The sequence below is a fragment of the Edaphobacter bradus genome, from assembly GCF_025685645.1.
Taxonomy (GTDB): domain Bacteria; phylum Acidobacteriota; class Terriglobia; order Terriglobales; family Acidobacteriaceae; genus Edaphobacter; species Edaphobacter bradus.
Genome location: NZ_JAGSYF010000001.1, coordinates 343,496 through 458,838, shown reverse-complemented (window position 1 = coordinate 458,838; position 115,343 = coordinate 343,496). Strand labels below are relative to the sequence as shown.

Sequence of the window (115,343 nt, the reverse complement as noted above, 5' to 3'; positions counted from 1 at the left end):
TGTTAGCACGGTAACCGTCCAGGGCGGCAAGGTTCCGGAGTTTCATCTCGTACCGAATCTTGCGCGGATGCAGAGCGCCGGCGTGACGATCCTCGACTTGGTCAACGCGGTTCAGGCTTCCAATATCATCGACTCGCCTGGGCTCTATGAGGCCAATCATCAACTGATCCTCGGGCTGGTCGGAGCGCAGGTGCACGATGCAGACCAACTCGCCCGCCTCGTCGTCAAGACGACCCCAAATGGTGCTCCTGTTCGAGTCTCCGACGTTGCAACTGTGCAACCTGGTGTGATGCCTGTGTATACCACCGTCACGGCCGAAGGAAAGCCGGGCGTGTTGCTGAACATCACTCGCCAGCCATCGAGCAATACCGTTGCGGTAGCCGATGCCGTCTTCGCCGAAGTGCAACATCTCAAGAAGACTCTGCCCAACGGTGTGCGCTTCGAGCCGTATTACGACCAGTCTGAGCTTGTACGTGAAAGCATCCGCAGCGTTCGTGACGCGATCTTCATCGGCCTGCTGCTCGCCTGCATCATCATGTTCTTGTTTTTGAGTGATTGGAGCTCCGCACTCGTCGCCGGCCTGGTCATTCCCGTTACTATTGCGATTACGATTCTGTTCCTCTGGATCATCGGCGAAAGCTTCAACCTCATGACGCTTGGCGGCCTCGCAGCAGCGATCGGCCTGGTCATCGACGACGCGATCGTCGTGGTCGAAAACATCGTGCTGCACCGCGACTCTGGCGAGAGCCGCGCCGAGGCAGCGCGATTGGCCCTGCGTGAGATTACCGTTCCGTTGATCGGATCGACCATCACACCGGTCGTTGTCTTCCTGCCACTGATCACAGTAACTGGCGTCACAGGCAGCTTCTTTCGCGCCCTCGCCGTCACCATGACCACTGCCCTGCTCACGTCATTGCTGCTCGCGTTGACCTGGACTCCCGGTTTGAGCCTCTCTCTGCTGAAAGAGAAGCATGCCTCCCTCTCCCACGACGAATCCACGGCGGAACATGAACATGGCCGCATCATGACTCTCGTATTACGCTGGCATAGCGCTGGTCTCGCCTGGGCCTTGCGAAGACCGTGGATGCTTTTGGGCATGTGCGGTGCTCTTGTTTTTGCATCCTTCTTCGCCTATCAGGGCCTTGGATCCGACCTCCTCCCCGAGATGGATGAGGGCGGCTTCATTCTCGACTACATCATGCCCGCCGGCAGCTCTTTGACAGAGACCAACCGCGTACTCACTCGTGTCGACCAGATTCTGCACGAAATTCCTGAAGTGGAGAGCACCTCGCGCAGGACGGGCCTGCAGATGGGCCTCGCGACTGTCACCGAAGCGAACACCGGTGACATCACTGTCCGGCTCAAGAACAAGCGCAGTCGCGGTATCGATGAAGTCATCGCCGATGCACGAGCGGAGATCAAGAAAACTGAGCCCGAGCTCGACATCGAGTTCACCCAGGTACTACAGGACATGATCGGCGATCTATCAAACGCGCCAGAGCCGATTCAGCTTAAAGTCTTTTCAAATAACCCCGCCTCGCTGGCGGAGCTTGGCCCTCGTATTGCAAACGCCATCAGCAAAATCGGCGGTGTCGTCGATGTACAGAACGGCATCGACAACACGATTAGCGGCCCAGCGACAACCTTTCAAATAGATCCCTCAGTCGCATCAAGAATGGGTTTTACACCAACAGAGATCGCGGAAGACGCGACCTCTATTCTTGATGGAGTCACGACAACCGATCCTCTGATTGCAAACGGACGACCCTATACCGTACGTGTGCGGCTCGGAGACGAGACACGTCAGTCGCTCGATTCAATTCAGAACACAGTCTTTAATAGCGCAACAGGCAAAACGGCTACTCTGGGAGCGCTGGCGCAGATTCAACAACTGCCGCCGCAGAACGAGATTCGCAGAGAGAACCTCCAACAGATTGTCGTCGTAACCGCTCGACTCGAGGGCTCAGATCTCGGCACCGCCATCGCGAAGGTTCAACGCGTTGTCAGTGGGATGCATCTGCCTCCGACCGTCAGAATCGAGTATGGTGGAACCTATCAGGAGCAGCAGAAGTCCTTCCGGGAACTTCTCCGGGTTCTGCTGCTTTCGCTGACTCTTGTCTTCGGCGTCCTGCTCGTGGAGTTCCGCAACTTCTTCGCACCTGCCGCAATCCTTACATCATCCGTCATGTCGATTGCCGGTGTCGTTATGGCCCTCCTTATTACAGGTACGACATTCAACGTAGCGTCATTCATGGGCGTCATTATGGTCATTGGTATCGTGGCGAAGAACGGAATCCTGCTGCTCGATGCGGATGAACGATACCGCCGTGAAGGCATGTCCGCTTACGACGCGATGGTGCACGCAGCGCAGCGCCGCCTCCGTCCCATCCTGATGACTGCTACCGCAGCCATCAGCGGCATGCTCCCGCTGGCGTTCGCGATTGGCGCAGGCTCACAGATGCTGCAACCACTCGCCATTGCGGTAATTGGAGGCCTTGTCATCTCCATGGTGCTAAGCCTGATCGTGACGCCCGTCGTGTACTACATTCTCACCAAGCAGCGAAGCTGCCATACGGTACTGGCATAAAGGGCTGCAAACGCCGAGAGCCTGCGCAGATGCGCGGGCTTTCGGCGTTTGACTCTCGGCTCTTACTTACGTCCGACGACGATAACGGTGAACGTATCTGCCAGCACCGCAGGGCGTGGACGCGGGCTCTGCGGCGTCGGCGCTGGACGCGGTCCAAACTCCGCTGTCACCAGGTACACCCGATCGACTGCATCATCGTACGCCATAGTGCGCGCACCTTTCTGCGTCCCAACCGTCTGCAACGGCTTGTATCCATTCGCGGCGTCAATCACAGAAAGCGTGCCGTCACCATTGGAGCTGAAGGCGAGTTGATGAAGCGCGCTGTACCCTGCTGCATCCGGCCCATCGCCAATAGCAGGCGACGCGAGCTGCTTGCCACTCACTGCATCGACCACAGCCATCTTTTTCCCATCACAGACCGCAAAGAGGCGGTGATGCTCATTGTCCAGAGCCAACCCTGACGGTGATTCGCAGTTTTCCAGCGGCCAAACAGACGAGATCGTCTTCTTCGAAGCATCCAGGTGTACGATGCTGTTCTTATCCTCAATGTTCACGAACACATGCCCTTTGCCGTCTGCCTGCGGGAACTCTGGCTTCCCAGGCAGCGCAATTGTGCTCATCGCCTTGCCGCTCGCGGCGTCAATCACGGTCGCGTTGTTGCTACGGCCATTGAACGCCCACACCGTCTTCGTGCTTGGCTCATACAATATGCCATCTGGATTCGTGCCCGTCGCCACAGACCCGACCTTTGCAAAGCTCTTCCGGTCGAAGATAACAACCTCATTGCTCGCGCCGTCCGAGATATAACCCAGCTTGCCTTCGGAGTCCAAGGCAACTCCGTGAGTCCCCTTCAAGCCCGTGATCGCCGCTACTGACTTGCCAGTCGTTGTGTCGAGCACCTCCACGCGAGGCCCGTGAGTCACATAGAGCAAATGCGCCGCAGAATCGGCGACAACGTAATCCCATCCGCCCGTGCCACCGACCTTCCAGTGATCAACGATTCGATACTGCGTTTGAGCAGATGCAGCAGCTGTAGCAACAATCACAGTCGCTGCACATGCATACCTTCTAAAGCCCACTCTGAACATGACGGTCCTCTGAGGTGATATCACACATTAAGTGTCGGAAGAAGTCTTTCTCACGGACATTAATTCAGCATTAAGCATCCGCCGCCAGCGGGAGACTCACAATCACGGTGGTACCGGTACCAGGAGTGCTTTCCAGCGATATTGTTCCGGAAGCGGCATCGACAATCGTCTTACATATCGCAAGGCCAAGGCCTGCCCCTCCCGTTTGCCTCGATCGAGAGCTGTCTTCCCGGAAAAACCGTTCAAAGAGATGCGGAAGAGCTGATGGCGAGATTCCTTCCCCCTTGTCCTTCACCCTGAAAATCGCCCGGCCATCGCTCTCTTCAGAACTCACAAGAACCTCCGAACCAGGTTTGCTGTGTTGGATCGCGTTCACCAGAAGATTCGAAATGAGTATCTCCAGATCCTCCGCGGGAACCGGAACCACGACACTCGAGGAGCAGACCGATTGAATCTCGATCAATTCACTGTCCGCAAGCGATTGCGTCCCATGAATCACCCGATCCGCAACCTCGCATAAGTCAGCGCGCGCTCCTTCTGTGCTTCCCCGCTCTTCAAGACGCGCAAGCGTCAGCATTCGAGTGACGAGTTCCTCCACGCGGGTATTGTCTTTCAAAAGGGCCTGCAGGCCGTCGACGTACTCGCCTGTCTCTCGAGGACGCAGCATCAACAACTGGATGGAAGAGCGCACAACCGCGACCGCCGTCTTCAGTTCGTGGGCCGCATCTCCCACAAAACGGTGCTGCTGGTCGAACGACCTCTTCAGCCCTTCCATGGCTCGTGTCAACGCATCTGCCAGCGGGCGCAGTTCCCGGATACCACTCGCCGACTCAGGGGCGGTGAACTGCAGCGAACGCGCTGACACGGTGCTTGCCTCAAGCGCCAATTCATCGATCGGGCGCAGCACTCTCCTGAGCAGCACGATCATCGCAATCGCAGTCCCGAAGATAAGAAGTGCGCTCACGAAAACATAGAACCGCACGGCTTCGTAGACATGATGCCAAAGGTTGTGGTCCGGCGCGGCATACACGATAGTTACGGGCCGCCGCAGCCCAACGCCTCCATAATCAGCACGATCGATCACACGAATGCCGTCACGCTGTAGCACACGATAGCTCCTGCCGTTCGCGCGGCGCACGGATGTCCCGCCTCCTCGCCGTTCGATGATCTCTGCAGGAGCATTCCCTGATGCGCCGAGCATCCGTCCACCCTGATTGTAGACGGCGTAAACATCCTCCTTCGGGACAGTGAGTTCCGTTGGATCAATCGTCACGTTGTCCTCAGGATCTTCTGCGTCCTGAATCGCCCCAAGCAGGGAATCCGATCTTCCCTTCAGCATCACGTCAAAAGCACGCACCTGCGTATGACGTTCGTGGAGCAGCGCAGCGCCCGTGAGAGCGATCGCGCACACCAACTCCACAACTAGAACACTGAGTACCGCCTGTCGGGTCAGCGAACGCATCTTCATAGCACAGACTCCGGGGCCGCAAGCCGGTAGCCGCGCCCTCGAAACGTCTCCAGCACGATCGTCTCTGTCGTCAATCTCAGCTTCCGTCGAAGGTTCGAGACATGGGCTTCAATGACGTTGGAATGGTGTTCCCAAGTAAAGTCGTACAGGTGCTCAAGCAACTCGCGTTTCGACACGATCAGGCGCGGACGATGAAGCAGATATTCGAGGATCCGGTACTCCGTGGGAGACAGGTCGACCAGTTCTCCCCCGCTCGTCACCGTCTGCTCCGCAGTATTTAACGTCAGCACGCCAAAGGTGAGCACACTTTGCGCTGTTCCCTTGCCTCGCCGAATCAGCGCTCGGACTCGTGCAATCAATTCTCCGAGGTCAAACGGCTTCGTCATATAGTCGTCTGCACCCAGGTTCAACAGATCAATCGTCGATTGAGTCTCAGATTTCGCGGTAAGCACAAGGATCGGCGTATGAATCTGTTGCGCTCGCAACCTTCGAACCACCTCGCCACCATCAATGCGAGGGATCATCAGGTCGAGCAGGATGAGATCGTACGGGTGGCTCGAACACACCAACAAAGCCTCTTCGCCATCGTGTGCAAGATCAACTGCAAAACCAGGCCCCTCGCGTAGCGCCTGTGCGACGTTTGCCGCCAACCTTATCTCATCTTCTACTACTAATACCCGCATCACTCGTCCCGCGCTGCAGATCTTATCTCGTTGAATCCGCTGCAGAAGACCATAACCGAGGCCCGCCGACAACGAATTCTGTCTACGAATTCTACATATTAGAGAGCGATCCTTAACCGAGCCTGAAGAATGCCCCGAATCGACCGAGGACACTCTCCATGGGGATGGAGAGGGCGGCTGCGAGACATTCAGCCCTATAGGGGAGGTGTAAACCGGCCATCCACAGCGGTCCACCCGCCATCGACGATCGTGAGCGTTCCTGTCACAAATGAGCCAGCGTCCGAAGCCAGATAAACCACCGCACCAGCCATCTCATGGGGCTTCGCCCATCGCCCCAGCGCGCTCTTCTGCGCGTATGCGTCGTACCACGCTTTATTTGCAGCAATTGGCGCCGTGAGAGGAGTATCCACAACCCCTGGCCCAATCGCATTCACTCGTACGCCACTCGGCCCAAGCTCCGCCGCCAGCGCACGGCACATCTGCAGCACTCCCGCCTTGGTCGCGGCATACACTCCCTGTCCAGGCTCGACAACAAGCGCGCGAATGCTCGCAAACGCGATGATGCTTCCCCTCCCGCGCCTCGCCATGTTGCGTCCCGCAGTCGTAATCAGCCTGAACGTGCCTTTCAGATTCAGCGATACTACCCGGTCAAACTCCTCATCGGTCATCTGCACCAGCGGTTTGCGCACATTGATCGCCGGCGTGCTCACCAACACATCCAGATCTGGCAGTGCATCGATTGCCTTCACAACGCCCGCGCTGTCGCGTATGTCGATCGCCAGCGCCTCAGCGTGTCCGCCGGCCTGCTTGATGGCATCAGCCACCTTCTGCGCCGCTTCCACATTCAAGTCGCCACACAGAACGTGCGCTCCGTGTGCTGCCAAGCCATGCGCGGCAGCTTCGCCAATACCGCTGCCCGCCCCAACAACAAGCGCCTGTTTCCCCGTCAGATCAAACAATTTGCTGTAGTCGTACGACACGCTGTTTCCTTTCTACTTGAATCTTGGAATTCACACGGTTTGTATCTGCATCTAGTGCAGCGTTACGGCCATCACAGCGACCCCGTCACTCACTAACCTCATCTACGTCAACTGGAAATGGCTCAAATTCCCAATATGCCAGAGATTGCTCGCTTCCGAATATTAGCTTTGTTCCACCGCCGTTGCCTCCCCGGAGTTACTATGGTTCGTGCTAAAGCAAGCCGGTCGATCACACCGAAGCTCGTAGGTTTCGCCGCGTACACGTGGCAACATATTTCGTCTAACGATCGAGGTTACTTATGTCCACAGCTGTTGTTCCTGACCTGACCGCTCCAAACACCACCGCGAAAGAAGTCCGCATCGTTCCGCATTGGATCAATGGCCGTGCAGTCGTTGGCAACTCCGGCCGCTCCGGTAATGTCTACAACCCAGCTACCGGCCAGGTCCAGGCGACCGTCCCCTTCGCCAGTTCCGATGAGCTCAACGCCGCCGTCGAGGCCGCGGCTGCCGCCTTCCCCGAATGGTCCACGCAGCCGCCCCTCCGCCGTGCCCGGGTCCTCTTCCGTCTCCGCGAACTGATCGAGCAGAAGGCCGACGAACTAGCCGCCATCCTCACCTCCGAGCACGGCAAAGTCCTCTCCGACGCTAAAGGCGAAGTCACTCGTGGCCTAGAGGTCGTCGAGTTCGCCACCGGAATCCCCCAGCTCCTCAAGGGCGAGTACACCGACCAGGTCGGAGCTGGCATCGACAGCTGGTCCATGCGCCAGCCCCTTGGAGTCGTCGCCGGCATCACCCCCTTCAACTTCCCCGCGATGGTCCCCCTCTGGATGTTCCCTATCGCTCTCGCCTGCGGCAACACCTTCGTCCTCAAGCCCAGTGAGCGAGACCCGAGCGCCTCCATCTTCCTCGCCGAACTGCTCAAGCAGGCCGGCCTCCCCGACGGCGTTTTCAATGTCGTTCACGGTGACAAGCAGGCCGTCGACGGCATTCTCGATCACCCCACTATTAAGGCCGTCAGCTTCGTCGGCTCCACGCCCATCGCTGAGTACGTCTATACGCGCGGCACTGCCCACGGCAAGCGCGTCCAGGCCCTCGGCGGAGCTAAGAACCACATGATCGTCATGCCCGACGCCGATCTCGACCAGGCCGCCGACGCCCTCGTCGGAGCAGCCTACGGCTCAGCCGGCGAGCGCTGCATGGCCATCTCCGTCGCCGTCGCCGTCACCAACGCCACCGCCGACGCCCTCATCGAAAAGCTCCGCCCGCGCATCGCCGCTCTCCAGATCTCTCCCGGCACCGAACCCAAGGCCGATATGGGCCCGCTCGTCACCGGCCAGCACCTCGACCGCGTCAAAGGCTACCTCGAAACCGGCGCAAACGAGGGCGCAGCCCTTCTCGTCGACGGCCGCGAAACCGCCCTACCTCGCGGTGAGGGCTTCTTCCTCGGAGCCAGCCTCTTCGACCACGTCAAACCCGAGATGCGCATATACCGCGAGGAGATCTTCGGCCCTGTCCTCGGCGTCGTCCGCGCCAACACCTTCGAGACCGCCCTCAAGCTCATCGACGACCACGAATACGGCAACGGCACTGCCATCTTCACCCGCGACGGCGACACCGCACGCACCTTTGCCCACCGCGTCCAGGCCGGCATGGTCGGCATCAACGTGCCCATCCCTGTTCCGATGGCGTTCCACAGCTTCGGTGGATGGAAGCGCTCTCTCTTCGGCGACCACTCGATCTACGGCCCCGAGGGCGTACGCTTCTATACCCGCATCAAGACCATCACCGCCCGCTGGCCAACCGGCATCCGGACCGGCGTCGATACCACCATGCCAACGCTTGGCTGATTCGTTCCTCATCACACGACTGGCAGCGGCCGCAACTGCTGCCAGTTTTCTTTTGCCTCAGCCACGTTGCGGCCGCATCTTCTCCATCCGGCCATACAATTCCTGCAGCTCGCGGACACCATCCTCAGCCTCACCACGATCCGGCTGCTCATTCATATCATTCCAGCCCGTCTCCTCTCCATGAGGGTTCGGCTGAATCACGATCCCGTCACGCCGAGCCAGAACATTCAGGTCTTTATAACCGAGCCCGTAGTTCACGCCTTCCTGAGGAATCAACCACGCGATCTGCCCGCGCACCGGAACGATGCTCTCGTCCGCCCACAACTGCCTTGCCCCATACCCCGTGCAGTTGAGAATGACCTTCTGCTGCAGTGCGGCGACCTCCTGCGGCGAATGAAACTCCCTTGTCTCGATCACGCCGCCGGCAATCATGAAGTCGTTCATCAACTGTCGCGAGTAATCCGCCACGTTGAACGTCAACGACGTACTCCTCCACACATGCTTCGTCGGAAACGGATGCATCCCCGCAGGAATCTCCTGCGCGTTCGGCGTAATATCCGCAATTCTTTCCTGATAATGCGCAAACCCATGGCCATCCATTTGCTTTCTCTGAGTGCCAGCCTCCTCGTCCGTCATATCCGAGAGCACATACCGATCCGTCCACTCAATCGGAGTCCCGGGCATCCCCAGATAGCTCTGGTACATCGCAAACGAGGTCCTCGCCATCGCCTCCCACTGTGCTGCAAACTCCGGAGCCGCAGCCGAGGTCAGCGCAATCCTCGAGCCCGGCGTCCACGACCCCGTCGCCCGTGACGACCGCACAAACGGAGGCCGCTCCTTCGCATAGATCGTCACCCGCAGCCCCGCCCGCTGCGCCGTGATCGCCGCCGTCAGCCCCAGCGCCCCGCACCCAACGACTGCCACTTCCTTGCTCCCATTCGCAGCCTCAAGGGCTTTGCGAACCACCACATCCGCTGACCCCCACGACAGCGACCATCCGCTCCCGCCGTGCCCATAGTTGTGCACTACAACCTTGTCGCCCACGCGCTCCACATCCAGCCGAGGCCCTGCCGCCCGAAACGGTCGCAGGCAAACCGTGATCCGGAATATCCGGTCCACATGCGCTCGAATCGGAATGATCGGCCCCACCGCATCATAAAAAGGCAGCGCTGGAGCGCCCGCAACATGAGGAGCGGTCACCCGTTTCGCGCATCCGGAAAGCCCCATCGCACTCAATCCGGCAAACGCCCCAGAGCCTTGTAAAAAGGAACGACGATCCATCACGCATCTCCTTCAGTAAGAGGTGTGGTCAACACGAGAACTTGCAGAGGCAGGAGAGAACTACTCAGATACACTTATAATGGAAAGACAGACTTTCTCATAAACACACGGCGCTTGCCTCACAGAGTCCCCACCGTCACCTTTACATCTGCACGCGCCCACGCCGCATCGAACTGCTTCTTCACCCACGCGGCGTCTGCATCGTTCTTCTGAGCCACGAGACTCTGCCAAAGCCCGAACAACGACCGCCCGCTCCGTGGATTGATCTCCAGGTCTCTGCGAAACACCGCCTCCGCCTCGGCAAACTTGCCATCGCGCAGCAACGCCCCGCCCAGCGATTCGCGCACTGGATAGTACCAGTCCGCCGGCTCGTTATACGCCAGCGTATCCCACACCGCGACCGCCTTCTTCCACTCGGCAATCGCACCCGCTCGATCGCCCTTTGCCTCGGCCATCCGGGCATCCAGCGCCGTCAGCGCCAGCCCCATCACGTCCTTGGTCGGGTTGTTGAAGTCTGGCGGAGTATCCGCAGGCAGTGTGCTCGTCGCCTTGGCAAGAGCATCCCGTTCCCCCGCCGCCTCCTTCAACCTTCCCAATCCTGCATACGCGCACCCGCGCGCGTAGTGCCACATCGCGCCCAACACCAGCATCTCCTTCGGAGCCGCCGGCGCATCCAGAATCTGCTGCCACCTCCCGAACCGCACCAGCACCCACGGCTGCGTCGGAAGATACCACTCCGCCAGCTTCACCGTCGCAACCTCAGGCTCCACGTGCTTCACCAGGTTGTCCGCCGCCTCCACCGCACATTCCGAGCGACCCTCCATCATGCACGCCGCCGCAAGAAAATGAATATTGGCGTCAGGTACATGTAGTCGTACATATTGGCGACACCCTCCAGGTGCTGGCTCTTCACATAAGCCGCATCGGCAGCAATCGCCTTCTCGTTCGCCTCCGCCGATCCCTCGAAGTTCCCCACCCGCTGATAGATATGCGCCGGCATGTGCACCAGGTGCCCGGCAGCCGGAGCCAGCGTCTCCAGCCGCTTCGCGCTCGGCAGCCCAACGGAAGGATCGTCCGATGCCTCGACCGCATGAATCAGCAGGTGGTTCGCTCCTACATGGTTCGGATCGCGCGCCAGCACGCCCTTCAGCGTCGCGACAAGCTCCTCGGTCCCGTCCGCCGGCTTGCCATCCGCGCCCCAAAGCTGCCACGGATGCAAGTCCATCAGGCTCTCCGCGTACAACGTTGCCGCATCCAGATCATCGGGATACTTCGCTACCAGAGCCTTCATCGCCACGCTATACTCTCCCCCCTTGATCACAAGCTCCGGTGAGTACCGCATCTCCAGCGCATCTACATACGCGCTCTCCTCCTCAGATCCGCCTACAGCCAGTTGCTTCGCTCTGGTTAAAGCATCCACGGCCCGCTTTGCCCGCACGTAACCGATATCGATGTCGTTATAGTTCGGTCCCACAGCCAGTGCCACACCCCACCACGGCATCGCCGCCTTCGGATCCAGATCGGCCGCCTTCACAAACGACCGCCGCGCCTCGTCATGATTGAAGGCGAAGATGTAGTCCATCCCCTGGTCGAAGTACCGCTGCGCCTCGGGGTTCGTCGTACGAATCGCATGATGCGAGTTCCCCAACCCGTCCACAAGCACAACCGGCCGGTGCTCGTCCGCGCCGCTCTCCATCCCTGGCATCTGCGCCAAACCCAACCCAGTCCCCAGCAACAACAGCGACGATACTCCGTAGACGACCTTCGCAGTTCTCACCTTTACCTCGCGAACCAAAGACGAAGAGGCTGGCGCATCAGTCATTTTTCTGACCAGCATCCAGCCTCTCACTCATTGCTCGGCAACTAACCTACAGCAACTCGTCAGCAATCACCAGCGCCTCATCCAGCGCTGCAACCGCCTTGTCGATGTCTGCCTTCTCTATAATCAGCGGAGGAGCCAGCACAAAGTGGCTCATCCAGGCCTGCATCACCACTCCCTGCCCCAGCATCTTCGCGGCGATCTGATCGACCACCAGCGCCTTGCCGTCCAGTTTCTCCTGCCAGGTGTTGAAAGGAGCCTTCGTCTTCTGGTCCTTTACCAACTCCACAGCCCAGAACAGTCCCAGTCCGCGCACGTCGCCGATCGACGGATGCTTCTCCTTGAGCGCGCGCAGCTTCTCGCCGAGATAAGCTCCCATCTCATTTGCACGATCCACCAGCTTCAGCCGCTGCATCTCGCGGATCGTCGCCACCGCCGGCCCCAGTGACATCGGGTGCGCCTCATAGGTGTGGCCATGCGCAAAGTAGTGATCGTCAAAGAACTCGGCGATCTTCGTAGAGGTCGCGCACAACCCCAGTGGAATATAGGCCGACGTAATTCCCTTGGCCGTCGTTAGAATATCCGGCTTCACGCCCCAGTTGTCGATGGCAAACCATTTTCCTGTGCGGCCCCATCCGCTCATCACCTCATCGGCAATCAGCAGAACCCCGTGGTCGTCGCAGATCTTCCGAAGCTTCGGGAAATACTCCGGAGGAGGCACCAGCACGCCGTTCGTGCCAACCACTGGCTCCACCAGCACCGCCGCCACATCGGCCTCATTCACGATCATGTGCTCCAGATAGTCCGCGCACGCAATGCCGCACGACGGATACGTGTGTTTGATCGGGCACTTGTAGCAGTTCACCTCGGGCGAAAAGATCACACCCTGCCCTTTGCCTGCCGGCTCCATTGGCCAGCGCCGCGGATCGCCCGTCGCTGCAATCGAGCCCGCCGTCGACCCGTGATACGACCGGTAGCGCGCAATGATCTTTGTCTTGCCCGTGTACATGCGCGCAATCTTGAAGGCCGCTTCGTTCGCTTCGGTCCCCGAGGGCGCGAAGAAGAACTTCGTCAGTCCCTCCGGCAGAACCTCCAGCAGCAGCTTGCTCAACTCCGCTCGCGCCGTCGTCGCATAAAACGGAGCCGCATACGCCAGCGTCTTTGCCTGTTCAGCAATCGACTCGATCACTGCAGCATTGTTGTGTCCCAGGTTCATGCACATCAGCTGCGACGAGAAATCCAGAAACCTCTTCCCATTCCCGTCCGTAAAGTAGCAGCCATCCGCGCTTACCAGATGCGAAGGATTCCAGCTCTTCTGCTTCCGCCACGTTCCGTAATTATGCTTCCTGGTAAGGTCGATCACTTCCTGCGATGTAAGCTCACTCGACATAGGTCCCACTTCTTTCTTGTTCAAATTAAACGTACTTCATTGGCCTCAAAAACAAGCAAAAAGAACAGCTGCTAGATGCAACGGTCTCGGGCCTCGCTCGCAGCCTTCGACCGCTCCAGTTGCAGTATATGTTCGCATCCATTCATTATGTGTAGCAGAACCTATGCCGTGCTTTAGCCACGCATCGGTAGGCTCCACCCTGGCACTGGAGCTACCTATGTAGTTTTTGCGAGACGTGGCGATACCATTTCACCGGAACCCGGAGAGTGCCATGCGCAAGAACACACCGCCCCTTCCAGACTCGGGCGTCAAGAAGTCTTCACACATAACCCTCCTCTTCGCTCTGTTTGGAATTCTCCTCCTTGTCCCATCTCTCGCCCGCGCCCAGGCCACAGGACAGATCGCTGGCACGGTCTCCGACCCTTCCGGCAGAGTCGTCGCAGCAGCGACAGTAGAGCTCATCAGCGACGCCACCGGGCAGACCCGCTCCACCACCTCCTCCTCAGACGGAAGCTTCATCTTTCCTCTCGTCAATCCCGGCACCTATCAGGTTCGAGTCAATGCCACTGGATTCCGAACCAGCCTCACCCGGGGCGTCGAGGTCGACGTCAACGGAACAAACCGGATCGAAGTAAAGCTGGCCGTGGGCCCGACAACTGTTGAAATTACCGTCACCGACGCTCCGCCGCTCGTCGAAAGCACCAACGCCACTATGGGCGTCGTCGTCGACCGCCAGAGCATCGTCGACCTCCCGCTCAATGGACGCAACTTCGCCCAGCTCGGAACCCTTATCCCCGGCGTCGTCGCCGCCCCCGCGGGACTAGGCGGAGCCCAGGGCAACGCCACCGTCGGCGGCTTCGGCGACACCACTGGCAGCTTCAACGTCAACGGGATGCGCAACCAGTCCAACAGCTTCCTCCTCGACGGTGCTCCCAACAACGACTCCTTCAACAGCGGCTTCGTCATGCGCCCTCCACCGGACGCCATCGAGGAGTTCAAGATCATGACGCACTCTTACGAGGCGCAGTACGGCCGCAACGCGGGCTCCGTCGTGAACGTCGTCACCCGCTCGGGAACCAACCAGCTCCACGGCGATCTCTGGTGGTTCAACCGCGAGGCCGCCCTCGCCGCCAAGACTTACTTCGCCGTCACCAAGCCCAACTACCAGCAGAACCAGTTCGGAGCAGCCGCCGGCGGCCCCGTCCTCAAAGACAAGGTCTTCCTCTTCGGCTATTACGAGGGCTTCCGCCTCAAGGACGCGACCTCGAACGTCCTCAACCAGCCCGTCCTCAGCTCAGCCGAGCGTGGGGGAGACTTCTCCGAGCTTCTCACATCGTCTTCAACCACCTGCTCAACCACTGGGGTTACCGGTGGAGGCAGGATCATCGATCCGCTAACGAAGACGCAGTTTTGCTACGGGGGTAAGCCCAACGTCATCGACCCCGCACGCATCAGCGCCGTCAGCGCCAATCTGCTCAAGAACTACATTCCGCTCCCCAACAGCGCGGGCAACTTCTACAAGGCGGCTCCCGCCAACATCGACAACCGCAACATGTTCGGACTCCGCGCCGACTGGAAACTTGCTTCGAAGCACTCCATCCTCGGCCGCTATCTTTACACTCACCAGAACCTCTACGGCCCCATCACACCCACGAACTTCCCGCCCACCGGCAACCGCCAGATCATGACCCTGCAGGATGCCCTCGCCTCCGACACCTGGAACATCAACGACCACATGATCAACGTCGGCCGCTACGCCTGGCAGCGCATCGAAGGCACTCCGAACAAGACCAGCGGCCTCGATCTCACAAGCCAGGGCTACGCCTACTCCTCCACTAACGCGACGGCCAAGGGACTGCCCAACGTCACACTCACCGGCTACTTCACCACCGGCGATCTGCAGCAACCCTTCGCCTACCGCGCTAACGGCGTCAATACCATCTCCGACGACCTCACCTGGATCAAGCACCGTCATGTCATCCAGTTCGGCGGCGAGATTCGGCGCGACCGCATCAACCTCCTCTACATCAACCGCCCCAACGGCGCCTTCACGTTCAACACCAACAAAATCTTCACCACCAACGCGCTCTCCGACTTCCTGCTTGGCTATCCCTTCATGTTTCAGCAGGGATCAGGCGATCCGTCCCTCAACGGCTCCTCGTGGACCTACTCTTTCTACGGACAGGACGAATTCCGCATCAACCGCCACCTCTCGCTCCAAGCCGGCTTGCGCTACGAGGTCAACCGCCCCTACGTCGAAGACAAGAACCACCTTGCCGCCCTGCATCCCGGTCAGCAGTCGACCATCCAGCCCAAAGCACCCGTCGGCCTCGTCTACCCCGGTGACGCCGGTACGCCCCGAGCAACCTACTACACCGACGCCGACAACTGGGCTCCCCGCATCGGAGCCACCATCGACCCCATCGGCGACGGCAAGACCAGCATTCGCGCCGCTTGGGGCCTCTTCTATGACACCGTTCCCGGACAGGGAGACTTCTTCCAGAACGGAACCCTCGCTCCCCCCTTCCAGCCCCTCCAGGAGATAGACTTCTTCGCGAACACCACTCCGCCCACCTCCACCTACTTCTCCAACCCCTACGCTGGCGTAGCAGTTGGAGCCCCCGGTTTTCCCCCTAACCTCACCTTCATCGGCTGGAGCCTCGCCAACTCCTTTAAGACCGCCCAGGTCCAGGAGTACAACGTGAGCGTGCAGCGCCAACTGACCAACAACATGGCCTTTGAAGTCGGCTACGTCGGCTCGCGTGGTGAGCACCTTCCCATCTTCATTGAGGTCAACCCAACCACGGTCCTGCCCAGCGGCTCCTCCGCCGCAGGAGCCAATGCCTACAAGGCAGGCTCCCGCGCTGTCTTCCCCGCCTTCGGCCTCACGCGTCCAACCTTCTCCGCAGGAAAGTCATGGTTCGACTCGCTGCAGGCAAGCTGGCAGTTGCGCAACTACCACCACATTCATGCGACTGCCGCCTACACCCACGGCCACTCCATCGATAACGCATCAGGCCTCAACATCGGCACCGACTCGCGCCCGGTCCTCCCCGCTACCATCGGCAACCAGGCATTCATCGATGCGGCAGTAGCGAGAGAGCGCGGCGACTCACTCTTCGACGCTCGCAACCGCTTCGTCCTCAGTCTGCAATACGAGTTCCCCCGGCTCGATGGCCACTCTCTTGCACAACGGCTCATCATCGGTGGCTGGCAGTTCAACACCATCTACCAGATTCAGTCCGGAAGCCCGTTCGCGGTGGTCAACTCCTCCACGACCGCGCAGTCGCTCACCTTCAGGCCCAACCAGACCTGTAACGCCAACTCCGGCGCGCCCCACAAAGCAGGCACGCTCTCGAGTCAGCACTACATCAACACCGGCTGCTTCGCTCTGCCTACCGTGACGCTCAACGGCGTCTCTCTCATCGACAATAGCCACAGCGGCAATGCAGCCCGCAACTCGGCTCTTGGTCCCGGCTACAACACCACCGATGCCTCGCTCTTCAAAATCCTGAACTTCAGCGAAAGCAGGAAGTTCGAATTCCGCTTCGAGGTCTTCAATCTCTTCAACGAAGCTCACTTCTCGCAGCCCGTCGCAACCCTTGGGTCATCCACCTTCGGCCAGATCACCAGCACCGTAGGCAACGACTCCCGCGTCATCCAGATGGCGATCAAGCTCTCCTTCTGAGCCGTGAACCTCCCCAAATCACTCCAGAGGTCGATTTCATGGCAGCACAAGTCGTATCCGTTGATCTTCAGGAAGCGGTCTCAAGAAGCGTAGAGGCCCTCAGGGACGAGATGATCGCCTGGCTGCAGGATCTCGTCCGCATCCCCACCGTCAATCCGCCCGGCGAGAACTACACCGCAGCCGCTGAATTCATCGGCAGCAAGCTCGCGTCCTTCGGCTACGACACGCATTACATCGCCGCCGAAGAACTCCCTGAGCACACTCCCCAGCATCCTCGTGTCAACGTCTTCGGGCGCATGGAAGGCTCCACTCCCCGCCCCGCACTCCACTTCAACGGACACTTCGACGTCGTCCCCGTCGGCGACGGCTGGACCGTCGATCCCTTCGGAGCCCTTATCCGCGACGGTAAACTCTACGGCCGCGGAGTCTCCGACCAGAAGGCCGGCATCGCCGCCTCCATCTTCGCCATCGAGGCCATCCGCCGCGCAGGCATCCGTCTCCACGGCACCGTCGAGCAGAGTGGCAGCGTCGACGAAGAGAGCGGGGGCTTCGCCGGCGTTGCCTACATGGCCCGCCAGGGCTGGATCGGCAAAGACAAGACCGACTTCGTCATCATCACCGAACCCAGCAACGTGGACAGCATCTGTCTCGGCCATCGCGGAGTCTACTGGTTCAAGATCACCACGCACGGACGCATCGCGCACGGCTCCATGCCACACTTTGGAATCAGCGCCATCGACCAGATTGGCGACGTCCTCCACGACGTCACCCACAGGCTCAAGCCCGTTCTCGCGACCCGCAAGACGGCTGCGCCGGTCGAGCCTCCTGGCTCCCGCTACGCCAGCATCAACGTCAACTCCGTCTTCGGCGGCCAGCTCGAAGACGGCACTCAAACACCCTGCGTCGCCGACCGCTCCGGTGCCATCTTCGACCGCCGCTTCCTCGCCGAAGAAAACTTCGACCACGTCCGCGAAGAGATCCGTTCGATGCTCGAAGATCTCCGCTCGCAGAACCCCGACTTCAGATACAACTTGGAAGATCTCATGATCGTCTATCCCGTCAACACCGACCCGGACTGCGAACTCGTCACCACCATCAGCTCCAGCATCGAGACCATCCTCGGCCGCAAGCCCAGGCTAACCGCCAGCCCCGGAACCTACGATCAAAAACACGTCGTCCGCATCGGCGACGTCGCCCAATGCATCGCCTACGGCCCCGGCATTCTCAACCAGGCCCACCGCCCCGACGAGTACTGTCTCATCGAAGACGTCGTAAACTCAGCTAAGATCATGGCGCTCACCGCGATGCAGCTGCTCGGAGCCTCGCCCGCCACCGGAACCCGATGAACCTTTACCTCGTCGCCCTGCTCGCCTACTCAATCTTCCTGATGGTTCTCGGGCTCGTCATCAGCCGCCGCGTCAAGAACTCCTCTGACTTCCTCGTCGCCGGCCGCAGCCTCGGTCCGGGTAGACTCTTCGCCACCTTCCTCGCCGCCAACATCGGCGCTGGCTCCACGGTCGGCGCCACCGGCCTCGGCTACAGCTTCGGCCTCTCCGCCTGGTGGTGGGTCGGCTCAGCTTCCATAGGCACGCTCATACTCTCGCAGTTCCTTGGCCCACGCCTCTGGACGATCGCCAAGCAACACAACCTCGCCACGCTCCAGGACTTCCTCGAATTCCGCTACAGCAAATCCGTCAAAGCTCTTATCGCCGTCCTCTTTTGGTGCGGCTCCCTTGCCATCCTCGCTGGCCAGATCATCGCCATCGCCTGGATCCTCGAGACTGTCGCCGCAATCCCCAAGTGGCAGGGCTGCATTATCGGCGGCCTCGTTGCCATCGTCTACTGCACCGCCGGCGGACTCATGGCCTCGGCCTTCGTCAATATGTTCGAGCTCGCCGTCACCATGTCCGGCCTGCTCCTCGCCGTCCCCTTCGCGATCCACGCCGTCGGCGGCTGGACAACCCTCCACACCCTTGTTGCCGCGCATCAAACCACATCCACAAATATGTTCACCATCGTCGGAGCAGGCCCCAAACAGGTCTTCGCCTGGATCGCCATCCTCGTCCCATCCTTCATGATCTCCCCCGGCCTCGTTCAGAAAATCTACGGTGCCCGCGACACCCGCACCGTCCGCCTCGGCGTCGGCCTCAACTCACTCGGCCAGGCCATCTTCGCCTTCGTCCCACCTATCCTCGGCCTCTGTGCCCTCGCCGCTCTCCCACATCTCGCCAAGGCCGAACTCGCCCTGCCCGCCGCCATGAAGCTCCTGCTCCCGAAATGGCTAGGCGTCTGGACCCTGGCCTCCATCTTCTCCGCAGAGCTCTCCGCCACCGACGCTATCCTCTTCATGCTCTCCACCTCGCTCGCCGTCGACCTCTACAAGACCTTCCTCAACCCCGGAATCTCGCAGCAGAAACTCCTAATCGCCAGCCGCATCGCCTCCGTCGCCGCGGGCATCATCGGAATCCTCCTCGCCGCCGTCCTCCCCTCCATCATCGCGGCCGTCAGCATCTTCTACTCGCTCATCGCCGTCGCGCTCTTCGTCCCCGTCATCGCCGGCCTCTACTCCCGCCGCGTTCTCTCCTCGGCCGCCATCACCAGCATCATCGCGGCCATCGCCGCAACGCTCATCACGCGCCAACTCACTGCGAACGCAGGCTACGGAATCTTCTCACCCGCCGCCATCGGAATCGCCACCGCAGCCATCGTCATGCTCGCCTTCCGAGTCCTCTATCCGCAGCAGGCACCGAAAAACATCTCCTTCGCCGGAGGAACCAATGCAAGCTAACCAGCGAATATTTCCCTCCCTCACTCCCGAATCCCCCCATAGAAGTGTCATCCTGAGCGGAGCGATTCACAGCCTCACCGTGAATCGCGGAGTCGAAGGACCTGCGGTTTCTTTCAGGGGAGCTAAGACGGTCAAAGCTCACCAAACATCTTCAGACGCTGCCCCACCCCCGGAAGTGTCGTCCTGAGCGAAGTCTCTGGCAGTCTCATCACCCGAACCATCTTTAGCTTCAGATCGAGGTCACTCTGATGCATCGCCGTGAATTCGCCCGCAATCTCTTAGGACTTCCTCTCGCCGCCGCGATCCCTCCCTCCGCCTACGCGGCAGCGCTCGACCCCATTGCGATGCCTCCCGGCGGCTCCATCGCTGACGTCCCCGGCCTCAAGGTTGGCCACCACACCCGCACCGACCGCCCCACCGGCTGCACCGTCATGCTCTGCGAAGAAGGCGCCACAGCCGGTGTCGACGTCCGCGGCTCCGCCCCCGGGACCCGCGAAACCGACCTCCTCTCACCGACAAACGTGGTCGACAAGATCAACGCCATCGTCCTGTCTGGCGGTTCTGCGTACGGCCTCGAAACGGCCACCGGAGTCATGCGCTACCTCGAAGAGCACAACGCCGGCTACAAGATCGGTAAATTGGGCGTCGTCCCCATCGTCCCCGCTGCAATCCTCATGGACCTCGGCGTCGGCAACTTCAAGATCCGCCCCACCGCCGAAGACGGCTACTCCGCCTGCAAGGCTGCGGTCAGCGGCCCCATCACCGAAGGCAACGTAGGTGCAGGCGCTGGAGCCACCATCGGCAAGATGTTCGGCCCCGGCTTCGCCATGAAGTCCGGCCTCGGCACCGCCAGCGTCACCATCGGCGACACCGGCATCGTCGTCGGAGCCATCGTAGCCGTCAACGCCGTCGGCGACGTCATCGACCCGCACAGCGGCAAGATCGTCGCCGGCGCCCGCAGCGAAGCCGGCAAGGGCTTCCGCGATTCCATGGCCGCCATCATGAACGGCTACCGCGTCGTCGTGCAGAACGCCGCCAATACCACCATTGGCTGCGTCGCCACCAACGCCCCCTTCACTAAAGTCCAGACGACCAAGATCGCTCAGATGGCCCACGACGGCTACGCCCGCGCCATCAACCCCGTTCACACCATGGCCGACGGCGACACCATCTTCGCCATGTCAACCGGTACAGCCAAGGTCCAGGCCGACGTCACCGCCATCGGAGCCATCGCTGCCGTCGTCATGTCGCGCGCCATCGTCCGCGCCGCCATGAACGCATCCAGTCTGCCCGACCTCCACCTTCCCGCATACAAAGACTACGTAGGCCGCTCCTGAGCGCCGAACTTAGCCTAACCTCACTTCCACTGCACCCGAGCCACAGGAGCGCCATGCCAAATCGCACAACCAATCTCTTCTCAGCCACACTCCTCGCCGCAGCAGCACTCTTACTCGCCTCCGGCTGCAACTCGAAGGTCAAGCCGACCCCTGAAAACTTCACCGCCGCCCTCAACGCCTGGTTCCTTGACCACCCGGACTGCCTGCTCTCCAACACCCGATTCCCTTACGAGACCAGCGACTCCGCCGAGATCAAGCGCCTGGACACCCTCGTCAAATCGCAGCTTCTTGAAAGCCATCAGGAGGCCAGCATCCACGTCACCCGTTACACCGTCTCCACCGCGGGCACACGCTACGCGCCACGCTTCTGCTACGGCCACCGCGTCATCTCCAGCATCGACAGCTCCACTCCACCAGCGGTCGTCAACGGCTTCCCGCAGACCCAGGTGAACTACCACTACACCATGCAGGACGTCCCCATCTGGGCCAAATCCGCCGACGTCCAGCAAGCTTTCCCCTCGCTCGCCACAGCCGCCAGCGGACAGGCCACCGGCCAATCCGCCCTCGCCCAGACCATGGCCGGCTGGCAGGTGCCCGACTGACCGCCTCCTCATCGCTGCCGTTGCCGTTGCCTTTCTAGTTGTCATCCCCGAAGAGCCTGCCCTGAGCGGAGTCGAACGGGGGATCCGCTGTCAGTTCTCCTCATCCCATACAATCGTCAACAACCGGTCATCTTCAGCCATGCCCAGATCACGCAGAGAATTCCTGTCTCAGTCAGCTCTCGGCCTCGTAGCCGCCGCCATCACCACCCCCGAAGCCCTCACACAAAACCCCGCCACCCCCACGCCAGGCGCGCCTCCCGCCTTCGGCACCGCTCCCGCAGTCGGTCCCGAAGTCTCCGCGGCTACCTTCACCGAGGCCGAAAAGCTCGTTCAGGTCAACATGACGCCAGCCGACGTCTCTCAAGCAGCGGGCAACTGGCGCAACGCCATGGCGGGTCTCTACGAGCGCCGCGTCGGCCCACGCAAGATCTCCATCCCCACCACTATCGCGCCATATTCCCGCTGGCAGGCCGCGCTCCCCAGCGAACACCCGATTCCCACTCAAGACAGCTTCATCCGTACGGCAGCCGATCCCGGACCACTTCCCTCATCCGATGAAGCCATTGCCTACTCTCCCGTCACCCATCTCTCCCGCTGGCTCGAAACCCGCAAGCTCTCGAGCGAACGCCTCACGCGCATCTACCTCGACCGCATCCAGCGCTTCAATCCCAAGCTCAACTGCGTAATCACCCTCACCGCCGACCACGCGCTCGACCGGGCCCGGGGCGCCGACGCCGAGATCGCCGCCGGCCACTACCGCGGTCCGCTTCACGGCATCCCCTGGGGAGCCAAGGACCTCCTCGACACCGCCAACATCCCCACCACCTACGGCGCCGAGCCCTTCCGCAACCGCATCCCGGCCAACGACGCCACCGTTACCCGGCGCCTCAACGACGCCGGTGCCGTCCTCATCGCCAAGCTCTCGCTCGGAGCCCTGGCCCTCAACGACATCTGGTTCGGCGGCCAGACCGTCAACCCCTGGCTCCTCGAAGAAGGCTCCTCCGGCTCTTCCGCCGGTCCCGGAGCCGCCACCGCCGCAGGCCTCGTCGCCTTTGCTATCGGCAGCGAAACCGGAGGCAGCATCGTCTCGCCCTCCATGCGCTGCGGAGTCACCGGCCTGCGCCCCACCTACGGCCGCGTCCCCCGCACTGGAGCCATGACCCTCTGCTGGTCGCTCGACAAGCTAGGCCCCATGGCCCGCACCGTCGAAGACACCATGCTCGTCCTCAACGCCATCACCGGAGCCGAGACCGGTCCCGGCCCGCGCGACCTCTCTTGCGTCCCCAGCCATCTCAACTTCGACGCCACCGCGCCCGTGCAAGGCCTCCGCGTAGGCTACTTCCCCCAATGGATGAAAGAAGCCCCCGCCACCGACGTCGATCGCGCCGCCCTCGCCGCGCTGTCCAAACTCGGCATGACTTCCGTCGAGGTCTCCCTCCCCGACTGGCCCTACGACTCGCTCGACATCATTCTCTTCGCCGAGTCCGCCGCCGCCTTCGAAGAAATCACCCTCAACCACGCCGTCGACCAGCTCAAAGCCCAGGTCCCCGACGCCTGGCCCAACACCTTCCGCCAGTCGCGCTTCCTCTCCGCGGTCGACTTCGTCCAGGCCGACCGCTTCCGCCGCATGGTCGCCGAAGAGATGGCCCGCATCATGTCGCAAGTCGACCTCCTCCTCGTCCCATCCCTCCGCGACGAGATGCTCACCCTTACCAACTTCACCGGCCACCCCTCGCTTACCTTCCGCGCTGGCTTCGTCGAGGTCTCCGAGGCCCGCAGCGACTGGGCGCCCGACCCCAACCATCCCCTGCCGAAGTTCAGTCCGCCCCGCCGGGTCCCTTACGGCATCACCCTCATCGGCCGCCTCTTCGACGAAGGCACCATCGCCCGCGCCGGCCTCGCCCTCGAGCGCCACTTCAACGTAGCCGCCGAAACCCCGCCAGGGTTCTAGGCGGCTTCGCACGGGCCTAGGCTCTGGACAGCAAAACCCGGATCGCATACCGTTCCCCTGTCAGCCGCAAGGCCTCGCGCCGCGCTCGGAAAAAAAGAGGACCCGATCCATGACCATGCTGAACCGCCGCACCTTCGTCCAGCTCGCGGGCACCGCAGCCGCCGGAGCGCATCTGCAAACCCTCACAGCCCTCACGCCTCAGGCTCCTCCGCAACCGACCGCCGCAAACAACAACATCCAGTTCGCGCTCATCGGGGCCGGCATTCAGGGCCAGAACGACACCCGGGTCGCCCTTCAGGTCCCGGGCACAAAACTAGTCGCCGTCGCCGACTGCTACGACGGCCGCCTCACCCACTCCAAGGAGCTCTGGGGCAACGGCACCCCCAACAACGTCGACCTCTTCACCACGCGCGACTATCGCGAGATCCTCTCACGCCCCGGCATCGACGCCGTCATCATCGCCACCCCCGACCACTGGCACAAGCAGGCCGCCATCGACGCCATGCGCGCCGGCAAGGACGTCTACCTCGAAAAGCCGATGATTCACCTCTACTCCGACGGCCCCGAGATGATCTCCACCGCCCGCTCCACCAACCGCATCCTCCAGGTCGGCAGCCAGCGCGTCAGCTCCGTCATCTACGCCAAAGCCAAGGAGCTCCTCGCCTCCGGAGCCATCGGCCAGCTCAACATGGTCTCCGCCCGCTGGGACCGCAACTCCTCCCTCGGCGCCTGGAACTACACCGTCCCTCCCGACGCCAGTCCTGAGACCTGCGACTGGCCGCTCTTCCTCGGCTCCGCCCCAAAAATTCCGTGGAACGCCGAGCACTTCTTTCAGTGGCGCAAATGGACAGACTACTCGAGCGGGGTCGCCGGCGACCTCTTCGTCCACCTCTTCAGCGGAACTCACTTCATCACCGGAGCCAACGGCCCCACGCGCGCCATGGCCACCGGCGGACTCCGCTTCTGGAAGGACGGCCGCAACGTCCCCGACGTCCTGCTCGCCCTTTTCGACTACCCTCAGGGCTTCAACCTCAGCCTCCGCGTCAACTTCGTCGACGGCGGGGAAGAGAGCGAGGGATTCCTCTTCACTGGCTCCGAAGGTACCCTCGAGATCACCGGCAACGCCGTCACCGTCAACCGCGTCCCCCTCGAGAAGGAACCCGGCTACACCATCAGCACCTTCGCCACCGCCACCCAGCAGCAGTTCCTCGAGCAGTATCGCCAGAAGTATGCCTCCACGCCCACCGGCACTCCCTACGCGGGAGTCGAAAAGTTCGTAGCGCCGCACGGCTACTCCGACAGCTACGACCACTTCCACAACTTCTTCTCCTCCGTCCGCACCCGCAAGCAGCCCGTCGAAGACGCCACCTTCGGCTTCCGCGCCGCCGGAGCCGCACTACTCAGCAATCTCAGCCTCGAACGCGGCTCCATCATCCACTGGAACCCCGAAACCATGAAGCTCACATGACCTCCAAAAAGCGGATGAAGCCTATTCCCGAAAACGGAGGGACCGGCTTCAAGAACGGAGGGAGCAGGGGCCTTCAGGCCCCTGAATTGATCCCCTCAAAAAGGGGCTTTAGCCCCGGGCCATAAAGCCTTACCTCACACCCGAGACCACAATGCGCCTAACCATCATCCCGCTCTTTCTACTCTCGCTCGCCGCCATCGCCCAAGCGCAGGACCCCTCCCACGCCACCGAGTTCCGCAAGCCCACTCCCGGCCCCGGCCCCGACGGCACCCTCAACCCCACCTTCCTCGTTCACCGCCTCGGCAACGACCACGCCGAAGGCATCACCACCCTCGACATGAACAACGACGGTTACCCTGACCTCCTCAGCGGAGCCTACTGGTACGAGAACCCCGGCCCCAACGCCGGCGAGTGGAAGCAGCATCAATACCGCACCGTTGGCATCCACGGCGAGTTCGTCTCCGATTGCGGCGAGTGGACCATCGACGTCAACCACGACGGCCACCCCGACGTTGTCACCGCCGGCTGGATCACCAACGGCCTCTGGTGGTACGAAAATCCCAACAAGCCCGGCGTCATGTGGCAGAAGCACCTCATCGCCGACAGCTATGACACCGAAGGCGGCGTCATGGCCGACATCAACGGCGACGGCGTCCCCGACATCGCGCTCGCCCACTACAACCACTCCGGCGTCCTCTGGGTCGACTTCTCCGGCGCCACCCCGCGCGTCCATCACGTCGGCGGCAAAGAGCAGGATGGCCACGGCATCGGCATCGCCGACATCGACGGCGACGGCAAGCCCGACATCCTCACCCCCTACGGCTGGTTCCGCAACATCGACGCCAACAACGACAAGTGGGAGTGGCATCCCGACTGGCGCCTCGGCGATACCGGATTCCCCATCCTCGGCTACGACGTCAACAACGACGGCAAGCTCGACCTCATCTACGGCCAGGGCCACAGCTACGGCCTCTACTGGCTCGAACAATCAGGAACACCCGAACACCGCATCTGGACCCGCCACGCCATCGACGAGTCCTTCTCCCAGTCCCACGCACTCCTGCTCGCCGACATCGACGGCGACGGCCAAGCCGAACTCATCACCGGCAAGCGCTACCGCGGCCACTCCGGCGACGACCCCGGCTCCTACGACCCACCCGTGCTCTACGCATACAAGATCAACCGCAAGGACACCACCTTCACCCGCATCCCGCTCTCCGTCAACTCCACAGCCACCGCTGGCACTCAGATCCTCGCTCTCGACCTAGACAAAGACGGCGACATCGACATCGCCACGGCTGGCAAACTCGGCGTCCACGTCCTGGAAAACCTGACAATCAACAACGTCCCCAAGTCCATGCGTGAGGCCCAGCAACCCCTCGAGCGCCAGTGGCCCTTCCCTGGCGAAGGAGAACAGGTCGAACAGGAGGACGGTCCCCACTAATGCATGGTCGCGCTCCCACGCAGACAAAAAACGCCCGTCCCCGATCGGCATCGCACCTCTCGGGACGGGCGTAATTCACTTCATCTGCACAACGTCAGAAACGCTCTGCCGCTCTCTTGAGACCTGCTTATCCGAGTAACTTCCGCTTTGCCAAGCCCGCCAGACCGATCAGACCGCTTCCCAGCAGCACGAACGAGGCCGGCTCAGGCATTGGCTCGATGTCGAGAGCTGTTCCCGCAGTCTGAGGGACCAGGCCAATCGTTCCAACCCTGCTGAAGTTCGTAACATTGGTCTCAACGACGAGAAACGCGCTGAACGTATTGATCGGATCTCCATTGGCAAAGAAGAAATCGATCAGCGATCCATCCGCGCTGCGTGAGATGGACGTAGGAACCGCCTGCCCCGGTTGGGCCGAAAAACCGACGCTCGTCAAAAAGTGGTCAAAATTAGACTGGACCACATCTGTAACCGAGCCCTTCCCACCAGTTGGATCGATCTGATAGACAAAGTCCAGGCAACCGGAACAGTAGACGTTGCTTGGATCGCTATAAGCCGTCGAGGCATAGTTCGAAGTAATGCCGTTGCTGACCATCGGACCACCGAGAAACTGTACCGGCGCCCCACCAAAACTGAGCGTGGATGCCGCGACGGTCGACCCAGGGGTTAGAGTCGTTGCATGCGCGACAGCCATACCGCAAAGAACCAAAATCCCAAAAGCCAGAATCTGTTTCCGCATAAAGTAGAGCCTCCCATTGGGTTTGCGCACAAAGACACAACATCGCTTCGCCCTGTATGTGCATTTCAATTACCAAAGAGACCAGGCCTCAGAAATAAAGTGCGGGAATCAGAAGAATAAATACCTTACAGCGCAACATTGTGCGTACTCTATGCAAACCCTCCCATGGGATACTTGCAACCTGTTGCACATCGAGAGAGCGTTTCCTTCCCAAAATATTGCCCTCGATCAAGCAACCAAACTCCTTTACTTCTCTACGCCCGATCCTTCAATGCTGGAAGTGCCCTCTTGAAGCCGAGAAGATAAGGCACGCCTGGGGCCAGACTCTCATCGAACTTGTTAACGAAAACTACATGACTCAAATCAATAACTTGGCCATCGTCCATCACGCGAAGATTATCTCGCAAATGCATGTATAATAAGCATTTGACTTATCACGATAAGGCCTCGCTGCTCGAATCGCGAAGAAATAAAGGACATCCTGGACCGCCGCCCGCTTGAATGCGTGCCCCAGTCTCGCTTCTGAGACCTGGGCTTCGCAGGCTGCAACCCCGCCACAGCTATTTCGCCCCCCCTCAACTTTTCCACAGAAAACTCTGTCAAGGCCAAAAATCACCTAACTAACACAAAAAATAAAGATAGCCGTGGCATAGTAGTTTCCCTCACACTGCTAAAATAGAATCAAGCACAGAAAGCCCCGGAGAACCCGGGGCTTTCGCTTTTAACCTGGCCAACGCAACCCGTTTATTTGCAATACTTTGATTGCAACTCGTTTCAATGCAATACCTTACACCTGAAGTCCAAGCCTAAACCTTTTCATTTGAAGACTTTGCACAAAGACCGCACCATGGGGGGGGATACCCCCATAACAGAAGCATCTACAATCGAGCCAAAGCAATGTCCATTGATAATCGCACTGCCCTGCTCAACCTGATCGCGACGCTCTCCTTCCGCCTCGGCGACTTCACCCTCGCCAGCGGCCAGAGGTCCGATTACTACATCGACTGCCGCACCACCACCCTCCACGCTGAAGGCGGCCGCCTCTCCGGCCTCCTCCTCTACGACCTCATCCGCGAGCGCTTCCCCCACGCCGAGGCCGTCGGCGGACTCACCATGGGAGCCGACCCCCTCGTCTCCAACACCGCCAGCGCCTCCGCCTGGCACCACGTGCATCACCACCGCGACCCGCTCAGCAGAGATCTGATTCACGGCTTCCTCGTCCGCAAGGCCGAAAAGACCCACGGAACCGGCCGCCGCCTCGAGGGCTTCCACAAGCTAGGCGCCCACGTCGTCATCGTCGACGACGTCTGCACCACCGGAGGCTCCACCATTACCGCCATCGAAGCCACCCGAGAATCCGGCATGAACGTCGCCGGAGTCCTCTGCCTCGTAGACCGCGAACAGGGAGGCCGAGCCAACATCGAAGCCATCATCCATGACGTCCCCTTCATCTCCGTCTTCACCGCCAACGACGTCCGCGCCGCCCACATCGCGCAGCAAAGGACAACATGAAACCGATACTGCCTTACGAAATCGCAAAGGAAGTCGGGGAATTGATCTCAGAACTTCAAAGGAAGGGATGGAGGATGTCCTTCGCTCGTTACGATGCTCAGTCGTTTGGAAACTGGTACGTCGACTTAAATCAAACAGAGAGCTGCATTCGACTGATAAAGGATCGATCACAGTACATGTTCAGTGGACCACCACCAATCGAAGAAATCCAAGCGGTTGGGCTCGGAAGGGCTTTTGACAATTTGGAAGAGTTTCGTCACGCCGTCATCAAGTGGGCCATCCACAAGACAGCTACTCAAAACTGAACACTTTAGCGCCCTGGAGAGTTAAAAGCCATGTCCTTCTCGATCTCATTCCTCGGCGAACCGGTGTTTTATGACGAACAGACGCCGATGGCGACGGGAGAATTAGTCCTCGGCGAGTTCAAAGAGAACTTTGTAGCAAGCCTTTACCAATGGAACAAGGCTGACTACGAAGCTCAGTGGCGAGATGCGATCAAAGCGATACTCAAAGGCTCTAAATCGGCCTTGGCTGTCTGGTATGTAGCCCCTGAATTTTCTGACAATCTTGAGTGGTGGCCGATGTATAGAGAAGGAAACGTCATTCACGTCCAAAATCATTTGCTGTTTTATGACCAGCTAACACGTCCGTTCTCACAAGAGAACATGCTTTCTTTCATAAGAGATCGCAGAACCATCAATGAAGATGGCGAGAGGATCTCCGAGTGGAGCGTGGAGTTGAGCGAAGTAGAAGAATTTGCTCGAGCCTTAGCAATCTAGGCGTCAACTTTGCGGACACCAACCCTACAGGACACAAAATGAGCCGACACTGCTGCGAACGAATGAATCTTCACCTAGATGACGGCGGAAGGCGCAGCCATTCTCCACAACCCTAAGTTCATGAATATGGAATCCCCGTGCCCGACAAGGGCTCAAGCTACATCACAGTGGATTTCTGCTCATGGTGGGAGCCAAACTCCCCGCAAGTACACGGGATCAGCGCTTTGATGATCTCGAAAGGTCTAAAATAGGACAAGACATGATCCCGACCCTAGAATGGCTCCCGAACGGCGTTAGCTTCCTCGACCAGACCAAGCTCCCTCTCGAAGAGACCTACGTCCTCGCCACCGACTACCAGCAGGTCGCCACGGTTATCCGCGACATGATCGTCCGCGGCGCCCCCGCCATCGGAGTCTCCGCCGCCATGGGCGTCGCCCTCGGCGTCAGCCAGAGCAAGGCGACCACCATCCCGGCCCTCAACGCCGAGGTCGCCACCATCTGCGAGACCCTCGCCGCCACGCGCCCCACCGCCGTCAACCTCTTCTGGGCCATCCAGCGCATGCGCGACAAGTACGACACCCTCGTCGCCGCCAACACCTCCATCACCAAAATCAAGGCCGCCCTCATCGCCGAGGCCCGCCATATGTACGACGAAGACATCGCCGCCTGCAAGGCCATGGGAGCCCACGGCGCATCCCTGCTGCCGATGGAAGGCACCGTCCTCACCCACTGCAACGCAGGAGCCCTTGCCACCTGCGGCTACGGCACCGCGCTCGGGGTCATCCGCGCCGCTGTCGAGCGCGGCCACAAGATCGACGTCTACGCCGACGAGACCCGCCCCTACCTTCAGGGCGCGCGCCTCACCGCCTGGGAACTCCTCCACGACAACATCCCCACCACCGTCCTCTGCGACAACATGGCCGGGTCGCTCATGCGCCTCGGACGCGTCCAGGCCGTCATCGTCGGCGCCGACCGCATCGCCGCCAACGGCGACACCGCCAACAAGATCGGAACCTACTCGGTCGCCGTCCTCGCCAAAGAGCACAACATCCCCGTCTACGTCGCCGCGCCGCTCTCGACCATTGACCTCGCCACCCTTCACGGCGACGAGATCCCCATCGAGCAACGCTCAGCTACCGAGGTCACCCACTCCCAGGGCAAGCAGATAACGCCCGACGGAGCCGACATCGAGAACCCGGCCTTCGACGTCACCCCCGCGAAGTACATCACCGCCATCATCACCGAGCACGGCGTCCTCCGCGCCCCCTTCGAGCAATCCATCCGCAAGATGGTCGAGGCGGCCACAACGAAGCCGGAACTCGCAACCGCATAAGCCATCAACAATCTCGCGAGCCAATGAGGGGTTCCGCCGCGAATAGCAAAAACCATCTAAGCTATTCCTAGCGGCGTGATCCCCCGTTTTTTCAACCCGAGAATGAGATCCCTGCTGCGCGGTGGCATTCTGGTGCTCGTCAGCCTCGGGGCGGCGATTCTACTCTCGGACTTTCCCCACAATCGCGCAAACCCGTACATAGCGCTCCCTGCTCTCGTAGCAACCGCCGGTATGATCGATCATCTTCGCTGTATGCGTACCCGCTGGGGCTTCTATCACGGTGGAGTTATCCTGCTCGTCTACATGGACCTTATGGCCCTCTGCATGATCATCTTCTTCCTGCTCTACCCTTACGCAGGCTGGATAACCTCCTCGCATTAACGTTCGTCTGCCAACATCTCTCCAGATCGCATCCCGTAGACCTTTTCTTTCTCGTTCTCCTGGCACCGTGCTATTCTTCGCGCGACCAACCATGAGAACCCTATCTTCCATTCCTACATGCGCCCTTCTTCTAGCCGCCGCATCTTTGACATCTTCCCTGGCCCAGCAGCCTCCGCCGTCAGAGACACCGACGATCCGCGAGAATGCCCGCATTGTCGTTATCGACGTGGTTGTCACCGACTCAAAGAACCAGCCCGTCCACAATCTCAAGGCCTCCGATTTCGTCGTTCGTGAAGACAACCTCGCTCAGACAATTCGACACTTCGACGAGACAGCAGCGACCCCCACCATCGCGACTCCATCCTTACCTCAACCAAAACTTCCGCCAAACACTTTCACAAATGTCGTCACCGGTCCGCAAGGCAGCGCACTCAATATCATCCTGCTCGATGCCTTGAATACACCTCAGACGAGCCAGCCTTCTATTCGTTCTCAGCTCAAAATCCTCGCTGAAACCCTTCCCCCTGGCAGCCGCGTCGCCATCTTCGGCCTCAGCAACGACCTCGTCATGCTGCAAGGCTTTACCTCTGATCCTGCTGTCCTTAAGGCCGTCCTTGCCCGCGCTGCGGCTACCGCTACTCTGCAAGCCGCTTCTGCATCCGAAACGTCCGCCTCACTGGGGCCAATGGTAATGTCGAGTTCTGGCGCTTACGAAGCTTCTCCCTACGATCCTGGTTCGGCTCTCGCTACATTCAATCGTTCCGTCGATAACTTCCAGACCGAGGAGCGCGTTCGCCAAACCGTCGATGCCTTCACTCAGCTCAGCCGGTACCTCGCCGCCCTTCCTGGGCGCAAGAACCTTATCTGGGTCTCCGGGTCCTTCCCCCTCGGGCTGCTTGTCGACACTGATTCCGCCCAGATGGGTGCACGAATATTCGATAACAGCGTCGATTTTTCCAAGTCTGTCACACGCATCTCCGACGAACTCTCCAAGAGTCGCGTTGCCATCTACCCGGTCGATGGTCGAGGAGTTCAGGCAGACTCCACCTTCTTCGCCTCGAACTCCTCAGGCCCCCCTGGCTCCCTTAGGAACGATCCCGGCCGCATCGCGCGAGAGAGTTCAGCCTTCGAATCCCGACTGATCTCAGAACAGTCCACCATGCTCAGACTCGCCGACGATACCGGCGGTCACGCCTTCTACGGTTCCAATGACATATCAGGCCTGATAACCAAAGCCATCGACTCGGGCTCCAACTACTACACGCTTACCTACGTCCCCACCAACAAAAACTGGAACGGCAAACAGCGCAAGATCAAGGTCGCTCTTGAGGGACACCACTACCAGCTTGCTTATCGCACCGGGTACATCGCCAGTGACAACCCTGTCACTCCATCCAATCAGCAGTCCGTGACCGAATCGCAGAGCAGCGTTGCCAGCGCTATCGCCGTCACGATGAAACGTGGCGCGCCCAACCCCAGTGAAATACTCTTCAAGGTCCTGGTCACTCCCTCGGGAATCATCAACCCACCTGCGCAGGACACATCCAGCAAAGCCGCGAAACATACCCTAGCGGCTGTCTCCCTGCACTCCCAGCGCCGCTACCACATCGATTATGCTGTCGATCCCCGGGACATCCACTGGGATGACGAGCACGGCACACGTTCCGCCAATCTTGAATTCATGATCATTGGCTACGATGCCATAGGCAATATCATGAATGATGTCAACCGCGTCGTGCCCCTTCATCTAACCGAGCAGGACTATGCAGCAGCGATCCGCGGCGGTCTCCAACTCAGCCAGGAGATTGCCATGCCTGCAAAGGGCGATTTCTATCTGCGCCTGGGAGTCATCGACAAAACTACTAACAACATCGGCACACTCGAAGTCTCCACGGCGGCTCTCACATTTCCCAAATCCTGATCCGATCCCATGCAATTGTTTGATACGGAGGATTGGCCTGTCCACCCGGCTAACCTGTCGCAAATAAATGTCAGAAACGTTTTCTGCTGTATTTTCACTGCCCCTGTCATATACTCGCCGTGCTTCTGGCGGTCAATTTACTCAAGGGAGTTCAGAACATGCTCAAAGGCTTTCGCGACTTCATTCTGCGCGGCAACGTCATCGACCTCGCCGTCGCAGTCATCATAGGTGCCGCCTTTTCCGCCATCACCAAATCCCTCGTCGATGACGTCATCAGCCCGTTCATTGGAGCTTTCGTCGGTAAGCCTGACTTTTCATCCTTCGTCTTCAACCTCAACGGCACCCCGATCAAGTACGGCAGCTTTCTAACAGCCTGCATCAACTTCCTGATCATCGCCTTCGTCATCTACTTCTTCTTCGTGCTTCCCATTCAGAAGCTGCTCGCGCGGACCAACAGCCCGGAGGCTGCGACGACCAAGCCCTGTCCGGAGTGCCTGTCCGACATCCCACTGGCCGCACACCGCTGCAAATTCTGCAGCCAGCCGGTCGCCTGATTTACCGACAATCCCGAGAGATCCACGGGCGTCTCTGTTTTCTCTCCCTGCAGAGGGGGAAGATGAGCGATGCCTGCGCCAGTTTGTCCCCGTTCTCGGCGGTCGGGGGGTTCCTTTGATACCCTTGAAGGCGCATTCCCATATGATTCGCGAGGTTTGCTCTTGCGCCGTCTCAGTACCCTGGTTTGCCTCTTCCCCCTCCTTGGCCTCACTGCGACAGCGCAAACCCCAAGGGTCTTCGGCTACCGCGACTTCACCGAGCAGGCCAAATGGGACTCGGCCTTCCTTGCTATCCCAGACGCCACACTCGCCGGCCAGCATCTCAAGACCCTGACCGCCGCGCCGCACTGGGCCAGTTCACCCGAGGACTACGCCACCGCGCTCTACGTCGCCGACAAGTTCAAGGCAGCCGGTCTCCACACTGACATCGTTCCCTACAAGGTCCTGATCAACAAGCCCACCAGCATCCTTGTCGAGGCCTTCGACTCCAACGGCAAACAGATCATGTCCGGTCCGTCGCCCGAACACGTTGACCCCAACCGGAACGGTGGCGATCCCTTTCAGGACGACCCGCGCATTCTGCCGGCCTTCAGCGGTTCCTCGCCCTCCGGCGACGTGGCCGGCGAGGTCATCTACGCCAATTACGGCGATCTCGCCGACTTCAAAAAGCTCGCCAGCATGGGCATCAGCGTCAAGGACAAGATCGTCCTCGTCCGCTACGGAACCAACTTTCGCGGAGTGAAGGTCTACCTCGCGCAACAGTACGGAGCCAAGGGCGTCCTCATCTACTCGGACCCCGCCGACGACGGCTACTTCCGCGGCGATGTCTATCCCAAGGGCCCTTACAGACCTGCGACCGGAGTTCAGCGTGGCTCCGTGCAGTTTCTGCCGATCTACCCCGGCGATCCGCAGACTCCCGGCATTGCCTCCACTCCCGACCTGCCTGACTCCGCGCGCATTCCGCTCGACAAGCTGCAGGCGAACCAGCCAAGCATCCCTGTCAACCCGCTCTCGTACAAGGATGCGGCCCCCATTCTCAAGTGCCTTGGAGGAGCCGAATCTCCCCGTGCGTGGCAGGGTGCGCTTCCCTTCACCTACCACCTCGGCATTGGCGGCAACGGCAACGGCAAGATTACTGTTCACATGAAGCTTGTGCAGGACACCGCGCTCCGCACCATCTGGGACGTCATCGGCACCATCGACGGCACCGATCCCTCGCAGAAGGAGGAATGGGTCGTCGCCGGCAACCATCGCGACGCCTGGGTATACGGCGCAGTCGACCCCAACAGCGGTACCGCCGCCATGCTCGAGGCCGTCCATGGCCTCGGCGATCTTTTGAAGCAGGGATGGCGTCCGAAACGGCGCATCGTCATTGCCTCATGGGACGCGGAAGAAGAAGGGCTCATGGGCTCCACCGAATGGGCCGAGCAGCACGCCAGCCATCTCGCCCATGCCGTCGCCTACCTCAACACCGACGTAGCCGTCTCCGGGAGTGACTTCAAGGCAGCAGCAGTCCCCTCGCTCAAGGAGTTCGTCCGCGAGGTCACGCGGGAGGTCCCAAGCCCGAAGGGCGGCACCGTCTACGAGCGGTGGAAGGAGTCCGAGAAGGCCGACGCCGAGCGCCGCGCCAGCATAACGGCCGGAACCACCGGCGGCCCCTCACGCTTCAACGCCGACGTCGAAGAAGATGTCCGCGTCGGCGATCTCGGCTCCGGCTCCGATTACACGCCCTTCCTTCAGCACCTCGGTGTGCCTTCGACGGACATTGGTTCCGAAGGCCCTTACGGGGTCTATCACTCCGTCTTCGACAACTACAACTGGTTCATCAAATTCGCCGACCCCACCTTTGTCTACGAGCAGCAGCAGGCCCGCGTCTTTGGCCTTGAGATTCTCCACATGGCCGACACCGATGTGCTGCCCTACGACTACCAGCTCTATGGCCGCGAGATTCTGAGCTACCTCGACACGGCACAGCGACGTGCCCGGACGGATAAGCTCGCGCTTGACTTCTCCGCCGCCATCGCCGCGGCCCACCGCTTCGCCGACGCAGGCGCCTCGGTCCGCTCCCGCCAGCTCGCGCCGCCGACCGACTCCGCCGCGCTCAATCACGCCCTGCGTTCAGCCGAGGAGGCCCTGCTGAATCCCAATGGCCTCCCGCATCGCTCCTGGTACAAACACACCATCTACGCTCCCGGCGAGTTCACCGGCTACGCCGCCGTCGTCATTCCTGGAGTCAACGAGGCTATCTCTACCGACGACCTCGCCCGCGCCCAAGCCCAGCTCACGATCCTCGCCGACGCTCTCAACCACTCCGCCACAATCCTCGAAGCCGCGGCGAAGTGAGCTTCTTGCGGATTAGCAATTAGCCAGCCGCGACGACCCACCGCGGCACGCTGCATTCAAAGGCTCCATACAACGAATGGGTTACATCCCCCCTGTCCGAGGTGGGATGTCCCTAGGTCATTAACTGCCTCATCATGCTTGATGAGACGGCTGAAGCCGCCCCCAGGGAGTCCCCCCCATCATGGTTCACGACTTGGTTCTTGCACTGGTTTTTCTTGCTATGATCATCGCCCCTGCCCTTCTCGCCATGCGCTCCGATCGCGAGGAGAAGGATACCCTCTAACTTTTTGAGGTCCGATTGGCTCCTGAAAATTACTGTTGCCTCTCCGTGCCACGCTGTACGCTGGCGTACGCTGCGGGAATGGCCTTCAACTTCAGCGCAGTTAGACCCGACGACGTCGTCGGGTCGGACCCCGAAACAGCCGCAACCGGCGACTATCGCAGCTCGCTGCGGATCCGTCGCTCACCATCTTCCGTTCGAGTCAGACCCAACGCCAGATGACCTGATCAGACGAAAAGGCCGCACCTCAATCAGGGTGCAGCCTCTCAGTTTTGGCGGGAATTAATCCCTAAAGAGCCACAGAATCAAAACTGTCATCCCGACCAAAGCGAAGCGCAGTGGAGGGATCAGCTTTTCAGCCGGCGAACTAGCTCCGCAGCGCCATCTGCTCGGTCACAATCTGCGTGAGGTCCGGCTTCTTCAGCCCGTGCTGCTCTTCGTTGAACTTGTCCACCTTGCTCGACCAGTTCATCGAGCAGAACTTCGGCCCGCACATCGAGCAGAACGCCGCCTCTTTGTAGTAATCATCGGGCAGCGTCTCATCATGCATCCCGCGAGCCGTCTCCGGGTCGAGCGAGAGCGCGAACTGCTTGTCCCAATCGAAGGTGTACCTCGCATGCGAGATCGCGTCGTCGCGGTCGCGAGCCCCCGGCCGGTGCCGCGCAATGTCGGCAGCGTGGGCCGCGATCTTGTACGCGATGATGCCGTCCTTGACGTCCTTCTCGTTCGGCAGTCCCAGGTGCTCCTTCGGCGTGACGTAACAGAGCATCGAAGCCCCATGCCACCCAATCATCGCCGCGCCAATCGCCGACGTGATGTGGTCGTAGCCAGGAGCGATATCGGTCACCAACGGGCCCAGCACATAGAACGGAGCGCCGTCGCACATCTCGACCTCTTTATCGACCTGCTCCTTGATCTTGTCCATCGGCACGTGGCCTGGGCCTTCGATCATCACCTGCACGTCGTGCTTCCACGCCTGCCGTGTCAACTCGCCCAGCGTCTTCAGTTCAGCAAACTGCGCCTCATCGCTCGCGTCGGCCACACAGCCCGGCCGCAGACCATCGCCCAGCGAGTAGCTGACGTCGTACTTCGCCATGATCTTCGTGATGCGGTCGAAGTTCTCGTACAGGAAGTTCTGCTTGTGGTGGTGCGTCATCCACTGCGCCAGGATCGCGCCGCCGCGGCTCACAATGCCGGTGATGCGCTTCGACACCAGCGGCACGTACTGAATCAGAACTCCAGCGTGGATCGTGAAGTAGTCCACGCCCTGCTGCGCCTGCTCTTCGATCACCTCGAGATACAGATCGATGTTCAGGTCTTCGAGCTTCTTCACGCGGCTCAGCGCCTCATAGATCGGCACCGTGCCGATCGGCACAGGGCTATGCCGCAGAATCGCCTCGCGGATCATCGGGATATCGCCTCCGGTCGAGAGGTCCATCACCGTGTCGGCGCCGAAGTGCACCGCCGTGTGCAGCTTCTTCAGCTCCTCATCCACGTTCGACACAATGGCCGAGTTGCCGATGTTCGCATTGATCTTGCACAGCGTCTCCACACCAATCGCCATCGGCTCCAGCTCAACGTGGTTGATGTTGGCGGGGATGATCATCGTTCCCTTGGCGATCTCGCTCCGCACCAGCTCCGGTGAGATCTTCTCCCGCTGCGCCACAAAGGCCATCTCCTCGGTGATCAGCCCTTTGCGGGCAAAGTGCATCTGCGACATATTCCAGTCGCCGGTCCGCTCGGCCTCAGTCTTCCGCTTGACGATCCACTCCGCGCGCCCCGTCGGCACTCTGTAGCCGTTGGTGTGCTCGCTCCCGCTCTGGCTCTTTCCATTGCTGCTCATATGTCTCTCTTGTCCCTCACTCAAGACTGGCGCTGTTATCGAGTTAGTATACGCCGCCGGCGCATATTGCACCTGCCGTCAAGTGCACGCCCCGCGCCTCTATCGGCGGCAAAGCGCATGCGCTAACCATTCTTGAACATATGCTTGATGCCGCGCAGAGCCTGCCGGGTCCGCTCCTCGTTTTCAATCAGCGAGAACCGTACGTGGCCATCGCCGTGCTCGCCAAAGCCGACGCCGGGGCTCACCGCAACCTTCGCCTCGGCCAGCAGCTTCTTCGAGAACTCGATCGAGCCTATCGCGCGATACTGCTCAGGAATCTTCGCCCACGCAAACATCGTCGCCTTCGGCAGCTCAACGTTCCAGCCCAGCTTGTTCAGCCCCGGCACCAGAACATCGCGGCGGGCCTTGTACGTGTCGCGAATCTGCTTCACGCAATCCTGCGGGCCCTCAAGCGCGGCGATCGAGGCCACCTGGATCGGCGTAAACGTCCCATAGTCGAAGTAGCTCTTGATGCGTCCCAGCGCGCCCACCAGCTTCGGATTGCCCACCATGAAGCCCACGCGCCAGCCCGGCATGTTGTAGCTCTTCGAGAGCGTAAAGAACTCGACTGCAATGTCCTTCGCGCCTGGAACCTCCAGCACGCTCGGCGCGCGATAGCCGTCGAACACAATGTCGGCGTAAGCCAGGTCGTGCACAAGATAGATTCCCAGCTCTCTGCAAAGCCCAACCACACGCTCGAAAAAAGGCAGCTCGACACACTGCGTCGTCGGGTTCGCCGGGAAGTTAAGAATGAGCAGCTTCGGCCGGGGCTCCATGCGCGGCAACTCATACTCCAACCTCGCCAGCACCTCGTCCGCAGTAGCTTCTGCCACAGGAATGGTCTGCAACTTTGAACCAGCAATCACCGGCCCGTAGATGTGGATCGGATAGCTCGGGTTCGGTACCGCCACCGTATCGGCATCGTCGAGCACGGCCAGGCACAGGTGCGCGATTCCCTCCTTTGAACCGATCGTCACAATCGCCTCGGTCTCGGGGTCGAGATCGACGTTGTAGCGCGTCTTGTACCAGTTCGTGATCGCGCGCCGCAGCCGCGGTATCCCACGAGACAACGAGTACCGGTGCGTCTGAGTCTTCTGCGCCGCCTCGATAAGCTTGTCCACGATAGCCTTCGGAGTCGCGCCATCCGGGTTGCCCATTCCGAAGTCGATGATGTCTTCGCCGCGCTTGCGGGCCGCCGCCTTCAGCTCGCTCGTAATGTTGAACACATACGCCGGCAGCCTTGTCAGTCTTCTGAACTCGTCCATCGCGTCCTGCTCATCTCTCTTGATGTGTTTTGTACCATCATGCCATCGCGGAGGACATAGCACCCACACGCTGCCCTGAGGAGAACCGGACTCGCTACTTCGCGGTCAGAACCACCGCAACGGGCAGGCTCTTCGGTGGATAACACGCGGCGTTGTCGCACGCCTGGTAGCGCAGCGTCCCGTTCACCGTATGGCCTCCAACCCCGGCCACCACCGGAATCTTCACTGTAAACGCTCCTGAGTACACATCCAGCTTCTCGCCCGGCTCAAAGCTGAAGCTGTACGACGTCCCCGCCGGATACTCAACCTCACCCAGCTTCACGCCGTCCGCCTCATCGAGCTTGATCGCCGTAGGGATCAGCAGCTCAGACTTCGGTGTGTGCGAGTTCACATGGAAGCCGTCAGCAACGCGAAAGTGCAGCTCCATCATGCCGCGCTTCCCTGCCTTCACCACCTGCTCTTCTGCTGCGTAGCTCACATACTGCTTCGGCTTGGCCGCGCTCGCGCTCAGGCTCCCGAGCTGCTGTGCCTCAAGCGCTCCAGAAGCAGCCACCAGCGCGGCAACCAACCATCCGGCGCGCCTCACTGCCCACCAGCCGAGCCAGCCTGGCTTGCCGACGCAATCGTCTTCTTGATGTTCGCCTCAATCTCGTCCTTCGTCCCCAACCCCGCCGTCTCCTCGACGACTACGCCATTCCGGTCCACGTAGAACGACATCGGCAGATAATCCGTCGCGCCATAGGCCTTGTCGATCTTCCCGTCCGTTAACAGGATCGGATAGGTGACGCCGGTCTTCTGCACTGCCTTCGAGATCACATCCTTGCCCGCGTCCGCGTCATCCGTGATTCCCAGAATCTCAAACCCCTGCGCGGAATACTGCTTGCGGAACTCCTCAAACCACGGCATCTCCAGCTTGCACGGCGCGCACCACGTCGCCCAGAAGTTCACCAGCACCGGACGCCCCTTGTAGTCGCTCAGCGAGACTTTCTTCCCATCCAGCGTCGTCAGCACAAACGCCGGCGCCGCCTTGCCCGTCAGAGTCGGTCCCTCTATAGCGGGCCCCGATGAGCTGCTACCCTTGTCGGGAATCAGCATCGCATGGCTCTCCTGCGCCTGCTGCATCGCCAGCTTTCTCTCACGAAGGTTGTGCCACCCCGACCACAGCAGAAGGCTAATTCCCACCACCATCACCAGCAGAACCAGTGCTTTACGCATTACGATCGACATCCTTCCGTCGGCGCACGAACAAAACACGCCACTCCATCAGTTTAGACGCAATCGCGGAGCGCTTCGTAACGCCCTTTCTCAAGCCTGTCCAACCTGTCCCACGTAACCCCACGTCTCCACAACACGCGGCATGGCACCCACCGTCCCCGGCCTGCGCGCAAACTCATACAACTGGGCTGTCAATTCCTTAGCCTCGTCCCGTGAAGCGAAGCCCTCCGCGATCACAGCATCGACAATATTCTCCATGGTGATCGGAGAGATCAGTTTCACCTCACCCTCCGTGCCCGCCGGCTGAACCACGTTCATCCCAATCTCCTCAAAGCCCGCGTTCTCCAGAAGGCTGGGCAGCCGCGGTCCGATGCACGGATCCCCGCCTCTTCGCTGCACTGTTCTTATGTACAACTCGACATAGCGCCGGTGTGCCTCGAAGTCTGGATAGCAGAAGTAGCCGTTGAAGTCGACGTCCTCAATCACCACGACTCCGCCTGGCCGCAGTGCCTGTCGCATGCGCATCAGAGCCTTCGCAGGATCCGGAAGATGGGTCAGCAAAAACCTTGCATGAACAAGGTCAAAACCGTGCTCCGGCTCATCCGCGAGAATGTCCGACAATCTGAACTCGACATTCCGGACGCCCCTCTCCTGCGCTTCGCGCGTCGTCCGCTCCAGTTTGACGTGGTCGACATCGGTCGCAACGACTCTCCCTCTGGATCCCACTATGGCCGCTAAATCAAACGCCACATCGCCGCTGCCGAAGGCAACCTCAAGGCATCTCATCCCTGGGTGAACACCGACCCGTCCCAGAAGGCTCATGGTAGTCGGCCTCATCACGCGTGAGAGAATCCGCAGCCGCTCCCAGCCCTCAATTCCACCGCGAATAATGTAATGAGTCTGCCCCATGCCAAATCTCCCCTTGCAGAAGATCGGTCCCGTGGCCCACAGACATTTCCACTCTATTCCTTCCGTCTCCATTCGTGCATTCGATTTGCCGCATCAGCACAGTTGAAGGGTCAAGACACCGCCTCTGCTAGCATCGGAAAGGTCGCGATCATGTCTCACACACCCGTCAATCCGGCAGATTCCACCCGCCCTTCCGACTACATCCGCATCGAGGCCGCAGCCCTCGTCGAGTTGGCGCTCCGCCTCGACGGCCCTATGCTCGCAACCTTCAACCAGGCCGTCGATCTTCTCCTCCGCGCCACCGCTACTCGCAACCGCATTATCGTCACCGGCATCGGCAAAAGCGGCATCATCGCCCGCAAGATCGCCGCCACCCTTCGCTCCACCGGAACCCCCGCACATTTTCTCCACCCCGCCGACGCCCTCCACGGTGATCTGGGCATGCTCTCCCGCGGCGACACCATCGTCGTCCTCTCCGCCAGCGGCGAGACCGAAGAGATCCTCCGCCTCCTCCCGCTCCTCAAGCGCTTCGCCGACAAGCTCATCGCCCTCTGCGGCTGCCTCACCTCCACCCTCGCCCAGGCCAGCGACATCACGCTCGACACCAGCGTCTCCGCCGAGGCCTGCCCTAACAACCTCGCCCCTACGGCCTCCACCACCGTCATGCTCGCCCTCGGCGACGCCCTCGCGCTCGAGGTCAGCAGACGGCGCGGATGGAAGGCCGAAGACTTCGCCGAACTGCACCCCGGCGGCCGCCTCGGCAAGCGCCTCGCCCGCGTCTGCGAACTCATGCACGCAGGCGACGCCCTGCCCCGCGTCTCGCCCGAAACCCCCATGCCCCAGGTCATCTACGAGATGTCCCGAAAAAAGCTCGGCATGACCACAGTTCTCGACAGCGAAAACAAACTCCTCGGCATGATCTCCGACGGAGACCTCCGCCGCCTGCTCGAACGCGACGGCGGGGCCGCCCTCAACCACACCGCCGCCGAGATCATGAACCCCCATCCCCTCACTATCGACGGCTCCGCCTTCGCCTCCTCCGCGCTCGCCCTCATGGAAGAGAAGAAGATCACCTCACTCATCGTCACCGCACCCAGCGGCGAGGCCGAAGGCGTCCTCCACCTCCACGACCTCTGGACCCTGGAACTCATCTAAATCACGCATGACCACGCTGGCAATGCCCGTTGCTCCGGGTCAACTCCGCGACGAAGAGCTCCAACTGGAGCTCACTGAGTTTGCGCTCCACCCGATCCACCATGTGCCCGCTTACAACTTCCGCATGGTTCATCGTCAGACGGAGGAAGAGCTCGGCTACATCCGCCTGCGAGTCGGCTCGACGCCTCATATCGAGCTCTACGCCGGCCACATCGGGTACAGCGTCCATCCTGCTCATCGTGGACATCACTACGCCTCCAGGTCCCTCCGCCTCCTCCTGCCTCTGGCCAAGCGCCTCGAGATCGATCCCGTCTGGATCACGTGCGACCCGGAAAACCTTGCCTCCCGGCGAACCCTCGAGCTCGCCGGAGCCGAGTTCGTCGAGATCGTCGACGTCCCGCCAAACTGCATCATCCGCCAGAGCGGACACCCGCGAAAGTGCCGCTACCGCATCTTCCCTTAGCTCATCCGCGCCCCACACACGCCACATCACCCATGCGGAAGTTAGAATAGGCATAACGACATACGACTCACACAGACAGCCGGAAGGTCCCACACTACGCATGCATCGCTGGTCGCAACTATTTATCCCCACCCTTCGTGAAGCCCCCGCAGACGCCGAAGTAGCCAGCCACAAGCTCCTGCTCCGCGCCGGCTACATCCGTCAACTCGGTGCCGGCATCTACAGCTACCTCTTCCTCGGCAACCGCTCCATCAACAAGATCATCGCCATCGTGCGTGACGAGATGGACAAGATCGGCCAGGAGTTCCTGCTCCCCGCTCTCAATCCGCGCGAGATATGGGAGGAGTCCGGCCGCTGGTCCGTCATGGGCGACAACATGTTCCGCCTGAAGGACCGCAAGGGCGCCGACCTTTGCCTCGGTATGACCCACGAAGAGGTCATGACCTCCATCGCCCGCAACGAGCTCCGCAGCTACAAGCAGCTCCCGCAGATCTGGTACCAGATCCAGACCAAGTTCCGCGACGAGCCGCGCCCCAAGTCCGGCCTCCTGCGCGTCCGCCAGTTCATCATGAAGGACGCCTACTCCTTCGACATCGACGAGGCCGGCCTCGACGAGAGCTACAACAAGCACGACGCCGCTTACCGCGCCATCTTCACCCGCTGCGGCCTCGAGTTCGTCGCCGTCGAAGCCGACTCCGGATCCATGGGAGGGTCAGCCTCGCAGGAGTTCATGGTCTACACCGAAGCCGGCGAAGACCTCATTGCCAGTTCTGCCTCCGGCTACGCCGCCAACCTCGAGAAGGCCACCAGCCGCCTTGCCCCGGTCGAGGACCTCGCCCCCACCGGCGACGGCTCCCCCGAGCTCGTCCACACCCCTGGTCAGCGCACCATTGAAGAGGTTGGTGCCTTCCTCAACGTCGAGCCGCAGTACCAGATCAAGACCATGGCCTATATGGCCGCACTGCCTGAAGCCGATCACGCCAAGCTGGGTCCCCTGCGCCCCGTCGTCGTCTTCCTGCGCGGCGACCACACGCTCAACGAGGCCAAGCTCCTGCTTATCGCGGGCGGCGAACTCCGCCCGATGCTACCCGAAGAGATTGTCGAAGTCTTCAAGGCGCCCGCAGGCTACCTAGGCCCCATCGGCCTCGAGCCCGCGCCGCACCCCAGGAAGCCCGGAACCCTCGTCATCCTCGACAAGGCCCTTGAAGGCCGCGCCAACCTCATCGCTGGGGCCAACAAGGAGGAGTACCACCTCCGCAACGTCACCCCCACACGCGACTTCAAGCCGACGCTCATCGCCGACGTCCGCAACGTAGTCGAAGGCGAGCCCTGCCCTATCGACGGCTCCCCCCTGCGTCTCGGCAAGGCGGTCGAGATCGGCCACATCTTCAAGCTCGGCTACAAGTACTCGAAGTCCATGGGAGCAACCGTCCTCAATCGCGACGGCAAAGAGGTCACTCCCATCATGGGCAGCTACGGCATCGGAATCGAGCGGATCCTCACCTCCGCCATCGAGACCTCTGCCGCGGCGAACGACGGCTCCGCCTTCGCCCTGCACCCGGCAATTGCGCCCTTCCAGGTCGTCGTCACCATCACCAACATCGGAGACGCCAGCCTGCTCGCCGCCGGAGAGAAAGTCGCCGCCGAACTCGCTGCCGCTGGCCTCGACGTCCTGCTCGACGACCGCGACGAGCGCGCCGGAGTCAAGTTCAAGGACGCCGATCTCGTCGGTATCCCCTATCGCATCAACATCGGACGCGGAGTCGCCGAGGGCAAAGTCGAGTTCGTCGACCGCCTCGCAAAGCGCAACCAGGACCTTACGATCGCAAAGGTAGCCGCCGAAGTAGCCACTCAGATAACATCAGCCCTACAACCCGGACAGCCCGCTCAGGTAGTTTGAGCGTCTAACGAGGAAGAATCAGCTTGCCAGTTAAACTCAAATACGCCAGCAAAGCTATCGGGACCGGCAGCCTGCGCCACCGCATTCTGCGGGCTGCCATTGTGACGGTTCTGGCGGGCTTCGTTCTCTTCGCGGCCGTCTTCGCGTACTACAACCACAAGTACCAGCAGATCGTGGACACGCGCCTCGCCTCGGGACACCTCTTCTCCAGCGTCTCGCAGATTTACGCCGCTCCGCGCGAGATTCGCGACGGCCAGAAGTACACCGCCGCTGCCATCGCCGCCGATCTGCGCCGCGCCGGTTACAACTCCAACACTCAGCTCGGGACCTTTCAGCTCAACGGCAACAGCATCTTCATCAAGCCCGGCCCGGAGAGCTACCACAACACCGACGGCGCCACCATCGACACCTCCGGCGGCACTGTCCAGAAAATTACCGCCGAAAACGGCGCCGCCCTCAGCGCCTACGAGCTAGAGCCGCAACTCATCACCGCGCTCTCCGCGGACAACAGCCGCACCAAGCGCCGCATGATCGCCTACACGGACATCCCGCCGCGCATGGTGCAGGCCGTGACCTCCATCGAAGACCGCAACTTCTTCGAGCACAACGGCATCAACTTCCTCCGCATCGTCAAGTGCGGCGTCGAAGACATCACCAGCGGCCGCAAGCGCTGCGGCGGCTCCACCATCACCATGCAGCTGGCGCGCGGCTTCTTCCTTTCCCCCGAGAAGCACCTCAAGCGCAAGCTCATCGAAATCTTCATCAGCTTCCAGCTCGAATCGCGCTTCACCAAGCCGCAGATCTTTGAGATGTACGCCAACCAGATCAACCTCGGCCATCGCGGCAGCTATGACATCAACGGCTTCGGCGAGGCATCGCAGGCCTTCTTCGGCAAAGACCTCAAGCAGCTCGACACCGCCCAGTGCGCTCTGCTGGCCGGAATGATCCAGAGCCCCAGCCGGCTTAACCCCTACCGCCATCCCGAGCGCGCCATCGAGCGCCGCAACGTAGTCCTCGACTCCATGGTCGAGACCAGCGCCATCTCAGCCTCTGAGGCTGCGCGCGCCAAAGCCGAGCCGCTCAATCTCGCTCCCCCCAACGTCGACGCCAGCGAGGCCCCCTACTTTGTCGATCTCGTCCACGACCAGCTCGTGCAGCGCATCGGCGACCAGGACCTCGCCCACCAGAGCCTCCGCATCTATACCTCGCTCGATCCCGACCTTCAGAGCATCGCCTCCGACGCCGTTGAGGCCGGTATGAAGAACGTCGACGATATCGTGCGCAAGCAACACGGTAAGAGCACCGCGCCCATCGTCTATCCCCAGGTCGCACTCATCGCCCTCAATCCCCACACCGGCCAGGTCCTCGCGCTCGTGGGCGGCCGCAACTACGGCGCCTCACAGCTCAACCACGCCGTCGCCAAACGCCCCACCGGATCCATCTTCAAGCCCTTCGTCTACGCCGCGGCCTACAACAGCAGCCTCAATGGCACCGCTCTGGGCGGCGGTGGGATCTTCACTGCCCTCACCCAGCTCACCGACGTCCCGACGACCTTCACCTTCGATAACGGCCGCCAGACCTACACTCCCAACAACTTCAAAGGCGACTTCCGCGGCGACGTCACCGCTGCCTACGCCCTCGCCCACTCGCTCAACAACGCCACCATCGAGCTCGGCGAGATGGTCGGCTTCGACAACGTAGCCGCCCTGGGTCGCTCCGCTGGAGTCGCCTCCGCCCGCGGAACCCCGTCTGTCTCCATCGGGGCCTACGACGCCACTCCGCTCGATATGGCCGGAGCCTACTCGGTCTTTGCCAACAATGGCGTTCACCTCACGCCCTGGATGCTCTCCTCCGTCACCAACACAAGCGGCGACATCATCTCCGACTTCCCGCGCGAGGCCAAGCAGGTCATGGATCCCCGAGCGGCCTATCTGACGCAGTCGCTGCTCGAAGGCACGATGAACTACGGAACTCCGGCAGGAGCCGTTCGTGGGCACGGCTTCACCGCTCCCGCCGCCGGCAAGACCGGAACCAGTCACGACGCATGGTTCGCCGGTTACACCTCCAACCTCATCTGCATCGTCTGGGTCGGCAACGACGACTACAGCGACATCAAGATCGAAGGCGCCCACGCAGCTGCACCCATCTGGACCGAGTTCATGAAGCGCGCCATCCAGCTTCCTGAGTACTCCGACGTCCACTCCTTCTCGCCGCCCGACGGAGTCAGCGTCGTCCGCATCGATAAGACCACTAATCTCCTCTCCGACACTTCCTGCCCCGACAACTCCATCAGTCTCGCCTTCCTCGACGGCACCGCGCCCGCCAACTCCTGCAGCCAGATGTCCGAGAGCCCGCAAAACTTCATCCAGAAGATCTTCGGCATCGGCGAACACCCCAACCCGCAGACCAATCCTCCGCCTGCCCTGCCCGGAGCCTCACCCGCGCGTCCAGCTTCTCCGACTGCGGCCAATGCCCCCGTCGAGACGCAGCCAGCCGCACCCAAGAAGAAGAACTTTTTCCAAAAGCTCTTCGGCGGCGGAGACAAGAAGAAGCAGCAGCCCCAAGACTCTCAACAATGACCTCCATTAACCTCGCAATGACGGCAGCTTCTTCCTCACGTTGAAGCCCATCGGAGCAGCCGAAAAACCAGCCTCCAGCAAAAAGCTCGCCAGCGGATGCTCCCGCACCGGCAGTCCGTTCACCGTGACGATCAGCATCCCCGCGTGCGTGTCTCCCTCCTCGCTCCGCTCTTGCACACCCTTCACGAAAAACTCCGCCAGCGCCCTCGCCACCTGCCCGCGCTGCGGCTCCTCCTCCGGCAGAAACACCTGCACATTCGGATTCCCCCTGCGCAGATACGCCACCAGCGCTCCATCGCACAGGATCACCCGCGCCCCCACGCTCCGCGTCAGCGGCGACACAGCATCCGGCCATCGCAGCAGCGCCCCATACGGATTCGCCGGGTCCGTGGCCGCCAACTGCAGCATCTCCCGCCTCTCGCCCTCTCTCTGCGTCCGCAACGAGCGCAGCAACTCCACCGCCGACGGCAGCGCAAACTGAGTCGCCCCCAACTCCGCCGCAAAATAACCGCGCCGAACCTTCCCGCTCTCCTCCATCGCCTTCAGCACGTCATACACCGCCGAAAACCCTCCCGGCAGATTCTCCGCATGCGCCGTCTCGCGAAACACCACGCCATACCGTTGCAGAAGTTGCTGCGCGATCGCATGACTCCACTCCGTCGCTGAACGGGCTACATCAAACGCCGCTGCATTCAGCGCCCACCGGCCCTGCCCCGCTGGAGGGGTCGTCCGGCGCGACCGGAACGCCGTTCCCTGCTGGTGCACCCTGCGCGCCGGCCGGCTCGCCGAAGGCCGCTCACAATAAGCCCGCAGCGCCGCCATCCCATCGTTCGTTACAAATCCTTTCCACACGAGCTCCCACAGAGCATCCAGCGTCTCGCCCGGATACCCTCCTCCAACTCCCTCATGAATCTCCTGAAAGAACGAAGCCCCTCGCGCCTTCAAATACGCAACCACCGCCGCCTCGCGCTCCGTCAGTGCCCGTTCATCAACCGCGCGTCCAACCGGCCAAAGCGCCGGAAGCTTCTCCGCCAGATACAACCCAATCCGCCCATCGTGCTCGCCCAGCGGCTCGAGCCCCGCCCAGATCACTTCGCCAGCGGCGATCAGCATATCCAGATCGCTGGGTTGATACGCCGCTAGCCGCGCCGGCAGAATCTCCGTCTCCAGAATCGAAGCCGGCACAGCGGCCCCCTGCAGATTCTCGATCGCATCCAGCAGAGCGTCCAGTCCGCGGCGCGGCTGCACCACGCCCTGCCACCGCGTCAGCAGCCTCACCAGCGTCCTCTGCTCAACCGGCTCAACCTCCTTGCGCAGCCGCGCCAGGCTCTTCCGCCGAATCGTCCGCAGTACCTCATCGTCACACCACTCGCGATGCACGCCGTCCGGCCGGAAGCCTCCCTCCACCACGCGCCCCGCCTGCACCAGCCGCTCCAGCACAGCCTCCACCCTCTCCACCGACACCCCGAACCTCGCCGCCCCCTGCTGCGCCGTAAACGGCCCATGCGTCCGCCCGTAACGCCGCACCACATCCACCAGCGCATCAGAGGCAGACTCCAGAAACACCTCCGGCAACCCTTGCGGCAGCCGCACTCCCACCCCATCGCGATACCGCGCCGCATCCTCCACCGCAATCAGCCGGCTCTGCCCTGCAATCGAAACCTCCACAACGCGCCGAACCTTCAGCAGCCGAGTCACACTCTCCGCAACCGCATCGCTCACACACCGCGCCCGAAGCTCCTCCTGCGACAGATCGCCCAGCCGCAGCAGTAGATCGTGCACGCCATCCATCGTCCGCGCCTTCGCATTCTCCATCAGTCCCTGCAACTGCTCCTCGGTCTCTTCGATCGCCCCGAGATCGAGCAGCTCCCGCAGGTCCGCATCGCCCATCAACTCGCGCAACTGGTCCTGGTCGATCGCCAGCACCTGCGCCCGTCTCTCCGCCAGCGGAGCATCGCCGTCATAGATGTAGTTCGCCACATAGCTGAACAGCAGCGCCGAAGCAAACGGGCTCGGCGTCTTCGAGTCCACCGTATGCACCCGCAGGGTCCGCGCTCCGATCAGCCGCAGCACCTCCATCAACGCCGGCATGTCGAAGACATCGCGCATGCACTCCCTGTAAGCCTCCAGCAGAATCGGAAATGAAGCATAGCGGCTCGCCACGCTCAGCAGGTCATACGCCCGCTTCCTCTGCTGCCACAGCGGACTCCTCCCATCCGCCCTCCGCCTCGGCAACAACAACGCGCGCGCCGCGCTCTCGCGAAACTTCGCCGCAAACAACGCCGTCGAGCCAAGTTGTTTTAGAACCAGATCCGCCGCCTCTGCAGGCTCCATCAGCAACGACCCAACCGCAGGCGGCTCGTCCGTCTCCGGAAACCGCAGCACGAACCCATCCTCGCTCCACATCGTCTCCACTTCGGGCCCACCGCTCTCGCGAACCTTCGCAGCCGCCGCTACCGCCCACGGTGTATGCACTCTGCTGCCGAACGGTGTCAGCACGCACACCCTCCAGAATCCCAGCTCATCGCGCACGCGCTCGATCACAACATTGCGGTCATCCGGAACCTCCACCGTTGCCAGCTCCTGGTCCGCCAGATACCGCAGCACATTCTCCGCCGCTACTGGGTCGAGATCGTGCTCCTCCGTCAGCCTCGTCACCGCCACTCCGCGCGGGACCTCACGCATCTCCCGCACCAACGCGCCGATCCTCCGGCCGAACTCAATCGGCCTCCCCGCCCTGTCTCCATGCCAGAACGGCATCTTCCCCGCCTCGCCCGGCGCCGGAGACACCAGCACGCGGTCATGATGAATCTCCTCGATCCGCCACGCCGAAGCCCCCAGCACGAAGACCTCGCCCACCTTGCTCTCAAACACCATCTCCTCATCCAGCTCGCCCACGCGCACCGGCTTCGCGCGCTCTCCCGCAAGAAACACCCCATACATCCCGCGATCCGGAATCGTCCCACCATTCAGAATCGCGATCCGCTTCACTCCCGAGCGCGGCGTCAGCCAGTTCTTCGTCCTGTCCCACGTAATCCGCGGCCGCAGCTCCGCAAACTCGTCCGACGGATACCGCCCCGCCAGCATATCCAGCACACCGTCGAACACCGCCTGGCTCAACCCCGCAAATGGGGCCGCACCACGCATCAACGCCAGCAACTCCTCATACCCAATCCCCGGCCCATCGTCTTCCTCACCGCCACGCCACCTTCCCGCCTCCCCGAGGGGAGGATGCGCCACAATCGCCACCATCTGCTGGGCCAGCACATCCAGCGGGTTCCGCAAAAACCGCGTCGACTCCACATGCCCCTCATGCATCGCCCGCGTCACCGCCGCGCATGCAATCAGGTCCGCCCTGTACTTCGGAAAGATCACCCCATTCGACGGCGCGCCCACCTGGTGCCCCGCTCGCCCGATACGCTGCATCCCGCTCGCCACCGACGGCGGAGCCTCAATCTGCACCACAAGATCGATCGCTCCCATATCGATCCCCAGTTCCAGCGACGAGGTCGCCACCAGCGCCTTGATCCTGCCCTCCTTTAGCATCTCCTCAATCTCGCTGCGCTGCGCTGCCGCCAGCGACCCATGATGCGCCCTAGCCAGCGGCTCGCCCGCCAGATCATTCAACGCCCCTGCCAGCCTCTCCGCCACTCTCCTCGCATTCACAAAGATCAGCGTCGAAGTCCGCTCACGAACAATCTCCAGCAACCGCGGATAGATCGACTGCCACAGCGAAGTCTGCTTCCTTCCCTGCGACTCCGCCGCTCCATGCTGCGCCTCCGCCTCGCCCAGCCGAGCCATGTCCTCTACCGGAACCTCCACCCGCAGCTCCAGCCTCTTCCGCGCCCCCGCATTCACCACCGTCACGGGCCGAAACCGCACCGCCGACTCAGCCGCTTCGTCCTCACCAGCCACATCCGCCAAAGCCGCTGCCTCGCTCCGCTGACTCGCTGACTTGCTGACTCGCTGACTCGCTCCACCGAGAAACCGCGCCACCTCCTCCAGCGGCCGCTGCGTCGCCGACAACCCGATCCGCTGCACCCGCCGCCCCGTCAACGCCTCCAGCCGCTCCATCGACAACGCCAGATGCGCCCCGCGCTTCGTCGGGACCAGCGCATGAATCTCATCCACGATCACCGTCTCCACCGACCGCAGCCCCTCGCCCGCCCCCGAGGTCAGCAGCAGGTACAAACTCTCCGGCGTCGTAATCAGAATCTCCCCCGGATGCCTGCGAAACTTTGCCCGTTCCCTCTGCGGAGTATCCCCGGTCCGCACGCTGATCTCCGGCACGCGCACCGCAACTCCTTCGCGCCCGGCCATCTCCGCAATCCCCGCCAGCGGAACTCGAAGGTTCTTCTCCACATCCACCGCCAGCGCCTTCAGGGGAGACACATACACCACCCTGCATCCACGCTCCGCCTCCGCAGGCCCATGCATCATCAACTTATCGAGGCACCACAGAAACGCCGCAAGGGTCTTGCCTGTCCCCGTCGGTGCAAGAATCAGCGTCGACTCGCCCTTGGCGATCGCTGGCCACCCCTCCAACTGCGGCAGCGTCGGCACCCCAAGCGTCTCGCGAAACCACCGCGCCGTAATCGGATGAAATAGCGTCAGCGCGCCGTCGCTCGCGGACACACCACCCCGCTCAGCCTTCGCCGCGCCCTTCTTCGCCACCATCTTCTTTGCGGAAGCCTTCGCCATCCCCTTAGCTCTGGCAGCAGCATAACCGCCGCTCCACCCATAGGATGCACCACCGCCCCTAATCTCCGCGTAAAACCATTACACTCAGCGTTTCACCACGGGCCGATAGTAGTAACACTGCGCCGCAAACTCCACTTCAAATAGGTTCGTCGAATCCTCCGCCTGCTCCGCGTTCCCCAGCATTAGGTATCCATCCCGCGCCACCTGCTGGTGCACCTGCCCAAAGACCGTCCTCCGGTCCTGCTGCGGAAAATACAGCAGCACATTCCTCAACAGCACCAGGTCGAAGACCGGCAGCTTCGGCAGCGGCGCACACAGATTCACCACATGAAACTCGCACATCTGCCGTACCCGCGCGCAGACCTCCCACTCCTCCTCGTGCCGCTCAAAGTACTTCACCAGCATCCGTGCCGGCAGCCCGCGGTTCACCTCCAGCCGCCGATACCGCGCACTCTTCGCATACTCCACCACCTGCCGCGAGATGTCCGTTCCGACGACCTTCACGTCCCACCCCGCGAGCCCCGGAAACTTCTCCGCCAGCGTCATCGCCACGCTGTACGCCTCCTGTCCCGTTGAACTCGCTGCGCTCCAGATCCGCAACCTTTTCGCCCCTGCGCGCTCTTCAATCAATCGCGGCAGAATCTCCTCGCTCAGCATCGCAAACGTCTTCGGATCGCGAAAGAAGCTCGTCTCATTGATCGTCATCGCCTCGGCCACCGCGCGCTGCAGATGCGCCGGTCTGTCTTCCTTCAACAGGCTCACCAGCCCTTCAAGGTTCGAAACCCCCGCCAGCCTTGCGACCGGCGCCAGCCTCGTATCGAAGAGCGCATTGCGCGAAGGATCGATCAGATTAGCCGACTGCAGCCGCACCACCTCGCGAAGATACGCGTAGTCCGCCTCAGAGCAGGCCATTCGCAACCTCCTGCCACGAACCCGTTCCCGCAGCATGAACACCCGACATCTCTCCCACCGTTCTTCCCGCCGCAACCCGCAGCTTCAGCTCGCCCGCCAACGCTCCCAACGGAAGCGTCGCATTCGCAATCCCCGCCTCCGCCACGCGTCCCGGCATCCCCCACACCGCCGACGTCGCCTCATCCTGCGCCAGTACTACGCCTCCGCGTTCATGGACGGCCCGCGCTCCATCCAGCCCATCCGAGCCCATCCCCGTCATCATCAGCGCCAGCGTTCCCGCTCCATACAGCCTCGCCGCTGAGTGAAACAGGTAATCAACAGAAGGCCTGCAGTGATTCAGCGGCTCCCGCTGATGCAACCTCACCCTTCCCTTCGCCGCGCTCCTCGCGTCCAGGCTGAACCCCGTCCCCATCGGCGCCACCTCCATGTGCGAGTCTCCCGGGGCCAGCCACACCTTCCCCGGACGAACTGCCGCTCCCTCATACGCCTGCTCCACGCGCAGCGCGCAACAGCGGTCCAGTCGCTCCGCCAGCGCTCCCGTAAACAGCTTCGGCATGTGCTGCACAATCAGCACAGGAACAGGAAAGTCTGCAGGCAGGTTCGGCAGCAGCTGTTCCAGCGCCGAAGGCCCTCCCGTCGAGAGTCCAATCACCACTGCCTCAACTGGAGCGCCCGTGCGCCTGTCGCCATAGCGAGCCTTCCTCGGCGCTCCACTTCCCGCCGCGCCTTCGCCTCGGCTCCCCTTCGCCAGCGCCGCAATCCGCGGCAGCAGCTGCTGAGCCAGCGACGCCATCGCCGACGCGAAGTCTCTCTGCCCCGTCGGCTTCATCACATAGTCCGACGCCCCGCGGGCCAGAGCCTCCAGCGTCGATCGCGCTCCATGCTCCGTATGCGAACTGCACATGATCACCGGAACCTGGGGGCCCTCCCACTGCAGCCGTTCCAGCACCTCCAGCCCGTCCATCCGCGGCATCTCGAGGTCCAGCACCAAAACATCCGGACGAAGCTCCGCCAGCCTCTCCAGGCACTCCACGCCATCGCGCGCCACTCCGCACAGCTCCATCCGCGGCAGTTCGCCTCCGCCGCCCAGCGCATGTGCCTCAAACAGGCTCCGCATAATCCCCCGCATCACCGCCGAATCGTCCACCGCAAGCACCCGCAGCGGCCGCTCCATCCTCATCCTCATGCCCCGCACCCCTTCTTTCCGTCTCTTCTCTAAGCAGCGAGGCCCAGCAACGACATCTTCTCGCGCAGGCTCTCCGGCGTGAACGGCTTCATCAGAAACTCATCGGCTCCGTTGTCCAGCGCGGCCAGGACGAACGAGTGGTCCGCCTCCGTCGTCACCATCATCACCTTCATCCCCGGCCACATCTGAGCATCGCGGAGAGCCTTCACGCACTCCAGCCCGCTCATGCCCGGCATATTCACATCCAGCAGCATCAGATCGAACGCCTCTGCGTCCGTCAGCACCGAAAGCGCGTCGCGCCCATCCACTGCCTCCACGCACGTCACTCCCATCCGCTGCAGCAGCGCCCTCAGATACTCCCGAATGAAGCTCGAATCATCGACAATCAGCGCCCTCATGCCGCACCTCCACTCGCTGTCCCTTGCCTAAACATCTCCGTCTCGGCCAGCCGCGAAGGACGCAGCCGCAGCGGATCGAGCTGCACCATCAACCCCGATGGCATCTTGTACGCGCCGTCAAACAACCACTTTCCCCGCGCGTCCAACGTGCTCGGATTCGCCTCCAGCATCTTCCGGCTCACCGTCACCACACCTCCCACAGCGTCCACCACCAGCCCGAACCGCTGCGAAGCATCCTCGTCCTCCAGCACCAGCACGCAGTTCGTCTCTGCCTTCTCCGTCAGCCCCAGCAGTGCGCGAAAGTTCACCGTCGTCAGAACCTCCCCGCGATAGGGCACGACACCGCCAATGAACGCCGGAGCCATCGGAACCCTTTGCAGCTCCCGCCCGCCCAGCACCTCGCCGATCCTCCTGGTATCGATCCCAAAGCTCTGCTCGCCTACAAACAGCGAGCACAGCGAGACAGCGTCCTCCTCGTCTCTTATGGCCTCGAGCGCCGCCTCATGACTCATCTCACCCTGAGGCACGCCCCCCACCTTGCTCTTCGCCTTCTTCTTCCCAGCCTTCTTCACGCAACCTCCTCCAGTTCCGGCTCAACGTCTTCAACGAACTCCCGATGCACCGTCGTCAACTTCTCCTTCACCAGCGCCAGCTCCATCTCGCCGGTCGCCTCGTCCTTCTCGAGCCGCGACCCCGGCGAGACATCCAGCACGCGCCTCACCACGACACCCATCCGTTTTCGTCCGCCTCTGCCCGCATCCCCGCAGATCAGCACCGTCGCCGCGCCGTCCTTCGCGCCTGCCTCCAGCTCTTCGAGCACGTGGCCGTCATCGCTCAGCGGCAGCAGCTCGCCGCGATACTGTAGCAGCGTCCTTCCTCTCGCGTACTCGATCTGCTCCAGCGGAACGCTCTCAATCCGCTCGACAGCATCCAGCGGCAGCGCAGTACGCTCTCGCGCGCGGTCCTCGAAGACCAGGAACGAAGCCTCTTCTTCCTCCGCCTGCACCTCCACGTTCTCGGCCTCCGTCTCCTCTTCCTCCATCGGCTTCACACCAGCCCGAGCCGCAACTGCGCCAATATCCAGAATCAGCGCCAGCGTCCCATTGCCCAGCACCGTCGCGCCCGAGAACAATCCGATCTCTCGCAACACTGCCGACAACGGCTTCACCACAATCTCTTCCGGAGCCAGCAGGTCGTCCACCACCAGCCCATACCGGCAGCCCTCGGCCTCGAGCACCGCCATGTAGAACCCATGTGACTCCTCGCCCCTCACAGCCTCCAGCTCCAGCAGCCGCTCCAGCCACACCACCGGCAGCAGCCGCTCGCGCAGCCTGTACACCTCCGACGTGCCCACGCGCTCCACAGCCTGCTCCGCCTCACGCGCCGGAACATACACCAGCTCCACCAGCGCCGTCTGCGGCAGCGCAAAGCTCTGCCCTCCGCTGCGCACTACCAGTGCCGGAACAATTGCCAGCGTCAGCGGAACCCGCAGCCGCAGTGTCGTCCCCACGCCCACCTTCGACTCAATCTCGACGCTTCCGCCCACCTTCTCCACATTCGCGCGAACCACATCCATCCCCACGCCGCGCCCGGAGACATTCGTGACCGCCGCCGCCGTCGAAAACCCCGGCAGAAAGATCAGCTGCAGCGCCTCGCGCTCGCTCATCCCCGCGGCATGGTCCTCCGTCACCAGCCCGCGCTCGACAGCCTTCGCCAACACGCGCTCAATCGCAATCCCGGCGCCGTCATCCGCGACCTCAATCACCACCGACCCGCTCTGATGAAATGCTCGCAGCCGCAGGCATCCCTCCACGGGCTTGCCCGCAGCCATGCGCACCTCAGGCTGCTCGATCCCATGGTCCACCGCATTCCGCACCGCGTGCGTCAGCGGGTCCTTGATCGCCTCTAGCAGACTCTTATCCAGCCCCGTCTCCTGCCCCGAGAACTCGACCCTCACACTGCGCCCGCACGTCCGCGCCAGGTCGCGCACCATCCGCGGAAACTTCGCAAACAGATTCCCTACTGGCTGCATCCGCGCCTGCATCACCGTCTCGCGCAGGTCTGCCGTCACGCTGTCCAGCCGCCGCGCCAGCTCCGGAAAGTTCATCGCTCCCGTGCCGCTCTGCAGCATCTGGTTCCGCGTCAGCACCAGCTCGCCGACAAGGTTCATCATCCGGTTCAGCACATCCACATCGATGCGCAGCGTCTTGTCGCTCATTCCCGCACCGGACAGCGCAGCAACTCCAGACGCCTTGCCAGCAACCTCTCCTGCCGGCACCGCTGCCTCGGCATGAACCGCAACTCCTGCATCGCCCTCGCTGTTCAGCATCGCCAGCTCGGCGATCAGCTCGCCGTCCTCTTCGCTCGACCGCTGCCCTTCGCCGCCCGTCTCCTCGATCAGGCTCAGGATCCCTCGCAGCCCATCCTGCAGCCGCAGCAGCCCGCTAATCAGCTCCGACGATACCTTCAGCCTGCCGTCGCGCAGCGAGCCCAGCAGATGCTCGCCCGCATGAGCCAGCTTCTCAAGCCGCTCGAAGCCCAGAAACCCCGTCGTGCCCTTGATCGTGTGCACCGCGCGGAAGATCTCTCCTACCAGACGCTCACTCTCTTCAGGCCGAGTCTCGAGCTCAGTCAGGCACCGTTCCATCCGGTCCAGCCCTTCCTGGCTCTCTGCAATGAATTCTTTCGTCAGGTCGTCCACACCCCTCTTATCGGGCGCAACCCTTTAAGCATTAGCGCTGTGCCACTTGCCATCGGCCCCAGCACCCGTTAGATTCACTCTCATCATGTCGGCAATCAGCCATCCCAGCGGTCTCACCCCAACTCAGATCGAGGACCTCCAGCAGCGTGCCATCGCGGTCGCCCAAAACGCCTACGCCCCTTACAGCCACTTCCGCGTCGGCGCCGCGCTCCTCCTCGAAGACGGCAACGTCGTCACCGGCTGTAACGTCGAAAACGCCTCCTACCGCCTCACCACCTGCGCCGAGCAGTCGGCCGTTGCAACTGCAGTAGGCCTGTATGGCCCCCACATTCGCATCCGCGCCATCGCTGTCGCCAACCTCAACAACACTGCCAGCCAGCCCTGCGGAGCCTGCCGCCAGACCCTCCACGAGTTCAGTACCCCCGACACCCGCATCTTCTTCCCCGCAGAAGACGACACCGTCGTCGAAACCACCGTCGCCGACCTCCTTCCCGCGGCCTTCCTCCTGAGTAACAATTCGGACCAATGACCAAGGCCCAACGCATCCATCCCATCGACGTCATCCTACACAAGCGCGACGGCCTCGCCCTTACCGACGCTGAAATCCGCGCCTTCATCCTCGCCATTGTCGAGCGCACCCCCAGGAAGCACCTCGTCACCGACGCCCAGATCGCGGCCTTCCTGATGGCCGTCTTTCTCCGTGGACTTGATCCCCGTGAGCTAGCCACCCTCACGGCCGCCATGCGCTTCTCCGGCGAGGTCGCCTACACCGAAGCCCTCAACACCTTCACCATCGACAAGCATTCCACCGGGGGAGTCGGCGACAAGACATCCCTGCTGATTGCCCCTATCATCGCCGCCGCCGGCCTCGCTCAGCCTACCCCCGAAGGAGTTCCCGGCATCTGCGTCCCTATGATCAGCGGCCGATCCCTCGGTCACACGGGAGGCACACTCGACAAACTCGAAACCATCCCCGGCTTCAACACGCAGCTCTCCTTCCCAGACATGCGAGACGTTCTGCGTGAATGCGGAGCCGCACTCATCGGCCAGACCCCGACGATCGTCCCCGCCGATCGCATCCTCTACGCCCTCCGCGACCACACCGGCACCGTCGAATCCCCATTCCTCATCACCGCCAGCATTATGAGCAAGAAGCTCGCCGAGGGACTCAAAGCCCTCGTCCTCGACGTCAAGGTCGGCTCCGGAGCCTTCATGCCCACCTACGAAAAATCTAAATTCCTCGCCCAGCTCATGGTCCAGACCGGCGAAGCCTCCGAAACTCGAACCGTCGCCCTTCTCACCTCCATGGACGAGCCCCTTGGCCGCTTCTCCGGCAACTGGGTTGAGGTCTGGGAGTGCGTCGACATTATGCAGGGCAAGCGACATCCCATGTCTTCCGATCTCATCGAACTCTCCAACATCCTCTCCGGCTGGATGCTCCACCTCGCCGGCCACGCCACCACTCCCGAAGAAGGCGCAGAGCTCTCCGACGATATCCTCAAATCAGGAGCCGCATACAAAGCCTGGCTCAAGATCATCGCCACGCAAGGCGGAGACACCACCGTCTTCGAAGACCCAGCATCCCACCACAAGCCCAACGCCACCCGCGTCCTCAAAGCCACGCAATCCGGCTACCTCGCCGCGATGGACTGCAAGCAAGTCGGCTGGGCCGTTCAGCGGCTCGGAGCGGGCCGCGCCAAACCAGGCGACCCCGTCAGCGCCCACGCCGGCATCGAGTCCCACGCCAAACTAGGCGACCGCATCGAGCCAGGCCAACCCCTCTTCACCCTCTACAGCGAAGACTCCGCCCTCCTCGACGAGCCCGAACAAATGCTCCGTGAAACGTTGCAGGTCTCGTCGAGCCTCGTGCCGCGCCGCCCCCTTGTTCGCGAGGTCATTACAAAGAACAATATTCAGTAATAGTCGTTTCTCTTCTGAACAGAACAGGACCCGGAGGGAATCCTCTGGGTCCTCGGGATAAGAAGTTATTCGCCGAACTCGACTGTGACCTCGTTACCAGGTTGGAGTCCTGCTAGCACCGTCTGTGCCATGACCTTCTTCTCGGCCTTCGACATAGCGAAGTGAAAGTACATCGAAGAATCTGCGGAGCGGATTTCGTTTAGGAAATACTCGTCTCCATATCTGTGGAACACAAGCACGTTGGCTTTTCCGCGCTCGTTGGGTTCGTGTGTGGCTATCAACCGAGTATGGGTTCTCTTATCCCAACCGTCGAGGCGAAGCAGATTGGGAAAAATGGAAGAAGTGGAATCCGCAGTGAGCGTGTAATTTCCAGCAGGGAAAACAGTATCGTTAACCGTGAAGGCGAATGGAACGGTTGCCTTCACTCCGCGAGCTTGGGCCCATACTCCACACGTGATGGAGATAGCTGCTACGAAGAGAGCGATCTTCGAGACAATGTATTTCATGAACAATCTCCTTTGAGGCACCTTCTTTGGGTCTCCACAGACTCCGGAACACTTTTTCTTCAGGAGTTCGGGTTACGCCCGGATCTATTGCACACAGGTTGCCAATCTCCGCCCCCGCAACCGCAAGCACGTATTGCAATGAGATACAGGCGCCCCTTGGTTCACGCCTCAACGTTTTCCTGCTGCGGCTCCCTCGTCCGGTATCTAATCGGTTACCGCGAGTATCCGTCTGTCTCCAACCGCCTGTATGTCCTCCCCAGCACCCAGATTCACCGCCGACTCAGCTACACTTTGACACATCGGAGTACCTCTGATGAAGCCGCGACTCCTCGCTATCTCGGGTTCGCTGGCGGGCACCGTTCAAGAGCTCGTCAATGGCGAGATCTCTATTGGCCGTGATGAATCGAATCAGCTGTGCTTGAACGATCCGGCGGCCTCACGGAAACATTGCATCATCCGGCAGCTGAAGGACAGATATGAACTCGTCGATCTCGACAGCCGTCATGGCACCTTCCTGAATGGAATTCCTGTGCGGCACAAATTTGTCGATCACGGTGATGCGATTCGCGTTGGAAGGTCCGAGCTCGTGTTTCTGACGCACGAAGGAGAGTCGGCCGGAAATTCCAAAATATCCCTAAGTGACGCGACTTCTCCCTCCACGTTCAACACCATGCGAGTCGATCGGCCGTCACCTCTATTCACGTTCGGAGTTGAGGTCGGACGCATGGCACGCGACCTGACCGCCTTCATCAGAATCAGCAATGCCGTCAATTCCATTCGCAACTCCGAACTGCTGCAGCGTGAACTTCTGCGACTCATCTTTGAAGTCATTCCGGCAGAGAACGGCGCCGTCTTTCTATCGACCGATCTCGACGAAGAACCCAACTCCATCTGTACCTATAACCGGCAGTCCGATGCTGAACAGCCGGTCGAGATTCGGTGCGAACTGGTTCACCGTGCGATTTGGGAGCGTTCAGCAGTCTTTACGAGCCCTGATGCAGACTCCAGCGAGATGCAGAACGTGCTCTGTCTGCCTCTGGTAGGCGTGGAGAGAACAATTGGCGCTATCTATCTCACTTCGCCTCGCAACGCTTCGCCATTTCGCGAAGACCACATCCACTTCCTCGACTCGGTCTCGCGAATCGCAGCCGTAGCACTCGAAAACATTCTCGCCCTCGATGCTCTGCGTTCGGAGAACCGGCGATTGAAGGAGGAGCTCGGCCCTGACGGCAGACTCATCGGCGAAAGCCGGCAGATCCGCCATGTGGAAGAATTTATCTCCCGGGTGGCGCAAAGCGAATCCACCATCCTCATCCGCGGCGAGAGCGGCACAGGCAAAGAACTGGTCGCACGCAAGATCCATCACGGCAGTCCCCGAGCCGAGCGCCCATTCATTGCCATCAACTGCGCAGCAATTCCGGAGACGTTGCTCGAAACCGAACTGTTCGGTCACGAGAAAGGGGCCTTCACCGGCGCAATCAGTATGAGGAAGGGCAAGTTGGAACTGGCAGAAGATGGAACCCTGTTCCTCGACGAGATTGGTGACCTCGCTCCCGCGATGCAGGCGAAGCTCTTGCGAGTCTTACAACAAAGGGAGTATGAGCGTGTTGGAGGTACCGTTCCTGTACACTTCAAGGCCCGCGTTTTGGCCGCAACCAACAAGAATCTCGAACAGGCAATCAAGTCCGGCGAGTTTCGGCAGGATCTTTACTACCGGCTTAACGTGGTCTCAATCATAGTGCCGCCCTTGCGCGAGCACCCCGAAGACATTCCTCTGCTCGCCCTCTACTTTGCGTCAAAGTACGCGGAAAGAAGTAATCGGCCTTTCAAAGGCATCTCGCCAAAGGCGCGCACGTTGCTTATGGGCTATAGCTGGCCGGGCAACATTCGCGAATTGGAGAACGCAATCGAGCATGCCATTGTGCTGGGACTCACCGAAGAGATCCTGCCCGAAGATCTCCCCATCACCATACTTGAGGCGCAGTCGTCAGACCTCCTGGGAGTCCGATACCACGATGTGCTCAATCAGGCCAAGAAAGAAATGATTCTGAACGCGCTGCGAGAAGCGAAGGGTAGCTATCCCAAGGCAGCGCATCTGCTCAACATTCACCCCAAATATCTGCACCGTCTGGCACGGAATCTCAACTTGAAATCAGAACTAATCGAGTAGGTCCCTCCACAGATTGAGTGGTTTCGACCCTCAACTCGGGAATCTCTCTGGCTACTGCACCGCTTACCCGATACACTCTCCCTCAATCACTTATTTCATCGCGGAGTGCCCCTTTGCCCCGATTCACTGGCCTACTCGGCCTCATCACCTTACTATCCTTTGCGTACGCCTTCTCCACCAATCGCCGCGCCATCCGCTGGCGTACCGTAGCCTGGGGTCTCGGCCTGCAGATCGTCTTCGCCTTCCTCGTCATCAAGTGGACCTACGGTCAGCGCATCCTCGCCGCCGGCTCCACCGCCGTCACCTCGCTGCTCGGCCACGCGGCCGAGGGCTCCTCGATGGTCTTCGGCCGCCTCGGCACACCCGGCGACGCGCTCTCCACCTTCGCCTTCGCCGTCCTTCCAACCATCATCTTCGTCTCCGCGTTCTTCGCCATCATGTACCACATCGGCCTCATGCAGCAGATCATCAGGGCCGTCGCCTGGCTCATGCAGCGCACCATGGGAACCTCCGGCGCCGAATCCACCAACGTCGCCGCCTCCATCTTCATGGGACAGACCGAAGCCCCGCTCACCATCCGGCCGTTCCTTGCGGGAGCCACACGCAGCGAACTCATGACCATCATGACCTCCGGCATGGCCCACGTCTCCGGAGGAATCATGGCCGCCTACATCAGCTTCGGCATCAACGCCAAAGACCTTCTCTCCGCCGTCATCATGACCGCGCCCGGCACTATCCTCGTCTCCAAAATGCTCGTCCCCGAGACCGAGGTCCCCGCCACCGCCGGAACCGTCCACATGCCGCCCAGTGAAGAGCACAAAGAGGAAAACTTCATCGGCGCCATCGCGCGTGGAACCATCGACGGCGGCAAGCTCGCCTTCAACGTCGCCATCATGCTCGTCAGCTTCCTCGCGCTGGTCGGCCTCTTCAACGCCATCATGCTCTCCCTCTCCAACTTTCTCTGGGCCCACGGACACATCCCCTTCCCGCACTCCCTCGGCAACACGCTCGGAGTCATCGGGGCCCCCGTCGCCTGGCTCATCGGCATCCCCTGGCACGAGGCCCAGGCCATCGGCAACCTCCTCGGAACTCGCGCCATCCTCAATGAATTCGTCGCCTACACCCAGCTCGGCCTGCAGAAGTCTGCTCTCACCCCGCGAACCTTCTCCATCGCCACCTTCGCCCTCTGCGGCTTTGCCAACCTTAGCTCCATTGGAATGCAGATCGGAGGCATCGGAGCGCTAGTCCCCAACCGCCGCAACGACCTCGCCCAGCTCGGCCTTCGCGCCATGCTCGCCGGAACCATGGCCAACCTCATGTCCGCCAGCATCGTCTCCATGCTCATCAAATAGCAGCAGCCACACTCAATAGATCTCGCCCACCGACCTGCCGCCGCACTGCAGAATTGCGTCCCGAAAGGCACTCGACAGCCTCTTGGCCATGCCGGCATCAGCCACATAAAGTTCGACGCTCGACTTCGAACTGCTGCTGCCAGCCTGATCGTAGTTAGTTCGCGTGTGGTCACCGATCCGCGGTTGTCCTCCGAAGACCTGCAGCGTCAACATGTAGGGAGCGCCCCGCAAAGACCGATCGGGCGCGTCCACATCCAGCTTCGTTGGATCCAACTGGTCCAGCGGAAGATCATAGATGTTCTCCGTCCAGCCCGACCGCGCCTCGTTCGGCCAGTGCCACCGGTAGCCGACGCGCACCTCAAGACGGCACGGTGGATTGTCGTCCGTCTTCTTAATCGACTCATCCACCTGGACCATCATCGTCGGATGCACCTGCGACGCCGGCTCTTCCCAGCTAAACGTCCCGGATGACTTGGCGACGATCCAGTCCAGAATCTCCACGATCGGGCGAAGATTCTTTTCAGCTCCGGATTGGAAGGCCCTGGAGCGCGCCGTCTGCCCCATCGAGGATGCTGCGACCAAAAGGCATACAATAGACAGAGCTGCGTAGACTCGTCCCCGGCCCGGCGGCGACACCATGAAGCGATGCCACATGACCAACCCTCCGCTCCCCTGAACCAGAAGGATACCCGCAGACCGTCTCGCTGCGAAGATATTTGAGACCCCCGAAGCACGCCTCAAACTCTGTCAAGCCCCTGCTCTGTGCAAAACCGCCTCAACCCAAGCCACGAAGGCCATGCCAATCAAGGACTTCCGCGCCGAAAAATAAATCTCCAGACCGTGGCAGAGTTACCCCAACGAACTAGCTAAACTTTAAAAGAGTGGACTTTGCGCTGCTGTGCGACCACCGATCGCTTAAGCCAACTCATTTGTTTTCAATATTTTGACCTTCAAACCCTTTATTATGAATATTTTGCGAATAAAGTACCCGACTATGTCCGTTGTTTACAATATTTTACAGCTTTAATGGGGGGAGGGGTACCCTCGGAAATCAGGAAAAGGAAAGACGATACCAACGATGTCCAACGCGACCGCAAACGACCTCTACACACACGCCCAATCCGCCGCCAGCTACATTCGCAGCAAGACCGCTCTCCAGCCGAAGCTCGCCATCATCCTCGGCTCCGGGCTCGGCAACTTTGCCTCGCAGGTCAACGACGCCACAGTCATCCCCTACGCTGACATCCCCAACTTCCCGCAATCTACCGTTCAGGGCCACACCGGCAAACTCGTCCTCGGGACAATAGGAAGCCCCAACGGCAGCGTCCCCGTAGCCGTCATGCAAGGCCGAGTCCACGCCTACGAGGGCTACACCATGGCTCAGGTCACCTTTCCCATGCGCGTCCTCGGATTGCTCGGTGTCGAAAAGCTCATCGTCACCAACGCCGCCGGAGGCATCGACGTCCGTTACGGTCAGGGAGCCATCGTCGCCATCTCCGACCACATCAACCTCACCGGAACTAACGCCGCCCTCGGCCCCAACGAGCCACGCTTCGGCCAGCGCTTCTTTGACATGAGTTCGGCTTACTCGCCGGCCTTCCGTAAACTCGCCGTCGCTGAAGCCGCAAAGCAGGGCTGGACGCTCAACGAAGGCGTCTACCTCGCCGTCCTCGGCCCCAGCTACGAGACCCCAGCCGAAATCCGCGCCTTCCGCGCCCTCGGTGCCGACCTCGTCGGCATGTCTACCGTGCACGAGGTCATCGTGGCCCGCCACATGGGCATCCAGGTCCTCGGCCTCTCGGTCGTCACAAACATGGCCGCCGGCGTTCTCGACCAGCCCATCAACCACGAAGAAGTCATGGAGATCGGCCAGCGCATCGAGGGCCAGTTCACCGGCCTCCTCACCGCCCTCATCCCCCAACTAGCCACTCACGCCGGTTGACACAAATGTTCGAGCGATCCTACGTCGCCTCTACGAGCAAGGCCTCACCCGCCACCTCAACCGCAGCAACAGCCGAACGCCCCGAACCCTCTACCATCTCCACCACCCGCTCGCGGGCCGTCTCCGACAGCACGAACCGGTCTGCCCGGTCCGTCACCTCGCCAGCGAACGTCACCTCCGCACGCACACCCTTCAGTCCGAGCAAACGAAACAGATGCGGAGCCAGCAACGCATCGCCCCACCAGCACACATCTCGCTCCACCGTGGCATCGCCATCGCCAGCAATCGAATACCGCAGACCAGCCACCTGCAGCGGAACCCGCTCATTCAGCACCGAGTGAAACAGGCCTCTGCGGAACGGAAGCACGCACGATCCGTCGGTCGTCGTCCCTTCCGGAAAAAACAGCACAGGCACTCCCGTCCAGTAAGCCGCAGCCATCGACGCGTTCACTGCTGGGTATGTCGGCGGTCCGCCGCCACGCACCACGAAGACCGTTCCAGCCCGCGCCGCCAGCCAGCCAACCAACGGCCAGCCGCGTACCTCGCTCTTGGCCACCATCACAAACGGTCGCACGGAGCCGAACAGAAGTATGTCGAGATAGCTCAGATGATTCGAAACAACAGCCCCGCTCGCCGGAAGCTCACCCTCAACCACGCACTCCACGCCCATCGCCCGCACAATCCGGCGACACCACACATGGACCCACTCGGATCCCTCAACACCCGGCTTCGGCCAGCGAAGGAGACAGTCCACGGCCGCCGCCAGCAGAAGGAATACGACCCACGCTCCCCGGAACACCGACCGTACAATTCGCACTCAGCAGCCCTCGAGAAATCTCTGCGCCACACGCGGATGCAGCGTCTGCAGGTCGAGCAGCGTCAGGAAGTCGATCGTGCCGAACTCGCGATCGATCGCCGGCTCGCCGCAGATCTTCGCCCCAATCGCCAGGTACGCCCGCAGCAACTTCGGCGCGCGCTGCTCAGCCAGCTTCATTTCCCGCCTCGGCAATGCAAACGCCGGCGTCGGAACCGTTCGCAGTTCCGGGTCAACCAGGCAGTTGCCGAGCGACGCATATACCGCATGGCCAACCTCGGCATCCAGCGAGTTGAGCGAGCAGCAGCCCATCATATAGCGCCCGCCGTTTGCCAGCGAGTACCGCGCAATCCCGCGCCACAGCAGATGCAACACCTCAGGAGACCGATGCTCACGATGAATGCACGCCCGCCCCAGCTCCACAATCTGGCCGCGCATCGCCTCATACGGGGCAAACGAGAATTCCTGCTCGCTGTAGTATCCAAAGTTGCGGCCAGCCACATCGCCCATCTGCAGCCGATACGTTCCGACAATCGCTCCGCTAGCCTTCTCTTCGACGATCAGGTGATCGCACACCTCATCGTAGAGGTCTTTATCGTAGCCATCGGCAAACGACGACTCCAGCCCCTCGTTCATCTCCAGATTGAAGACAATGAACCGCAGCCGAAAAGCTGCACTCCGCTCTGCCTCAGTCAACGCAAGCCGCGCAACGTAGGCGCCCGCCTCCAGGCGAACATCTTTCTTTGAAGGAAGTTCGAGGACATCCGGTCGTACAGGGGGAAGGATTGCGGAGGATAGTTCGGCAGCTCTGAGCATCGACTCTCCTTGCAGTGGCAAGAGATGCATTCGATGTCAGTCTGCGTCCTTATTTGTTACAGAATGTTCACCTCACGTGAACATTTGTTGAATCAAAAATGGTGCACTCCTTCGATACCTGGGCTGCCTCCCGAAGCTCCGCCACAGCAGACCGAGCCTCATCCGCCGCCAGCTTTCGGTTCGCCGGATCGTGAAACACGATCGGCTCCCCGGAAAACCTCACCTCAACGCGAACGCCACGCAACCCAAGGAAATGAAAGACATGCGGCCACATCTTCATATCGCCCCAGTAGCAGACGTTGTCGGCGACCGTAACACCCGCGCCATTCTCCGCCTGCAGGCTGTAACTCACATGCGCCGCCGTCACCGGAGCATCCTCAGCCAGCACCTGCGCGAGCAGTCCGCTGTGGAACTTCAGCAGTCCCCTGCCGTCCGAAGTCGTTCCCTCCGGGAAGAACACAACCGGAACCCCGTCATCAAACGCGACGCTCAATCCCTTCCTCGCCTTGACTGCCGATCCGCCTCGCCCGCGCTCGACATAGACCGTTCCAGCCATCGTCGTCATCCAGCCGATCACAGGCCAGCTCTCGATCTCCGCCTTCGCCACGAACACACACGGGCGCATCGCGGCGAAGATCACGATATCGACATAGCTCAGGTGGTTCGCAATCACCGCACCGTGCCCCGGGAAGTCGCCCACCACCACGACCTCGATGCCAAGCCCATGCACGACCCGCGCACACAGACGGTGCAGCCATTCCGCCCTGGCCTCCTGCTTCGGGGGCCGCTTCAGCAGCAACTCCGTACCAGACAGAGCAATGTAGCCGGCCACCTGGAGCCCACGTGTCAGCGAACGAAGAAATCTCACCCTATCTGTTCCTCGTTTCGCAGTCTCGCACCTCGCAGGGACGGATTAGCAGGCTATCCTGAGACCTGTGCCGATTAAGAAAACAGCGTCATCAGATCCTGATTTAAAGATAACCCGTGACAGTCACAATTGGGCATACCGCCGCATTGCACTGCCTGTCCTGGCCATGCTTCGCATGGGGGCCTCACCGGAAAGGCTCGCCTGGAGCCTCGCGGCCGGCATCGTCATCGGCATAAATCCGCTGATCGGCAGCACAACGATCCTCTGCTTTGCCGCAGCCTTCGTCTTCCGACTCAACATTGCTGCGTCACAGCTTGGCAACCACATCGTCTATCCGCTGCAGATCCTTCTGGTGGTTCCGTTTATCCGCCTCGGCAGCCTCGTCTTTCACACAACGCCGCTGCCTCTCTCGCCGCGGAGCCTGCTGGCGACCGCGCGCGCCACTCCCATCGCGTTAGTGCGCAAGATCTGGCTCTGGGAGTGGCACGCCCTCGTCCTCTGGACTGCTCTGGCTGTCGTTCTTTTGCCGGTGATTGCCCTTGCGCTGACACCCTTGCTGAACAGGCTGCTGGTTCGCGTCGAGCGTCACCAATATCCCATTCTTTCAGCCGATTAGTGGCGGGCCGGCGTTCGGTCAGCTCTGCCCGTGGAACTCCTGCACTGGATCTCCGCTGCGAACCCACGCGGTATAGATCATGTCGCGCAGCTCGATTGCTCCGGCAGCGAGCCGCTCCTCCACAAACGCCTTGCCGTCCGGCGTTCCGGCTCCACTGAAGCTGCCAACCTTCTCGAGCTGATACGTCTGCTCCACCAGCGATTGTGTGTGCCGCAGATAGGCCAGATAATCGTCCCACTCGTCGTTCAGCACTTTCGGCTGCGATGCCCTAACCAGCGGCGCCAGGTCCGACGGCTTGACGTTCGCGTTCACAAAGACCGACTCGAACTGCGAGTGAATCTTGTGGTCTGTCGTATAGCCATTCGGATTCGGCCCCATCCATCCGTTGTACTGAATTGTTGTGTGCAGCGGCTGAGATCCGTCCGCGACATAGTGCCCCAGCCAGCCTGCGTAGAACAGGATCGCCGTCTCGGCCGGCTTCGTGTCTTCCCCATTGGCCAGCAGATGACGGTACTCCCGCATCCCTACCTTAAGCCGTTCGTAGATCTCTTCGGTCGCATACGGCTGCAGCCCAACCTTCTCCGGCGTCAGTTGCAGTTCTGGGCGCGCAGCCTGCGCCTTCTCCAGAGCGCGAACGTAGTCGTAGCGTTTCCTCGGCAGCGCTCCCACCAGATCGGCATTCTCAAAGTCGATGAAGTGCTCCGGAGCCTGTGCGGTGACCAGATCCTCTTCCGCCCTGTTGCGCCACCGGTCCGGCTCCGGCCCAAGATACTCCATTGTGTCCAGCGCATTGCCGTTGCGCAGAAATGCAGGTACATCCTTTGGAAGGTTCGCCGCCGCCAACCGGCTGATCATCCTGTGCCCATCAGCGCCCCAGGCAAAGGATGGTTGCACCGTCATCACAGGCACCATCGCCGCAGCTACAACAAAACGAACCACCTCGCGAAAGTTGATCATCCCCGCAGTATATCCACCGTAATTTTTGAGCCTAACTGGCCGCGAAAGAGTCGCGTCCGCACGCAGGCGCTGATCGGGCCGGCTAGACCAGCACCGCCGCTCCCTCTACCGCCACGCTGCCAAAGACTCTCCGATAGCGCGCAATCTCGTGCGCCGGTCCGGTAGCCTTGTGGGCGTTGTCCGTAAGTTTCACCGCAGGCCGTCCTTCCACCGTCGTCAGCTTGCACACCAGGCTGATCGGATCGAAGTCATGCTCGCGCCTCGGATGGCACTCGCGAAAATCGTTCGTCAGCAGTGTCCCCCAGCCGGCGCTGAAGCGAATCCGTTCCTTGAAGTATTGGTGCAGATTCAGAATGTCCTCAGCATCCAGGCCATCCGACGCGATCAGCCGCTTCCTGCGGGCATCGCGTCCGCGCGCTTCGAGCCACGTGATGTACTCGTCGCCGGCAACAAACGGGTCCTTCGAGTCGCACCTCTGCCCCGTCCAGTCCGCAACCCAATCCGGAGCCCCGGCGAGAAACTGTGTCGTCCCGAACGTATCCGGCAGCATGATCAACAGTTCGCCGCCGTAGCTCTTCTGCCACAGCTCAAGAACCTTGTATTGCGAAGTATGCAGTTCCTCGTCGGTGTTTGCCAGCGCCGCCAGTGCCATCGGCAGTTCGTGCGCGTTTGTGCCTATTGCCTCAAGGTCGTGCTTATAGGCCAGATATGTGTTCGAAGTGCCTACGAGGCTCTTGCCCAGACCCGCACGCATCGCCTCCACGACATACTCCTGCCAGAGGAAGCTGTGCCGCCGCCGCGTGCCGAACTCCGAGATGCTGACCCCAGGGACCTTCCGCAGCATCTCCACCTTGTCCCACAGCCGCGTCTTCGCACGGGCGTAAAGCACATCCAGTTCCAGTTCGCTGAGCCTGGACAGAGCCGTGCGCGTCTTCATCTCGCTCAACAGCGCCAACCCATAGATTTCCCACATCGTCACTTCGGTCCAAAGTCCCTCGAACCGCAGCACAAACTGCCCATCCTTCTCAGTAACCTCATAGTCAGAAAGCCTGAAGTCCTTCTCGAGCCACTCCAGAAACTCTGGTTCAAAGATGCTCCGCGTACCATAGAACGTGTTCCCGGCCAACCAGATCAGTTCGCTCTTGCGAAACTTCAACTGCCTTACATGCTCCAACTGATCAAACAGCGCCGGAGCCGAGATAAGCTCTGCCAGCCGAACCGCCGTCGTCCGATTCGTCGTCTCCGACGTCACGTGGACCGCCGGAAAGTTCTTCCAGATGAACTGCAGCATCAATAGCTTGTAAAAATCGGTGTCGAGCAGCGACCGCACAATTGGATCGAGCTTCCAGTTATGGTTGTGCGCCCGTTCGGCGAAGTTTACGTTCATGCCAATCAGTCTCGCCCTTACCTTTGTCGCGACGCAAACTCTTTCCTTCTTTCGCCCTTCTCGAAGCCCCGGAACCAACCCCAAAATTCACATAGAGCCCGCGCCAACCTGCGTCTTCCGCTTGGTATCCTATATAGGCTATGCCTACGAAAAAAGAACTCCTCAACCAGCCAATCCGGCACATTGACATCAAGCAGCACAACGTCGTCGCCCTAGTCGACGCCCTGCAAAACATGGCCTACAGCTCGCGTGATACCGCCCGCGCCGCCAGCCTCTACGAGATGATGCTGCGTGACCAGGAGTGCGGCGTCATCCTGTGCCTCGCCGGCTCCCTCATCTCGGCCGGGCTGCAAAAGATCTTCGTCGACCTCATCCGCAACAACATGGTCGACGCCGTCGTCTCGACCGGCGCCAACATCGTCGATCAGGACTTCTTCGAAGCCCTCGGCTTCAACCACTACCGCGCCGGCGATGAGTACAAGTACGGCGCGGGCGACGCCGAGCTCCGCGAGCTGATGATCGACCGCATCTACGACACCTTCATCGATGAGGAAGAACTGCGCATCTGCGACGAGACTACCCACCAGATTGCCAACTCGCTCGAACCGCGCCCGTACAGCTCGCGCGAGTTCATCCGCGAGATGGGAGCCTACCTCGTCAAGAATGGCAAGACCCCGCAGGCAGGCGGACGTGACTCCATCATCCTCGCCGCCTACGAGAAGAACGTCCCCATCTTCTGCCCCGCCTTCTCGGACTGCTCCGCTGGCTTCGGCCTCGTCGCGCACCAGCACGCGCGCCAGGGCAAGCCGATGGTCTCCATCGACTCGGCCAAGGACTTCTACGAGCTCACCCAGCTCAAGATCGTCAACCCTACCACCGGCCTGCTGATGATCGGCGGAGGCGTCCCCAAGAACTTCGCGCAGGACATCGTCGTGGCCGCCGACATCCTCGGCGTCGAAGCCCCGATGCACAAGTACGCCATCCAGATCACCGTGGCCGATGCCCGCGACGGCGCTCTCTCCGGCTCCACCTTGAAGGAAGCGTCGAGCTGGGGCAAGGTCGATCTCACGTACGAGCAGATGGTCTACTCTGAGGCAACGCTCGCCCTTCCGCTCATCGCCGGCTACGCCTTCCACAAGAACGCGCAGGCAGCCCGTGAGGGCCGGCAGTGGGCCCGCCACCTCGACCAGGTAGCGGTCACCGCCTAATCGCTCGTTCATTCAGGCTTGGGGACAAGGGTCGCCCTCCAACGAGGACGACCCTTTTGATTGCTCGTAACTCAAACATAAATGTTGACTTAGGGAATAACCCTCTTACGTGTTATTGCCGCTGCAACTTTTTTTCTGTCATCCTTTCGGGTACGGCATCTGTATTAGGGCCATCTACGTCAAGGCTTCAGAAAGTCTCGGCCAAGCTTTACTTAAGGTTCTGGCGTGATCTTGGGCTCCCAGCATGAATAAGCCAGAACTTCTTTTCCAGGTAAATCATTTTTCTTTGTAATCGAACCGTAGTTTTTCTCTTTTAGAAAGTACGACAAAAATGAACATAGATTCATAGCGTTTCGGTTACCATCTCAAGGAAAAGAAGTTACAAAGGTTACCAAGACAAGCAATGCACATCTTCCCTGTCCTCAGCTATCTCTCTCTGCTCACCACGTGCGGCTTCCTTTTAGTCGCATTCCTACGCGCTCAGCGCACCACGCGTGATCTGGCTGAGCAGCTTACCCGCGCCCGCGAGGAGCAGCACAAGGACAAGCTTCAGCTCAACGAGAGATCCCAGCTCGACACCCTCAAGGATGAGTTCATCTCCACCGTCTCGCACGAGCTTCGCACACCGCTGACCAGCATTCGCGGCGCCCTCGGCCTGCTCTCCTCCGGCACCATCGGCGACGTCGACGCCAAGGCGCTCAACCTGCTCCGCATCGCCACCAGCAACACCGACCGCCTCATCCGCCTCATCAACGACATTCTCGATCTCGAGCGCATGGAGTCCGGCCGCGCCCCGCTACAGATCCGCCGTTGCTCGCTCCGCGATCTCTGCCAGCAGGCCATCGAGACCATGAGCGCCATGGCCGACTCCAACATGGTCCACCTTGAGCTGGTGCCCTCCACTGTGGCCCAGGCTGCCGCGCCTGAGGCACTCTTCTTCGACGGCGACTCGGATCGCATCCTGCAGGTGGTCACGAACCTGCTCTCCAACGCCATCAAATTCTCTCCCCAGGCTTCCACCGTTCGCATCCACACCGACGCCACGCAGGACTCCATCCTCCTCAAGGTCGTCGACGAAGGCCGTGGCATCCCCGCCGACAAGCTCGATTCCATCTTCGACCGCTTCCAGCAGGTTGAGCCCTCCGACTACCGCCAGCGTGGCGGTACAGGCCTCGGCCTCGCCATCTGCCGCAGCATCGTGCAGCAGCACGGCGGCTCCATCTGGGCCCAGCGCAACCTCAGCGTCGGTACGACGCTCTACGTCATGCTCCCGCGCACTTCGCGTTCCACCGATGCTCCGTCGGCCGAACAACACCCCGTCTCCCTGCCTCAAGGCGAGGGGGCCATCCTCGTCTGCGACGACGACCCCGGCATCCGCACCATCGTCTCAGAGCACCTCACCCGCCAGGGCTATACCGTCATCGAAGCAGCCTCTGGCGATGAAGCCCTCGTGGTTGCCGCCGAGCGCCACGTCGAGGCCATCCTGCTCGATCTCTACATGCCCGGTCTGAGCGGCTGGGAGACCCTTCAGCGGCTCCGCAACAATCCCGCCACGGCCAATATTCCGGTTGTCGTTCTGAGCGTTCTCTCCTCGACTCTGCGCCCACAGCTCACTGGCGACGCCCAGGGCTGGGTCCAGAAACCCTTCAACGAGAACCTGCTCTTCGCCGAGCTCGGCCGTGTCCTCCATCAAGGCGACGGCCCCGCCTACATCCTGCTTGTTGAGGACGACGAGGACCTCGCCAGCGTCCTCATAGCCAGCTTCCACGACGCTCCGGTCCACGTCGACCACGCCGCCACCCGGCAGGACGCCATCCGGCAGTGCATCAATCGCCGCCCCGACCTGCTTATTCTTGACCTCACCCTGCCCGACGGCGATGGCTTCTCCTTCGTCGAGTGGCTCCGCCAGCAACCCGCGCTTCGCACGCTTCCTCTGGTCGTCTACTCCGGGCGCGAGATCTCCGAGTCTGATATGGCAAAGCTCCGCCTCGGCCCCACCGAGTTCCTTACCAAGGCCAAGGTTCAGCCCCTCGAAGTCGAGGAGCTGGTCCTCACCATGGTCCACCGGATCCGTTCCAAGTTCGCCGATCTGGCTACCACCCGACCCGCCACATAAGGAAGAAACTTCGCGGTTACCTGCAATATGTTCCGAGACATGAGAGAATATGTTCGCTCATGCACTCGATACTCATCATTGACGACGAGGCTGATATCCGTGAGGTAGCGGCTCTCTCTCTCGAGGCGACTGCTGGCTGGAACATCCTCACTGCCAGTTCCGGAGCCGAAGGCATCGAGATTGCCACGGCCCGCCAGCCTGACGCCATCCTCATGGACGTCATGATGCCCGGCGTGGACGGCCCGACCACGTTCCGAATCATGCAGGAAAACCCTGCCATCGCCCACATCCCCGTCCTTCTGCTCACGGCCAAGGTTCAGGGAGTCGATAAGCGCCGCTTCGCCGACCTTGGCGTCGCCGGGATCCTGTTCAAGCCCTTCGACCCTCTAACCCTCGCCGAGCAGATCTCCGAGACCCTCGGCTGGAACGGTGGCGCGCCAGCCCACGCGCAGGCGCCTCGCGCCTCGTCCTCCTCAACCTAGCCATCGTCCGCCGCATGTTTCTTGACGCACCCTGACAGGCACTTCGTTCCGATGCCACCTTCGTTTTCGCGCGCAGCATCTCTTCTTCGATGAGCAAAACACCCGACGCCGAGATTCAGGCATTGCTTGCCGACCTCTGGCAGCGCCATCTTCCCACCCTGCGTGAGCGCGTGGGCCTGCTTGAGAGCGCAGCGACGCTAGCCGAGGCCTCCGGCTCGATCCCCGAGGAGACACGAGCGGGCGCTCAGTCCGCCGCCCACAATCTAGCCGGAAACCTCGGCATGTTCGGCCACTCCAGTGCAGGCGAGATCGCCGGCCAGATCGAACAAATCCTCAAGGCACCCACGCCGGCCACGCTCAGCGGCCTCGCCGCGCTCGTCGCTCGCCTGCGTGAGGCCCTGGCCGCGAACCTCTGATTTACCTCGCCCGTTGGACAGCCCAGCCCGCCAGATCGATCGCCGCATCGTAGCCGTCGAACTCCACCGGAAGTGTGTTTCTGCGGTCTACATACTCGTTGTAGATCCACGGATCGGTCACGGCGAATACCGTTCCCTTGCCCACCTTCGCCACGGCCATCAGCACATCACCCTTGTCGGTCACAACAGCCTTCGCCGGTCCCGAGACCGTGATCGTGCAGATCTCCTTCAAATAAGCCTGATGCGGATGCGCGAACACTCCCGTGTTTGCTGGAATCATCACCGTTCCCTGAGACCACGTGTTGTTCACCACAGCATTGCGCAGCACCGGATTGAAATGAATCCCAAACCTCTCGCTCATCGTGTTGAAGTGCTCGAACTCCGAGTTGTTGACGTCATTTTCCATCAGGATGAGAACGCCGCCTGCCTTCACCCACGCCTCAATCGCATCTCCGCTCGCCTTGTCCATGTAGTTCGGCGTCGGATTCTTCGCGGGTATATCCGGCGACGCCATGACATAAATCTGCGCCTTCTTCAAATCCTGAAGCGTTGGAGCCGTCTTCAACGTCGCCAGCGTCACGCCATACCGTTGAAACGCCCTGCCGAAGAAAGAGAACCCTGAGTTCGCATCGTCGTCCCACTTGTAATGAAACAACTCCGTCTGCCCCGCCGCATTTTTCCTCGTCTGCGAGTTAAACCATGCGTCCACCAGAACTGTCTTGCCCTGCCCCATGGCCTCCGTTCCAGTCTGCCCCATCTCCGAACCCGCCAGCAGAAACGCTCCTATCCCATTGGCGTCGTTCGCAACCGGCTTCTCGCCAATGTAGTAAATGTAGTAATCAAACGTTCCTGAGCGATACGGCGTGCCGCCCAGCCCGCCGACCTTCACAGTCCCGTCCAATTCCATCAAGCCATCCGCGCCCGTTGTCACAAACGCCTTCTGAATTCCCTGCCACCCGCGTCGCGCGCTCGCCTCATTCGACTGCGGCAGGTAGCCCATCCGCACGCCCTTCGCAATCGCATACACAAACATGCAACTCGCCGAGGCCTCTGTGTAGTTTCCAGGCTTCCCTGCCTGATCCACCACCTGCCACCATAGCCCGGTCTTCGGGTCCTGGTATCGGATTGCCGCCTCCGCCGTCCGGTTCAGTGCTGCCACCAACGCCGTGCGCTGCGGATGATCCACCGGAAACCAGTCCAATACGTCAACCAGGGCCATTGCATACCACCCCATCGCCCGTCCCCACACCTCCGGCGAGAGTCCTGTCTTCGAATCAGCCCACTTCATCTGCTTCGACTCATCCCCACCCATGCTTCATCAGCCCTGTCTTTGGATCGCGCATCTTCGCATCCATCAGCAGAAGCTGCTTCGCAATATCGTCGAAATCGCCAGGCTGCTGAAACGTCGCCGCATAAGCCGCCCGGAAGGGCTCGGCCATGTACGCTCCATCGAGCCACATCTGGTTGGGATAGGTCTCCTTTTGCCAGTATCCTCCGCTTGGCGTCCTCGGCTGTCCTGCCAGTTGCTCTTCCAGAAACTTCGCCGCTTTGGCGTACTTCGCCTGCTGAGTCACCTGATACACCAGCATGACCGCGCGCCCCATCTCAATACTGTCGAGACTATGCGCCTCAGCACCAAACGTCTTGATCGTGCCATCGTCAGCTACATATTTATCCACCGCGGCCTTGATGTACTTGAAGTCCGCGCCCACCGCGGTCGAGTGCCACTCCGCCGCCATCCCATCCAGCAGCACACCCTCCTCGTATCCCCACACGCCCGGATGATTCACCGCCGTCACCACGCCGGCCGGCCACATCTTAACCACTGTCTCGGCCATCTTCTCCGAAGGCGAGTCAGCGCTCCCCACAACCCGCGCCGTTCCACTCCCCACCGCAAGTCCCAGCACCACCGCAGCCGCAACCAGCCTCATGCCAACCTCGCAAACATGAAAATCAAACGCACACCAGCATACTTGCACCGGCTACCGACGTGCGCGATTCCATTGTTTTACTGACAAAACTCAGATTTTCCTCAATACCTCAGATAACAGCGTGTGCTCGCACCGAAAGGTCCCATTCCACTCACCTTTCACACATGGACTCGGTTCGCCTGGAACTTAGTTACAGGCCAGTGCCGTCCACACTCCAGCCAAAGTCCCGCTCGCGCCGCTGATTTTCAGATCGACAAAGCCTCCCTCCGCAATCGTCACGCTTACCGTCGCCTTGCAACTGCCACTCGAAGCCGCCGAACAACTTAACCCCGAGTCCGCCATGCTCCCCGGCGTCCCCGTCCGCAACGTCACCGTAATCGTGTTCGACTGCTGCGAAAACACCGTGAGCTCCGACGCAACACACCCCGCCGGAACCCACGTCAGAACTGACGCCGCTTCGCTCGAACTCGCACTCGAGTTATTCACCGAGTAGTAGTTCGAGCTGAACGACACTGCGTGATACACCGAAGCAAATGGAATCCCGCTTGTCCCGCCGCCGCCTCCAGTGCCACCCGACCCTGCAGCACCCTGAGGGATTGTGAAGTTTAGAACCGCGGCGGACGCCGTTCCACTGTTCGTGACGGTCGCCTCCGTGCCTGCAGCGCCCGTCGTCACCGTTCCCACGGTCACGGTCGCTGCCGCTCCAGCAGGCCCAGTCGGCCCCGCGCTACCCGACTGTGCCAACATCGCCCATTGAGCCGGGCTGATATCCGGTTCCGAAGCCATACTCGAAGTCAACGCCAGATATGTGCTGCCCCCGTATGAAACTGCGTCGTTCGCCAGATATCCCATCGCGGAAGTCCATGCCCCACGCCAGCTCACTCCCGTCGCACCAGCGGGCCCCTGCGTCCCTTGTGGCCCAGCCGCTCCCGCAGCGCCCGCCGTCCCCGCCTGCGCCAACACTGCCCAGTACGCCGGACTCACATCCGGCTCTCTGCCCGCATTCGCCGCAATCGCGATGTAGCTCCCGCCGCCATACCCCACAGCATCGCCCACCACATACGACTGCCCCACAACCCACGTTCCCCTGAAGCTCACCGGCGGCCCTTGCGGCCCAGTCGCGCCGTTCGCACCTGCTACGCCCGCAGGCCCCTGCGCTCCCGTCGCACCCACCGGGCCCTGTGGCCCAGCCGGCCCCTGAGCCGCCAGCAACGCCCACGCCACGGCGCTCTGGTCCGGAGTATTTCCGTGGTTCCCTGACACCAGCGAGATATACGTCGATCCTACATAGCTCACCGCATCGTGCAGCCCATAGTTAGTCGTGGAAGAATAGTTCCCCACATAATTCGCCACCGCCGGTCCCTGTGGCCCTGTCGCCCCCTGGACTCCCTGCGGACCTTGCGGCCCCGCAGGCCCCTGCGCACCTGTCGCACCCGTCGCACCAGCCGGACCCGCCGGCCCCTGCGACCCAGCCATTCCCGTTGCAAACACGGCCCAGTAGGCGGGACTCTGATCAGGGGTATTCCCGTGATTGGCGCCCACCAACGACACATACCCCGAGCCGTTGTAGCTCACCCCATCCGCCAGCGCATAGTTCACCGTCGACGAGTATGCCCCGCGAAACGTCATCCCCACTGGCCCCGCCGGACCCTGCGGCCCCATCGGCCCCTGCAAGCCCTGCGGTCCCGTTGCGCCGGTCAACCCCTGCGCTCCGGCCTGCCCGGGAATCCCCTGCAAGCCCTGCGGCCCTCGCTCCCCAGGAGGCCCCACCGATCCCGGCGGCCCTTGTGGCCCGGCCGCTCCCTGCAAGCCCTGCGGCCCTTGCAATCCCTGTGGCCCTTGCGCCGTCAGAACTCCCCACTGCGCCGGACTCTCGCTCGGCGTATTCCCATGGTTGCTCCCACTCAGCGAGACCCAGCTCGCACCCTGCCACAGCACCACATCGCCCAGCGCATAGTTGGTCGTCGAAGCATAGCTTCCCTGATACACCAGCCCCGGAGCCCCTGCAGGCCCGGTCGCCCCTGCCGGCCCTTGCGGCCCAGTCGGACCAGCCGAACCCTGTGGCCCTGCTGGCCCCGTCGCGCCAGCAGCTCCGGCCACTCCCTGCGGCCCCTGAGGTCCGGCCGCTCCCGTATCGCCCTTAAGGCCCTGGAGCCCTTGCAGCCCCTGAAGTCCTAGCAGCCCCTGCGGGCCCGCCGGTCCTGCAACTCCTGCAGGTCCCTGAGGTCCTTGTGGCCCCTGCGACACAAGCGCTACATCCAGTTCGGGAGCGTGCCCCGTCAGGTCATTCTCCTTGCTGTCAAACTGCACCACCGCCGTTCCGGCGGTCAGGGCAAACCCATTGTTCGTCGCTGGACTCGCAATCCATGCCTGTACTAGCGCCGTCACATCCACCGTCACATACGCTCCGGCCTGGTTCACCTGAACCACCTGTGCCGCGCTCCCCAGCTTCGGCAGCGTCGTATAGGTCACGCTGTACTCGCCCCACGCGCCATTCACTGGCTGCACGCTCACCAGCCCCGGCGTGTCCGCGCGATTGCAATACAGCCGCAGCAGCGCTCGCGAGATCTGCGACGTCGTCGTTCCCGCAGGCAGATCGCTCAGGTCAAACTGCACCAGTGTCGTATATCCGCCACCCACATTCAGATTCGAGATCGCCCCGCTGTTCACGGTTGGCAACGCACTGTTCACATGGGCATCGGCCAGCAGCGTCGCCTCCAGGGCCACGCAGCGCACGGGAGCGGCAACCGACGCCGCCAACCAGACCCATCTCCCCACACCTCTTCCAAGTGCTCTGAGAACCCGGCCCATCCCACTCCCCAGGCCTGCATCTCCGGCCCACAAAGCCGTACCTTCCGAGACGCAGCCTATCAACGATTACTGCTCTGCGATGCACGTTGCGCTGGCCTTCTCTCCCTGGCCAGTCATTTCCTCTTGGGAACAGAATACTGGGAGCGATTCCCGTTTTCAGTCAGAATTTCCGGAGACACAACGATACTATATGCGACCTCCCGGGAACTCCATGCAAAACAGTTCAATGAGTGAAGAACTACAATCGTCTAGCTTCGCATCGAGCCTCCCGTATCCCTTATAGTTACAAGGTCGAAAAGCAATCCAAGAGGACACACAGAGTATGAGCACCAAGCAGACCAACAAGCCCGGCCAACTCCCTGATCCTTCCACACTCGTCGATCTCCCCCGCCTTATCACGGCCTACTACGCGCTTCACCCCAACCCCGCGGTCCCCGCGCAGCGCGTCGCCTTCGGGACCTCCGGCCATCGCGGCGCCTCCTTCGAGGCCAGCTTCAACGACGACCACATCGCCGCTATCACCCAGGCCATCGTCGAATACCGCGCCGCTCAGCACACGCTCGGGCCCCTCTTCCTCGCCAAGGACACCCATGCCCTCTCCGAGCCCGCCTTCACCACCGCGCTCGAGGTCCTCGCCGCCAACAACATCGAGGTCATGATCGACGAGCACCTCGGCTACACGCCCACCCCCGCGCTGTCCCACGCCATCGTCACCCACAACCAGAACCCGAAGCTCCACCGCGCTGACGGCATCGTCATCACACCGTCGCACAACCCTCCCGAGGACGGCGGCTTCAAGTACAACCCTACCTCCGGCGGCCCTGCCGACACCACGGCCACCAAGTGGATCGAGAACCGGGCAAATGAATTAATTGCGGCGGGACTGAAGGACGTCAAGCGCATCTCCTGGTTCCGCGCTCTCTCCGCAGACAGGACCTACCGCCACGACTACATCACCGCCTACGTCAATGATCTCGCCAACGTCATCGACTTCGACGTCCTCCGCGGGACCTCCCTCAAGCTGGCCGTCGACCCGCTCGGAGGAGCAGGCGTCCACTACTGGCCGCGCATCGCCGAGCAGTACAAGCTCCCGCTCGAGATTCTCAATCGCAATGTCGACGCCACCTTCCGCTTCATGACCTGCGACTGGGACGGGCGCGTCCGCATGGACTGCTCCAGCCCCTACGCCATGGCATCGATGATCGCCAACAAGGACAAGTACGACGTGGCCTTCGCCGCCGACACCGACCACGACCGCCACGGCATCGTCACCCGCACCGCCGGCCTGCTCAACCCCAACCAATACCTCGCTGTTTCGATCCAGTATCTCTTCACAAACCGTCCGAACTGGGGCGCGAAGACCGCGATCGGCAAGACGCTCGTTTCTTCCTCGATCATCGACCGCGTGGCCAAGGGCCTCAACCGCCCCATGCTCGAAGTCCCCGTCGGCTTCAAGTGGTTCGTCGACGGCTTGGTCGACGGCTCGCTCGGCTTCGTAGGTGAAGAGTCCGCCGGAGCAACGTTCCTCCGCCGCGACGGCAAGGTGTGGACAACCGACAAGGACGGCCTCATCCCCGGCCTCCTCGCCGCCGAGATGACCGCACGCACCGGCAAAGACCCCGGCCAGCTCTACCAGGAACTCACTGCAAAGTACGGCTCGCCCGTCTTCCAGCGCATCGACGCCGCAGCCACCAAGGAACAAAAGGCCAAGCTGTCGCAGCTCTCACCGTCTCAGGTCACAGCAAAAGAACTCGCAGGCGAGCCCATCACCGCCATCCTCACTGAAGCCCCCGGTAACAAAGCTGCCCTCGGCGGCCTCAAGGTCTCCACCGAGAATGGCTGGTTCGCCGCCCGCCCCTCCGGCACCGAAGACGTCTACAAGATCTACGCCGAGAGCTTCAAAGGCCCCGATCACCTCAAACAAATCCAGACGGAAGCCCAGCAACTCGTCAACAAAGCCATCAGCTAATCAAAAGAGGCCGCCCCGAAGGGCGGCCCCCTCTCACATGTTTTGCGGTTGCTGCTTAGTTGAAGATAGCTCCCACGGTGGCGTCACTCGCCGACAAGTCGATCGTGCAAGTGTTGGGCCCGGCTTGTGTGATCGTTCCGGTGTTGAAGCAGTTGGAAGACCATCCACCGAAGGAGACTCCAGTTCGGGCGGGGGCAGTCAAGGTCACGATGGTGCCCAGGGGATAAGTTGCCGTGCAGACTGACTTGCCGGCTCCGGCGCCCGGGCCGCAATTGATAACGGCCGGAGTGCCAGTGGCTGAAGGAGCAGTTATCAGCCAGTTGCCGCCGGCTTCTGGGGTATTGGGATTCAGCCCTTCGTTGTACACCGTCAGCGTCGACAGGAGTTGTGGGATGTTCTCATTGCACGAGCCTGGCGTCGGCGGGTTGGCGGTGGGATTGGGAAGAACTAACGGGCAGCCGACGTTTGCCGTAGCGGTAGCTATCGACCCATTGCTGTCGGTTGCCTCCGCAGTGATGACGGCGCCTACGGGCCCTACGCTACTTCCATAAGCACTGACGACCCCGCCGTTTTGTGTGCCAGTCCCTGTCAACGTGCTGCTGTAGTTTGTGACCGGGAATACATTCGGTGCGGAAGTAAGCCATTTGACCGAGTTGGTCAGGTCCCTCACGGTCGGCGCGCTCGAGAACGTTCCAATCGCCAGAAACTGCCCACTCTGGGTCAAGCTGCCAAAGACAATCCCGCTCGGAATGATGGTGAGCGAAAGGATGCCTCCTCCGCTCCCCCCAGTCCCGCCTCCGGCTGAGCTTGTCACGGTAAGGATTGCGCTGGAGCTGACATGACCGTTGTACGCCATTGCGCTGGCCGTGATCGTTGTTACACCCGACCCCACTGCTGTTACCAGCCCGGAAGAATTGACGGTTGCCACAGCAGGAACGGTGGAGGCCCAACTCACCTCGCTCGTCAGGTTCTTTGTCGTATGGTGGTTCACACTGCCGTATGTCCCAACAGCGGTAAATTGCGCAGTCTGACCAACCGTCACAGTCTGAGTTGCCGGTGTAACCTGAACGGAATCCAGCCCCGAGTTGTCGCAACCGACGATTGATAGAGCAAGGCCGACGAGCAAAAGTCCCGAAACACGACGCAAAGCGAACATGTAGGTCTCCTGGCGTTTCCAACATCGGGCGGGGAGAGTCGCGGTCATCGTAACCCAAAGGACTAGGTCTGGCGATAAGAAATTTCGCTTACTCAACTATTTTGCGAAGACTAGTCCCTGTACCCAGCCGATGGTTTGCTGTGTTCTGCTCTAGCAAGCGGATAGCCATTCTCGCTTTAGCCCTTTATTTTTAGAACGACTTTAGTTGCATATACGCCCGGCACCGCACCCAAGTGTTAGTCGCATGAATATAAAAGGGTTGGCCGTAAGCAGGCAGAGAAAACTGCCAATCAATGAAACCGCAGCCCGAACACCACAATCCTCGGCGAAGCTAGCGTAAGGATCGGCGTGCGCCCAGCTTCTATCCTCGAATCCGCAAGATTTTGCACTGAGCCATAGACGCGCAGCCTCTCCCACAAGGAGTGCTCCGCGTAGAGATCTACCTGTGCGTACCCATTCAATCGGAATTGATTCGCCGAATCATCGAACTGCTGCCCGCTCGTCCGCAGATCGACGCTGAAGACGCCCCACCGTTGCCGCTCCATCCGTGCCTGCAGGGTTGCGCTGTTTCGCGGAACCTGCGCGGTCCACTTCCCCACCAGCGTTGGATCCGCCTGGAACTTCGTCACGGTCGAGTTCGCGTATTGATAGCCTCCTGTCAGGGTGAGGAAGCTCATCGGTCTTATCTCCGCCTCCAGCGACACGCCACGACTCTCAAGTTGCCCCAGGTTCTGCCGCTGCATCAGGGTGCTCGTTGGAGTGGAGCGGAGCGTTACCGCCGCAATTGGCCGGTTCACCTGCGTCCAGAAGTAGCTCGACCGCACAGAGCCCAGGTGCCGCACATTCACTAGCCCGCCAGCCTCCCACCCCGTGGCCCGCTCCGACCGCAGATTCGGATTCGCCAGCGTAGTCTGCTGCCCCACCTGACCGGTTCGATACAGCTCATTCATCGAAGGCCCGCGAAATGCCCTGAACCCCGAAGCCGTCAGCGAAACCCCACCTCCCAACTGCTTCACCACTCCAAGCCGCGGATCGAAGATCGTCTCCGCCACCGTCGGAAGCACCGGAGTCGGCTTAACCCCGACCGCCTTCGCGTCGAAGGTGTTGAACCAGTCCACCCGCGAAGAGAACGCAATCGACCACGTCCTCGGCTGCCACAGCGCCTCGCCATAGACGCCCGTGTCTCGCTGCCGCGCGCTGATGCTCTGCGTCGCCTGATGCACGCCGTTGCTCACCGGAGTCTCATCGTCAGTCCCGCGCGTATCCAACACGTCGCTGCCCGCCACCACAGTCAACGCCCGCCACGTCCGAGCCCACTGCAGCGCCCCGCCCATCTGCGCAGAAGGAACCACCTGCAAGCGCGTCAGCTTCTCCGTTGCACGATTCGACGCAATTGACGAGAAGCTCTGCCGGTAGCCCTGATTCGTCCCGTGCAGCCGCAGTACAAATCTTCCTGCCTCATTCGCCGTCCAGTCCGCGCCGGTCGCATACCGCCAGATGCGCGTTGCATTCGTCTGCAACGGAGTCCCGTTGCTCCGCGCCTCATTCAGCAGATTGCCCCGCAGAAACACCGCACCATCGCTCCCCACGCCGTGCCGCATCTCCACCCGCCCACTCTGCGAGTGCACATTCGAGGGAATATCCACCGCACCACGAGCCTCGGGCGCCGTCAGGATGTAACCATCCGTCCGAAATAGCGTCACCGCGCCGAGCGCACTCAAATTTCTATCTCCCGCCGTAAGCAGTCCATTCAGAATCGAAGTCGCCTCGCTCGCGCCTGACAGGTCCACCGCATAGCCAAACTTCTCCGGCGTCACAGTCATCACGTCGATCACTCCACCGATCGCGCTCGAACCGTACAAATCCGAGGCCCCGCCGCGCATCAGCTCCACCTCGCGCGTCGCGAGCTGCGGAATCTCATTCCAGTGAATCCACCCGCCAAAGGAATCATTCAGCGGAACCAGGTCGCTCAACACCAGCGTCCGGCTTGCCGCCGTCGAACCCAGCCCACGCAGCGAAGTCCCTTCCGTCGTCGGATTCGCCACCCACGAGCTCGTTCTGCGGAACAACTGAAACCCAGCCACCTGCCGCAGCCTGTCATCGAGCGTCAGCGCAGGAGCCTCCTCAAGCTGCTGCGGCGACATCGTCCGCACACTGCTCGCGCTTGCGTCCAGCGCCAGCGGAGTCCGCGCGGCTGTCACCTCCACCGCCTCCTCCCGTGCAGCCACTCGCAGCACAACCGCGATCTCCGCCTCATCCCCCAGTGCCCGTACGACGCCATCAAAGCCAGCGTGCGCAACCTCCAGCCTCGACTGCTCTCCCAACACGGTGAGACTCGCACAACCAGTCGCATCGCTTACAACTCTTCTGCCTGAGTCTCCCTGCACCTGTACGCTGGCGTCAGCGACCGCCCCGCCACTCTCATCGCGGACACACACACGCACCGCTCTCTCCGCTGCATGCACAGGCGGACACCTGCACAAGAGGCAAGCGAGAGCAACGGCTACTGTTCCAACAGAAACTCGCATTCCTATCCGTCCCTATAGTCTCTAAGACGTTCTACACTCCCAGCAGGCTTCAATCTTCCGTGGTACCCTTCCGGCAAAAGCCGTTATGTCTACTACGCGCAGAGTCTTCTGTTCCCGGGCCGCAACGCTTCTCCTCGCACCACGCATTCTGTTGGCTCAGCAACCGGGTTCTTCGCGGTCAACGGCACACCCCGACGTAGCCGCCATCGATCACGACCGCATTCTCACTCAAGCTGAACACTACCTCTCGCAGTCCCCCACTCCGCTCACCACTCTCCCCAGCCCACACAGCCCTGGCACGCCACACGACTTCTACTCCGAAGCCGACAACTACTGGCCCGACCCCGCCAACCCCGAAGCCCCTTACACCCAGCGCAGCGGAGCCCCCAACCCTACAGCTTTCACCGCGCATCGTGATGCTCTGCTCAACCTCAGCCTCGCCGTCGGAGCACTCACCTCAGCCTTCGTCCTCACGCACGAAGACCGCTACGCCCATCACGCTGTCACGCACCTGAATGCATGGTTCATCGAACCTGCGACAAGCATGACACCCGCGCTCCTCTACGCAGGCATCATTCCTCCAGCGAAGACCGGCCGGCCTGAGGGCATCGTCGAAGGCGTCTTCCTCGCCGAGATCGCCCAGTCCATCCCTTTCCTCGCCACGTCTGAATCGCTCCCGCAGCCCACACTCGACGCCCTCACTACATGGTTCACCACTTATCACAACTGGCTCACCACATCGCGCATCGCCGGCCTCGCCCGCGACTTGAAGAACCACCACGGCTCTTCATGGCTCCTGCAAGCCGCCACCTGCGCCCGCCTCAACACCAAAGACGACGCCCCGCTCACCGCACTGCGCCACCAGTTCAAGTCCACCACGATCCGCGCCCAGATTCTCGCCGACGGAACCTTTCCCCACGAGATCGCCTCGCCCAACCCCTATCGCAACTCGCTCTTCAACCTTGACATGCTCGCCGCCGCCTGCGATCTCCTCTCCACACGCTTTGAGAGCGTCTGGACCTACGACCTGCAGGATGGCCCCGGTATGCGCTCTGCCATTGCGCGCCACTATCCCTTCATGCTCGACCGCGGCACCTGGCCTTACAGCGCCGACCTGAACTACTTCACCGCGCTTCCCCTTCGCCGACCAAGCCTGCTGCTCGCTGCCCGCGCTTACAGCCGCCCCGAGTACGCTGACCTCTGGCGAAGGCTGCCGCCCGACACCACTATCCCCCCGCTTCAGCGAACCTTTCCCATCAGCCAACCGCTGCTCTGGGTCACTCGGCCCCGTCCCTGACTGCGAACAGTCGCAACAACAGAGGCCAGGCGGCAACCACCCAACCTCTCTTCAACTTGAACTTCAAATTACTTCTTCGAACGCGACTGGAACTCCTTCACGATCGCCATATACTTCTTCGCGCTCTCTGTCACAACCTCCGGCTTGCCCTCGGCCATCGCCTTCGCGTTCACAAGATCGGCGCCCACACCGAGCGCAAACGCTCCTGCCTCAAGGAAGTCCACCGCAGTCGCCAGCGAAACCCCGCCCGTCGGAATCATCTCCACATGCGGCAACGGAGCCTTCAGCGATGCCAGATACTTCGCCCCGCCCATCGCGCTCGCCGGGAAGATCTTCACCACATCCGCGCCCGCCTGCCACGCCGTCACGACCTCGGTCGGCGTCAGCGCGCCGGGCAGCGCCGCAATCGAGTACCGATGGCACATCTCGATCGTCTGCAGGTTCAACGCCGGGCTCACCACAAACTGCGCGCCCTCGAGGATGCACATCCTTGCCGTCTCTGCATCGAGCACCGTCCCTGCGCCGATCAGGATATCCGGCCGCTTCTCCGCTAGTGTGCGCATCACCTGGATCGCTCCAGGCACCGTCATCGTGATCTCCAGCACCGTCACACCACCCGCGGCAATCGCCTCGGCCAGCGCCAGCGCCTTCTCCACGGACTCAGCCCGAAGCACTGGAACCAGCCCAATCTCGCGCAGCCGCTGCAACACCTCCGCCTTATTCATCTCACTCTCCTGTTCGTCCTCAACGTTGCACCGCAGCCGATCCACCCTGCATCAGCCGCTCGACCTCTGCCAGCGTCGCCATCGAACTATCTCCCGGCGTCGTCATCGTCAGCGCGCCGTGCGCGACTCCGCAATCAAGCGCCCACTGCATCCCTTTGGCTTCCATCAGCCCATAGATCAGGCCCGACGCAAAGGAATCCCCGCCGCCGACGCGGTCAAATATCTCCAGATCATCAAACGCGACGCTCTCGAAGACTTGCCCGTTCGCATATCCGAACGCCGCCCAGTCGTTACGGTTGGCCGTCTTCGACCGCCGCATCGTCGTTGCAATCACCTTGATGTTCGCAAACTCTGCCAACACTCGCCGCGCCATCGCGTCGTAGCTGTTGCGGTCGTGCCACGGCGGCCCTTGCGTCGCCTCACAGAGCGACGCCGCCAGATCGCCCTCGTGCCCGAACAGCACATCGACATACTCCGCCAACTCGCGGTTCAGATTGCACGCCGCCTGCCGCCCGCCTGAGCTCTTCCACAGCGAAGGCCGGTAGTTGCAGTCGTACGACACCACGACGCCATTCCGTTTGGCGGCCTGCATCGCCTCACCCGCTACCTCAGCCGTGCTGGCCGACAGGGCACAGAACACGCCGCCCGTGTGGAACCACCGCACGCCCTCCCCGCCGAAGATTGCGTCCCAGTCCACCTGCCCCGGCTTCATCTGCGACACCGGAGTGTGCCCGCGGTCCATCATTCCCATTGCGCCGCGGTTGCCAAACCCGCGCTCGAGAAAATAGATCCCGTTCCGCGCCTCACGTCCGATGCCGTCGTACTCCACCCATCGCAGGTGCGACAGGTCGACGCCTCCCTGCAGCATCAGGTCCTCCAGCAGCCGACCCACAGGATTGTCCGCCAGCGCCGTCACCAGCGTCGTCCGCTCGCCAAAGCAACGCCGCAGCCCGCGAGCCACGTTGTACTCGCCGCCGCCCTCCCACACGCGAAAGTTCCGCGTCACGGAGATCCGCTCCTCGCCGGGATCGAAGCGCAGCATCACCTCGCCGAGGCTCAGCAGATCCCAGCGGCACTCCTGCTTCGGCCGTATCGCCAGCCCCACCGGACCGGCCTCGCCAGCCGTCATCACCTCAGGTCGGCGATTGCCACGCCGTCCATATCGTCGTACGCCTGGTTCTCTCCGCCCATACCCCAACAGAACGTGTAGTTCTTCGTGCCCACACCCGCATGGATCGACCATCCCGGCGAGACCACCACTTCCTTGTCAGCCACAACCAGATGGCTCGTCGCATCCGGCGGCCCCATCAGGTGCAGCACGCGATGCGTCGGATCAACGTCAAAGTAGAAGTAGACCTCGCTCCGCCGCATGTGCGTGTGCGGAGGCATCGTGTTCCAGTTGCTCCCTGTCTCCAGCATCGTAAAGCCCATCACCAGCTGGCAGCTCTTGATGCCCTCTTTATAGATCGCCTTGTAGATCCTGCGCTTATTGCACGTCTCCACTGAGCCCAGTTCCACTGGCTTCAGATCGGCGAACTTCACCATCGCCGTCGGATGCTCCGCGTGCGCCGGATAGCTGAGCAGATAAAGCTGTGCGGGGTTCTTCGCATCCTTGCTTGAGAACGAGACGTCCTTCGATCCTCGTCCGACGTACAGGCAGTCCAGCTTGTCCAGCGCGAACATCTTGCCATCCACTACAACTGCGCCCACACCGCCGACGTTCAGCACACCCAGCTCGCGCCGCTCGAGAAAGTACTCTGCACGCAGCTCTGGTTCCGTCTCCAGCCTCAACGCCTCGTCCATGGGAACTGCTGAGCCAATCACCGTGCGATCCAGGTCCACGTAAGCGAACTCGATCTCGCCCGGCTGAAACAAGCCTTCCAGCAAAAACGTCTCGCGCAGGTCCTCGGTATTCATCAACTCATACCGGACCGCGTCCGCCATCTGATACAGCCGCATAACCACTCACCTCGTAATCAAAAGAGTACGTGTTTTACCTGCAAAAGGAATAACTTCGCGTCTTCCCCCACTCTCATGACATTGATTCCGTCTCTGCAACCATACGAACCCCGAGCCCTCTGGTCAACCACTCGTGAGATCAACCATTTGCCCGCCGCTCAACGCGGAATTACAGTTGGATTGACCATGCCCACTCAGATCAACGTCCTCGATCTCTTCCGTCTCGACAACAAGGTCGCCCTCGTCACAGGCGGCGCCAGCGGCATCGGAGCCGCCATCGCCACCGCGCTCGCGCAGGCCGGAGCCTCCGTCGCGGTCCACGGCAACCGCCGCCCCGCAACCGAGACCGCCGAAGCTATCGGCCCCAAAGCCGCCGCCTTCCGCGCCGACCTGTCCTCCACCACCGGAGCCGCCGATCTCTTCTCTCAGGTCAAAGAAAAGTTCGGCCGCGTCGACATCGTCGTCAACAACGCCGGCACCATCATCCGCCACGCCGCCGAGGAGTACCCCATCGAAGACTGGCGGACTGTCCTGCAGGTCAACCTCACCAGCGTCTTTCAGCTCTCGCAGCTCGCCGCCCGCGACATGATCGAAAGAAACAAAAGCGAAAACGCGGAAAAACGAAGCTCCGGCAAGATCGTGAACATCGCCTCGCTCCTCAGCTTTCAGGGCGGCATCCGCGTGCCTGCCTACGCCGCCAGCAAGGGTGGAGTCGCCCAGCTCACCAAGGCCCTCGCCAACGAGTGGGCCCCCAAAGGCATCCAGGTCAACGCAATTGCCCCCGGCTACTTCGCCACAATGAACACCGAAGCCCTGCAGGCCGACGAGACCCGCAATCGCCAGATCCTCGAGCGCATTCCCGCCGGCCGATGGGGCCAGCCCACCGACCTCGCCGGAGCCGCGCTCTTCCTCAGCTCTGCTGCCAGCGACTACGTCACCGGCACCGTCCTCACCGTCGATGGAGGCTGGATGGGACGATAGTCCATCCTGCCGTTCCTACTCGATCCCCGGCAGCGCTACACCACCGCGTTCGCTGGAGATATACGCCGCCTCCACCACGCGCATCGTGTCGATTGCGTCCTCCACACTGGTGGGCAGCGCCTTCGTCTCTCCCTGCACGTAGGCCTGCAACGACCCCATCGAACCCATGAACGCATCCGGGAACCAGTTCCCGGGCACAGAAGCGTCCTTCCATCCCCCGTCGCCCCGGATCACATATTCGAGGCTGTCAGGCAAGCCGACCGGATAATTCAGATTCACCCCCATCTGCGCCCGCATCGCACCCGTCATCCCCTCCCACTGCACAAAACTGCGCTGCATCTTCGGGTCGAAGTCGTGGCTGTGATTCGAAGCGATGAAGACCCGCTTATCGGTCCCATAATCAAGCGTGATCACACTCTTTGTCGCCGCCAACTCAGGCGTCCGCGGACTCCTCACAGTCCTGGCATACACGCCGCGAGGATTCCCGAACCAGCTCCGCACAAGATCCACGTAGTGAATCGAGTGATACAAAATCTCCAGCCTGGGGGCCGTACTCAGAAAGCTCCACAGCTCCCACGGCATATGGCAGCTTACTGAGACCTCCATGTCATGCAGTTCACCCAGCGCACCGCTCTCAGTCAGCGCCCGCGCCACCAGCATGTTCGGAGCCCACCGAAGCTGAAAATTAATCGCTGCTGTCAGCCCCTTCGCTCTGCAGATATTCAGAATCTCCTCAGCCTCGGCCAACGTCTCGCCCATCGGCTTCTGAATCAGCACCGCCGCCCCATCCGGCAGTTGTGGCAGAATTCCGGCAATCGCTTTCGCCGGAACTGCAACATCGAACACCGCATCCTTTGGCGCATACCCGATCGCCTCCGCGATCGAATCTGTCGCAAACGGAACCGCAAACTTCTTCGCCAGCACCTCCGCCTTCTCGCGGCTCACATCCACCAGCGCCGCAACGGGAAAGCCAGCCTTCGCATAAGCCGGCAGATGGGCGTCGTGCACGATGCCACCTGCACCCACCATCACAATCGGCTTCGCCACTCTGGGCCTCGGCGGCGCAGCTTCAAGAATCACCTTCTCCAGATCCATCGTTACCTCTTTCATCTGCTCAAGCGACATTCTATTGTCAAAAATTACGGTGCGCCCACGGCGCCCATGAGAAATCTGCTAACCTTGCGCCAGTCCGCGCACGCCCGTACCCTACCAGAAGATGTCCTCTGCGCTCGAACTCGCCCTCTTCTCCTGCGCCCTTCTCGGCCTCCGCCACGGCTTCGACTACGACCATCTCGCCGCCATCACCGACATCACCTCCGTCCAGCGCAACTGGCACGAGGGCATGCGGCTCGGCCTGCTCTACGCGCTCGGCCACGCCCTCACCGTCGCCGTCCTCGGAGCAGCCGTCATCTTCCTGCACCTCGGGCTGCCCGCGCGCCTCGACGCTATCGGCGAGCGTCTCGTCGGAGCCACGCTCATCCTTCTCGCCATCTACGTCGTCATCTCCTTCCTTCGCCGCAAGCCGGACACCGGGCATCATCACGTCATTCCACAAAGCCGAATTGCCCTGCTCATCAGCGGAGCGCGCCACATCGCCTGGCGCATCCAGAGGCTTCGCAACCCTGAAGCGCCAAAGCCCGCCCCCTTCGCCTTCCGTTACGACCGCGGCTCCGTCTTCGTCGTCGGCATCATCCACGGCCTCGGCGCCGAAACCCCCTCGCAGCTTCTTCTCTTCCTCCTCGCCGCCAACCTCGGCGGAACCAGCCGCGGCTTCTTCGGCCTGCTCTGCTTCATCGCCGGCCTCCTCGTCATGAACACGCTCATGACCGCCAGCGCCTCAGGAGTCTTCGCCTCCAGCACCCACCGTCCGCGCCTCCAGACCCTCGTCACCTCACTCACCGCCGCCTACAGCTTCACCATCGGCTCCATCTTCCTCTTCGGTGTTAGCGACAAGCTCCCTCCCCTCGTCCGCTGACTCTCCGCGAGCATCCGCGGTCACTCCATCCTCTAAACTCGGCTATATGCTCCGCGTCCCCTTCGACGACCTCTACGAAGCCCTCAAAAGAGCCATGCATCGGCTCGGCCTCCGCGAATGCCGCGCCCAGCTTTGCGCGCGCCTCTTTGCCGAAACCACACGTGACGGCGTCTACACTCACGGCCTCAACCGCTTTCCTCGCTTTGAAGCCATGGTCCGCAACGGCAGCATCGACGTCCACGCCGAACCCACCCGCGTCTCCGGCCTCGGTGCGCTCGAGCGTTGGGACGGCCGCTGCGGCCCCGGCAACCTCAACGCTCACGTCGCCGTCCACCGGGCCATCGCACTCGCGAAACAGAACGGCATCGGCGGCGTCGCCCTTGGCAACACCAACCATTGGATGCGTGGCGGAACCTACGGCTGGCTCGCCGCCGAGCAAGGTCTCTTTGCCATCTGCTGGTCAAACACCCTCCCCAACGTCCCTGCCTGGGGAGCGACCACGCCCTCCATCGGCAACAACCCACTGGTCATCGCCGTCCCGCGCGCGGCAGGCCCAGTCGTCGTCGACATGGCCGTCTCCCAGTTCTCCTACGGCACGCTTGCCTCATACTCCAAACGCCACAAGCCGCTCCCCGTCCCCGGAGGCTACGACGCCGCAGGCAATCTCACCACCGACGCCTCCGCCATCGAAGCCTCACAGCGCGCTCTGCCCATCGGCTACTGGAAGGGCTCCGGCCTCGCGATCGTCCTCGACATGCTCGGAGCCATGCTCTCCGGAGGCAACGCCACCCATCAGTTCTCGGACGAACCACTCCGTGAGACAGGCCAGTCACAAATCTTCCTTGTCATCGACCCAGCCTCGCTAGCCAGCGGACAAGAGCTCGACCGCATCGCAGACGGCATCATCGATTCGCTCCGCCACGCTGCGCCCATCGATCCCGCAAAGCCCATCCGTTATCCCGGCGAGCAAACGTTGCGCCTACGCGAAGAGAACCTCCGCCTCGGCGTCCCCGTCGATCCCGAGATATGGAACAGTTTGAGAGCGACCTAGTGGCTCCCCGCAGCCTCGACCTTCGGCCTGCTCCACACCGAATCCAGAAACAGATACCGTTCGCGGTAAGCATCCGGCTTCGCTGCGGAGTCCGCATCGAGGTGCATCACCTGCCACCCTCCGGTGGCGTTGTAGGACGGCCACATCGGCAGCCCGGCGCCATTCGGATCGCCAGTCCGCGCAAAGTTCGTCCAATACGCGCCTATCAACTCGGAGAGCTTTCGATCCTCCGGCCGCCACGCCGCACCCTGCCGTGAATCCAGCGTCCCGAAGACATACTCAATGTCGTCGGAGTGAAACGCGCCCATCGCCACCAAATGAAACTTGTCCCCCGGCGAGCCCAGCGCGAATAAGTACCGGTACACCGGCGACGCTCCCGTTTCCACATGGACCCCCATCCATCGCCACGTCGAGTACGCGATAAAGCGATCGCCTGCATAATCACCGGCTGACCGCAGCGCCTCTTCATCCGTCGCCGCGCCATACACGGTGAGAAATCGCGCCGAGGCGTCCCCAAACTCCTTCTTCGCCTGCTCGCCAAAGCTTGCCGCCGTAGGCTTCACGGGAGCCATCACGACGGCGGCTCTCCCCTCATCCGCATTCCACCCCGCCAGCAACGGAATATGCGCCTGGCTCCCTGCCGCGTAGATGTTCGGGACCGAGTCCGGCAGAAAATACCCATCCACATCCGGGACAAACCTTGGAGCATGGTTCTCCCGGTCAGACGCGATGTTCAGCAGTTGCTCTGCAGGAATCCTGCGCATCACGGAGATGCTCTTCGCGTGCAACACATTCTCGGCAAACTCTGCGCCTTGCTTCTCGGCCACTTCGCGCGTCGGAAAGCGCAGCCCTGCAGAATAGAACGCTCCACCACTCTCGCCAATTGCCTTCGCGATCATGTCTTTCGACATTGGCGATGCCATCAGCGCGCTCACCGAAAACGACCCGGCTGACTCGCCGAAGATCGTGATGTTCTTCGGATCGCCGCCAAACTCGCTGATATTGTTCTTCACCCACGCAATCGCTGCCGCCTGGTCCATCAGCCCATAGTTGCCCGAGGCATGATGCGGAGACTCCGCCGTCAGGTCCGGATGCGCCAGGAACCCGAAGATCCCCAGCCGGTAGTTCATCGAGACGACCACAACGTTGCGGTGCGCCAGAAACTCCCCATTCTGCCGCGCCTCCGACGTGCTCCCACCCACGTATCCGCCGCCGTAGATCCACACCATCACCGGCAGCTTGCCCTTGGGATTGCTCGGCGTCCACACATTCAGCGTGAGGCAATCCTCGCTGGCGCCCGGATCGTCGAAGACCATGTCGGGATACGTGACTCCTTGCAGGCAGTGCTTCCCAAAGTCCTTCGCGAGCCAGACGCCCTTCCACTTCTCCGCAGGCTGCGGAGGCTGCCAGCGCAGCTCACGCACCGGAGGCGCGGCGTACGGAATCCCTTTGAAGGCGCGAACCTGATTGTCCGCCGTGAAGGACCCCTCGATCTTCCCTTTATCCGTCTTCACCTGCAGCGGGCCCTCCGCATACGAGGCAACCGCCACAACCCCCGGAAACACCAACATAGCAAGCCCTAACTTCACCAAGCCCATACGCATGAACATTCCTCTCCGCTGCCCAACGTATCACGAGGCCCGGACCCGCAAAACACTTCTTATCGAACGAACGCCTCTCCGCGTGAACTCCCGAGGCTCGCAACGACATTCTGCCGCGCGATGAACTCCTGCGCGTGCGTCATCTCCGGCAGACCTTCATCGCCGTTCTTCCACGCGTCCATAAACTTCGTGTACTCCGCAAACGCCGCCGACGAATCGCCCGCAGCCTCGCTGCTCCGAGCCATGCCGAACAGCCCAAAGCCAGACTTCGGCCTCTCCTCAAGCGCCGCGGCAAAGGCCTTATGCGCGCCAGCAAAGTCGCCCGCCCGCATCAAGGCGTCGCCTTCAGTCTCGCCCACCGGTCGAATGAAGCTCGGCGGCTCGCGATACCCCAAAGCCTTCTCTTCCTGGGCGGCCTCGGCAAACAGCGCCTTCGCCTCCGGCAGCTTCTTCTGCTGCGCCAGAATCGACGCGCGCAGCTCCAGCGACATGATCGAAAGACTCGACATCAGCGGAGCTGGCAAAGCATCAGGCAACACCTCCGCCATCACCGGCCCTTTCTCATCCATCTTCTTCCTGGGCACATCTTTCACGTGCTGCGACATACGCCAAAGCTCCGCATCCAGCCTCGTCGAAGCCGCCTCCGCGTTCGCAGCATCGCCAGCCTGCACCGCAAGCATTCCACTCGCGAACTCGCGAAGCTGGCCCGCCAGAAAGTTCAGGTTCTCGAGCTTCGCCTCGGGCTTGCTTTCCGCCAGCATCCTCAGCACGCTCGCCCAGTCTCCCATTCGCATCGCCACAGGAAGCCGCTCATCCAGCCGCGCCATCCCGTCTCTCGGAGAGCTGACATAAAGGGTTGCCGCCAGTTGCCCGCGTGCGCCCGCCAGCCTGGCCGAGAGCGCTGTCGCCTCCTGCAACTTGCCCTCTTCCATCAGGTTGGCGATCGAATACATCAGGTTGTGGACGTAGTTCCAGTCGTTGTCCACATCCACATGCTGCTCGCGCAGATATCGCTCATCCACCTCAGTTGAAGCGGCAAACCAGTGCTCCGCCTGCGCATAATCCCCCACCCGGTAGAAGATGTGCCCCGGCATATGCACCATGTGCCCAGATGCAGGAGCCAGGCTCGCCAGAACTGTCGCGCTCCGCAGCGCAAGCTCCGGATGCGAACCCGCTTCCACCGCGTGAATCCAGTAGTGGTTCGCCGCCGAATCGTTCGGCGCCTCCGCCAGAACCTCCTGCAGAATCGCTACCGCCTCCCCGGTTCCCTTCTTCGGTTCCCCCGCCTTGTCGTATCCGTCAACAAGACTCTCCGCCAGAAAGATCTTCGCCTGCGAGTCCTTCGGATTCTCCTTCACCGCCTGCCGCCACACGGCAGTCACCTTCTCATAATTCGGCTGCCCACCCGCAGCAGCCTTGTCCGCCGCACTCTCCTCGACGGCAGCCTCGATATACAGCCGCTCTTCCTTGCTCGCATGCCCCATCAGCCGCGCCGCCGCATCAAGGGCTGGCTGAGCGTAGGTCGGCCCCGGGCCATGCCGGAAGCTCTGCGCCTGATAGATCCCCCAATAGCACATCGCGCACTGCGCATCGACACGTACTCCCTGCTCAAATGCCCGCGATGCTTCATAGTCCCAGAAGTCATGCAGCAGATTCAACCCTTGATCGAACCACATCTGCGCCTCAGGGCTCGCCTTAATCGCAAGGTGACTGTTCCCGATCCCAGTCATCTTCACCGGCGGCGGCAACTTCTCCGGCGGGGTGACCTCTCTCATCGAGCCCATGTCATGCCCGGCCATGCTACCTTGTGCAATCGCCGCGCACGATCCACCAGCCAGCCCAGCAGATAACACCATCACCACTGACAATCCACGACAACACATCCGCCAGGCCATCCTCATCTCCTCGATCCGCGCGCTCCACACCATCATCTCGGAACTTCTCAATCACCCGCAACAACTCGACAAACACCCACCCCCAACGCGTACCATCTACGTCATGGATCTCGCCGCCAAACGCGCCCTACTCTACGACGCTCTCCGCGATCTCGGCAGCATCATGGTCGCCTACTCCGGCGGAACCGACTCCGCTTACCTCGCCTTCGCCGCGCACCAGGTCCTCGGCTCCAACATGCTCGCTGTCATCGCCGACTCCCCCTCGCTTCCGCGCGCCGAGCTCGCCGCAGCCCTCGCCTTCACCACCACACACAACATCCCCACCCACATCCTCCACACCGCCGAGCTCGACAACCCCGACTACCAGCGCAACGACTCACGCCGCTGCTTCCACTGTAAGGACGAGCTCTTCACGCAAATGGAAGCCGAGCGCGCAGCACGAGGCTTTCTGCACATCGCCTACGGAATGAACCTCGACGACCGCGGCGACTTCCGTCCCGGCCAGCAGGCCGCCGCGCTTCATCACGCCGTAGCCCCGCTCGTCACCGCGCAGCTCGCCAAGTCCGAGATCCGCGCCCTGGCCCGCGAGGCGAATCTCCCCCTCTGGGACAAACCCGCCTCCGCCTGCCTCTCTTCGCGCATTGAGTACGGCCGCCCCGTAACCCGCGAGGCCCTCTCGCAGGTCGAACAGGCCGAAGACGCCCTCCACGCCCTCGGCTTCAAACAAGTCCGCGTCCGCCACCACGGCGATCTCGCGCGCATCGAGATCGCCCGCGACGAACTCCCTCTCGCCCTCGACCTCGAGACCCTCGACCGCATCACCGCCGCGCTCAAGCCACTCGGCTTCCTCTACATCACGCTCGACACCCAGGGCTATCGCTCCGGCAGCATGAACGAAGTCCTCCCCTCAAGCGCCATCGCGCCAGCCGCTCGCTGACAGACGAACCCCACTCCATCACCTGAGCGACAGAGCGGAGCCGTCGGTTCGATCACCAGCAACCGCCTTACTGTCCAGCCTTAGCAGCCGCAGCAGTCGCCTTCGCCGGAGCAGCAGCAACCACCTTCGGCTTCCAGAACGGATCGGCCTTGATCCACTCCTCCGGTGGATAGCTCATCTTCGGGTTGAAATGGAACAGGTTCGACTGCTCCGACTCAAGGCACTTGGCGGACAACTCGCTCAGCTTCTTCATCCCGTCCTCGCCCATCGACTCCATGAACTTCTTCTCGTCGGCGAAGCCCTTGTCCACTTCCGCCAGCGACTTCATCGGGTTGAAGACGACGAACACCCCACCATTGTCGGCTCCATAGGCACTCTCAAAGACGGCCCACTTCGCATCAGGGACAGCCTTTTCGTACCCCTCCTTGTACATCTTCACCAGGTCCTCCCAGTCCTTCTGGTGTCCCGCTTTAACCTTAAAAACCGATATCTCGAAGTAGCGCATCTGTGCGATATCAACGTTAGGGCGAAGACTCATCTCTTCCCGGTAGACGAGAACGCCCGAATCATACTCCGACAGCAGGTCGCCATCTGCCAGAGCCGCACGATCCAGCGCTGCAGAGAGCGTCGCGTTCTTCTCCGTATCCTGGTTGTCCTTCTCCCACGCAGCAAAGGAATCGTAGCCAACAAAGAACAGTGCACGCGACCGGCCCGACATCGAGTCCGCCGCAAAGTAGTGCTGTGGCCACTTCGCCTCCGCCATCGCCCGCACAAACGCGCTCTCCGACTTCTCATGAATGCTACCTGCCCGGCCCGGCTTCAGAAATTCACGGGCGACGACCAGAACCTTTGGCGGCCCCTTCATCTCCTGTGCCGACGCCACTCCGGTGACACCACAAAACAGACCGCCAATCAGCAGACAACCTCCAGCAAATAGCCCTGTTAGCTTCTTCATTTCGATAGCCTCCTTTGGCTTCTCAAGTTCGAATTCAGATGCGGGGCCCGACGGCGCGCATCGAGCCGCGTGAAGCCCATACCGCTCGACAAGGGCCGGAAAAGCAGTGGATGGTGAGACGCCGGAATTCTACACCTGCCTTTTGTCTCATGATGCTGAAAATTCATACCTTTTGAATACGAAGACCCCGTCACCCTTGCGCTCCGCCGCGCCACAACCGTGAAACAATGGCCTCATGCGGATCGCATACCTCGACTGCTTCGCCGGAATCAGCGGCGACATGTTCCTCGCTGCTCTCCTCGACTCCGGCCTCGACCCAAAGGTCCTCCACGACGCCGCCGGCGCCCTCCATCTTAACGTCGGCCTCAAGATAGAGAAGGTCGACCGCAGCGGAATCTCTGCCACCCGAGTTCACGTCCTCGAGAATGGCAAGCCCGCCGAGACCACGCACACCCACTCCCCCGCCGAGGCCACGCACCAGCACCACCACGAGCATCATCACCACCCCAAAACCCAGCACCATCACAAAGTCGGACACACCCACGATCACGATCATCACCACGACGACCACGGCCACTCGCACGATCATCCCCACCCCCACGGCCGCTCCCTCTCGGTCATCCGCTCACTCATCCGATCCGCGCCGCTCGCTGAGCCTGTCAAACAGACCGCCATCCAAGCCTTCGAACTCCTCGGCGCCAGCGAAGCCAAAATCCACAACGTCGACATCGAAAAGATCCATTTCCACGAGGTAGGTGCCGTCGACGCCATCGTCGACATCGTCTGCGCATCAGCAGGCATCCACGCATTAGGCATCGACAAATGGCACTGCTCGCCCCTCAACATAGGCGGCGGCATGGTCGACTGTGCCCACGGCCGCTTCCCCGTCCCCGCCCCCGCCACCGCAGATCTCCTCCGCGGCCTGCCTACTTACTCGGCTCACGTCGAGCAAGAACTCGTCACCCCAACCGGAGCCGCCATCCTCCGCGCCCTCGCGCCCACCTTCGGCCAGCAACCGGCCATGCGCGTCCAGCACATCGGCTACGGAGCAGGCAGCCGCAACCACAAAGACTTCCCCAACGTCCTCCGCCTCTCCATCGGCGAATCTGTTGAGGCCCCTTCAGTCAAAGACCTGTTATCAGCCCAAAATGTGTCATCCCGACCGGAGGCGGCGCCTTTTGCCGCCGTAGTGGAGGGACCTGCTTCTCTGCCACAGGAACACGGCACTACGACTGTCACCGTCCTCGAGACCGCGCTCGACGACCTCTCCCCGCAGATCCTCGCGCACGTCACCGAATCCGCGCTCGCCCTCGGCGCGCTTGACGTCATGTGCACCCCTGTCCAGATGAAGAAGGGCCGCCTCGGAGCCCTCATCACGATCCTCGCCGACGACGATCACGCCCCCGTGCTCGAAAATCTCCTCCTCCGCGAGACCAGCACCCTCGGCGTCCGCATCCATCACGAGCGCCGCTCCTGCCTCGACCGCGCCCACACCACCGTCACCACCCCCTACGGAGACATCCGCATCAAGGTCGGCTCACGCAACAACGAAGTCTTCAACGCCGCCCCCGAGTTCGAAGACTGCCGCACCGCCGCCGCACAACACAACGTCCCCGTCAAACAAGTCCTCCAGGCCGCCACCGCCGCCTACCTTCAAGCAAAGCAATGAAGCAAGTATCCCCACAGATCTGGATGCCCTATATCTCGATTTTGAGATGTGGGCATTCGCGAAGCGAACCGCACTCCTACCCCGCACCGAAAATCGACCCGTAAGACAATGAACAAAACCACCCTCCTCGAACTCCTCGCCTCCGTAGAACGCGGCGACCTCACCTCCGCCGCCGCCGCCGAGCGCCTCACCCATCTTCCCTTCGAAGACCTCGGCCACGCGCGCATCGACCACCACCGCACGCTCCGCACAGGTCTTCCTGAGGTCATCTACGCCGCAGGAAAATCACCCGCGCAAACGGCCGAGATCTTCACCCGCATGGCCGCCGCCGGCTCGGACGTCCTCGCTACCCGCGCCGACGAGGCCACCGCCGCCGCTGTCCTCTCTGCGGTCCCCGCCGCCGTCTATCACCCGAAGGCCCGCGCCATCACCCTCCGCCAATCCACTCACCACGAGCCCCACGGCCACATCGCCGTCGTCTGCGCCGGAACCAGCGACCTCCCCATCGCCGAAGAGGCCGCAGTCACCGCAGAGCTCTTCCACACCAGTGTCTCCCGCCTCTACGACGTCGGAGTCGCCGGAATCCACCGCCTCCTCGCCGTCCGCGAACAGCTCACCTCCGCCAGCGCGGTTATCGTCTGCGCTGGAATGGAAGGCGCGCTCCCCTCCGTCGTCGGAGGACTCGTCGGAGTCCCAGTCATAGCCGTTCCCACCTCAGTCGGCTACGGAGCCAGCTTCAGCGGAGCCGCAGCGCTCCTCGGCATGCTGAACTCCTGCTCCCCCAACGTCACTGTCGTCAACATCGATAACGGCTTCGGAGCCGCCTACACCGCCACCCTCATCGCAAGGATGGCACATCGCCAATAGCGCGCTTTGCGTCAACACCGCCACTTTGATCGCGAGAATGGCACGTAGCCTGTAGCTCGCTTGCGTCAACGCTGCAACCCTTATTGCCCGCGCCGCGCACGCAAACTAAAACCATCCACAGGACTCCGCCTGTCCAAAACCATCTCTCCCCGTTCCAGCATCCAAATCTCCAAACAGGAGAAACCGCATGGAGCGCCGCACCTTTCTCAAGTCCGCCACCGCAGCCGGAATCGCAACCGCCACCACCAGATCCTTCGCGCAATCCCCAGCCGCGCCGGCTCACACCACCCGCCCCGAGGCTCCTGGCATGATCTACCGCGAGCTCGGCAAGACGGGCGAGCGCGTCTCCGCCATCGGCATGGGAGGCTACCATCTCGGAAAATCCCCCGACGCCGACGCCAGCATCAAACTTATCCGCCAGGGCATCGACAGCGGCATCACCTTCCTCGACAACTCATGGGACTACAACGACGGCCTCAGCGAAGTCCGCATGGGCTGGGCCCTCCGCGATGGCTACCGTCAAAAAGTTTTTCTGATGACCAAGATGAACGGTCGCACCAAAGACTCGTACAACAAACAGCTCGAGCAGTCCCTCGGCCGCCTCCAGACCGACGTCATCGACCTCGTCCAGTTCCACGAGGTCATCCGCCTCGAAGACCCCGACCGCTACTTCGCCCCCGGCGGAGCCATCGAAGCCGCAGTAGCCGCGCGCCAGGCAGGCAAGATCCGCTACATCGGCTTCACCGGCCACAAAGACCCGATCGTCATGCTCCGCATGCTCGAGACCGCGAAGAAGCACAACTTCCACTTCGACACCATCCAGATGCCCATCAACGTCATGGACGCGCACTTCCGCTCATTCACCAAAGACGTCATGCCCGTAGCACTCGAACAAGGCATCGCAGTCCTCGCGATGAAGACCTTCGGCGACCACTTCATCCTCGACAGCAAGACCGTCGAACCCATCGAGGCCCTGCACTACGGACTCACCCAGCCCGTCTCCGTCGTCATCACCGGTATCGACTCGCCCGCCATCCTCGAGCAGGCCCTCACCGCCGCCCGCACCTTCAAGCCCATGACTCAAACTGAGGTCGCAAGTCTCCTCGCCCGCACCCGCGAAGCCGCCCTCGAAGGCAAGTACGAGCCCTTCAAGACCACCAGCCACTTCGACGGAACCGCCCACCGCCCCGAGTCCTTAGGTTGATATCCCAGAACGTCGCGCTCCATATCTTTACTTCCATAAGCCGACATATCAGTACTAATCCTTGGCGGAGCCCATAAACCGCAGAACCCAAGGCAGTCGCGCATTAATTACGAATTGATCTTGTCAGAAATCCTGTTCTTAACAGCTGATCGCCGAGGGTCACTTGTCCGAAATGCCGACTCTTCGTCCACGTGCAAAGTCCCCCACTGGAATTCACTGAACCCTACGGCGTTTCCAATACCGATCCGGTGAAACGGTGAACTTCCCACCACCGGACTTCTGGATTGGGCGGGCACTTGGACGGTTTCGTCGTTAATCAGGACTCATCAGCGTGAATCCTGAATCACAAGGGCGGCAGGCTAAGGGACGAAGTTCGATACAATCTCAGTAAAGAGAACAACCGCGAGGCGAATGGGTATGCGAAATTTCGCCACGTTTCCGTGACAGAACTCAAGGCTGACGCGACAGTTTCCGGAACCAAGAAAGCCGCCAAGGCCACTGCTTGCGGAACCGCGAAGGCCGCCAAAAAGGCCAAGGGCGTCGTAAAACACGTGAGTTAGGTACTGATACGTATTTGGATTTCTCCCCAGCCCGCCGAGCGTACGTGGAGATGCGGTATGAAGAAGAACGAATTTCGAATCAGTGAAGTGCCGCTTGGATCGGTCCTGCTGATGGGCGATGTGGCGGTGTTCAGCGTCGAAGGGGGTTTCTGCGCCACCCAAGCCAGCTGCACGCACATGCAAGGTCTATTGAATGAGGGCACATTCGACGGATCGACAGTGACATGCCCGCTGCACGGCTCGCAATTTGACGTGCGGACTGGCGCCGTGCTGCGAGGCCCGGCGAAGGATCCCCTCAAGACCTACTGCGTGACGGTCGACGGCGAAGTTGGGCGCGTCGACGTTCCGCTCATACTTGCTGTCCAAAACGAGCGACGTGTGACTGAGACCGCACGCTCGCCGCTGCTCTCAAGCGCCGCGAATGCAGCGCTCATGTTTCCGGTGTTGAGTTCCGCGCAGATTGCACGGATTGCTTCGCACGGAGTGATTCGTCCAATCACCCGCGGCGAAGTGTTGATCGACGGCGGCCAAACCAACGTGCCGTTCTTTGTTCTGAAGGCTGGTGAGATCGAGGTCATTCGCCCATCGGCACTGGACGAGATTCTGGTCGCGACTGTCGGGCCGGCTCAGTTCACCGGTGACATCAGCATGATCCTCGGTCGCCCCGCGCAGATGCGCCTCCGTGTGAGTGACTCTGGCGAAGTTGTCCAACTGACACGCGACCAGATGCACGCCCTCATTCAAACCGACGCTGAAATCAGCGAAGTGCTGATGAGTGCGTTGATCCATCGACGTGTCGCGGTGGTTGCGCAGGGGATTGGCGACGTGCTGCTCATCGGCTCCGTCGGGTCCGGGGCAACGCTACGAACCAAACAATTCCTAACGCGCAATGGCCACCCCTTCAAGTACCTCGATCTTGACCGGGACGCCGATGTACGGCAATTGCTCGATCGCTTTCACGTGGAGCCGGCGGAGATACCTGTCGTGATCTGCCGCGGCGAGGCGGTGCTGAAGAATCCCAGCAATCAGGAGATCGCCGACTGTCTCGGCTTCAATATTGGGATCGATCACACCCACCGGCGCGATGTCGTGATCGTCGGCGCCGGACCAGCGGGTCTTGCGGCCGCCGTTTACGCGGCTTCCGAGGGACTCGATGTGCTGGTTATCGAGGCGAGCTCGCCTGGAGGACAAGCGGGCTCGAGCTCGAGAATCGAGAACTACCTTGGATTTCCAACGGGGATTTCAGGGCGAGAGCTGGCCGATCGCGCCTACGCCCAGGCACAGAAGTTTGGCGCCGAGGTCATGATCGCGAAAGGCGCCGCGGAGTTGGTCTGCGAACACAACGCCTACGGCGTGAGACTCGACGACAGCGTGACCATCCCGGCTCGCACAGTGGTCATTGCCACTGGGGCTCGATACCATAGGCCGTCGCTCGCGAATCTCGGTCAGTTCGAAGGTGCGGGTGTCTACTACAACGCGACTTTCATGGAAGCACAGCTCTGCGACGGTGATGAAGTCATAGTCGTCGGCGGAGCGAACTCGGCCGGCCAGGCTGCGGTGTTTCTGGCGCAGACGGTGAGACACGTTCATCTGCTCGTCCGCTCCAGCAGTCTTTCGGCGAGCATGTCGCGATACCTGATTCGACGCATCGAGGAGAACCCAACAATCCAGGTCAGGACGAGAACCGAGATCGTGGCTTTGGAGGGAACCGAACATCTTGAGCGTGTGCGGTGGCGCGACGGCACGGGCGCAGTAACGAGTCAGGATATTAAGCACGTATTCCTGATGACGGGGGCCGACGCGAACACCGGTTGGCTGAATGGCCGTGTCGCGTTCGATGCGAAAGGTTTCATCAAGACCGGATGGGACCTGACGAAGGAAGATCTCGCCGCTGCCCGATGGCCGCTCGACCGCTCACCGCATCTGCTCGAAACCTCGCTTCCGGGCGTGTTCGCCGTGGGTGACGTTCGGTGCGGCAACGTCAAACGCGTGGCATCGGCAGTCGGTGAAGGGTCGATCGCGGTTTCGTTTGTCCACCGCGCGCTGGCCGAGTAGTTCGCAGACCATCGAGATCTCAAATGACCGAACGTCATCAAGACCATTAAGCACCCGAAAGCGAGACAGTGCGAGGAGTGCTCGGAGATTGGCGCACGATGGGTCCAACTGAACCTGTCAGGAGCGCGAGTCACGCGGTATCCACTCTTGTCATCTGTCGCCTCCTTGAATACTTAGCTTCGTGACCCTGCCGATCGCCGCCCGTCTGCCTGCCGCGTGCGGTAGTCGGTCACGAAGAAGCCGTTGATGTCGGCGTACGACACCAAGCTCGCGAGGCCTGCGAAACTCCCCTCCGACTTCAACTTCTGCGCTGCGCGCGTGAAACCGGTCCATGCAGCAAGAGCCAACGCGCCGCCGACACTGATGCGTCGCACGCCGAGCGCCGCAATGTCGGCGACGCTCAAGCCACTGTCCCGAACCACCAGGACGTTGATCGGCTTCGGCCGAACCGCGTCAACGAGCGCTTTGATCGCCGTGGGATCGTGGGGGCCGGGTGCGAATAGCACGTCCGCCCCCGCCTCAGCGAATGCCTGCAGACGCCGGACCGACTCGCGGAGCGCATCATGATGGCCGACAAGGAAACATTCTGCCCTAGCCGTCAGCAGGACGTCGGCACGGGACTGATCGATCGCCTCGCGCGCAGCGCGCACACGCTCGACGGCGAGCGGCAGCTCGTAAAGCGGCGACGATGGATCACCGGTTGCATCCTCGATCGACAGGCCCGCGACGCCGGCCGCGATGCAGCGCGTGACATTATCGGCCACATCTTGCGGTGACGCTCCGTAGCCGGACGCGAAGTCCGCGTTGACCGGAACATCGACCGCGCCCGCGATATCGGCTATGTATGCCAGGTTACGCTCACAAGTTAGCGCACCTTCGGAGTCAGGCAGCCCCTGCGAGAACGCAAAACCCGCGCTGGTCGTCGCCACCGCGGGGAATCCGAGCTGCTGCAGGTACCGTGCAGAGCCGACGTCCCACGGATTCGGAATCACGAAACAGCCTGCCTCATGGAGAGCGCGGAACGCTCGGCGACGGGCTCTGAAGTTCTCTAACGATCCCCGGCCTTCCGTTCCGATGCGGTGCGGTGTCATCGGTTGTTCGAACTTGTTCATCGCATGCTCCAATCGCTTGAGTGAATCGATCCGATTCGCCCAAGAGCTAGGTATAGGTGCAGATCAGCGTCTGGCGCCTCGTTTCATGAGATTGCAGGACAATCTCAGCATGTGTCCCGGCACGTCCCTTTCGGTTCAGATCGGTCTTGTGATACGGAGTGCGAACGGCAGGTTAGAGGGCGATGGCGCTCTGGCAGCAATGAGAACATGCCTTTAGGAACCTGATGGCGGAGTAAAGTCCAGCCCTGCATCGCGCGCGGTCCGCTGAGTTGCGGACACATCTACTTCATCGAGCGGAATAAGGTTCTGATGCTCAGATGAAACACGGTCCAGGACAATCAGCGTGCTGGCCGTGAGAGCATAGTTGCGAATCTTCAGCGAGTGGCCATCTTTGAAAATCACAGTGAGTTCGGGCTCAGGCGCGGGCGGCACATAGGGAGTCTGATACGCAGGACCATTTGACTGCGTTGGCGCGTTGTCTTTGTCTTCTGAATCGTACTGCGCATTCTGGCTCGCAACAGGCGTCGAAGCATTTGGGTCCCCGTTGTAGTAACCGTTGTTGTAGTAACCGTTGTTGTAACCGTTGAACTCGGGATACCCAAGCCAGTAAGGCCAGTAAGGCCAGAGATATGTGGAACTCGCAAAGAAGAATGGCCTGCGGAAATGATCGCGCCTGTGATGGTCCCATCTCGGGCCACCGCCGCGATCCCATCGTGTCTGCGGGCTATGCGGGCCATAAGGAGCGCGTGATCCCGGCGTCGCAAAGCGCCGAGAAGGCATGAAGTTGCGCGTCGGATATGTTCGGGAAAAATTACCCCGTGGCGCACCACCGAAATTCATGCGCGGCACTGAATTGAAACTGCTCGGAGTCCGGCCGGAGAAACCGCCGGCTGCTGGGGCCGAGAAGCCGCCCATTCGGCCTCCACCCATGTGTCCGCCTGAAAAATGTGTGCCAGTTGCGGATCGCTGGGCAGACGCTGGAGATACGGCAAAGAGACCAGCCGCGGCGAGGAAAATCAGAGCTGCCAAAGAGCGCCGCATACAGCTAATTTACTCCTGTTTGCGCTTCATTCCGCTCCAGAGATCGAAAATCCTGTCAAGCTCCAAAAGTTGTGGAAAATCGGGCTACAAAGCCATAACCGAAAGAAACAAAGTAATTTATCCGACAAAAAATAACTCGCTGAAAGTGGCAGATTAGTTATCGTCCGCCAACTAAAATAGAAACAGACAACAAAAAACCCCGGATTTCGATCCGGGGCTTTTTCGTCTAAACCATCTGGAATCAATATTTTGACCATAACCCCTTTAGATGGAATACTTTAAACCTCAAGCAACAAACTAAGCCAAACAAAATAAAGATTTTGCCCAAAACAGGGGGGAGGGGGGTACCCCACGCCGAAAGGAGCCTTACTGATTCACGCCGCTAGCCAGGAAACCGCCATCGACCACCAGAATCTCGCCCGTAACAAACGCGGAAGCATCGCTGGCCAGGAAGATCGCCGAGCCAACCAGTTCCTCAGTCTTGCCGAACCGCCCCATCGGGGTCCTCATCAGGAGTTCCTTGCCGCGGTCGCTCTCATCCAGCAACTTCTGGTTCAGGGCCGTGCGGAAGACTCCCGGGGCAATTGCATTCACGGTCACACCGCGCGAGCTCCACTCCACCGCCAGAGACTTCGTGAGCGCTCCCACGGCTGCCTTACTCGCCGCATAAGCAGTCACTTCCTTGAGCGACACGAACGTGTTCAACGAAGCGATGTTGATGATCTTGCCGTATCCGCGATCAAGCATGTGCTTGCCGAAGACCTGGCAGGCGCGCAGTGTGCCCGTCACATTCGTGTTCATGATGTCGTCCCATGTCTCCTCCGAGACCGTGAGCGTGGGCTCGCGCTTGATCTTTCCCGCGGAGTTGATCAGGATATCGACCTTGCCGAACTCCTTCACCGTGCCTTCGAGAAGCTTCTCGAGCGAAGCACGGTCGTTCACATCTGACGCGATCCGCAGCGACCTGCGGCCGTTGGCCTCAATTGCCTTCGCGGCCTCGTCCACCTGCTCCAGCCGCCGCGAGCTTGCGACGACATCGGCTCCGGCCTCGGCCAGCCCAATCGCCATCGCCAGCCCGATGCCCGAAGTTCCTCCAACTACCACAGCCGACTTGCCGCTCAAATCAAACAACGGATGCCCCATCGAAAAACGTCCTTTCTTCATTGCAAAAATATCGCAGAAAATTATTGCCTGCCCGCTCGCTCCAGCGGAATATGTTCCAGAATCTGGTTCACAATCGCCTCAGGCGACCGGTCATTGACGATCCGCAGCGCGTCCTTCGGCAGCTCAAGCGTCGCCAACTGGCTGTCCAACAGTGACGAGTTCATAAACTCGTGGTGACGCGCCGCCAGCCTCTCGCTGATCAGCTCCTTCGACCCATCCAGCAGAACGAACCGCACCATGCCCTCGGGAATTCCGTCCGCCAGCGTCGCGCGGTACTTCTCCTTCAGGGCCGAGCACGCGAGAATCCCGCTCCTGCCCGCCTCATACCAGCCACGCATCAACTTGTTCAGCGTCACGAGCCACGGCTGCCGATCGTCGTCGTTCAACGGATGCCCTGCAGCCATCTTCTGCTTGTTCGCCAAAGGGTGATAGTCGTCTGCATCAGCAAACACAGCGCCCGTCCGCTCAGCCAGCAGCGTGCCGATCGTTGTCTTTCCCGAACCGGACACGCCCATCAAAACCACAACCATCCCAACATCCTCTCAACCCTGAAGCACTGAATCAAGACGCGCCTACAATCCGAGGAAGACCGGCTTGATATGCCGTTCAAAAAGATTCGTGGTCACGTTCCTCGCCACAACCTCCTCGTTTGCCTCCAGAGCCTTCAGATAGCGACCTCCCAACTTCGCCGCGATCTTGAAGCCCACATGCAGCAGTTGCCGGAAGCTGGGATTGTAGGCCGTGTTGCTCTGATCGTGCCGCAGGGCCGCAGTGAACTCCCCATTGGTCCAACCACATACCCTCTCGGGCTTCGGAAGACGCGCCGGATCGATGTCGATCACCGCGGCATACGGCGCACAGAGCTCCTCGGCGTGCGCATAAGCCTCGGAGTAGACCTCCTTGGCAATCGCAAGGCCCGAACCGCCCGCCTCGGCAAGCCCGATCAGCTCTTCGAGCCACGTTGTTCCGGCCGTCTTCAGGTGAACTCCGGCATCAAACCGCTTTATCGCGTCGTGAATCGACTTGTAGATCGAAAACTTGTCCGAACCCGAATGCACACTGAGCTTCAGATTCCCAGGCAAACCGTAGGTCTTGACAGCAAACGCAATCGTTGCCAGGTCCTCGTTGAACTCCTTGGAGAACTGCGTGACATCGCCAACGTAGTCCACGCCCTTGTTGAAGCGCCCCATGAACTTCGGAGCAACCGTCTGAATCGGAATCTTCTCGTCGGCGATGGCCGCCAGAATGATCAATAGCTCCATCGGGGTCTGCGGCGAGTCGGTCTCATCTATCGAAACCTCAGGCACAAACGTGCCCGCGCCCTTCTTCTCCACCAGAAACCGGTAGATCCGGCTAGCGTCCTGCACCGCGGCCAGAAACTTGTTCGCAACCCCCGTCACGAACGCCTCATCCGTCTTGAAGGGCTCGGCGATATCCGGAATCGTTACCGTCCCAATCAACTCCGGGTGCCGCGCCACAAACGCAGCAACATCCTTCACGTCCGCCGGCTTTCCGATCATCTCCGCAACATCGAGCGTGAAGAAGTCACACGAAGCAAGGAACCGCTCCACCGTCTTCAAATTGATGTGGTCGGCGTCTAGAAAGTACGGTCCGGCCCAACAGAGCTCCTTCACCGCGTCATCGGCAGCCGCGCGAGTCTGGCTCGGATCCGATCCGATAATCATGTGCTCCCGGTTGGACTTGTTCCACACCGGCGAGACCTCGATGCCCGCATCGGCGGCCTTCACGCAAGCAGCAAGCTGGGCCTTCGCCTGATGGGCAAATCGATCACCCACTCCAACCGAGTACTTCGGAAGCCGCAGCCCTTCGCCCATACGACATACACCTTCTCTTATCGGCTGCGATTGGTCTAACCACTTTGCAGCCGTCCCAGCATAACTGGTTTATCGGGACATGAGCAAATATTTAGTGCGAACTTTGGCGTAATTGGCCTGGAGCTACTGGCCAAACCGCCCTTTGTAGGCCCACAGGCCGAGTCCGGGATTGGAGATATAGAAGATCTCCTCTCCATCGACTACGTTCCAGCCATCCTTGAGAACATCTGGATTGTATTTCGCCGTCATCTGAGCCAGGTCGCCGTACTCGAAGTGGACGCTCTCAATCTCCTGCCGGGTCAGGTGGCCGGGACAATAGCGGATGGTGAAACGGCCCTCGCTCGAGCCGTGGATCAGGTGAGCCGCAGCGCTCAGGTTTCCCGCGAGCGCAGGATCTTCCTTGACCGCCTCCAGAGTCCGCGGAGTTCCGCAGTAGCCATATTTGCGGATCAGCTTGTCAATTGCGCCGTCTTCGCCGAATTCGTGGACGCCCGGAGCGAGCACAATCAGCTCAGCTCCATCGGCGAGCGCCATGCGGGTGCGGTAGACGCTCTTGTTGCCCAGCCACGTGCTGCGAAACTCGTGCGGATCGAGAAACACGACGGCCTTCTTGATCTCGCGGTCGAGCATCTGGAAGTTCACTTTTACGCTCAACGCGGCAGCAAGCTCGAAGCACTCAGCATCGTCGCCAACGTAGAGGCCGCGGGTCACAAGCTCACCGGCCGGATTCTTCCCGATGACGGTCAGGACGTACACGATGGGAAGATTCTTCGCGAAGTGTTCGCTGGCGTAGTTCAGAACGCGTCGAACCGGCGTATCGGCGCGTCCCATCATGCGCTCCATCCCATAGACCGCGCCGAGAAAATGGCTGCGATGGATCCCGACTGAGCCGCCCGTTCCGATGAAGATGTTCTTGTTGTAGTTCGCCATGCCGATGACCTCGTGCGGCACGACCTGCCCGATGGAGAGGATGAGATCGTGGCCGCCATCGCGCACCAGTTTGTTGACCTGCGCCGGCCACGTGTAATCCACCTTGCCTTCGCTGACCTCGTAGAGAAACTCGCCCGGAACCTCGCCAAGGGTCACGACGTCGTTGCGCCAATCGTGAACGCGGAAGAGCGTGCGCGGAGTCGATCCGTACATCGTCGCGATCTCGCTGTCGGTCATCGGCTTATGGGTCCCGAGTGCGGGAAGAATGTCGACGAGCCTGTCCTGGTAGTACTGCCACGCCAGCTCCGTCAGCTTGCCCGCCTGAGAGTAAAAGCGAGTGATATCGGGTGGCACAGCCAGCACTTTGTTCTTCTTCCCGATCGCATCCAGCGCAGTGAACAGGTTGGCGCGCAGATCATCGGCGGACATCTCCGTCGTCTGGCTTCCGGCAGCAAAATAAAGGCTCATAGCATCTCATCTTACTCTGGGATGTGAGCGGCTCTAGAGGTCGCCAATGGAGACAAAATGACAGAACAGGCTCTTCAGCTCAAGATGCCCGGCGGAAACGCCGATGCAGTGCTCTTTCTTCCCGGCTCCTCCGGACCGCTTCCTGGAATCGTGCACATTCCCGACATAGGCAGCATCCGGGAGTCCCAGCGCGCGATGGCCCGCAGGCTGGCCGCGGAGGGTTACGTTGTCCTGATGCCCAATCCTTTCTATCGCACCAGCAGACCGCCGGTCTTCCCGTTCGAGCGCAAGCCGGGAGATGCAAAGACAATGGAGCGGATGAAGGAACTGATTGCTCCCTTGACGCCCGAGGCGCAGGAGCAGGACATAGCTGCTTACGTTGACTATTTAGCGTCGCAGACCTCCGTGTTGCCCAACAAGATCGGAGTCGTTGGCTTCTGCTTCGGCGGAGGCTGTGCGTTGCGGACTGCGGCGGTGCGACCGGAGAAGGTTCGAGCCGCTGCGTCGTTTCACGGAGGCGGACTGTACGAAGAGAACGATCCAGCCAGCCCGCATCTGGTTCTGCCGAAGGTCAAGGCGCGTCTCTACTTCGGCCATGCGGACAAAGACCAGCTTATGCCGGCTGATGCGATCACACACTTCGAGCAGGCTCTGAATAGCTGGGGCGGGAAGTACGAGAGCGAAACCTATCGCGGCGCATTTCATGGCTGGACGGTTCCGGATAGCGCGTCGTACAACAAACCCGAGGCCGAACGGGCCTACGGCAAGATGACTGAGCTGTTCAAGGCGGCTCTCTCGTGAGGGGCTGGCTGGCGGAATCGGAAGAGGCCGGATCACTCCGGCCTCTCACTTTGCTATAGCTTGTAGGCCTTCTTCGCCAGGTTGACCGTTAGATCGACGATAAGCTCGAACGCCTCATCTTCATCGAGCCGGTGCTCAGCCACGAGACGGCCCAGGAATGCGCAATCGATGCGCCGTGCGACATCGTGGCGCGCTGGAATGGAGAGGAAGGCACGCGTGTCGTCATTGAAGCCGACGGTGTTGTAGAAGCCCGCCGTCTCCGTGGTCTGCTCGCGGAAGCGCATCATGCCCTCAGGCGAGTCGTTGAACCACCAGGCGGGGCCGAGGCGCAGAGCAGGATAGTGCCCGGCCAGCGGAGCCAGTTCGCGCGAGTAGGTCGTTTCGTCGAGCGTGAAGAGAATGAAGGTCAGGCGTGGATCGTTGCCATACTTGTTGAGCAGAGGCCGCAGGTTGCGCGTGTACTCGGTGGCCGACGGTATATCGGCACCCTTGTCGCGGCCGAATTGCTCGTAGAGCAGCCGGTTGTGATTGCGCACCGAGCCTGGGTGGAGCTGCATGGTCAGGCCGTCTTCAACGGACATGCCGGCCATCTCGGTGAGCATCTGGGCCTGGAAGATCTCCTGCTCCTGCGGCACGGAGCGGCCTGAGAGAATGCGGCCGTAGAGAGCCTCTGCGGTGGAAGGATCAAGGTCTGCAGTCATGGCCGTAAGGTGGCCGTGGTCGGTCGCCGTGGCTCCGAGCGACTTGAAGAACTCGCGGCGACTTCTCAGCGCGTTGAGATAGCCCTTGTAGGTTCCGATGTTCTCGCCGGTAATCTCGCCGAGCTTCTCGATGTTCTGGACGAAGCCCGCGTACTCAGCGTCGATCACGGAGTCGGGGCGGAAGGTTGGAAGAACCTTCCCCTTCCAGCCTGAAGTGCGAATGGCCTTGTGGTATTCCAGCGTGTCTAGGGGAGAGTCAGTGGTCGAGATGACCTCGATGTTGAACTTCTCGTAGAGAGCGCGGGGACGGAACGCCGGAGTCGCCAGTTCCGCAGCGATGGCGTCGTAGTAGTGATCGGCGTTGCTCGCGTTCAGACGCTCCTTCAGCCCGAACTGGTTTTCGAAAGCATAGTCGAGCCACAGACGCGTCGGAGTGCCGCGGAAGAGATAGTAGTTCTTCGCGAAGACACGCCAGACCTCGCGCGGGTCGGCGTTCTGCTTTCCGTCGTTCTGCGGTATTCCCAGCGACTCAAGCGAAATGCCCTGCGAGTAGAGCATGCGGAAGACGTAATGGTCGGGTTGAATGAAGAGCGCGGTGGGGTTCGGAAATGCGCCGTCTTCGGCGAACCAGCGAGGGTCAGTGTGACCGTGTGGAGAGATAATCGGCAGGTTCTTTACAGTCTCGTACAACCTCGCAGTAACCGATCGCGTAGACGCGTCGGCAGGAAACAATCGCATGGGGTCAAGCATTGCAGCACCTCGCTATCGAAAGAAGATCATTTAATCGCGACTTCGAACAAACGCGCAACTGAGGAAGCGTACCAGATTCGACCCACACGCTGGTACCACGAATCGTACGGATGAAACCTCTAATCGATAGCTGCCGTACTCCAGCCTCAGATCCGGAGAAGTGATCAGACGGAATATGCAGATCTTCGCTGCGATGACGAATCGGGAAGGGCCTTCGGGATGAAAAGAGAAGTGGCGCTTCCGAAGAAGCGCCACCTCTCTGTCTTAGCTTTCGTAGTGTTTACGGGAGGTAGTAACGCAGGCTCGTGAACACCATGTTGTTGGTCGCCTTCGGTGCGCCACCCACACCCACCCAGCCCGTGCGGGTCAGGTAGCTGTACTGAAGGGTGTACTGGAGGCGGCCCCTGGGACCGTTGTAGAAGCGGTAGGTGTAGCCTGCCGTTCCCTCGAAGATCGCACGCGTCGCGCCAAGGCAGCTTGCGGGGGTACCCGGATTGTACGGGGCGCCGCCGGCAAATCCATTTCCAGTGCTCGTCGGCAAGGTCTCCGTGTTACAGCCTGCGTTCGAGGCGGTAGGAGGAGCATAACCAACGAGCCGGCCAATGGTAGCCGCCGGGCCCAGCGTGTTTACGTAGACCGTGCGCTGCGCGTACTCGCCGCCGCCGTAACCAAACAGATCCAGCTTCTTGTTCGGGTGAAGCTCGATCGAGACCAGGCCCTGGTAGCCCTTGATCGGAGCGAGTGTTCCGTTTGGATGAACCGTCACGTCAGGCAAGGTTGACGTGCCGTAGCGGCCTACGCCCGTACCAGCAAGTCCGTGCACGCCGAAGTCCACATAATGAGTAATGGGAAAGCGCGCGTTTGCGAAGAAACCGCCGCCCGTCTTCGTGTCGTTCGTACCACCTGCAGCGGTGGGAGGGGTGTTCGTCTGACCAGGGTAGTAACGGTCGCGGAAGAACCGGGCGAGGCCACCGATTTCGTAGTGACCGACCTTCGGGTCAAAAGCAGCCTTCACAATGATGTCCGGTGCAACGTTGCTCGAGTAGTTCGCCAACTGGTCGTAAAGTCCCCCGCCGGCACCAGCGTTTCCGATGAAGAAGTTGGCATTCGCATTGGTCGCAGAATAGATAATCTGCGCATTTTCAAGCGAAGCAGCAATGGTTGTAATGCCGATCTTCTGCTGCACGCGGAGGGCAGCCTGACGAGCCCAGCTGAAACCGACGTTGTACTGGTGATCGATCACGAGAGGCGTATTCTCGGTTCGGTTGTCAGTTCCCTTCTTGGTTTCCGTCACCAGCGACCACATCTGCCCGCCCGTG

89 protein-coding genes (2 of these 89 running past the window's edge) are annotated in these 115,343 nt (G+C 61.2%); 42 read left to right on the top strand and 47 right to left on the bottom strand.

The genetic code is table 11. The features are described 5' to 3' along the window. Nucleotides 1-2,587: the 3' portion of an efflux RND transporter permease subunit gene (locus OHL16_RS01905; RefSeq protein ID WP_263365383.1), read on the top strand. The gene continues 533 nt to the left of window position 1, outside the view; only the last 2,587 of its 3,120 coding nucleotides appear in the window; its start codon lies beyond the left edge, outside the window; the stop codon is at nt 2,585-2,587. Between the two features lie 62 nt (nt 2,588-2,649). Here OHL16_RS01905 and OHL16_RS01900 read toward each other — a convergent pair whose 3' ends face one another. The 4 genes from OHL16_RS01900 to OHL16_RS01885 form a co-directional block, all read right to left on the bottom strand. After that, nucleotides 2,650-3,633, bottom strand: coding sequence for a YncE family protein (locus OHL16_RS01900; protein ID WP_317891017.1), 984 nt, complete (start codon nt 3,631-3,633; stop codon nt 2,650-2,652). Between the two features lie 112 nt (nt 3,634-3,745). After that, nucleotides 3,746-5,143, bottom strand: coding sequence for a sensor histidine kinase (locus OHL16_RS01895; protein WP_263365381.1), 1,398 nt, complete (start codon nt 5,141-5,143; stop codon nt 3,746-3,748). Further along, complete coding sequence (locus OHL16_RS01890) at nt 5,140-5,826, bottom strand: response regulator transcription factor (RefSeq protein WP_263365380.1); 687 nt, start codon at nt 5,824-5,826, stop codon at nt 5,140-5,142. Before OHL16_RS01890 ends, OHL16_RS01895 begins: the two co-directional genes overlap by 4 nt. A gap of 194 nt (nt 5,827-6,020) precedes the next feature. Further along, nucleotides 6,021-6,806 carry an SDR family NAD(P)-dependent oxidoreductase gene (locus OHL16_RS01885; protein WP_263365379.1) on the bottom strand — a complete coding sequence of 262 codons (786 nt, stop codon included), beginning with the start codon at nt 6,804-6,806 and terminating at the stop codon, nt 6,021-6,023. A gap of 299 nt (nt 6,807-7,105) precedes the next feature. Here OHL16_RS01885 and OHL16_RS01880 point away from each other — a divergent pair, with 299 nt between their 5' ends. Then, nucleotides 7,106-8,653, top strand: a complete 1,548-nt coding sequence (locus OHL16_RS01880) for a CoA-acylating methylmalonate-semialdehyde dehydrogenase (RefSeq protein ID WP_263365378.1) — start codon at nt 7,106-7,108, stop codon at nt 8,651-8,653. Between the two features lie 57 nt (nt 8,654-8,710). Here the strand turns inward: OHL16_RS01880 and OHL16_RS01875 are convergent, their stop codons facing one another. The 4 genes from OHL16_RS01875 to OHL16_RS01860 all read right to left on the bottom strand — a co-directional run bounded on the left by OHL16_RS01875 (nt 8,711) and on the right by OHL16_RS01860 (nt 13,143). Then, nucleotides 8,711-9,934: an FAD-dependent oxidoreductase gene (locus OHL16_RS01875; RefSeq protein WP_263365377.1), complete on the bottom strand. Its 1,224-nt coding sequence runs from the start codon at nt 9,932-9,934 to the stop codon at nt 8,711-8,713. A gap of 119 nt (nt 9,935-10,053) precedes the next feature. Then, nucleotides 10,054-10,761, bottom strand: a complete 708-nt coding sequence (locus OHL16_RS01870) for a tetratricopeptide repeat protein (RefSeq protein ID WP_263365376.1) — start codon at nt 10,759-10,761, stop codon at nt 10,054-10,056. Then, nucleotides 10,758-11,711: a tetratricopeptide repeat protein gene (locus OHL16_RS01865; RefSeq protein ID WP_263365375.1), complete on the bottom strand. Its 954-nt coding sequence runs from the start codon at nt 11,709-11,711 to the stop codon at nt 10,758-10,760. Before OHL16_RS01865 ends, OHL16_RS01870 begins: the two co-directional genes overlap by 4 nt. A 91-nt stretch (nt 11,712-11,802) precedes the next feature. Continuing rightward, nucleotides 11,803-13,143, bottom strand: coding sequence for an aminotransferase family protein (locus OHL16_RS01860; protein WP_263365374.1), 1,341 nt, complete (start codon nt 13,141-13,143; stop codon nt 11,803-11,805). 271 nt (nt 13,144-13,414) lie between these two features. On the opposite strand from OHL16_RS01860, the gene OHL16_RS01855 reads away from it, so the two are divergent. The 8 genes from OHL16_RS01855 (at nt 13,415) to OHL16_RS01820 (ending at nt 26,421) form a co-directional block, all read left to right on the top strand. After that, nucleotides 13,415-16,831, top strand: coding sequence for a TonB-dependent receptor (locus OHL16_RS01855; RefSeq protein WP_263365373.1), 3,417 nt, complete (start codon nt 13,415-13,417; stop codon nt 16,829-16,831). A 38-nt stretch (nt 16,832-16,869) separates the two neighbouring features. After that, nucleotides 16,870-18,177 carry an acetylornithine deacetylase/succinyl-diaminopimelate desuccinylase family protein gene (locus tag OHL16_RS01850; RefSeq protein ID WP_263365372.1) on the top strand — a complete coding sequence of 436 codons (1,308 nt, stop codon included), beginning with the start codon at nt 16,870-16,872 and terminating at the stop codon, nt 18,175-18,177. Then, complete coding sequence (locus OHL16_RS01845; RefSeq protein WP_263365371.1) at nt 18,174-19,619, top strand: sodium:solute symporter family protein; 1,446 nt, start codon at nt 18,174-18,176, stop codon at nt 19,617-19,619. Before OHL16_RS01850 ends, OHL16_RS01845 begins: the two co-directional genes overlap by 4 nt. Before the next feature lie 248 nt (nt 19,620-19,867). After that, nucleotides 19,868-20,956, top strand: coding sequence for a P1 family peptidase (locus OHL16_RS01840; RefSeq protein WP_263365370.1), 1,089 nt, complete (start codon nt 19,868-19,870; stop codon nt 20,954-20,956). A gap of 53 nt (nt 20,957-21,009) precedes the next feature. Beyond that, nucleotides 21,010-21,558 (top strand): hypothetical protein, encoded by a 549-nt coding sequence (locus OHL16_RS01835; RefSeq protein ID WP_263365369.1) that lies wholly within the window; start codon nt 21,010-21,012, stop codon nt 21,556-21,558. Nucleotides 21,559-21,697: 139 nt separating this feature from the next. Next, entirely contained in the window at nt 21,698-23,509 is a 1,812-nt protein-coding gene (locus OHL16_RS01830; RefSeq protein ID WP_263365368.1) for an amidase, read from the top strand. 109 nt (nt 23,510-23,618) lie between these two features. After that, on the top strand, nt 23,619-24,977 hold the full coding sequence (locus OHL16_RS01825) for a Gfo/Idh/MocA family protein (RefSeq protein ID WP_263365367.1): 1,359 nt from the start codon (nt 23,619-23,621) through the stop codon (nt 24,975-24,977). Nucleotides 24,978-25,128: 151 nt separating this feature from the next. Next, a complete protein-coding gene (locus tag OHL16_RS01820; RefSeq protein WP_263365366.1) occupies nt 25,129-26,421 on the top strand; it encodes an FG-GAP repeat domain-containing protein in 1,293 nt (430 codons plus the stop codon). 127 nt (nt 26,422-26,548) lie between these two features. Here the strand turns inward: OHL16_RS01820 and OHL16_RS01815 are convergent, their stop codons facing one another. Further along, a complete protein-coding gene (locus OHL16_RS01815; RefSeq protein WP_263365365.1) occupies nt 26,549-27,157 on the bottom strand; it encodes a PEP-CTERM sorting domain-containing protein in 609 nt (202 codons plus the stop codon). Between the two features lie 897 nt (nt 27,158-28,054). Between OHL16_RS01815 and pyrE the strand changes: the two genes are divergently transcribed. The 7 genes from pyrE (at nt 28,055) to OHL16_RS01780 (ending at nt 35,980) form a co-directional block, all read left to right on the top strand. Then, complete coding sequence (gene pyrE, locus OHL16_RS01810; RefSeq protein ID WP_263365364.1) at nt 28,055-28,669, top strand: orotate phosphoribosyltransferase; 615 nt, start codon at nt 28,055-28,057, stop codon at nt 28,667-28,669. Nucleotides 28,670-29,004: 335 nt separating this feature from the next. Next, nucleotides 29,005-29,448, top strand: a complete 444-nt coding sequence (locus tag OHL16_RS01805; RefSeq protein WP_263365363.1) for a hypothetical protein — start codon at nt 29,005-29,007, stop codon at nt 29,446-29,448. A 259-nt stretch (nt 29,449-29,707) separates the two neighbouring features. Further along, nucleotides 29,708-30,781, top strand: coding sequence for an S-methyl-5-thioribose-1-phosphate isomerase (mtnA, locus tag OHL16_RS01800; RefSeq protein ID WP_263365362.1), 1,074 nt, complete (start codon nt 29,708-29,710; stop codon nt 30,779-30,781). A gap of 102 nt (nt 30,782-30,883) precedes the next feature. Further along, entirely contained in the window at nt 30,884-31,162 is a 279-nt protein-coding gene (locus tag OHL16_RS01795; RefSeq protein WP_263365361.1) for a permease, read from the top strand. A 145-nt stretch (nt 31,163-31,307) separates the two neighbouring features. Continuing rightward, a complete protein-coding gene (locus OHL16_RS01790; RefSeq protein ID WP_263365360.1) occupies nt 31,308-33,083 on the top strand; it encodes a VWA domain-containing protein in 1,776 nt (591 codons plus the stop codon). 158 nt (nt 33,084-33,241) lie between these two features. Further along, complete coding sequence (mscL, locus tag OHL16_RS01785; RefSeq protein WP_263365359.1) at nt 33,242-33,637, top strand: large conductance mechanosensitive channel protein MscL; 396 nt, start codon at nt 33,242-33,244, stop codon at nt 33,635-33,637. 162 nt (nt 33,638-33,799) lie between these two features. After that, on the top strand, nt 33,800-35,980 hold the full coding sequence (locus tag OHL16_RS01780; RefSeq protein ID WP_263365358.1) for a M28 family metallopeptidase: 2,181 nt from the start codon (nt 33,800-33,802) through the stop codon (nt 35,978-35,980). A 647-nt stretch (nt 35,981-36,627) separates the two neighbouring features. Here OHL16_RS01780 and thiC read toward each other — a convergent pair. From thiC to OHL16_RS01755, 5 genes are all read right to left on the bottom strand, one after another. Next, complete coding sequence (thiC, locus tag OHL16_RS01775) at nt 36,628-38,103, bottom strand: phosphomethylpyrimidine synthase ThiC (RefSeq protein WP_263365357.1); 1,476 nt, start codon at nt 38,101-38,103, stop codon at nt 36,628-36,630. Nucleotides 38,104-38,225: 122 nt separating this feature from the next. Further along, complete coding sequence (gene alaC / locus OHL16_RS01770) at nt 38,226-39,407, bottom strand: alanine transaminase (RefSeq protein WP_263365356.1); 1,182 nt, start codon at nt 39,405-39,407, stop codon at nt 38,226-38,228. 94 nt (nt 39,408-39,501) lie between these two features. Next, the gene (locus OHL16_RS01765) at nt 39,502-39,993 is read right to left on the bottom strand and encodes a protein-disulfide reductase DsbD N-terminal domain-containing protein (protein WP_263365355.1); all 492 of its coding nucleotides are present in this window, start codon (nt 39,991-39,993) and stop codon (nt 39,502-39,504) included. Then, nucleotides 39,990-40,622 (bottom strand): TlpA family protein disulfide reductase, encoded by a 633-nt coding sequence (locus tag OHL16_RS01760; protein WP_263365354.1) that lies wholly within the window; start codon nt 40,620-40,622, stop codon nt 39,990-39,992. Before OHL16_RS01760 ends, OHL16_RS01765 begins: the two co-directional genes overlap by 4 nt. Nucleotides 40,623-40,712: 90 nt before the next feature. Beyond that, on the bottom strand, nt 40,713-41,531 hold the full coding sequence (locus OHL16_RS01755) for a class I SAM-dependent methyltransferase (protein WP_263365353.1): 819 nt from the start codon (nt 41,529-41,531) through the stop codon (nt 40,713-40,715). Nucleotides 41,532-41,681: 150 nt separating this feature from the next. Here OHL16_RS01755 and OHL16_RS01750 point away from each other — a divergent pair, with 150 nt between their 5' ends. From OHL16_RS01750 to OHL16_RS01735, 4 genes are all read left to right on the top strand, one after another. After that, a complete protein-coding gene (locus tag OHL16_RS01750) occupies nt 41,682-42,686 on the top strand; it encodes a KpsF/GutQ family sugar-phosphate isomerase (protein WP_263365352.1) in 1,005 nt (334 codons plus the stop codon). Between the two features lie 7 nt (nt 42,687-42,693). Next, nucleotides 42,694-43,149, top strand: coding sequence for a GNAT family N-acetyltransferase (locus OHL16_RS01745; protein WP_263365351.1), 456 nt, complete (start codon nt 42,694-42,696; stop codon nt 43,147-43,149). Nucleotides 43,150-43,249: 100 nt separating this feature from the next. Next, on the top strand, nt 43,250-45,049 hold the full coding sequence (locus OHL16_RS01740) for a proline--tRNA ligase (RefSeq protein WP_263365350.1): 1,800 nt from the start codon (nt 43,250-43,252) through the stop codon (nt 45,047-45,049). 23 nt (nt 45,050-45,072) lie between these two features. Beyond that, nucleotides 45,073-47,628 (top strand): transglycosylase domain-containing protein, encoded by a 2,556-nt coding sequence (locus OHL16_RS01735; protein ID WP_263365349.1) that lies wholly within the window; start codon nt 45,073-45,075, stop codon nt 47,626-47,628. A 6-nt stretch (nt 47,629-47,634) separates the two neighbouring features. Here the strand turns inward: OHL16_RS01735 and OHL16_RS01730 are convergent, their stop codons facing one another. The 6 genes from OHL16_RS01730 to OHL16_RS01705 all read right to left on the bottom strand — a co-directional run bounded on the left by OHL16_RS01730 (nt 47,635) and on the right by OHL16_RS01705 (nt 57,526). Next, entirely contained in the window at nt 47,635-52,305 is a 4,671-nt protein-coding gene (locus OHL16_RS01730) for an Lhr family helicase (RefSeq protein ID WP_396127144.1), read from the bottom strand. A 108-nt stretch (nt 52,306-52,413) separates the two neighbouring features. Next, entirely contained in the window at nt 52,414-53,241 is an 828-nt protein-coding gene (locus OHL16_RS01725; protein WP_263365347.1) for a CheR family methyltransferase, read from the bottom strand. After that, nucleotides 53,228-54,427: a protein-glutamate methylesterase/protein-glutamine glutaminase gene (locus OHL16_RS01720; protein WP_263365346.1), complete on the bottom strand. Its 1,200-nt coding sequence runs from the start codon at nt 54,425-54,427 to the stop codon at nt 53,228-53,230. The genes OHL16_RS01725 and OHL16_RS01720 overlap by 14 nt, the downstream gene beginning before the upstream one ends. A gap of 29 nt (nt 54,428-54,456) precedes the next feature. Further along, the gene (locus OHL16_RS01715) at nt 54,457-54,825 is read right to left on the bottom strand and encodes a response regulator (protein WP_263365345.1); all 369 of its coding nucleotides are present in this window, start codon (nt 54,823-54,825) and stop codon (nt 54,457-54,459) included. Further along, nucleotides 54,822-55,397 (bottom strand): chemotaxis protein CheW, encoded by a 576-nt coding sequence (locus OHL16_RS01710; protein WP_263365344.1) that lies wholly within the window; start codon nt 55,395-55,397, stop codon nt 54,822-54,824. The genes OHL16_RS01715 and OHL16_RS01710 overlap by 4 nt, the downstream gene beginning before the upstream one ends. Continuing rightward, complete coding sequence (locus OHL16_RS01705; protein ID WP_263365343.1) at nt 55,394-57,526, bottom strand: chemotaxis protein CheA; 2,133 nt, start codon at nt 57,524-57,526, stop codon at nt 55,394-55,396. The genes OHL16_RS01710 and OHL16_RS01705 overlap by 4 nt, the downstream gene beginning before the upstream one ends. An 85-nt stretch (nt 57,527-57,611) precedes the next feature. Between OHL16_RS01705 and cdd the strand changes: the two genes are divergently transcribed. Further along, nucleotides 57,612-58,055, top strand: coding sequence for a cytidine deaminase (gene cdd / locus OHL16_RS01700; protein WP_263365342.1), 444 nt, complete (start codon nt 57,612-57,614; stop codon nt 58,053-58,055). After that, the gene (locus OHL16_RS01695) at nt 58,052-59,446 is read left to right on the top strand and encodes a thymidine phosphorylase (RefSeq protein ID WP_263365341.1); all 1,395 of its coding nucleotides are present in this window, start codon (nt 58,052-58,054) and stop codon (nt 59,444-59,446) included. The genes cdd and OHL16_RS01695 overlap by 4 nt, the downstream gene beginning before the upstream one ends. Nucleotides 59,447-59,511: 65 nt before the next feature. On the opposite strand, the gene OHL16_RS01690 is transcribed toward OHL16_RS01695, so the two are convergent. Further along, entirely contained in the window at nt 59,512-59,952 is a 441-nt protein-coding gene (locus tag OHL16_RS01690) for a hypothetical protein (protein ID WP_263365340.1), read from the bottom strand. Between the two features lie 313 nt (nt 59,953-60,265). On the opposite strand from OHL16_RS01690, the gene OHL16_RS01685 reads away from it, so the two are divergent. Together OHL16_RS01685 and OHL16_RS01680 are read left to right on the top strand one after the other, a co-directional pair. Next, a complete protein-coding gene (locus OHL16_RS01685; protein WP_263365339.1) occupies nt 60,266-62,122 on the top strand; it encodes a sigma 54-interacting transcriptional regulator in 1,857 nt (618 codons plus the stop codon). Between the two features lie 113 nt (nt 62,123-62,235). Beyond that, the gene (locus OHL16_RS01680) at nt 62,236-63,474 is read left to right on the top strand and encodes a NupC/NupG family nucleoside CNT transporter (RefSeq protein ID WP_263365338.1); all 1,239 of its coding nucleotides are present in this window, start codon (nt 62,236-62,238) and stop codon (nt 63,472-63,474) included. A gap of 12 nt (nt 63,475-63,486) precedes the next feature. On the opposite strand, the gene OHL16_RS01675 is transcribed toward OHL16_RS01680, so the two are convergent. Continuing rightward, nucleotides 63,487-64,128, bottom strand: a complete 642-nt coding sequence (locus tag OHL16_RS01675) for a hypothetical protein (protein WP_263365337.1) — start codon at nt 64,126-64,128, stop codon at nt 63,487-63,489. A 424-nt stretch (nt 64,129-64,552) separates the two neighbouring features. Between OHL16_RS01675 and OHL16_RS01670 the strand changes: the two genes are divergently transcribed. Then, nucleotides 64,553-65,416, top strand: coding sequence for a purine-nucleoside phosphorylase (locus OHL16_RS01670; protein ID WP_263365336.1), 864 nt, complete (start codon nt 64,553-64,555; stop codon nt 65,414-65,416). Between the two features lie 19 nt (nt 65,417-65,435). Here OHL16_RS01670 and OHL16_RS01665 read toward each other — a convergent pair whose 3' ends face one another. From OHL16_RS01665 to OHL16_RS01655, 3 genes are all read right to left on the bottom strand, one after another. Next, the gene (locus tag OHL16_RS01665) at nt 65,436-66,233 is read right to left on the bottom strand and encodes a lysophospholipid acyltransferase family protein (protein WP_263365335.1); all 798 of its coding nucleotides are present in this window, start codon (nt 66,231-66,233) and stop codon (nt 65,436-65,438) included. Further along, on the bottom strand, nt 66,234-67,046 hold the full coding sequence (locus OHL16_RS01660) for a GNAT family N-acetyltransferase (RefSeq protein WP_263365334.1): 813 nt from the start codon (nt 67,044-67,046) through the stop codon (nt 66,234-66,236). It abuts the gene before it with no gap. A 67-nt stretch (nt 67,047-67,113) separates the two neighbouring features. Then, complete coding sequence (locus OHL16_RS01655; RefSeq protein WP_263365333.1) at nt 67,114-67,914, bottom strand: lysophospholipid acyltransferase family protein; 801 nt, start codon at nt 67,912-67,914, stop codon at nt 67,114-67,116. 109 nt (nt 67,915-68,023) lie between these two features. On the opposite strand from OHL16_RS01655, the gene OHL16_RS01650 reads away from it, so the two are divergent. Next, nucleotides 68,024-68,530: a DUF2062 domain-containing protein gene (locus tag OHL16_RS01650; protein WP_396127143.1), complete on the top strand. Its 507-nt coding sequence runs from the start codon at nt 68,024-68,026 to the stop codon at nt 68,528-68,530. A gap of 18 nt (nt 68,531-68,548) precedes the next feature. Here the strand turns inward: OHL16_RS01650 and OHL16_RS01645 are convergent, their stop codons facing one another. Together OHL16_RS01645 and pncB are read right to left on the bottom strand one after the other, a co-directional pair. Next, on the bottom strand, nt 68,549-69,487 hold the full coding sequence (locus OHL16_RS01645; RefSeq protein WP_263365331.1) for a S1/P1 nuclease: 939 nt from the start codon (nt 69,485-69,487) through the stop codon (nt 68,549-68,551). Between the two features lie 82 nt (nt 69,488-69,569). Further along, entirely contained in the window at nt 69,570-70,874 is a 1,305-nt protein-coding gene (gene pncB / locus OHL16_RS01640; RefSeq protein ID WP_263365330.1) for a nicotinate phosphoribosyltransferase, read from the bottom strand. Nucleotides 70,875-71,014: 140 nt separating this feature from the next. Here pncB and OHL16_RS01635 point away from each other — a divergent pair, with 140 nt between their 5' ends. The 4 genes from OHL16_RS01635 (at nt 71,015) to OHL16_RS01620 (ending at nt 75,096) form a co-directional block, all read left to right on the top strand. Then, nucleotides 71,015-72,082 (top strand): 1,9-bis(guanidino)-5-aza-nonane synthase, encoded by a 1,068-nt coding sequence (locus OHL16_RS01635; protein WP_263365329.1) that lies wholly within the window; start codon nt 71,015-71,017, stop codon nt 72,080-72,082. 403 nt (nt 72,083-72,485) lie between these two features. Continuing rightward, nucleotides 72,486-74,198, top strand: a complete 1,713-nt coding sequence (locus tag OHL16_RS01630) for a response regulator (RefSeq protein WP_263365328.1) — start codon at nt 72,486-72,488, stop codon at nt 74,196-74,198. Between the two features lie 59 nt (nt 74,199-74,257). Further along, nucleotides 74,258-74,680 (top strand): response regulator, encoded by a 423-nt coding sequence (locus OHL16_RS01625; RefSeq protein WP_263365326.1) that lies wholly within the window; start codon nt 74,258-74,260, stop codon nt 74,678-74,680. Nucleotides 74,681-74,769: 89 nt separating this feature from the next. Continuing rightward, nucleotides 74,770-75,096, top strand: a complete 327-nt coding sequence (locus tag OHL16_RS01620) for an Hpt domain-containing protein (RefSeq protein ID WP_263365325.1) — start codon at nt 74,770-74,772, stop codon at nt 75,094-75,096. A 1-nt stretch (nt 75,097) separates the two neighbouring features. Here the strand turns inward: OHL16_RS01620 and OHL16_RS01615 are convergent, their stop codons facing one another. From OHL16_RS01615 to OHL16_RS01605, 3 genes are all read right to left on the bottom strand, one after another. Then, on the bottom strand, nt 75,098-76,384 hold the full coding sequence (locus OHL16_RS01615; protein WP_263365324.1) for a glycoside hydrolase family 88 protein: 1,287 nt from the start codon (nt 76,382-76,384) through the stop codon (nt 75,098-75,100). Between the two features lie 10 nt (nt 76,385-76,394). Continuing rightward, the gene (locus tag OHL16_RS01610; RefSeq protein WP_263365323.1) at nt 76,395-77,027 is read right to left on the bottom strand and encodes a glycoside hydrolase family 88 protein; all 633 of its coding nucleotides are present in this window, start codon (nt 77,025-77,027) and stop codon (nt 76,395-76,397) included. A 186-nt stretch (nt 77,028-77,213) separates the two neighbouring features. Beyond that, nucleotides 77,214-79,787 (bottom strand): DNRLRE domain-containing protein, encoded by a 2,574-nt coding sequence (locus OHL16_RS01605; protein WP_263365322.1) that lies wholly within the window; start codon nt 79,785-79,787, stop codon nt 77,214-77,216. Nucleotides 79,788-80,160: 373 nt separating this feature from the next. On the opposite strand from OHL16_RS01605, the gene pgm reads away from it, so the two are divergent. Next, the gene (gene pgm / locus OHL16_RS01600; protein WP_263365321.1) at nt 80,161-81,807 is read left to right on the top strand and encodes a phosphoglucomutase (alpha-D-glucose-1,6-bisphosphate-dependent); all 1,647 of its coding nucleotides are present in this window, start codon (nt 80,161-80,163) and stop codon (nt 81,805-81,807) included. Between the two features lie 55 nt (nt 81,808-81,862). On the opposite strand, the gene OHL16_RS01595 is transcribed toward pgm, so the two are convergent. Together OHL16_RS01595 and OHL16_RS01590 are read right to left on the bottom strand one after the other, a co-directional pair. Next, nucleotides 81,863-82,963 (bottom strand): Ig-like domain-containing protein, encoded by a 1,101-nt coding sequence (locus tag OHL16_RS01595; RefSeq protein WP_263365320.1) that lies wholly within the window; start codon nt 82,961-82,963, stop codon nt 81,863-81,865. A gap of 290 nt (nt 82,964-83,253) precedes the next feature. Next, nucleotides 83,254-85,407 (bottom strand): TonB-dependent receptor, encoded by a 2,154-nt coding sequence (locus OHL16_RS01590; RefSeq protein ID WP_263365319.1) that lies wholly within the window; start codon nt 85,405-85,407, stop codon nt 83,254-83,256. A 169-nt stretch (nt 85,408-85,576) separates the two neighbouring features. Here OHL16_RS01590 and OHL16_RS01585 point away from each other — a divergent pair, with 169 nt between their 5' ends. Continuing rightward, nucleotides 85,577-86,788 (top strand): alginate lyase family protein, encoded by a 1,212-nt coding sequence (locus OHL16_RS01585; RefSeq protein ID WP_263365318.1) that lies wholly within the window; start codon nt 85,577-85,579, stop codon nt 86,786-86,788. Nucleotides 86,789-86,856: 68 nt separating this feature from the next. Here OHL16_RS01585 and OHL16_RS01580 read toward each other — a convergent pair whose 3' ends face one another. From OHL16_RS01580 to kduI, 3 genes are read right to left on the bottom strand one after another with little or no spacing between them, the layout of a single operon-like run. Then, on the bottom strand, nt 86,857-87,513 hold the full coding sequence (locus tag OHL16_RS01580) for a bifunctional 2-keto-4-hydroxyglutarate aldolase/2-keto-3-deoxy-6-phosphogluconate aldolase (protein WP_263365317.1): 657 nt from the start codon (nt 87,511-87,513) through the stop codon (nt 86,857-86,859). Between the two features lie 19 nt (nt 87,514-87,532). After that, on the bottom strand, nt 87,533-88,642 hold the full coding sequence (locus tag OHL16_RS01575) for a sugar kinase (RefSeq protein WP_263365316.1): 1,110 nt from the start codon (nt 88,640-88,642) through the stop codon (nt 87,533-87,535). Beyond that, nucleotides 88,642-89,472 (bottom strand): 5-dehydro-4-deoxy-D-glucuronate isomerase, encoded by an 831-nt coding sequence (gene kduI, locus OHL16_RS01570; protein ID WP_263365315.1) that lies wholly within the window; start codon nt 89,470-89,472, stop codon nt 88,642-88,644. The genes OHL16_RS01575 and kduI overlap by 1 nt, the downstream gene beginning before the upstream one ends. A 186-nt stretch (nt 89,473-89,658) precedes the next feature. On the opposite strand from kduI, the gene OHL16_RS01565 reads away from it, so the two are divergent. After that, on the top strand, nt 89,659-90,453 hold the full coding sequence (locus OHL16_RS01565) for a glucose 1-dehydrogenase (protein ID WP_263365314.1): 795 nt from the start codon (nt 89,659-89,661) through the stop codon (nt 90,451-90,453). Between the two features lie 15 nt (nt 90,454-90,468). On the opposite strand, the gene OHL16_RS01560 is transcribed toward OHL16_RS01565, so the two are convergent. Next, entirely contained in the window at nt 90,469-91,548 is a 1,080-nt protein-coding gene (locus tag OHL16_RS01560) for a Gfo/Idh/MocA family protein (RefSeq protein WP_263365313.1), read from the bottom strand. A 121-nt stretch (nt 91,549-91,669) separates the two neighbouring features. On the opposite strand from OHL16_RS01560, the gene OHL16_RS01555 reads away from it, so the two are divergent. Then, nucleotides 91,670-92,428, top strand: coding sequence for a hypothetical protein (locus OHL16_RS01555; RefSeq protein ID WP_263365312.1), 759 nt, complete (start codon nt 91,670-91,672; stop codon nt 92,426-92,428). 46 nt (nt 92,429-92,474) lie between these two features. Then, on the top strand, nt 92,475-93,479 hold the full coding sequence (yiaK, locus tag OHL16_RS01550) for a 3-dehydro-L-gulonate 2-dehydrogenase (protein ID WP_263365311.1): 1,005 nt from the start codon (nt 92,475-92,477) through the stop codon (nt 93,477-93,479). Here the strand turns inward: yiaK and OHL16_RS01545 are convergent. Both OHL16_RS01545 and OHL16_RS01540 read right to left on the bottom strand, forming a co-directional pair. Next, nucleotides 93,476-95,083: a carboxylesterase/lipase family protein gene (locus OHL16_RS01545; RefSeq protein ID WP_263365310.1), complete on the bottom strand. Its 1,608-nt coding sequence runs from the start codon at nt 95,081-95,083 to the stop codon at nt 93,476-93,478. The two genes, yiaK and OHL16_RS01545, sit on opposite strands and share 4 nt — an antisense overlap. A gap of 56 nt (nt 95,084-95,139) precedes the next feature. After that, nucleotides 95,140-96,855, bottom strand: coding sequence for a tetratricopeptide repeat protein (locus OHL16_RS01540; protein WP_263365309.1), 1,716 nt, complete (start codon nt 96,853-96,855; stop codon nt 95,140-95,142). Here OHL16_RS01540 and larE point away from each other — a divergent pair. After that, nucleotides 96,842-97,912 carry an ATP-dependent sacrificial sulfur transferase LarE gene (larE, locus tag OHL16_RS01535; RefSeq protein ID WP_317891016.1) on the top strand — a complete coding sequence of 357 codons (1,071 nt, stop codon included), beginning with the start codon at nt 96,842-96,844 and terminating at the stop codon, nt 97,910-97,912. The two genes, OHL16_RS01540 and larE, sit on opposite strands and share 14 nt — an antisense overlap. A gap of 67 nt (nt 97,913-97,979) precedes the next feature. Here the strand turns inward: larE and OHL16_RS01530 are convergent, their stop codons facing one another. After that, complete coding sequence (locus tag OHL16_RS01530) at nt 97,980-98,867, bottom strand: hypothetical protein (RefSeq protein ID WP_263365308.1); 888 nt, start codon at nt 98,865-98,867, stop codon at nt 97,980-97,982. Nucleotides 98,868-99,102: 235 nt separating this feature from the next. Here OHL16_RS01530 and larC point away from each other — a divergent pair, with 235 nt between their 5' ends. The 4 genes from larC (at nt 99,103) to OHL16_RS01510 (ending at nt 105,222) form a co-directional block, all read left to right on the top strand. Continuing rightward, a complete protein-coding gene (larC, locus tag OHL16_RS01525; protein WP_263365307.1) occupies nt 99,103-100,536 on the top strand; it encodes a nickel pincer cofactor biosynthesis protein LarC in 1,434 nt (477 codons plus the stop codon). Nucleotides 100,537-100,644: 108 nt separating this feature from the next. Next, entirely contained in the window at nt 100,645-101,403 is a 759-nt protein-coding gene (gene larB / locus OHL16_RS01520; protein WP_263365306.1) for a nickel pincer cofactor biosynthesis protein LarB, read from the top strand. Between the two features lie 187 nt (nt 101,404-101,590). After that, entirely contained in the window at nt 101,591-102,607 is a 1,017-nt protein-coding gene (locus tag OHL16_RS01515; protein WP_263365305.1) for an aldo/keto reductase, read from the top strand. Nucleotides 102,608-103,224: 617 nt separating this feature from the next. Then, nucleotides 103,225-105,222: an FAD-dependent oxidoreductase gene (locus OHL16_RS01510; RefSeq protein WP_263365304.1), complete on the top strand. Its 1,998-nt coding sequence runs from the start codon at nt 103,225-103,227 to the stop codon at nt 105,220-105,222. Between the two features lie 173 nt (nt 105,223-105,395). Here OHL16_RS01510 and OHL16_RS01505 read toward each other — a convergent pair whose 3' ends face one another. The 6 genes from OHL16_RS01505 to OHL16_RS01480 form a co-directional block, all read right to left on the bottom strand. Beyond that, nucleotides 105,396-106,334: an isocitrate lyase/PEP mutase family protein gene (locus tag OHL16_RS01505; protein WP_263365303.1), complete on the bottom strand. Its 939-nt coding sequence runs from the start codon at nt 106,332-106,334 to the stop codon at nt 105,396-105,398. Between the two features lie 213 nt (nt 106,335-106,547). Beyond that, a complete protein-coding gene (locus OHL16_RS01500; RefSeq protein WP_263365302.1) occupies nt 106,548-107,114 on the bottom strand; it encodes a hypothetical protein in 567 nt (188 codons plus the stop codon). 627 nt (nt 107,115-107,741) lie between these two features. Continuing rightward, nucleotides 107,742-108,518: an SDR family NAD(P)-dependent oxidoreductase gene (locus OHL16_RS01495; RefSeq protein ID WP_263366209.1), complete on the bottom strand. Its 777-nt coding sequence runs from the start codon at nt 108,516-108,518 to the stop codon at nt 107,742-107,744. A 41-nt stretch (nt 108,519-108,559) separates the two neighbouring features. After that, nucleotides 108,560-109,069, bottom strand: a complete 510-nt coding sequence (locus tag OHL16_RS01490) for a gluconokinase (protein ID WP_263365301.1) — start codon at nt 109,067-109,069, stop codon at nt 108,560-108,562. A 42-nt stretch (nt 109,070-109,111) separates the two neighbouring features. After that, nucleotides 109,112-110,374 carry a tagaturonate epimerase family protein gene (locus tag OHL16_RS01485; protein ID WP_263365300.1) on the bottom strand — a complete coding sequence of 421 codons (1,263 nt, stop codon included), beginning with the start codon at nt 110,372-110,374 and terminating at the stop codon, nt 109,112-109,114. A gap of 123 nt (nt 110,375-110,497) precedes the next feature. Continuing rightward, nucleotides 110,498-111,772 (bottom strand): lactate racemase domain-containing protein, encoded by a 1,275-nt coding sequence (locus OHL16_RS01480; protein WP_263365299.1) that lies wholly within the window; start codon nt 111,770-111,772, stop codon nt 110,498-110,500. Nucleotides 111,773-111,829: 57 nt separating this feature from the next. Here OHL16_RS01480 and OHL16_RS01475 point away from each other — a divergent pair, with 57 nt between their 5' ends. Then, complete coding sequence (locus OHL16_RS01475; protein WP_263365298.1) at nt 111,830-112,573, top strand: dienelactone hydrolase family protein; 744 nt, start codon at nt 111,830-111,832, stop codon at nt 112,571-112,573. A 53-nt stretch (nt 112,574-112,626) separates the two neighbouring features. Here the strand turns inward: OHL16_RS01475 and uxaC are convergent, their stop codons facing one another. Together uxaC and OHL16_RS01465 are read right to left on the bottom strand one after the other, a co-directional pair. After that, complete coding sequence (uxaC, locus tag OHL16_RS01470) at nt 112,627-114,024, bottom strand: glucuronate isomerase (RefSeq protein ID WP_263365297.1); 1,398 nt, start codon at nt 114,022-114,024, stop codon at nt 112,627-112,629. 280 nt (nt 114,025-114,304) lie between these two features. Then, nucleotides 114,305-115,343, bottom strand: partial view of a hypothetical protein gene (locus OHL16_RS01465; RefSeq protein WP_263365296.1) — the 3' portion only. The gene runs 791 nt beyond the window's last position; only the last 1,039 of its 1,830 coding nucleotides appear in the window; its start codon lies off the right edge, out of view; its stop codon occupies nt 114,305-114,307.

Coding starts and splice junctions, on each gene's coding strand:
- OHL16_RS01615 (WP_263365324.1), bottom strand. CDS start 76,384: ATGAAGTGGGCTGATTCGAAGACAGGACTCTCGCCGGAGGTGTGGGGA.
- OHL16_RS01760 (WP_263365354.1), bottom strand. CDS start 40,622: ATGCGTAAAGCACTGGTTCTGCTGGTGATGGTGGTGGGAATTAGCCTT.
- OHL16_RS01890 (WP_263365380.1), bottom strand. CDS start 5,826: ATGCGGGTATTAGTAGTAGAAGATGAGATAAGGTTGGCGGCAAACGTC.
- OHL16_RS01740 (WP_263365350.1), top strand. CDS start 43,250: ATGCATCGCTGGTCGCAACTATTTATCCCCACCCTTCGTGAAGCCCCC.
- pncB (WP_263365330.1), bottom strand. CDS start 70,874: ATGAACGTAAACTTCGCCGAACGGGCGCACAACCATAACTGGAAGCTC.
- cdd (WP_263365342.1), top strand. CDS start 57,612: ATGTCGGCAATCAGCCATCCCAGCGGTCTCACCCCAACTCAGATCGAG.
- OHL16_RS01515 (WP_263365305.1), top strand. CDS start 101,591: ATGGAGCGCCGCACCTTTCTCAAGTCCGCCACCGCAGCCGGAATCGCA.
- OHL16_RS01825 (WP_263365367.1), top strand. CDS start 23,619: ATGACCATGCTGAACCGCCGCACCTTCGTCCAGCTCGCGGGCACCGCA.
- OHL16_RS01585 (WP_263365318.1), top strand. CDS start 85,577: ATGTCTACTACGCGCAGAGTCTTCTGTTCCCGGGCCGCAACGCTTCTC.
- OHL16_RS01635 (WP_263365329.1), top strand. CDS start 71,015: ATGCCTACGAAAAAAGAACTCCTCAACCAGCCAATCCGGCACATTGAC.
- alaC (WP_263365356.1), bottom strand. CDS start 39,407: ATGGACGAGTTCAGAAGACTGACAAGGCTGCCGGCGTATGTGTTCAAC.
- OHL16_RS01475 (WP_263365298.1), top strand. CDS start 111,830: ATGACAGAACAGGCTCTTCAGCTCAAGATGCCCGGCGGAAACGCCGAT.
- OHL16_RS01620 (WP_263365325.1), top strand. CDS start 74,770: ATGAGCAAAACACCCGACGCCGAGATTCAGGCATTGCTTGCCGACCTC.
- OHL16_RS01530 (WP_263365308.1), bottom strand. CDS start 98,867: ATGAAGAAGCTAACAGGGCTATTTGCTGGAGGTTGTCTGCTGATTGGC.
- OHL16_RS01670 (WP_263365336.1), top strand. CDS start 64,553: ATGTCCAACGCGACCGCAAACGACCTCTACACACACGCCCAATCCGCC.
- OHL16_RS01565 (WP_263365314.1), top strand. CDS start 89,659: ATGCCCACTCAGATCAACGTCCTCGATCTCTTCCGTCTCGACAACAAG.
- OHL16_RS01830 (WP_263365368.1), top strand. CDS start 21,698: ATGCCCAGATCACGCAGAGAATTCCTGTCTCAGTCAGCTCTCGGCCTC.
- OHL16_RS01625 (WP_263365326.1), top strand. CDS start 74,258: ATGCACTCGATACTCATCATTGACGACGAGGCTGATATCCGTGAGGTA.
- OHL16_RS01755 (WP_263365353.1), bottom strand. CDS start 41,531: ATGGGGCAGACTCATTACATTATTCGCGGTGGAATTGAGGGCTGGGAG.
- OHL16_RS01500 (WP_263365302.1), bottom strand. CDS start 107,114: ATGCCTTCTCGGCGCTTTGCGACGCCGGGATCACGCGCTCCTTATGGC.
- OHL16_RS01610 (WP_263365323.1), bottom strand. CDS start 77,027: ATGAGGCTGGTTGCGGCTGCGGTGGTGCTGGGACTTGCGGTGGGGAGT.
- OHL16_RS01595 (WP_263365320.1), bottom strand. CDS start 82,963: ATGTTCGCTTTGCGTCGTGTTTCGGGACTTTTGCTCGTCGGCCTTGCT.
- larB (WP_263365306.1), top strand. CDS start 100,645: ATGAACAAAACCACCCTCCTCGAACTCCTCGCCTCCGTAGAACGCGGC.
- OHL16_RS01540 (WP_263365309.1), bottom strand. CDS start 96,855: ATGAGAGAGGTCACCCCGCCGGAGAAGTTGCCGCCGCCGGTGAAGATG.
- mscL (WP_263365359.1), top strand. CDS start 33,242: ATGCTCAAAGGCTTTCGCGACTTCATTCTGCGCGGCAACGTCATCGAC.
- kduI (WP_263365315.1), bottom strand. CDS start 89,472: ATGCGGCTGTATCAGATGGCGGACGCGGTCCGGTATGAGTTGATGAAT.
- OHL16_RS01490 (WP_263365301.1), bottom strand. CDS start 109,069: ATGGTTGTGGTTTTGATGGGCGTGTCCGGTTCGGGAAAGACAACGATC.
- OHL16_RS01805 (WP_263365363.1), top strand. CDS start 29,005: ATGTCCTTCTCGATCTCATTCCTCGGCGAACCGGTGTTTTATGACGAA.
- OHL16_RS01855 (WP_263365373.1), top strand. CDS start 13,415: ATGCGCAAGAACACACCGCCCCTTCCAGACTCGGGCGTCAAGAAGTCT.
- OHL16_RS01895 (WP_263365381.1), bottom strand. CDS start 5,143: ATGAAGATGCGTTCGCTGACCCGACAGGCGGTACTCAGTGTTCTAGTT.
- OHL16_RS01875 (WP_263365377.1), bottom strand. CDS start 9,934: ATGGATCGTCGTTCCTTTTTACAAGGCTCTGGGGCGTTTGCCGGATTG.
- OHL16_RS01510 (WP_263365304.1), top strand. CDS start 103,225: ATGAAGAAGAACGAATTTCGAATCAGTGAAGTGCCGCTTGGATCGGTC.
- OHL16_RS01820 (WP_263365366.1), top strand. CDS start 25,129: ATGCGCCTAACCATCATCCCGCTCTTTCTACTCTCGCTCGCCGCCATC.
- OHL16_RS01720 (WP_263365346.1), bottom strand. CDS start 54,427: ATGAGGATGAGGATGGAGCGGCCGCTGCGGGTGCTTGCGGTGGACGAT.
- OHL16_RS01485 (WP_263365300.1), bottom strand. CDS start 110,374: ATGGGCGAAGGGCTGCGGCTTCCGAAGTACTCGGTTGGAGTGGGTGAT.
- OHL16_RS01560 (WP_263365313.1), bottom strand. CDS start 91,548: ATGGATCTGGAGAAGGTGATTCTTGAAGCTGCGCCGCCGAGGCCCAGA.
- OHL16_RS01730 (WP_396127144.1), bottom strand. CDS start 52,305: ATGGTGGCGAAGAAGGGCGCGGCGAAGGCTGAGCGGGGTGGTGTGTCC.
- OHL16_RS01645 (WP_263365331.1), bottom strand. CDS start 69,487: ATGATCAACTTTCGCGAGGTGGTTCGTTTTGTTGTAGCTGCGGCGATG.
- OHL16_RS01850 (WP_263365372.1), top strand. CDS start 16,870: ATGGCAGCACAAGTCGTATCCGTTGATCTTCAGGAAGCGGTCTCAAGA.
- OHL16_RS01495 (WP_263366209.1), bottom strand. CDS start 108,518: ATGGGGCATCCGTTGTTTGATTTGAGCGGCAAGTCGGCTGTGGTAGTT.
- pgm (WP_263365321.1), top strand. CDS start 80,161: ATGAGCACCAAGCAGACCAACAAGCCCGGCCAACTCCCTGATCCTTCC.
- OHL16_RS01725 (WP_263365347.1), bottom strand. CDS start 53,241: ATGGCCTGCTCTGAGGCGGACTACGCGTATCTTCGCGAGGTGGTGCGG.
- mtnA (WP_263365362.1), top strand. CDS start 29,708: ATGATCCCGACCCTAGAATGGCTCCCGAACGGCGTTAGCTTCCTCGAC.
- OHL16_RS01630 (WP_263365328.1), top strand. CDS start 72,486: ATGCACATCTTCCCTGTCCTCAGCTATCTCTCTCTGCTCACCACGTGC.
- pyrE (WP_263365364.1), top strand. CDS start 28,055: ATGTCCATTGATAATCGCACTGCCCTGCTCAACCTGATCGCGACGCTC.
- OHL16_RS01745 (WP_263365351.1), top strand. CDS start 42,694: ATGACCACGCTGGCAATGCCCGTTGCTCCGGGTCAACTCCGCGACGAA.
- OHL16_RS01555 (WP_263365312.1), top strand. CDS start 91,670: ATGTCCTCTGCGCTCGAACTCGCCCTCTTCTCCTGCGCCCTTCTCGGC.
- uxaC (WP_263365297.1), bottom strand. CDS start 114,024: ATGCTTGACCCCATGCGATTGTTTCCTGCCGACGCGTCTACGCGATCG.
- OHL16_RS01580 (WP_263365317.1), bottom strand. CDS start 87,513: ATGAATAAGGCGGAGGTGTTGCAGCGGCTGCGCGAGATTGGGCTGGTT.
- OHL16_RS01845 (WP_263365371.1), top strand. CDS start 18,174: ATGAACCTTTACCTCGTCGCCCTGCTCGCCTACTCAATCTTCCTGATG.
- OHL16_RS01880 (WP_263365378.1), top strand. CDS start 7,106: ATGTCCACAGCTGTTGTTCCTGACCTGACCGCTCCAAACACCACCGCG.
- OHL16_RS01870 (WP_263365376.1), bottom strand. CDS start 10,761: ATGATGGAGGGTCGCTCGGAATGTGCGGTGGAGGCGGCGGACAACCTG.
- OHL16_RS01835 (WP_263365369.1), top strand. CDS start 21,010: ATGCCAAATCGCACAACCAATCTCTTCTCAGCCACACTCCTCGCCGCA.
- OHL16_RS01690 (WP_263365340.1), bottom strand. CDS start 59,952: ATGAAATACATTGTCTCGAAGATCGCTCTCTTCGTAGCAGCTATCTCC.
- larC (WP_263365307.1), top strand. CDS start 99,103: ATGCGGATCGCATACCTCGACTGCTTCGCCGGAATCAGCGGCGACATG.
- OHL16_RS01860 (WP_263365374.1), bottom strand. CDS start 13,143: ATGTCGAGTGAGCTTACATCGCAGGAAGTGATCGACCTTACCAGGAAG.
- OHL16_RS01750 (WP_263365352.1), top strand. CDS start 41,682: ATGTCTCACACACCCGTCAATCCGGCAGATTCCACCCGCCCTTCCGAC.
- thiC (WP_263365357.1), bottom strand. CDS start 38,103: ATGAGCAGCAATGGAAAGAGCCAGAGCGGGAGCGAGCACACCAACGGC.
- OHL16_RS01795 (WP_263365361.1), top strand. CDS start 30,884: ATGAGATCCCTGCTGCGCGGTGGCATTCTGGTGCTCGTCAGCCTCGGG.
- OHL16_RS01575 (WP_263365316.1), bottom strand. CDS start 88,642: ATGACGGCTGGCGAGGCCGGTCCGGTGGGGCTGGCGATACGGCCGAAG.
- OHL16_RS01815 (WP_263365365.1), bottom strand. CDS start 27,157: ATGCGGAAACAGATTCTGGCTTTTGGGATTTTGGTTCTTTGCGGTATG.
- OHL16_RS01480 (WP_263365299.1), bottom strand. CDS start 111,772: ATGAGCCTTTATTTTGCTGCCGGAAGCCAGACGACGGAGATGTCCGCC.
- OHL16_RS01660 (WP_263365334.1), bottom strand. CDS start 67,046: ATGCTCAGAGCTGCCGAACTATCCTCCGCAATCCTTCCCCCTGTACGA.
- OHL16_RS01675 (WP_263365337.1), bottom strand. CDS start 64,128: ATGTGGCATCGCTTCATGGTGTCGCCGCCGGGCCGGGGACGAGTCTAC.
- OHL16_RS01545 (WP_263365310.1), bottom strand. CDS start 95,083: ATGCGTATGGGCTTGGTGAAGTTAGGGCTTGCTATGTTGGTGTTTCCG.
- yiaK (WP_263365311.1), top strand. CDS start 92,475: ATGCTCCGCGTCCCCTTCGACGACCTCTACGAAGCCCTCAAAAGAGCC.
- OHL16_RS01695 (WP_263365341.1), top strand. CDS start 58,052: ATGACCAAGGCCCAACGCATCCATCCCATCGACGTCATCCTACACAAG.
- OHL16_RS01715 (WP_263365345.1), bottom strand. CDS start 54,825: ATGAGGGCGCTGATTGTCGATGATTCGAGCTTCATTCGGGAGTATCTG.
- OHL16_RS01840 (WP_263365370.1), top strand. CDS start 19,868: ATGCATCGCCGTGAATTCGCCCGCAATCTCTTAGGACTTCCTCTCGCC.
- OHL16_RS01685 (WP_263365339.1), top strand. CDS start 60,266: ATGAAGCCGCGACTCCTCGCTATCTCGGGTTCGCTGGCGGGCACCGTT.
- OHL16_RS01505 (WP_263365303.1), bottom strand. CDS start 106,334: ATGAACAAGTTCGAACAACCGATGACACCGCACCGCATCGGAACGGAA.